The sequence below is a fragment of the uncultured Metabacillus sp. genome, assembly GCF_947503125.1.
GTDB lineage: Bacteria > Bacillota > Bacilli > Bacillales > Bacillaceae > Metabacillus.
Genome location: NZ_CANNCR010000002.1, coordinates 1 through 115,343, shown reverse-complemented (window position 1 = coordinate 115,343; position 115,343 = coordinate 1). Strand labels below are relative to the sequence as shown.

99 protein-coding genes, 4 pseudogenes and 1 other annotated feature (1 of these 104 running past the window's edge) are annotated in these 115,343 nt (G+C 34.2%); of the genes and pseudogenes, 53 read left to right on the top strand and 50 right to left on the bottom strand.

Annotated features, from left to right (window positions below):
- From Q1B07_RS02175 to Q1B07_RS02135, 9 genes are all read right to left on the bottom strand, one after another.
- On the bottom strand, nt 1-1,793 hold the 5' portion of the coding sequence (locus tag Q1B07_RS02175; protein ID WP_299831853.1) for an FtsK/SpoIIIE domain-containing protein. The gene continues 475 nt to the left of window position 1, outside the view; only the first 1,793 of its 2,268 coding nucleotides appear in the window; its start codon is at nt 1,791-1,793; the stop codon falls past the left edge of the window.
- Nucleotides 1,794-1,910: 117 nt separating this feature from the next.
- Nucleotides 1,911-2,096, bottom strand: a complete 186-nt coding sequence (locus Q1B07_RS02170) for a hypothetical protein (RefSeq protein ID WP_299831313.1) — start codon at nt 2,094-2,096, stop codon at nt 1,911-1,913.
- Between the two features lie 13 nt (nt 2,097-2,109).
- Nucleotides 2,110-3,384, bottom strand: coding sequence for a hypothetical protein (locus Q1B07_RS02165; protein ID WP_299831310.1), 1,275 nt, complete (start codon nt 3,382-3,384; stop codon nt 2,110-2,112).
- Between the two features lie 378 nt (nt 3,385-3,762).
- Nucleotides 3,763-3,960 (bottom strand): hypothetical protein, encoded by a 198-nt coding sequence (locus Q1B07_RS02160; protein WP_299831307.1) that lies wholly within the window; start codon nt 3,958-3,960, stop codon nt 3,763-3,765.
- Nucleotide 3,961: 1 nt separating this feature from the next.
- Complete coding sequence (locus Q1B07_RS02155) at nt 3,962-4,105, bottom strand: hypothetical protein (protein WP_299831304.1); 144 nt, start codon at nt 4,103-4,105, stop codon at nt 3,962-3,964.
- Between the two features lie 135 nt (nt 4,106-4,240).
- Nucleotides 4,241-4,669 (bottom strand): helix-turn-helix transcriptional regulator, encoded by a 429-nt coding sequence (locus tag Q1B07_RS02150; protein ID WP_299831297.1) that lies wholly within the window; start codon nt 4,667-4,669, stop codon nt 4,241-4,243.
- 278 nt (nt 4,670-4,947) lie between these two features.
- A complete protein-coding gene (locus Q1B07_RS02145; RefSeq protein WP_299831294.1) occupies nt 4,948-5,535 on the bottom strand; it encodes a M23 family metallopeptidase in 588 nt (195 codons plus the stop codon).
- A 208-nt stretch (nt 5,536-5,743) separates the two neighbouring features.
- Entirely contained in the window at nt 5,744-6,841 is a 1,098-nt protein-coding gene (locus Q1B07_RS02140) for a cell division protein FtsZ (RefSeq protein ID WP_299831291.1), read from the bottom strand.
- 1 nt (nt 6,842) lies between these two features.
- Nucleotides 6,843-7,124: a hypothetical protein gene (locus Q1B07_RS02135; protein ID WP_299831288.1), complete on the bottom strand. Its 282-nt coding sequence runs from the start codon at nt 7,122-7,124 to the stop codon at nt 6,843-6,845.
- 210 nt (nt 7,125-7,334) lie between these two features.
- Here Q1B07_RS02135 and Q1B07_RS02130 point away from each other — a divergent pair, with 210 nt between their 5' ends.
- From Q1B07_RS02130 to Q1B07_RS01985, 30 genes and pseudogenes are all read left to right on the top strand, one after another.
- On the top strand, nt 7,335-7,556 hold the full coding sequence (locus Q1B07_RS02130; protein ID WP_299831285.1) for a helix-turn-helix transcriptional regulator: 222 nt from the start codon (nt 7,335-7,337) through the stop codon (nt 7,554-7,556).
- A 53-nt stretch (nt 7,557-7,609) separates the two neighbouring features.
- Complete coding sequence (locus Q1B07_RS02125; RefSeq protein WP_299831282.1) at nt 7,610-8,650, top strand: zinc-ribbon domain-containing protein; 1,041 nt, start codon at nt 7,610-7,612, stop codon at nt 8,648-8,650.
- A gap of 186 nt (nt 8,651-8,836) precedes the next feature.
- Nucleotides 8,837-9,028 carry a hypothetical protein gene (locus Q1B07_RS02120; RefSeq protein ID WP_299831280.1) on the top strand — a complete coding sequence of 64 codons (192 nt, stop codon included), beginning with the start codon at nt 8,837-8,839 and terminating at the stop codon, nt 9,026-9,028.
- A gap of 80 nt (nt 9,029-9,108) precedes the next feature.
- The gene (locus tag Q1B07_RS02115) at nt 9,109-10,902 is read left to right on the top strand and encodes a zinc-ribbon domain containing protein (protein ID WP_299831277.1); all 1,794 of its coding nucleotides are present in this window, start codon (nt 9,109-9,111) and stop codon (nt 10,900-10,902) included.
- Between the two features lie 15 nt (nt 10,903-10,917).
- Nucleotides 10,918-13,698 (top strand): hypothetical protein, encoded by a 2,781-nt coding sequence (locus tag Q1B07_RS02110; protein ID WP_299831275.1) that lies wholly within the window; start codon nt 10,918-10,920, stop codon nt 13,696-13,698.
- Entirely contained in the window at nt 13,695-14,432 is a 738-nt protein-coding gene (locus Q1B07_RS02105) for a hypothetical protein (RefSeq protein WP_299831272.1), read from the top strand. Before Q1B07_RS02110 ends, Q1B07_RS02105 begins: the two co-directional genes overlap by 4 nt.
- 143 nt (nt 14,433-14,575) lie before the next feature.
- Nucleotides 14,576-14,884, top strand: a complete 309-nt coding sequence (locus tag Q1B07_RS02100) for an HU family DNA-binding protein (protein ID WP_299831269.1) — start codon at nt 14,576-14,578, stop codon at nt 14,882-14,884.
- Nucleotides 14,885-15,066: 182 nt separating this feature from the next.
- A complete protein-coding gene (locus Q1B07_RS02095; RefSeq protein ID WP_299831266.1) occupies nt 15,067-16,323 on the top strand; it encodes a PhoH family protein in 1,257 nt (418 codons plus the stop codon).
- 321 nt (nt 16,324-16,644) lie between these two features.
- Complete coding sequence (locus Q1B07_RS02090; RefSeq protein WP_299831265.1) at nt 16,645-16,836, top strand: YonK family protein; 192 nt, start codon at nt 16,645-16,647, stop codon at nt 16,834-16,836.
- Between the two features lie 11 nt (nt 16,837-16,847).
- Nucleotides 16,848-18,101 (top strand): hypothetical protein, encoded by a 1,254-nt coding sequence (locus Q1B07_RS02085; RefSeq protein ID WP_299831262.1) that lies wholly within the window; start codon nt 16,848-16,850, stop codon nt 18,099-18,101.
- A 16-nt stretch (nt 18,102-18,117) separates the two neighbouring features.
- Nucleotides 18,118-18,393, top strand: coding sequence for a hypothetical protein (locus Q1B07_RS02080; protein ID WP_299831259.1), 276 nt, complete (start codon nt 18,118-18,120; stop codon nt 18,391-18,393).
- Between the two features lie 80 nt (nt 18,394-18,473).
- On the top strand, nt 18,474-19,058 hold the full coding sequence (locus tag Q1B07_RS02075) for an ATP-dependent Clp protease proteolytic subunit (RefSeq protein ID WP_299831256.1): 585 nt from the start codon (nt 18,474-18,476) through the stop codon (nt 19,056-19,058).
- Nucleotides 19,059-19,071: 13 nt separating this feature from the next.
- Nucleotides 19,072-19,407: a hypothetical protein gene (locus Q1B07_RS02070; protein ID WP_299831253.1), complete on the top strand. Its 336-nt coding sequence runs from the start codon at nt 19,072-19,074 to the stop codon at nt 19,405-19,407.
- 255 nt (nt 19,408-19,662) lie between these two features.
- Nucleotides 19,663-20,718: a hypothetical protein gene (locus Q1B07_RS02065; protein ID WP_299831251.1), complete on the top strand. Its 1,056-nt coding sequence runs from the start codon at nt 19,663-19,665 to the stop codon at nt 20,716-20,718.
- Nucleotides 20,719-20,731: 13 nt separating this feature from the next.
- Nucleotides 20,732-22,630 carry a terminase gene (locus Q1B07_RS02060; protein ID WP_299831248.1) on the top strand — a complete coding sequence of 633 codons (1,899 nt, stop codon included), beginning with the start codon at nt 20,732-20,734 and terminating at the stop codon, nt 22,628-22,630.
- A 31-nt stretch (nt 22,631-22,661) separates the two neighbouring features.
- Nucleotides 22,662-24,251 (top strand): hypothetical protein, encoded by a 1,590-nt coding sequence (locus Q1B07_RS02055; RefSeq protein ID WP_299831245.1) that lies wholly within the window; start codon nt 22,662-22,664, stop codon nt 24,249-24,251.
- A gap of 5 nt (nt 24,252-24,256) precedes the next feature.
- On the top strand, nt 24,257-24,409 hold the full coding sequence (locus Q1B07_RS02050; RefSeq protein ID WP_299831242.1) for a hypothetical protein: 153 nt from the start codon (nt 24,257-24,259) through the stop codon (nt 24,407-24,409).
- A gap of 32 nt (nt 24,410-24,441) precedes the next feature.
- Nucleotides 24,442-25,932, top strand: a complete 1,491-nt coding sequence (locus Q1B07_RS02045; protein ID WP_299831240.1) for a hypothetical protein — start codon at nt 24,442-24,444, stop codon at nt 25,930-25,932.
- 250 nt (nt 25,933-26,182) lie between these two features.
- Nucleotides 26,183-26,644, top strand: a complete 462-nt coding sequence (locus Q1B07_RS02040) for a hypothetical protein (protein ID WP_299831237.1) — start codon at nt 26,183-26,185, stop codon at nt 26,642-26,644.
- 48 nt (nt 26,645-26,692) lie between these two features.
- Complete coding sequence (locus tag Q1B07_RS02035) at nt 26,693-27,700, top strand: hypothetical protein (protein ID WP_299831233.1); 1,008 nt, start codon at nt 26,693-26,695, stop codon at nt 27,698-27,700.
- Nucleotides 27,701-27,769: 69 nt separating this feature from the next.
- Nucleotides 27,770-28,519, top strand: a complete 750-nt coding sequence (locus tag Q1B07_RS02030) for a hypothetical protein (RefSeq protein ID WP_299831230.1) — start codon at nt 27,770-27,772, stop codon at nt 28,517-28,519.
- Nucleotides 28,520-28,537: 18 nt separating this feature from the next.
- Nucleotides 28,538-29,023: a hypothetical protein gene (locus Q1B07_RS02025; RefSeq protein WP_299831228.1), complete on the top strand. Its 486-nt coding sequence runs from the start codon at nt 28,538-28,540 to the stop codon at nt 29,021-29,023.
- A 2-nt stretch (nt 29,024-29,025) separates the two neighbouring features.
- Nucleotides 29,026-29,691, top strand: a complete 666-nt coding sequence (locus tag Q1B07_RS02020; protein WP_299831225.1) for a hypothetical protein — start codon at nt 29,026-29,028, stop codon at nt 29,689-29,691.
- Nucleotides 29,692-29,694: 3 nt separating this feature from the next.
- Complete coding sequence (locus tag Q1B07_RS02015) at nt 29,695-30,183, top strand: hypothetical protein (RefSeq protein WP_299831222.1); 489 nt, start codon at nt 29,695-29,697, stop codon at nt 30,181-30,183.
- Entirely contained in the window at nt 30,180-30,905 is a 726-nt protein-coding gene (locus Q1B07_RS02010; protein ID WP_299831219.1) for a hypothetical protein, read from the top strand. The genes Q1B07_RS02015 and Q1B07_RS02010 overlap by 4 nt, the downstream gene beginning before the upstream one ends.
- A 128-nt stretch (nt 30,906-31,033) precedes the next feature.
- On the top strand, nt 31,034-31,681 hold the full coding sequence (locus Q1B07_RS02005) for a hypothetical protein (protein ID WP_299831216.1): 648 nt from the start codon (nt 31,034-31,036) through the stop codon (nt 31,679-31,681).
- A gap of 159 nt (nt 31,682-31,840) precedes the next feature.
- Nucleotides 31,841-32,356: a hypothetical protein gene (locus Q1B07_RS02000; RefSeq protein ID WP_299831213.1), complete on the top strand. Its 516-nt coding sequence runs from the start codon at nt 31,841-31,843 to the stop codon at nt 32,354-32,356.
- Nucleotides 32,357-32,371: 15 nt separating this feature from the next.
- A complete protein-coding gene (locus Q1B07_RS01995; RefSeq protein WP_299831211.1) occupies nt 32,372-32,788 on the top strand; it encodes an HK97 gp10 family phage protein in 417 nt (138 codons plus the stop codon).
- A gap of 124 nt (nt 32,789-32,912) precedes the next feature.
- Nucleotides 32,913-34,019: an HNH endonuclease gene (locus tag Q1B07_RS01990; RefSeq protein ID WP_299831208.1), complete on the top strand. Its 1,107-nt coding sequence runs from the start codon at nt 32,913-32,915 to the stop codon at nt 34,017-34,019.
- Between the two features lie 50 nt (nt 34,020-34,069).
- Nucleotides 34,070-35,047 (top strand): annotated as a pseudogene (locus Q1B07_RS01985) (site-specific integrase).
- Nucleotides 35,048-35,142: 95 nt separating this feature from the next.
- Here the strand turns inward: Q1B07_RS01985 and Q1B07_RS01980 are convergent.
- The gene (locus Q1B07_RS01980) at nt 35,143-35,310 is read right to left on the bottom strand and encodes a ribbon-helix-helix domain-containing protein (protein ID WP_299831205.1); all 168 of its coding nucleotides are present in this window, start codon (nt 35,308-35,310) and stop codon (nt 35,143-35,145) included.
- 193 nt (nt 35,311-35,503) lie between these two features.
- Here Q1B07_RS01980 and Q1B07_RS01975 point away from each other — a divergent pair, with 193 nt between their 5' ends.
- The 18 genes from Q1B07_RS01975 to Q1B07_RS01890 all read left to right on the top strand — a co-directional run bounded on the left by Q1B07_RS01975 (nt 35,504) and on the right by Q1B07_RS01890 (nt 62,287).
- Nucleotides 35,504-35,713 (top strand): hypothetical protein, encoded by a 210-nt coding sequence (locus Q1B07_RS01975; protein ID WP_299831202.1) that lies wholly within the window; start codon nt 35,504-35,506, stop codon nt 35,711-35,713.
- A 55-nt stretch (nt 35,714-35,768) separates the two neighbouring features.
- Nucleotides 35,769-37,826 carry a hypothetical protein gene (locus tag Q1B07_RS01970; RefSeq protein ID WP_299831199.1) on the top strand — a complete coding sequence of 686 codons (2,058 nt, stop codon included), beginning with the start codon at nt 35,769-35,771 and terminating at the stop codon, nt 37,824-37,826.
- A 63-nt stretch (nt 37,827-37,889) separates the two neighbouring features.
- Nucleotides 37,890-38,258: a hypothetical protein gene (locus tag Q1B07_RS01965; protein ID WP_299831196.1), complete on the top strand. Its 369-nt coding sequence runs from the start codon at nt 37,890-37,892 to the stop codon at nt 38,256-38,258.
- A 70-nt stretch (nt 38,259-38,328) separates the two neighbouring features.
- The gene (locus tag Q1B07_RS01960) at nt 38,329-45,084 is read left to right on the top strand and encodes a phage tail tape measure protein (RefSeq protein WP_299831193.1); all 6,756 of its coding nucleotides are present in this window, start codon (nt 38,329-38,331) and stop codon (nt 45,082-45,084) included.
- Nucleotides 45,081-45,845, top strand: a complete 765-nt coding sequence (locus Q1B07_RS01955; RefSeq protein WP_299831190.1) for a phage tail domain-containing protein — start codon at nt 45,081-45,083, stop codon at nt 45,843-45,845. Before Q1B07_RS01960 ends, Q1B07_RS01955 begins: the two co-directional genes overlap by 4 nt.
- Before the next feature lie 16 nt (nt 45,846-45,861).
- The gene (locus tag Q1B07_RS01950; protein ID WP_299831187.1) at nt 45,862-46,713 is read left to right on the top strand and encodes a phage tail spike protein; all 852 of its coding nucleotides are present in this window, start codon (nt 45,862-45,864) and stop codon (nt 46,711-46,713) included.
- A gap of 2 nt (nt 46,714-46,715) precedes the next feature.
- On the top strand, nt 46,716-48,203 hold the full coding sequence (locus Q1B07_RS01945; RefSeq protein ID WP_299831184.1) for a right-handed parallel beta-helix repeat-containing protein: 1,488 nt from the start codon (nt 46,716-46,718) through the stop codon (nt 48,201-48,203).
- A 43-nt stretch (nt 48,204-48,246) separates the two neighbouring features.
- Nucleotides 48,247-50,049 (top strand): hypothetical protein, encoded by a 1,803-nt coding sequence (locus Q1B07_RS01940; RefSeq protein ID WP_299831181.1) that lies wholly within the window; start codon nt 48,247-48,249, stop codon nt 50,047-50,049.
- A gap of 2 nt (nt 50,050-50,051) precedes the next feature.
- A complete protein-coding gene (locus Q1B07_RS01935) occupies nt 50,052-50,291 on the top strand; it encodes a hypothetical protein (protein ID WP_299831178.1) in 240 nt (79 codons plus the stop codon).
- Between the two features lie 50 nt (nt 50,292-50,341).
- Nucleotides 50,342-50,536 carry a DUF5659 domain-containing protein gene (locus tag Q1B07_RS01930; protein ID WP_299831176.1) on the top strand — a complete coding sequence of 65 codons (195 nt, stop codon included), beginning with the start codon at nt 50,342-50,344 and terminating at the stop codon, nt 50,534-50,536.
- Nucleotides 50,537-50,725: 189 nt separating this feature from the next.
- Nucleotides 50,726-53,671, top strand: a complete 2,946-nt coding sequence (locus Q1B07_RS01925; RefSeq protein ID WP_299831173.1) for a hypothetical protein — start codon at nt 50,726-50,728, stop codon at nt 53,669-53,671.
- A 206-nt stretch (nt 53,672-53,877) separates the two neighbouring features.
- Nucleotides 53,878-56,508, top strand: coding sequence for a GDSL-type esterase/lipase family protein (locus Q1B07_RS01920; RefSeq protein ID WP_299831170.1), 2,631 nt, complete (start codon nt 53,878-53,880; stop codon nt 56,506-56,508).
- A gap of 123 nt (nt 56,509-56,631) precedes the next feature.
- Nucleotides 56,632-57,471, top strand: a complete 840-nt coding sequence (locus Q1B07_RS01915) for an N-acetylmuramoyl-L-alanine amidase (protein WP_299831168.1) — start codon at nt 56,632-56,634, stop codon at nt 57,469-57,471.
- Between the two features lie 178 nt (nt 57,472-57,649).
- Complete coding sequence (locus Q1B07_RS01910) at nt 57,650-58,036, top strand: hypothetical protein (RefSeq protein ID WP_299831165.1); 387 nt, start codon at nt 57,650-57,652, stop codon at nt 58,034-58,036.
- A 33-nt stretch (nt 58,037-58,069) separates the two neighbouring features.
- On the top strand, nt 58,070-58,396 hold the full coding sequence (locus Q1B07_RS01905; protein WP_299831162.1) for a phage holin, LLH family: 327 nt from the start codon (nt 58,070-58,072) through the stop codon (nt 58,394-58,396).
- A gap of 321 nt (nt 58,397-58,717) precedes the next feature.
- Nucleotides 58,718-60,913 carry a hypothetical protein gene (locus Q1B07_RS01900; protein ID WP_299831159.1) on the top strand — a complete coding sequence of 732 codons (2,196 nt, stop codon included), beginning with the start codon at nt 58,718-58,720 and terminating at the stop codon, nt 60,911-60,913.
- Between the two features lie 118 nt (nt 60,914-61,031).
- Nucleotides 61,032-61,211, top strand: coding sequence for a hypothetical protein (locus Q1B07_RS01895; RefSeq protein WP_299831156.1), 180 nt, complete (start codon nt 61,032-61,034; stop codon nt 61,209-61,211).
- Between the two features lie 23 nt (nt 61,212-61,234).
- Nucleotides 61,235-62,287, top strand: a complete 1,053-nt coding sequence (locus Q1B07_RS01890; protein ID WP_299831153.1) for a hypothetical protein — start codon at nt 61,235-61,237, stop codon at nt 62,285-62,287.
- Between the two features lie 445 nt (nt 62,288-62,732).
- On the opposite strand, the gene Q1B07_RS01885 is transcribed toward Q1B07_RS01890, so the two are convergent.
- Nucleotides 62,733-63,062 carry a peptidylprolyl isomerase gene (locus Q1B07_RS01885; protein ID WP_366945115.1) on the bottom strand — a complete coding sequence of 110 codons (330 nt, stop codon included), beginning with the start codon at nt 63,060-63,062 and terminating at the stop codon, nt 62,733-62,735.
- Between the two features lie 155 nt (nt 63,063-63,217).
- Here Q1B07_RS01885 and Q1B07_RS01880 point away from each other — a divergent pair, with 155 nt between their 5' ends.
- Entirely contained in the window at nt 63,218-63,346 is a 129-nt protein-coding gene (locus Q1B07_RS01880) for a hypothetical protein (protein WP_299088476.1), read from the top strand.
- A 32-nt stretch (nt 63,347-63,378) separates the two neighbouring features.
- Here the strand turns inward: Q1B07_RS01880 and Q1B07_RS01875 are convergent, their stop codons facing one another.
- Nucleotides 63,379-63,633, bottom strand: a complete 255-nt coding sequence (locus Q1B07_RS01875; RefSeq protein WP_299088477.1) for a hypothetical protein — start codon at nt 63,631-63,633, stop codon at nt 63,379-63,381.
- Nucleotides 63,634-63,880: 247 nt separating this feature from the next.
- On the opposite strand from Q1B07_RS01875, the gene Q1B07_RS01870 reads away from it, so the two are divergent.
- The gene (locus tag Q1B07_RS01870; RefSeq protein ID WP_299088478.1) at nt 63,881-64,906 is read left to right on the top strand and encodes a hypothetical protein; all 1,026 of its coding nucleotides are present in this window, start codon (nt 63,881-63,883) and stop codon (nt 64,904-64,906) included.
- A gap of 54 nt (nt 64,907-64,960) precedes the next feature.
- On the opposite strand, the gene Q1B07_RS01865 is transcribed toward Q1B07_RS01870, so the two are convergent.
- The 15 genes and pseudogenes from Q1B07_RS01865 to Q1B07_RS01795 form a co-directional block, all read right to left on the bottom strand.
- Nucleotides 64,961-66,664 (bottom strand): 2-isopropylmalate synthase, encoded by a 1,704-nt coding sequence (locus Q1B07_RS01865; protein WP_299088479.1) that lies wholly within the window; start codon nt 66,662-66,664, stop codon nt 64,961-64,963.
- 76 nt (nt 66,665-66,740) lie between these two features.
- Nucleotides 66,741-66,998 (bottom strand) — a binding site (T-box leader).
- Between the two features lie 99 nt (nt 66,999-67,097).
- Nucleotides 67,098-67,574, bottom strand: a complete 477-nt coding sequence (locus Q1B07_RS01860; protein WP_299088481.1) for a hypothetical protein — start codon at nt 67,572-67,574, stop codon at nt 67,098-67,100.
- A gap of 438 nt (nt 67,575-68,012) precedes the next feature.
- Nucleotides 68,013-68,333, bottom strand: a complete 321-nt coding sequence (locus Q1B07_RS01855) for a metalloregulator ArsR/SmtB family transcription factor (RefSeq protein WP_299088482.1) — start codon at nt 68,331-68,333, stop codon at nt 68,013-68,015.
- Nucleotides 68,334-68,430: 97 nt separating this feature from the next.
- Nucleotides 68,431-69,129: a hypothetical protein gene (locus Q1B07_RS01850; protein WP_299088483.1), complete on the bottom strand. Its 699-nt coding sequence runs from the start codon at nt 69,127-69,129 to the stop codon at nt 68,431-68,433.
- A 116-nt stretch (nt 69,130-69,245) separates the two neighbouring features.
- Nucleotides 69,246-71,477, bottom strand: coding sequence for an AAA domain-containing protein (locus tag Q1B07_RS01845; RefSeq protein WP_299088484.1), 2,232 nt, complete (start codon nt 71,475-71,477; stop codon nt 69,246-69,248).
- A gap of 188 nt (nt 71,478-71,665) precedes the next feature.
- Nucleotides 71,666-71,878 carry a spore germination protein gene (locus Q1B07_RS01840; RefSeq protein ID WP_299088485.1) on the bottom strand — a complete coding sequence of 71 codons (213 nt, stop codon included), beginning with the start codon at nt 71,876-71,878 and terminating at the stop codon, nt 71,666-71,668.
- A gap of 174 nt (nt 71,879-72,052) precedes the next feature.
- Nucleotides 72,053-72,340, bottom strand: a complete 288-nt coding sequence (locus tag Q1B07_RS01835) for a sulfurtransferase (RefSeq protein ID WP_299088488.1) — start codon at nt 72,338-72,340, stop codon at nt 72,053-72,055.
- A gap of 290 nt (nt 72,341-72,630) precedes the next feature.
- The gene (locus tag Q1B07_RS01830; RefSeq protein WP_299088489.1) at nt 72,631-73,431 is read right to left on the bottom strand and encodes an HAD family hydrolase; all 801 of its coding nucleotides are present in this window, start codon (nt 73,429-73,431) and stop codon (nt 72,631-72,633) included.
- Between the two features lie 130 nt (nt 73,432-73,561).
- Nucleotides 73,562-74,383, bottom strand: a complete 822-nt coding sequence (locus tag Q1B07_RS01825; protein ID WP_299088490.1) for a Cof-type HAD-IIB family hydrolase — start codon at nt 74,381-74,383, stop codon at nt 73,562-73,564.
- A gap of 221 nt (nt 74,384-74,604) precedes the next feature.
- Entirely contained in the window at nt 74,605-75,540 is a 936-nt protein-coding gene (locus Q1B07_RS01820; protein WP_299088491.1) for a VanW family protein, read from the bottom strand.
- 356 nt (nt 75,541-75,896) lie between these two features.
- Entirely contained in the window at nt 75,897-76,964 is a 1,068-nt protein-coding gene (locus Q1B07_RS01815; protein ID WP_299088492.1) for a branched-chain amino acid aminotransferase, read from the bottom strand.
- 348 nt (nt 76,965-77,312) lie between these two features.
- Nucleotides 77,313-78,482 carry an LL-diaminopimelate aminotransferase gene (locus Q1B07_RS01810; protein WP_299088493.1) on the bottom strand — a complete coding sequence of 390 codons (1,170 nt, stop codon included), beginning with the start codon at nt 78,480-78,482 and terminating at the stop codon, nt 77,313-77,315.
- Between the two features lie 349 nt (nt 78,483-78,831).
- A pseudogene (locus Q1B07_RS01805) lies at nt 78,832-79,155 on the bottom strand (cell wall hydrolase).
- Nucleotides 79,156-79,300: 145 nt separating this feature from the next.
- A complete protein-coding gene (locus tag Q1B07_RS01800) occupies nt 79,301-80,593 on the bottom strand; it encodes an O-antigen ligase (RefSeq protein WP_299088495.1) in 1,293 nt (430 codons plus the stop codon).
- A gap of 507 nt (nt 80,594-81,100) precedes the next feature.
- Nucleotides 81,101-81,820 carry a metallophosphoesterase family protein gene (locus tag Q1B07_RS01795; RefSeq protein WP_299088497.1) on the bottom strand — a complete coding sequence of 240 codons (720 nt, stop codon included), beginning with the start codon at nt 81,818-81,820 and terminating at the stop codon, nt 81,101-81,103.
- Between the two features lie 320 nt (nt 81,821-82,140).
- On the opposite strand from Q1B07_RS01795, the gene Q1B07_RS01790 reads away from it, so the two are divergent.
- Nucleotides 82,141-82,386 carry a DUF1256 domain-containing protein gene (locus Q1B07_RS01790; RefSeq protein WP_299088499.1) on the top strand — a complete coding sequence of 82 codons (246 nt, stop codon included), beginning with the start codon at nt 82,141-82,143 and terminating at the stop codon, nt 82,384-82,386.
- Between the two features lie 266 nt (nt 82,387-82,652).
- Here Q1B07_RS01790 and cysI read toward each other — a convergent pair whose 3' ends face one another.
- Both cysI and Q1B07_RS01780 read right to left on the bottom strand, forming a co-directional pair.
- Nucleotides 82,653-84,371, bottom strand: a complete 1,719-nt coding sequence (cysI, locus tag Q1B07_RS01785) for an assimilatory sulfite reductase (NADPH) hemoprotein subunit (protein ID WP_299088500.1) — start codon at nt 84,369-84,371, stop codon at nt 82,653-82,655.
- A 26-nt stretch (nt 84,372-84,397) separates the two neighbouring features.
- Entirely contained in the window at nt 84,398-86,218 is a 1,821-nt protein-coding gene (locus Q1B07_RS01780; protein ID WP_299088502.1) for an assimilatory sulfite reductase (NADPH) flavoprotein subunit, read from the bottom strand.
- Between the two features lie 223 nt (nt 86,219-86,441).
- Between Q1B07_RS01780 and Q1B07_RS01775 the strand changes: the two genes are divergently transcribed.
- Nucleotides 86,442-87,344: a LysR family transcriptional regulator gene (locus tag Q1B07_RS01775; protein WP_299088503.1), complete on the top strand. Its 903-nt coding sequence runs from the start codon at nt 86,442-86,444 to the stop codon at nt 87,342-87,344.
- A 95-nt stretch (nt 87,345-87,439) separates the two neighbouring features.
- On the opposite strand, the gene Q1B07_RS01770 is transcribed toward Q1B07_RS01775, so the two are convergent.
- The 3 genes from Q1B07_RS01770 to Q1B07_RS01760 all read right to left on the bottom strand — a co-directional run bounded on the left by Q1B07_RS01770 (nt 87,440) and on the right by Q1B07_RS01760 (nt 91,756).
- Nucleotides 87,440-87,889, bottom strand: a complete 450-nt coding sequence (locus Q1B07_RS01770) for an SRPBCC family protein (RefSeq protein WP_299088504.1) — start codon at nt 87,887-87,889, stop codon at nt 87,440-87,442.
- Nucleotides 87,890-88,136: 247 nt separating this feature from the next.
- Nucleotides 88,137-88,352, bottom strand: a complete 216-nt coding sequence (locus tag Q1B07_RS01765; RefSeq protein WP_299088506.1) for a hypothetical protein — start codon at nt 88,350-88,352, stop codon at nt 88,137-88,139.
- Nucleotides 88,353-88,585: 233 nt separating this feature from the next.
- Nucleotides 88,586-91,756 (bottom strand): discoidin domain-containing protein, encoded by a 3,171-nt coding sequence (locus Q1B07_RS01760; RefSeq protein WP_299088507.1) that lies wholly within the window; start codon nt 91,754-91,756, stop codon nt 88,586-88,588.
- Nucleotides 91,757-91,935: 179 nt separating this feature from the next.
- Here Q1B07_RS01760 and Q1B07_RS01755 point away from each other — a divergent pair, with 179 nt between their 5' ends.
- Nucleotides 91,936-92,097 (top strand): hypothetical protein, encoded by a 162-nt coding sequence (locus Q1B07_RS01755; RefSeq protein WP_299088509.1) that lies wholly within the window; start codon nt 91,936-91,938, stop codon nt 92,095-92,097.
- Between the two features lie 427 nt (nt 92,098-92,524).
- Here Q1B07_RS01755 and Q1B07_RS01750 read toward each other — a convergent pair whose 3' ends face one another.
- The 18 genes and pseudogenes from Q1B07_RS01750 to Q1B07_RS01665 form a co-directional block, all read right to left on the bottom strand.
- Nucleotides 92,525-93,898 (bottom strand): FAD-dependent oxidoreductase, encoded by a 1,374-nt coding sequence (locus tag Q1B07_RS01750; RefSeq protein WP_299088511.1) that lies wholly within the window; start codon nt 93,896-93,898, stop codon nt 92,525-92,527.
- 72 nt (nt 93,899-93,970) lie between these two features.
- Nucleotides 93,971-94,621 carry a DUF624 domain-containing protein gene (locus tag Q1B07_RS01745; protein WP_299088513.1) on the bottom strand — a complete coding sequence of 217 codons (651 nt, stop codon included), beginning with the start codon at nt 94,619-94,621 and terminating at the stop codon, nt 93,971-93,973.
- 168 nt (nt 94,622-94,789) lie between these two features.
- A complete protein-coding gene (locus Q1B07_RS01740; protein ID WP_299088514.1) occupies nt 94,790-95,986 on the bottom strand; it encodes a glycoside hydrolase family 88 protein in 1,197 nt (398 codons plus the stop codon).
- Nucleotides 95,987-96,013: 27 nt separating this feature from the next.
- Complete coding sequence (locus tag Q1B07_RS01735; protein WP_299088516.1) at nt 96,014-97,576, bottom strand: extracellular solute-binding protein; 1,563 nt, start codon at nt 97,574-97,576, stop codon at nt 96,014-96,016.
- Between the two features lie 84 nt (nt 97,577-97,660).
- On the bottom strand, nt 97,661-98,530 hold the full coding sequence (locus Q1B07_RS01730; RefSeq protein ID WP_299088518.1) for a carbohydrate ABC transporter permease: 870 nt from the start codon (nt 98,528-98,530) through the stop codon (nt 97,661-97,663).
- On the bottom strand, nt 98,531-99,511 hold the full coding sequence (locus tag Q1B07_RS01725; RefSeq protein WP_299088520.1) for a sugar ABC transporter permease: 981 nt from the start codon (nt 99,509-99,511) through the stop codon (nt 98,531-98,533). It abuts the gene before it with no gap.
- A 163-nt stretch (nt 99,512-99,674) separates the two neighbouring features.
- Nucleotides 99,675-101,948: a helix-turn-helix domain-containing protein gene (locus Q1B07_RS01720; protein ID WP_299088536.1), complete on the bottom strand. Its 2,274-nt coding sequence runs from the start codon at nt 101,946-101,948 to the stop codon at nt 99,675-99,677.
- 442 nt (nt 101,949-102,390) lie between these two features.
- Nucleotides 102,391-102,678 carry an ATP-binding protein gene (locus Q1B07_RS01715; RefSeq protein WP_299088577.1) on the bottom strand — a complete coding sequence of 96 codons (288 nt, stop codon included), beginning with the start codon at nt 102,676-102,678 and terminating at the stop codon, nt 102,391-102,393.
- Nucleotides 102,679-102,839: 161 nt separating this feature from the next.
- The gene (locus Q1B07_RS01710; RefSeq protein ID WP_299088537.1) at nt 102,840-103,250 is read right to left on the bottom strand and encodes a hypothetical protein; all 411 of its coding nucleotides are present in this window, start codon (nt 103,248-103,250) and stop codon (nt 102,840-102,842) included.
- A gap of 149 nt (nt 103,251-103,399) precedes the next feature.
- Complete coding sequence (locus tag Q1B07_RS01705) at nt 103,400-105,034, bottom strand: PAS domain-containing sensor histidine kinase (RefSeq protein ID WP_299088540.1); 1,635 nt, start codon at nt 105,032-105,034, stop codon at nt 103,400-103,402.
- 216 nt (nt 105,035-105,250) lie between these two features.
- Nucleotides 105,251-106,348: pseudogene (locus Q1B07_RS01700) on the bottom strand (GDSL-type esterase/lipase family protein); the annotation flags it as partial.
- A gap of 111 nt (nt 106,349-106,459) precedes the next feature.
- Nucleotides 106,460-107,206 (bottom strand): annotated as a pseudogene (locus Q1B07_RS01695) (hypothetical protein); the annotation flags it as partial.
- A 162-nt stretch (nt 107,207-107,368) separates the two neighbouring features.
- Nucleotides 107,369-108,004 (bottom strand): YesL family protein, encoded by a 636-nt coding sequence (locus Q1B07_RS01690; protein ID WP_299088541.1) that lies wholly within the window; start codon nt 108,002-108,004, stop codon nt 107,369-107,371.
- A gap of 33 nt (nt 108,005-108,037) precedes the next feature.
- Nucleotides 108,038-108,850: a polysaccharide deacetylase family protein gene (locus Q1B07_RS01685; protein ID WP_299088542.1), complete on the bottom strand. Its 813-nt coding sequence runs from the start codon at nt 108,848-108,850 to the stop codon at nt 108,038-108,040.
- A gap of 91 nt (nt 108,851-108,941) precedes the next feature.
- The gene (locus Q1B07_RS01680; protein WP_299088543.1) at nt 108,942-111,266 is read right to left on the bottom strand and encodes an AraC family transcriptional regulator; all 2,325 of its coding nucleotides are present in this window, start codon (nt 111,264-111,266) and stop codon (nt 108,942-108,944) included.
- A 187-nt stretch (nt 111,267-111,453) separates the two neighbouring features.
- The gene (locus tag Q1B07_RS01675; RefSeq protein WP_299088544.1) at nt 111,454-112,344 is read right to left on the bottom strand and encodes a carbohydrate ABC transporter permease; all 891 of its coding nucleotides are present in this window, start codon (nt 112,342-112,344) and stop codon (nt 111,454-111,456) included.
- A gap of 31 nt (nt 112,345-112,375) precedes the next feature.
- On the bottom strand, nt 112,376-113,305 hold the full coding sequence (locus tag Q1B07_RS01670; RefSeq protein ID WP_299088579.1) for a sugar ABC transporter permease: 930 nt from the start codon (nt 113,303-113,305) through the stop codon (nt 112,376-112,378).
- Nucleotides 113,306-113,432: 127 nt separating this feature from the next.
- Nucleotides 113,433-114,959, bottom strand: a complete 1,527-nt coding sequence (locus Q1B07_RS01665; protein ID WP_299088545.1) for an extracellular solute-binding protein — start codon at nt 114,957-114,959, stop codon at nt 113,433-113,435.
- Between the last annotated feature and the right edge of the window lie 384 nt (nt 114,960-115,343).

The following is a 115,343-nucleotide window of genomic DNA, read 5'->3' as shown; positions in this document are numbered from 1 at the left end:
GTTTTAAGTGTATTGCTCATGACATCTTTGTTTGGTGTCTGTGTTGCAATAATCAAATGAATACCTGAAGCTCTCGCCTTCTGTCCAAGTCGCTCTATCTTGCTTTCCACATCTGCATACTGCATACGCAAATCATTATATTCGTCTATCACACAGATAATATAAGGCATCTTTGATTTACTTTGTCTATTGTAGGCAGCAATATTCTTAACACCCTTTTTAGACATTTTATCATATCTGTTTTCCATTTCATTTATTAGACCGTCTAGTTTACCAATGGCTTCTTCCATATCCTTAATAACCTTTCCTTCTACATGAGGTAATCCTTCGTATAATGTTAATTCGACTTTCTTTGGATCAATTAAAAATAGCCTCAATTCATTCGGTGATTTTAGAAGCATCAATGTCATTAATACTGAGTTCATGAAGACCGATTTTCCACTGTTTGTTCCACCGACAATTAACAGGTGGGGGGCTTTTGTTAAACATTTAAATACCGGTTGATTATACATATCTAGACCACATACAAAAGGAAGTGGATTATCTTGTGTAAACTCCTGGAATTCTTTGCTCTCCAATAATTCTTTAAGGTAAATGATATCACGTTGCTGACATGGGATTAAAAATGTAACTGTGTTGGCTTCTTTGCCTTGAATAATATTAATATCAGATCCCAATGCTGAATTTATATCATTATGCCTATTCTTAATATCTGTATAAACATGGTCTTTCGGTATCTTAAATGTAATTCTTTGCACAGTAGCTCCTAATTCAACATCTAATATTTCAATCTTATCCGTCTTAGTTGCCCTTGCTTTCTTTAATGCTCCAGGTAATTGTGCAATTATTCCATGATCAACTTCTCTGTCTTTTTTAACTCCAATAGGCAACAAGTCAAAATTGTTGATTTTCGTTACAGTCTTCTTAGTATCCTCCATCCTTTCTATAATCGTTTCCTGCTTAATTACAACTTGCTCACTTGATAGGATACTCAATAACTCAGTTTCACTGATTAACTGATCTTTTGAGATAGGAGAGAACCTTCTATTCAAAAAGTTATCAATAAACTGCTTCTTATTTCTATCCTTGAAGAATCGCAAACAATTAAAAAAGTCATATTCTTTTAGCAAATCACTTAATTCATTTTCAAATCTGCCAAAGTCATCATCAGTGTTAATTATTCTAAGTTCAAATCGGTATCCATTATCAAGAATCTTATTGCTAATCTCTTTTACTTCTTTTCTATTAGTATTTGTACCACTAACTTTGTTTAAAACATTGAGAATGGAACGCTGCATTCTTCTCTGTACACGTTTTGCACTTGGGAAGTCATTTCCCCTAAGATATTCTTCATATTGGTCAATAAATATCTCTCTCCAATTGTCTTGACGTAATGTAATAAGCAACTGTATGAATAATTCGCTACTTTTCTGCTGTAAAAGTGATAAATCTTGCAGTAATGATGCTTCATTTTCAGTAAAAATGGGCAAAAATGAAGGACTTGTTAGCTCAATAGTGTAACAATGGAGGGTATTTAGGCTATTTTTTAGGTATTGGTAGTCTCTAAAACACTCTTCACCAAGAATATTACGGAAAAATGGAGGTGTAACAACATAGTTTTCAATAAATGTATCGTTAGCAACTACTTCAAAAGAGAAAATCCCCTCTCCTAACAAGTCAGATGTTAAGAGAGGAAGTGTTGCTTCTTCGTTAAATGATTCAACTAGTCGGACTATATTTGATGAATTGGTACGGTTAGTAGTATTTATTTTATTTTTGAATACCTTAAGCATGTTGATCAATGACTTTCCAAATTGTTTTTGAGTTAATGAACAGATAATATGTGTTAACTACAATAATACCTGTGTTTAATAAAATTATAGTTTCTAATACACCCATTTTTATACCTCCTATGCAGTTAGACTTAATATTTCGCAAGCTTCAGCGAATGAGATTCCATGGTTATATGTTCCAAAGTAGTATCTATCTTCAACTATATTGTAAATAACACAATCTCCTTCATGAGTAAATGTGAAATAAGTTACTTCATCGAAATCTTGTTCCCAAGTTAAAATAATCTTCTCTTTAGTTAGCATTTATTTTCTCTCCTTATGATAATCCTTTAACAAAACGTTGACCGTGTTTCTTACGCAGTTTTTTAATCTCGCTCATCTTGCTTTCTTCTTTCTTTTGTAAAAATAGTCGTCCTGGCTGCAAAGTCACAGTGTTCCATACATTTCTACCTGTCTTCCATAAGTTCTTACCTACATCAATAATATCGTCCCCATTATCAAACTTTGATTTAATAAACTGCGGTGGATTTGCCAATCTGTAAAGTCCACCAATTGCAATTCCAATTTTTAAGAACAACCCTCCTCCATCAACAATATTTCTAGTACCAAATATGAATATCCCTAGTAGACATATGAATAGCGAATATACAATTTGAATACTTCCTAAAGACTTAACTTGATTCCACCATTTATTAAAGTAATGTCTATAGTCATCAAACACCCAAGCTGTTAATGCAAGAGGAGTGATTGCACTAAGACACATGAGATCGAAGAACCTGCGAAAGTTTTGTAAGAATATTGGAATCATGATTGCTATAAGGATAATGTCAAACCCTACAAGTAGTACTGTGTTGAATCCACTCATCTTCATATAAGTCATCATTTCTTCTGCTTTAATTTCACTCGCTCCTATTTTGGTTATGGCTTTAGAAATTAAGTTTAGCAGGTTAAATGTTTGTTCGAATAAAAATGGTGCAAATCCTGAGCCGGTTACTGCCAATGCCCATCTACCCATAATATCTTTGAAGTCTGTATGACGTTTCTTAAACATTCTTTTCATTAATTCGATTAGCGTAAGAATTGTAACTATTAGAATAGAAGAACTTGTAAATACAAGTGTTGCATCTTTTATATAGGAATTATTGAAGATAAATAGTGGGGTTTGTAGGATATACATTAGTAATTCGTACAGTTTTGTGAGTAAATTGACTGAAAGTTGTGCGATATTTTCGGGTAAATGGACGAACCAGTTAATTCCTTTAATGATATATTCCCCAATGGTTTTCCAGGTTTGAAGTGCTCCTACATCTCCTCCACTAGATATCCCTGCTTTGTGTTCGGCTACTTTATATAATGCTCCTTTAGGCTGAAATAGCCAATTAGATTCGGCCTTCGCTACACTGATGTTAGTAAAAAGGAATGTTGGAGTTACTGCTGCATATGGAATTGTAAACTTTTTAATTACTCTTAGAAAGGTTTGATGAACCAGCTTGAACTGCCGAATAACAGATAAGCGACAAGTGCTATTGTGATTATTAAAGTTGGCGCTAACATCATCATTACGAAAGACTTTATTATTTCTTGAACCCATTTGAATGCATCGTTTGTTCTCCTGAAGTATCCCCAACTGCTTGCTATTACTGACATGATCATTGCTGTTGCGAAGCTTATTACTACACATATTCCTAGAAGATATTTGCACAGTTTGATTATATCTGGTGGAGTGATTAGATTCGGAGTTTGTGTAGCTACCGGAACTACTTGTGCTGCAAACGTTAATGTTGGGTCTACGAGGGCTAATATTGATAGTGACGTTACAATTGTTTTTACTGCTATATTTATAAACCTCTTCCCTTCTTTCTTTTTTGTCATCACCTCCTTTGAAAGGCTTTTTGCTAAAAAACTCATTTCTTCTATGGATGGAAGATTTGAATTATTAAGTATGTTATTTTGTTTTGGTTTTATATATTTAGTTTGATTGTCTAATTGCTTTGCGGAGATGTTCAAGGTTATTGTCACTGTCTCCACCTCCTAAACTGCTTTTCTTTTTAAATGTTGGATCAAATTTAGCAAACCATTTAACTCCTGTGATTATTCCGGCACCTAAACTACCAAAAGCACAAACTTTTATGATAACTACTCCAATACCGATCAGTTCAACTCCCATATTAAAAACCTCCTGCTTTGTAATACTTATAACCTTTATCATTAGATGTTAATTTTACTTTTGTGGATTTCTTCCTTGTCTTATATGTTAAGTATGCAGAAACTCCTATACAAACTGTTTGAATTCCAATTAAAGTTGTAATCATTTTAATTTCCTCCCGATTTGTTGTTATTTGTTAACTTAATATATCTATACTCAACTATACGAAAATGGTAAATTGTCCTATGCGTTATTTCTGAAAAAATTACTGAATAATTTTGGAAAAGAAAAATGACACTTTTCAATCAGTGTCACGGTAAAACAATTCTTCAATTGGAGGACATCCCAGAGCTACCCATATACGTAAAAAATAGTCCATTGAAGGTTGATTTCTATTTGATAAGATATTACTAAGAGCTCCTGGATCGATTTCAGTTAGCTCTGAAAGGTCTTTTTGTTTTAACCCTTCCTCAACCATAAATTGCTTAATTTTATTTTTCAATTTAGATGATGATTTCAATTTATAAGTGTCTTTACTTATAGTAAAGGAATGAAACCTTTTCAGCCTTTCTATATGAGCATATAAGCCTGACTTGATAAATTCTTCATGTGATTGGGAAAAGTCTTTGTTAGTAAGCAGCTTTCTGATTTTAAAATACTTGATTAGATCTTCAATCTCATGAACTGTCTCTTTTTCCAATTCAATTTCAAAAATGATTTTCTCGACCATGTATAAACGATCCTCCTTAGTCCCATAATATAAACAACAGTTGCAGAAAGGGATGAACTATATGCTTTATAAAAAATCTCCTAGTGATAAATTTGATGACTATAGCGAAAAAACAAACAAAGGCGGAAAAAAGTTGTAATTATAAAATAAATATGACTAATTAGATGGAGGTATGCTAAATGTCTAGTTTAATGTTAAATGGCTGGAAATATAAAAAGCCGACTTGGGAAACAAATTTAGAAGATGCTTCCGAGAGTGTAATTAGAGAAACTGGCTTATCAAGAGAAAAATTGAAACAAGTTCTGGAAACCTTGTATGATAATCGCATAATCAATTGACTTTAATAGGTAAATTAAATTTAATTTTAAATTTTGAAATATATCTCCGTAGGTACTGGCTGTTTCTTTGAGTACATCAAACATTGAATATGGCGGTTGAGTCAATGTGATTGTCTTATTTTTAACACTTGCTAAGAATTGTGGGTTGTTCATATTTTGAATGAATTCCACATGGGGAGATGGATCTAAAAATCGTCCAGTCTCCCCAGACTTAACGCCAAAATGAAGATGCGCTCCGGTTGAGTGTCCCGTATTTCCTGAGTAGCCGATTAGCTGCCCGATATCTACGTGTTGACCATTTTTTACTACGAATTCAGATAAATGCCCATAGATATACGTCTTGCCGTCCTCTGCTTCAATCAGAATAGTCTTTCCAGCATTCGTTGAACCGTAATCACGGATTAAAATTTTACCTTCCTTAATTGCTCGAAGTGGTTCACCTATTTCCATCTTCAGATCGATGCCCGTGTGTGGGTTCTTTCTGAATCCTTCTTTCTGCAAATATCGTGATGTTATTTTATAACTCATTACATAACTCTCCTTGATTATTATTTTTCTAGTAAATCAAATCTGTAGTCAAATTACCGAGATCGTTCTCACACTGAAAATATACTTACCCAATCAAACCCTTCTTACCCGAAGGGGTAATTACATGGGTAATTTGGTTTGGGTAATGAAAATTTACTCTTTGGGTAATAACAGGGGTATATAGGTTTTAATATCTTAAAATAATAAGCTATCTCTGATACTTCTTCAAAATATCTAGTGCAGAACCCCCTTTATTTTGCTTTTGGACAGAGGTTGATTTCAGATTACGATAGTTCGTCTTTGGGGTGAATGTATTGTTTGATATCTCCAGGTCTACTTTGCCTTTATTTATTATTTCCTCCACTTGTGCTAATCGCTCATTAATCCAAGGTAGCCCACTAAGGATAGATATGACTGTCCCATCAGATTCCATATATGTCCCTTCAAATAAATCTATAGGCATTCCATTGGCAAAGACATTGAATAATTCATCAAAATTAATGTTTTCTAACAGATGTTCAGTTCCGTCAAATATGATTCCAGCTTTAATAACTTGTTTATAATCAATAGGTGCAAAAACCGACTTCTTCCACGACCTTTGGATATACTCATTTAACTGTTTACTGTTTGGCATGTCAGATAAATTAATTCTAGACATAATACCAATGCCTTTTTGTAAGAATATTTGTAGCAAGTCTTTCTGGTCAAGTACTCCAAATTTAGAAAATTTATTTGTATAAGTAATTATCTGTGCCAAGACTTCAATAAACTCATGATTCGCATAATTATACAACTTGTTTTTTGAATACTGATTATGAATAGTTCTGACTTTTTCATTATCTATAGGAAACACTGAAATATTCTGAGTAGATAATTCATTCATTGTCTCTAGGCAGTTAATCTGATTTATTATAGCCTCATTATTAGCAGGAAGAATTGGAACGGCCACAAATGTCTTCTCTGGAAACTCACTTTGCAGAATCTCTAATAGGATTGGACTACTACCTCCTCCACTGCCTCCTGCTGTCGAAAAGCATACTAAAATTATTTCAAGGGATGGTGTAGACATTTTAGTTTTTATAAAGTTAACTGCAAGTTCCCAATTATTTTTCATTAGCATTATTGCATTGTCCCTTACCTTCCCTATTCCTTCCGATCCCACAAAATGCAACTTATCTTCCACATGTAGTAATGAATCAAGATCTTGTTTTGAAAAGTTAATTGCTAAACTAGGGATTCCTCTTAGAGCTGCTTCGTCTGCAATATTTCCACCTGCTGCGCCAATTCCAATGACTCCTAAATACATATTATACTTCCTCCTTTAATGACTGATTTAAAGCTATTTGACCATATTCAGTAATATAAATTTTGTGTTCCTTTTCATTAGTCACAATTTCAATAAATCTATTTGCTTCTAATCTATCCAACGATTTTCTAAATTTAGCAGTTGATAATTGTGATAAGTCCTGAATTGTCTTCTTCTTCATTGATTTAAATACCAAATTTGCTTGATTATCAGAAAGTATTCCTAAGACGCTAAGTTCATTTAGTGACAAATTAGAAAGAATATAAGAGAAATAGTCGTTCATTGCAACCTCCTTAATATTTGCAAATAGTTGTGAATTCACAAATATTTTTATGAATATTTGAATATCTTGGTAACAGTATATTATAACCTGGTAAAATGATGCAATAAAAAGTTAAAATAATTTTATAACTTTTTAAAGAAAAGTATTTACTTTTTTATATATACTTGCTATAATAAAATTAAGCCTATATATTGAAAGGAGGGATAAATTATGAAAAATGGAGTGTTTACAATGCTAAAATCAAAAATTAAAGTCAAACTTGCAGAATTGGAAATGAAACAACAAGACCTCGCAGAGAAATTAGGTGTAACAAAACAGACGCTAAGCTCATGGGTTAACGGTAGATCTGTTCCCACATTGGAAACAGCCTTCAAAATTGCGTCAATACTAGATTGTAAAGTTGATGATTTGTATACATATAAGGAAGATTGAAATCAGTCTTCTTAATCCAGAAAGATAAATTTAATATAACGGGGGTTATTATATTGTTAATAGAGCAGTTAATTAAAGTAAAATGGAGCAACCGTAATAAAAAGCATTTTATTGAAAAAGGTTACTCTTTTTCGAAAAATGGAGATGAATTTCTAGTTGATGTTAATGATTTGAAAAAAGGAAGTCATTATTTTGTTCGTTTTATTTGTGACTACTGTAATGGAGCAAATCAGATTGACGAAAAAAGTAAATGGAAAAAATTTAAAGACTATAATTACCAAAGAGAAATTGTATCTAAGGATTGTTGTATCTCACAAGAATGCATGAATAAGAAGAACAGAGGCTTAGTCACTAAAAGAGATAGATATGTAAAGCACCAATTAACCGATTTTCAAAATTTGATCAATGAATGGTCAGATAGAAATGATTCGCATCCTGAAGATTATACATTTTCATCACCTAAAATAGTATGGTGGAAATGTGAAAATAATCACGAATGGGAATCCTCTATCAGAAATAGAGCTGTAAACAATTCCAAATGCCCACACTGCAATGACATCCCTTTAGAAAAGTGCTTGCAAACCACACATCCAGAGTTAGCAAAACAGTGGAATCATAAGAAAAACGAAGGGCTAACCCCTTATCAAGTTACGAAGGGAAGTGATAAAAAAGTCTGGTGGCTAGGTAACTGTGGTCATGAATGGGCCGCATCTGTATCAAACAGAACAATTTTAGGAAGAGGATGTCCAGTCTGCAATGAAAGTAATGGAGAAAAGATTATTAGAAAGTGGTTATCTGAAAACATGATTGAAAATGAACCCCAGAAAAAATTTGATAATTTACTAGGAACTTCTGGTGGTTTATTGTCTTATGATTTCTATTTACCGAAATATAACATTTTAATTGAATATCAAGGTGAATTTCATGATGGTACTGCGAGAAAACAAAATGAAATTGAATTTAAAAAACAACAGGAACATGACAAACGAAAACGTGAATATGCCACTAAACATAACATTGAATTATTAGAAATCTGGTATTGGGATATAGATAACATTGAAGTGATTTTATCAGATAAATTAAACGACAGATAAAATCACTCCATTTCCTTTTTTAAATAATAAAGATAAATTAATCATGTTTTATCCTTGACATAAATAAAATAATCATATATTATTAGAGTAAGCCACACGAACAAGTGGTGCATACATAATAAAATGTTCGTTTTATTTTAATAAATAGAATTGTAGATTAGTTGAATTGGAGGTGAATTGGATAATATGAGTAAATTAACATGGAGAACATCTGAGATTATTGCGTTCCTAGAGGAAAGTATTATTGATGGGACTGCAACAGAATCAATGGAAATTATTTACCAAGATTATAAGTGGTTCAATAAGATTGATCGTAAATCTAATGAATGGAAGTCAGTAATTAGAAAAATTAAGAAATTACATAATGAAGAATTTTAATATAAGTAAATTATACATATATAGAATCGAATAAGAGGTTTTTCCCGAATTTGAGAAAAACCTAAAAAGGAGGTTAAACATTGAGTTATGAAAATGTAAAATTATGGTTTGCTAAGAGCAACAATAACGAAATCGTCACTATTGCTGATGTTGACGAAACTAATAAGAAAAACACATACTTCTGTCCTGTTTGCGGATCAGACTTAAAGCCAAAAGCTATCAAATCAAAACAAATTACTTCACATTTTGCACATGTTGATTCAAGTAAATGTAATAGTGAATCTCAAGTCCACTTTTGGTTCAAGCACAAGTTTATTGAAAAAGGTGACAATTTTACAGTTGTTTCAGATAAAGAGAGACAATATGTTTGTAAGGACATCCTAGTTGAAAAGGAATATGAAATTTCTAATGGAGTCTATAGACCAGATGTTACCGTATTAACTGAATGCGGCAGTACAATTTACTTTGAAATGGCTTTTAGTAATAAGAAGAAAGTTAGAGATTACTTAGATATTTGGTTAGAGTTGAGAAACATTGTTGTTGAAGTGGATATTAAACAGTTGATCAATAAGAATGAATTCCCTTCTTTCAAGGCTCTATTTTACGAAGGCAAATGTTTCAACACTAAGAGAAATGACACTTACTACAATACAATCGGTAAGTATAAGGAAGAAAAATTAAAAGGTGAAGTTGATGAAGAATTAAAAGAACGTATTCGTAAGTTAGATTGGTTCTGGGACGATGTTTTAAGGTACAAAAATGGTGAGGTTGACATCGATTATATGATTAAAATGATTAATGTTATTGACAACAAAGATTTTGAATTTATAAATATGTTTTTAAATAAAGTTAAGTGTTCTGATATTATGAGGGAATATGTCAGGATAAAAACCGAAACTATATTCAATATTTTAAGTTCTAATATTAAGGATAATTTCGGTGAAGAATATTTAAGATTTTTAAAATATGACATTCAATACTCAAGGGTTTTTAATAAATTTGAAGGAAGTATTAACTACTTCAATTCAAAAGAAAAATGTTGGTATATAAATAACATAGACAGATTTAATGAAAGTGAAATAATAAAAGCAACACTTAAACAAATGCACCTTAATAAAACTACAATTGAGCGAAAAAAGGAAATAGACAAAGGAAATAAATCTGCTGAAAAAATTCAAAAAGATTTAAATGGATGTAGTCTTTTAGTTGATATTTACGAGAAGGTAAAAAAGAGAAATAAAAATTACGACTTAAAGGTATGGGTGAAATCAGAGAAAAATTGCAGACTTATAGATGAGAACGACTTTTTAAATGGGATATTTGAAATTAATGTAACGCTTTCTTACGACTCAATAACTGCTGAGATATTCAAATTTAAGCACGATAAAAACAAAGGAATAGATAATTTAGCAAAAGAAATAGTTAAAGATATAAATTACTATTTTAATAAATTGGAACCATTAAACAATGAAACAAGGGAAAAAATAGAATCATTGATTGTTAATCTGAAAGAGAACTTTAATAATACAGGAACAGACATTACAATTAGGGATTGGCTAGAAGATACATGTGAAATTTCCATAACAACTAGCTATAGACTAAGTAGTTATTATTTTAATAACTATGGTTTAATAGAAGATTGCCGAAATGATTTAGTAAAACTACCGTTTTCTAGATTAAATGAAATTAAAAATCATTTATTATTAGATGCTAGTGAAAAGTTAATTAATTACTATACCAGGGAATGTTACGATTGCAACAATAATTTTGAGATAAGTATTGGAGAGTTAAAATTCTTTAATAAAAAAGGATTTGATCTTCCTAAAAGGTGCAAGAACTGTCGCAATAAAAGAAAGCAAAATAAACTAAATTGAAAGTGAGGAAGTTAATTGATTAAACTACAACAATATAGTGTGTTTAAATTAACCACATCAAGATTACTTGAATCAAAATTCAACATTTCTGATTTCACAGTTGCACAGGCTCGCCTAAATGGTGAACTTGTGCAAATCGGAGATAATCAAGTTTTCCGTATGATTAGGAAAATAAAAAATATAGACTTCTCCCCCACTATTCTAGAGCAACTCATAAAAGAAAGAGATGAATTAAAGCAACTGGAATCAAGTGAAGAAAATTCGTTAGCCATTAAAAACAAGCAAAAACAAATTGATGACATTATATTTGTTCCTGATATTGTTAATGTAAAAGTAGATGACAAGAAAGTTTACAAAGAAATTTGTAAAAATGGATTTATCATAAACGATATTAAGTTTTTAAGATTTTGTAGTGGGGCAGGTCAGTCACGAAGAAATACAGCATCTTTTGTAAACAGTGAGTTAAAAGAAGAATTAGACAGAAGACTCAATTGTGGATTAAAAGTTAAAAAGATTAACGTGGCTAAATATAATGCATATTTCGGTCTCTATATGTCTGCTACATATCCAGTTAGAACTCCAAGGGTTTGTTTAATTCCTGACTGTGAAGAATACAAGCTACCGAAAACAGTTGATTGGATAAGTGATGTTGAGGAAGTTGATGAAAATGGTAAAAAGAAAACCAAGCGAGTACTATCTGAAAAAGAATTTGACTTCATCCCTAATATGTGGGACGGTCAAGGTTTAATATCCCCTACAATGGCAGAACAATGGAAAGAAGATTTAGAGCTTAATTACCTCCCTTCTCAGTTTGGCATCAGAAGCAGCTTTATCAAAGGCATGTTGGCAGTTTTCGATTTTCATAAGTTCGCAGATAAGGTTGCAAAGAAAAATAAAATTACAGATTATTACGGTAAAGATTGGGATATTTCTGAAATCGATGTCCTGTTAAGCGTCAGTCAATTTAAAATGTATAAGCAATACTCTTCATGGGAACAGTTTACTCAGCTACAAGAGCATCATGGGCATTCTTGGGGAGTAACAAAAGTGAATCCTAAAGTTGATAAAGAAATGAGTTTGTTAAATTACCAATACATCCAAACTCTCGACTTAAACAGAGAAAAAATAACGGAGCTAATTAAGCCAACCGTAGATTGGATTGAAAAAATATGCAACGGAGATAAACTTTACACTTTGTTATTTTTATTAGGAACATCTGATGAGAATGACACTGTTTCAAAGATATTTGATAAAACAAACAGTAATTTTGCCAAAGCAATTCTATATAATGATAAGTTATTAAATGACCCTTACATAAAGAAAAAAATATATGACAGTATTTCAACTAAAATTAAAGATGCTAAAATTGGTCGATTGTGGGCTAGAGGAAACTATGAGGCAATGGTTAGTGATCCATATGGTCAAGCACAATGGGCATTCAAGCTACCAGTTACAGGCTTACTGAAGGAATTTGAACACTATTCACGCTTTTGGAATAATCGAAATGTAAAAAAAGTGGATGCATGTAGGAGTCCAATGGTTGACTTCCATGAACACAACATTCTAAACTTCATAAAAAATGATGAAACAGAAAATTGGTTTGAGTATCTTAATTCTGGAATTATTTATAATGTATGGGGTGTTGATACAATAAGACATTCAGATTCAGATTGGGACTATGATATAGTTTACACCACAGACAATGATGTTATTTTAAACAGTATCTTCCCTAATCAAAATGTAATTACATATGATAAAGAATCTGCACCGAGTCAAAGTTTAAATAATACAAACTTAATGAAAACTGACCTAAGAAGCTTTGACTCAAAAGTTGGTACGATAACTAACTATTCGACTACTTTTATCAGTATGCTTGCCAATTTCAAAAAAGGTTCCTCAGAGTATAATGAACTACTCTCAAGAATTAAACTACTTAGAAGATATATAGGAGATTCAATAGATCAAGCAAAGGGTATTAAAATGAAACCCTTCCCTTCCGAATGGAAAAAGCGTGAATACATATACGAAGATGATTTGCCAGAAATTAAGCAGCAAAAATATTACAGAAATAGTTTAATTGCAAACCGAAAACCATACTTCATGATTTATGTTTATGACCGTATTAAAAATGATTATCGAGAATATAAAAAGAAGTGTGAAAGAACTTGTAAGGAGAAGTTCGGCTGCACTTTAAATCAATTATTAAGCAAGAAAGACAAAACGAAACAAGAGTCTTATTATGTGTCAGAGTATTATCGTAGAATGCCGGTTATTAAAAATCAATCTGTGATGAATGTTTTATGCAACATGATTGAGAGTGTAGATTTCAAATACAAAAGACCTAAAAACAATGAAAATGTAGAAGAAATGTTTGAGCTTCTATTTGATTCAGAAATTGAAATCAATAAGGATAAACTTAATGATTTAAATGATTTGTATATTAAATTTTCTAAGAAAAGGAATTTTAAAGTTAAGAACAATACAATGAATTCTATTGACTTCTCAATGGATCAGGAAAATGAAAAAGATAGGATGATTGATGAGTTTTATGACGAAATACGCAATGAAGCGTATAGTATTTGTTCAAATGAAAAGGAATTAGCAAATCATCTTGTCTACCTTCTATATAAGTTGAAGCCTAATGAACCTAAAGATTTTGTTTGGAGTATTGGAACAGATGGTCTTTTGGAAATTCTTGAGTCTAAGAGTGATATGGTCATTGAAATGCCTTTCTATGATGAAACAGGTGAAGAATATTTAGGTAAAAAATATAAATTACAAGAGGTGGTTATTTGATTATATTCGATGAAAAGAAATACGCTGAAACAATGATAAAAAAAGGATTTCAGACTAAGAATAAGATTGTTTATGAACTTAATATATTAGCAAAATACTATTTTTATAAAGACTTGAACGATGATGAGGTTAAATCTAAGATAATAAAATTTTGTGAAAAATACATAGAACATTTTAACCTTGATGAATGGTTTCAAATTATCAATAGAACAGTGTTCGCTGCTAAACGTGGAAAGTTTATTACAGGAAAAGTTGTAAATATCACGCAAAAAGAATTAGATGTCATTGATACATTGGAAGATATAAGGGAGAAAAAAGTCGTTTTTGTTCTTTTGGTTTTATATAAGTTTTACGACTATAAGAAATTTGAAGTAGTCATTGAGGATTTATATAGATTAAGTAAATTAAATATAAACTCAAAAACTAAACTTAAAATACTTCAATCCCTCACCTCAAAAGAGTTGATTGATATTACAATGGGTGGAAAACGCTGGGTTAAATACTCCGACAAGAAAGGAAAACCTGTAATTACTATTAAGGATTTTGATGATTTTGTTTATGAATATGAATTATATGTAGGAACTGAAAATTTTAAGAAATGTGAAGTTTGTGAAAAAGCTATTAAAGGTAATAGCAAGAGTTCAACAAATGCAAAGAAATATTGTAGAAAATGTGCAGAAGAAAATACAAAAAAGAACAAAAGAATGTGGAAAAATCGGAGTAGAAAAAGCTAAAAAGGCTAGAACCCTTGACACTATTGACTTTGTAGCACATAGAGTCTAAAAATGTATATGGAAGAAAGAGAAACAAAGGATTCTCTACTATTCCTAATTTTAAAAATAAATTTATCAAATAGAATAAAAGGAGAGATTTACAAATGGCAAACAAAACAGATTTAGTAAAAGCAGTGCAAGGATTAGTAGAGGAAGCATTATCGGAAAAGGAAATTTCTGTTAATAAGAAAGAAGCTACTGCTATTGTAGATGCAGTTTTAGACAGCATCGTTGATTTAACTAATGAACAAGATAAATTACAAATTGTTGGTTTTGGAAACTTTGAAGCACGTACTCGCAAAGCACGTAAAGGTCATAACCCACAAGATCCAACAGTTGAAATTGAAATTCCTGAGAAACGTGTCCCTGCGTTTAAACCAGGCAAGACATTTAAAGAAACAGTTTCTTTATAATTTATAGATAAACTTAACCATTATAGATGTTGTAAGCAGGTGTTTCGCTACCATAAATGCGAGCTTTAAAAGTCATGAAGGGTTGAGTTTCCCCTCTTCCCTTCTATTCAAAGGTAGGTTATCTTCACCCCTCGTCACTTCCCTACCTGAAATATAAATCTTAAAACTAAGGGGTTACTATTATGACTAAACTATTTGTAGCAGATACCAATATTCTCTTAGACAATATTGAAAGTCTATCCGATTATAATATTGTACTACTAAGTCATACTTTGAGAGAATTAGATAAGCACAAGTCTTCGCATAATGATGAATTAGCATTTAGAGCAAGAAAAGCAACTAGATATATAAAGAACAATAAAGAAAAATTTACCTTTGACGCTAAAGATTATAATGGATTTGAATTAGGAAAAGATTATGACGATGCGTACCAAGACAACAACATCCTTGCTGCGTGTGTACAAAATCAATATTCCCTCATTTCAAATGATATTTTATTAACTTATAAGGCAGAAGGTTTTGGTCTTGAAGTCGTTAGTTTAGATAATGATAAAATTAACGATTATTCAACATATACAGGAATTAGGGATTTATACATAGGTGAAGATGTAGAAAGCCAAGCAATGCTTGCTAAAATATATCAAAACTCTGACGATAATTATCTTAATATGGTTGAAAATGAATATCTTGTTGTTTGGGATAAAACTAAACCTACATATCATCGTACTTCTGGTGAAGTTAATGGATATGAAGCAATTGATACTTTTCGATTTGATGGTGAAAAATTAGTCAAATTGAAGTATAAACCAACAGAAGATTTGTTTATGGGTAAGACAAAGCCGATTAACGTAAAACAACAACTTGCATTTGATATGCTTCAAAACAAGAATATAGGAGTCAATCTTGTTCTAGGAGGAGCCGGTAGTGGAAAGGATCATTTAATGGCTGCTCACATGATGCAAGCACTCCAAAGAGAAGAAATTGACAAGATTGTATTTGTTAGGAATATACAAAAACTAAAAGATTCAGGTGAAGTTGGATTCTTAAAGGGGGATCTTTTCTCTAAGATGCTCACATGGAGTCTTCCACTTGCTGATCAACTCGGTGGCATAGAGGCTTTAGAGATGTTGGTTGAAAAAGGTAAAATTGAAATTCAACATTTTGAATCAATACGTGGTAGAAGTTTCAATAGATGTGGAGTATATTGTACAGAAATACAGTCTATGTCTGATTATCATGCTAGAGTTTTACTTTCTCGAATAGGTGAGAAATCTTTTATTTATTTAAATGGTGATATAAAACAAAGTGACAGTGACTATAACAAACATAATTCTGCTATTAACACTCTTAAGAAGTTAAAAGGCAATCCACTATTTGGTGTTGTGACACTTGACAAAACTGAAAGATCGGATATAGCTTCACTTTCAGAGCTAATTTAATATAAGACAAGTATAGCAAAAACTATACTTACCTAAACAACGTCCTACTCTCACAAATAAATTTACACATTTGAATTAATAAAGAGTTTACCTCGACTTGAATTTAACATTATACATTTGCTAAAACAGAGGTAGAAATAGGTTCTCTACACGCTATTTGCTCGCACGTTGTGTACGACTAAATAGTTATCAGAGATGGAGGGTGTGCCGTCCTCCCTGTTTTAGTATTCATTACATTGTCTGTCTAGTTACAGACCAACTCCCCTCTTAGTTTTTCTAGGAGGGTTTATTTTACTTGGAATAAAAGGAGAGAAATAAACTATGGCTAAAATGGATAATTCTATTTCATTTAAAAACGCTACAATTTCTTTGAAGGATAATACAATTGTTGAACAACTTAAAGAAGATGAAATTGTACATACTTTATCGGATGTTTTGGCTTTATTCAAAGATAAGAATGTAAATATTTCATTTAAAGAAGCTAAAGACGTTGTATTCAACGATGAAGAGTAGGCGGTGGCTAGATGAGTTCTATTCTTAAAAGACAGGACAATGAGACTGAAGATGCATATTTAGTAAGACTTTACTCTAATATGAAAGTGTACGGATTAGATAAATATAAGATTGCAGACTTAATGAATAGTGCTACAGGTAAAAACTGTGATGAAAGTAAATGGAGAAAAGACTACGCACAATCGTTACGTTGGGGTTCATATTTCAATAGTCAAGAATTAGAGGACAATACTGTTGAAGAGGATTTACCTGTAAAGCATGAAGTAGAGATTCTTAAAGACGGTTCTCAAAAGTCAGATAAACTTATCAAAATGTCTATTGAGGATAGTAAGAATCCTGAATATTTATTGAATGCACACGGATATAATCCTTCTGAATGGAATATTGTAAGTGCTAAATCAAGTATATGGAATCAGCATAACAAGAATGACGGAACATTGACACTATTTTCAAGTAAAATTACTGTTAAACCTAAGAAAGATGGTTTTGATATTGATAGATTAGTTGAATTAGTGTGTTCAAAACGTAAGCCTATTGTAATCGAAAAAGAACAAGTAGAAAAACATTCAAAACTTTTAGAAATCCCTTTATACGATATGCATTTTGGAGTGTCTTCTCTTGAATATTACAGTGAGCATTTAAATGAAATCGTACAAAAAATACGTTCTCGTTCATGGGAAAAAGTATTATTTGTTATTGGCCAAGATCTACTTCATAACAATGACTTTAAAGGGAATACAGCAAATGGAACTCCTATTGAAAAAGTTGATATGGAGAGAGCATTTGATGAAGCTTTACAATTCTATGAGACTATTATTGGCGAAGCAATTGTGAAAGCAAAAGACGTAGAATGTATTTACGTAAAAGGGAATCATGATGAAACATCTGCTTATGGAGTATTCCGAGTATTAAAGGCTATCTTCCCTCAAGTAAAATTTGATAGCAGCTTAAAGCAACGTAAAGGATTTGTATGGGGAAAGATATTCTTAGGATTGACTCATGGTGACAAAGGTGCAAACAGACTAATGGAAAATTTCCTATCTGAATATGGCAAGTTGATCGCTAAAGCAGAAGTCAAAGAAATTCATTCAGGACATCTGCATGCTGAAAAGATGAGTGATAAATTTGGAATAGTTCAAAGAACACTTGCTACAGCTAATAAGACAGATTCTTGGCATGATGATAATGGTTTCATTGGCGCTAATAAGAGATTCCAGTTATTTGAGTACTCCCCTTCTACTCTTGATGCAATTTATTATATTTGATTAAAAGGAGAATTTAATGTCTATTCTAAAATTTCAACAAACCGAAGAACCTTGCGAATGCCCTACTTGTGATTTAACTGAAAAGTATATAGAACTTATTCTACAGTCAGACACAGTTGATGAATTAGAATTCTTTGTCCGTCAACTAATTGATGAAGCAACTGACTTGGGATTTAAAGAGGCTCTTGTTAATGATATTAATCGTAAGATTGAATTATTAGAAGTTCTTGATGGCGAATGTGATTGTTGCGAAGAATGTTGCGACTGTGAAGATGGAGAATGTAACTTATAATTTTTCAAAAATAAATTATACATATATTAGGTATCACAATTAAATTTGTGCGCTACCTCCTACTATAAGGAGGTTTACATATGTCAGAACTTAGTTACGTTTACCCTGATCGTTTTCTAGATGAAATGAAAATTAACTCTGCAATGAGAGACAGACGTATTTTTATTAGTGAAGAAGTGGACAGAGAATCAATGTTTAAAGCTTGTTATCTGTTAGATAGACTTTCTCACTTTGATAAACAAGAAGGTACTAAAAAAGATATAGAAATTATTCTAGATAGCTATGGTGGAGTTTGTTACCACGGTCTAGCACTCATCTCTAAAATCCTTTCTATGCGTGAAGACGGTTATAGAATTATCACTACTGTCAACTCTGTCGCAATGTCAATGGGATTTATGATACTACTTTGCGGTAGTTATCGTAGAGGTTTAAAGCATTCTCGTATTATGTGTCATCAGCCCTCTTCGGCTACTTGGGGAACTCTCCAAGATCAAATTGAATCTGTCGAAGAAACAATTGCTATTTGGAATAGATTGAAAGAGTTAATAACTAAATATACTAAAATTACTGATGAGCAATTAGAGGATATTAAACGCAGAAAATTCGACTGGTTTATGTGGAGCGAAGAAGCATTAGAACTAGGCGTAATAGACCATATCATTTAAGGAGGTAATTATCATGGAAGACCAAAATAACACAGAAGCATTAGAATTAACTGAAGAACAGTTACAAGAATTAATGGGTGGTTCGGTAGATGATAAATTACCTCCTATTGAAATTCCAATGGAATGGTATGACACAGAAAGTTTCCATAAAGGAATTGCTGATACTTCCCATTTAGCAGGTGTGATAACTGCGTTGTTAAACACAGGAGTAGATCAAGGGTTTGTATTGGATTATCTATTAAATAAGCAAACTATAGAACATAATCTTGAAACAGCTAAGATCAATAAAGAAATGAATGTTGAGATTGCTAAACATCAGAAATTAGCTGCTGAAAAGCAAGAGTTATAAAAGTAAATAAAACATGTTCGATGAATTGATTTAAAACATCAATTTTATCTATATCCCCTCAAGAATCTTTTTATAAGTATCAATAGTAGCTCTCCCCTCTCTGCTATTGATACTTAGGTAAAGGGTTTTTGATATTAATACATTTTAAGAGAATTGTTTAGTTGCTTTGTTTTCCCTCTCCTTTTTCAAAGTGATTGAGCAATTCTCTTAAAGTGTATTAAAGGATAATTCTTACTGAGAAATTAGGTGATAAAAATGTCAAAGGAATATATAGTTTGTACATGTTGCGGAAAGTCTAAAGCTCCTGAAAATTACTATGCTTCTCATTCTTATATCCACAGAAACAACAATAAACTATCCGTATGTAAGGATTGTATATGGAGCTATGTAGTAACTGATGAAAATGAATACGACAAAGAAAAAATGATAGACATATTACAAATGCTTGATAAGCCATTTATATCTGCTCTTTTAACTTCTTCTGAAAATGAAGCAAAAGAAGTAAATAAAAATGCCTTTAAATTATATATGAAAAATCTTGGGTTGCAACAAAACCGTAATAAAAGATGGCGTGATGGTGATATTAGTGTCAATGCCAATAAGAATGAGGTCGCTCCAAAAGAAGACGTTGATACTACACCGAAAGAAATAAAAACCTCTGAATCTGATGAAAAGAACAGAAATGACGTTATAAGAATGCTTGGATACGATCCATTTATGTTTGAAAATGAAAGCGACAAAGTTGGATTATACAATAGACTAGTAGATTTTCTGGATGAAAATACATTAGAAGATAATTTTAAGCTTCCGGCTGTAATTGAAATTGTTAAAACTTTTAATCAAATAGATAAAATTAATTATGCTATTTCAAAAATAACATCAGATGTTGATAATTTTGCTGAAAAAGTTGGTAGTGTAAATTCACTTATTACAGCGAAAGAGAAAATGTTAAAGTCTGTACTCGCTCTAGCTAAGGACAACGGAATATCTGTAAACCATAACAATAATAAGAGTAAAGGCGGCAATACACTAAATGGCATTGTACGTAAATTAAACGAAATAGGTCTATCTTCTGCCGAGCTAAATCTTTTCGACATTGAAACAAGTGAATCCATGAAACAAGTTGCTGATTTAAGCAATAGAAGTATTCTAGATCAATTAATGCTCGATGAAAATGATTATACAGATATGATTGCCCAACAAAAAGAAATGATTTCTCAACTTGATGAAAAGTTAATTAAAGAAGAAGAAGATAATCGTTTATTAAGGCTTGAAATTGCTAAATTAAAAGGAGATTTAAGAACTTTATGAGGAGGTTTATAATATGGACTTTTTCATAAGGAGTACAGACGCTCAAATTTCACAACGAAAATTAGAAGGTTATTTAAAGTTATCAGAAATTATTCAATGGGGTCGGAAAAATCCAATCAAATTCTGTGAGCAATTTTTAGGAATTCAGTTTCTTGACGCACAAAAATATGCATTTATGAATTCTTGGATTGCACCTTATAACCTTTGGTGTATTACACGTAACGGTGGGAAATCAACTTTGTCTGCTCCATTTATTATGGCAAAGGGAATATTAATTAACGGGCATAATAGTTACATTCTCAGTAACGTATCCGCACAGAGTCAGGATACCTTTTTAAAGATTGAAAAGATTGCTAAGAAGGAGATCGCTAGTTTTACAGGTCTTACAGATTTTTTTATGGGAGAATTAGTTAAGTCGGCAGCAAACACAGATGGATTCACCCACTCTCAATCTGGATTCAACTATAAACTTTACAATGGGAGTTCGGTGACAAGTTTAAGTGGAGATGTAAACAACAACCGTGGTAAACGTTCATCGTTAAATGTTTATGATGAAAGTGGTTGGACTAGCGAGGAATATGTTGTTGCTACTATCCCTTTCCTACTTCAAAACTCAACATTCCGTCTTGGTGGAAAAATGGATGTTGGAACATTCCCTAAGCAAATTCCTAACCAACGTTTATTTATATCCTCTGCTTCTTCAACAGATAGTTATTTTTATATGTTGTATAAAGATTATTCTAAACGAATGTTCTTAGGCGATAAAAATTACTTCGTTTGCGATTTAAACTGTGAAGTTATGATTAATGCGACATTTAACGGTAAAAAATACCCTGTGTCTCTTATTAACAAAGATGAGATAACTGCTGAGATGCGTAAAAACAAAGAAAAGGCTCTTAGAGAGTTTTACAATAAGTTCTCTGTTGATGGTGGGGACAAACAAGTCTTTAAAAGAGCAACTATTGTAAAAAATTCAAAAGTAAGATTACCAGTATTAAAAAATGACAGTAAAAAGAAGAGAATGTTTGTACTTGCCTATGACCCTGCACACGACTATGACAACTCAGTATGCATGGTCGGTGAAATTATTCAAGATGAACAAGTGGGATATAGATTAGAAGTTTGCGGTGGAGTAAGTTTTGTTGATATCGGTAAAAAGAAAAAGACACCTATGCGTACACCCGAACAAATTCAACAATTAAAGAAAATGATATTATCTTTAAATGGTGAGCAAATGGCTGATTACGAGAATATTGAATGCTTACTCATTGATAGTGGTGCTGGTGGACATGGTACAACAATTGCAGATTACCTTATGGAAGATTGGGAAGATGAAAATGGATTCAAGCATAAAGGTTTGATCGACTCTATTGAATGCAAGGATCATGTTCATAAATTCCCTAACGCTGTAGATAAAGTTAAACTTATGTCACCTCAAAAATATAAAAAAGAGATGTTCGATGCACTTGTTGAGATGATGAATCTTGACTTAGTTAGCTTCACTTCAGAGTATGATTCAAGTGGATATTTAATGATACCTATTGAGACAGGTAAAGAAGTTGAAGTTGAAACTACAGATCAAAATGGTCAAATTCAATTAGTTAAAGAAAAAGAAATTGAACACAAGAAATTTAAACTTGATTTTGAGGAAGAGTTGGCATTAAAAAATATTGATTTAGCCAAAGAAGAGTTAGTAAATATTTATCGTGAAACTGGTGCAAACAATAATTATCGTTACGATCTTTCTAAGGATAAAGAAGGAAAAATGAATGATGACCGTGCTTATTGTATGGCAATGCTTGGATGGTATTTACAACAATTAAGAAGAGACAATATTGTAAATAGAAAATTAGAAGAGATCGATTTATTCACTATTCCTACTCAAGTATCATCTTTAAATATTAAATTATAAGTAAATTTATTGTGAAGCGAGGTGATTTATATTGGCAGATAAGATTGTTTCTAATGTAGACGAAGATACATTTCTGATTACCTCTGAAAAGTTTGAAAGAGAATCTTTTGAAAAAGCTGTTTATGATTTTACAAATAAGTCTAATTTCAAATCTACATACTTTAATGAAAGTTCTGGATTGATTAATTTTAAAATTGAGGATATTGACAGTCTAGCCTATAATGCTCAAACAAACTTAATGAATATTACAAAGATAAATAGTATTGTTAGATACTTCGTAAATAAAGATAGTATTTTAGGAAAGTTGTTTGAAGCTATAGAAATTAACGTTAATTCAGATTGGGATTTATCCTATCCAAATTACGATGAAAAAGACAGTGATACTTTCAATCAAGTAGACACTATCATCAAAAGGTTTAATGAAAAAATTGGACTAGACGACTTAATAACAAAATCAATACCCATGACATACATGGATGGAAATTATTTTCTTTATTTAAGAAAAGACATTGAGAATGATAATTATCAAGTTGACTTCTACCCCATTGGAATATGTGAAATTGCTGACTATTCAGAAGGAAACGAACCTTATCTTTTAGTTAACATGAAAGAATTGGAATCAAGATTGAGGAAAGTTTATAAAAAAAACAAAAAGAATCAACCTCTTTTCTATAAAAGCATGGAAGATGAAATAAAAGATACTTATCCAAAAGAAGTTTACGATGCCTATATTAATAAGGAACAATATGCAATTTTAAATATTAAAAATTCAGGCGTAATGAGAATAAACAATCTTAATAGAAAATATGGACTATCCCCTATTTTTAAAGCATTGAAACCTGTAATTAGATTGGAAAATATAGAACTTTCCGATGATAAAAGTACATTAATTCGTGGTAAAAAAATCATATTTCAGAAGCTATCTAAAGAATTAATTACTAAATCTAAAGAAATTCCGAACATCACTTGGAGTAGCGCACAAGCAAAATCACATGTAGATCTGATGTCTGCTCTAAATCAAAATGGAGTAACAGTATTTACAGCTCCACCTTGGACTGAATCTATCGAATATGTTGAATCAAAATTAGAACCTACCAACGTTCAAGTTAAGAATGAATATAAAAATCAGATTATGACCTCTATTGGTATATCACACTTAAGTGCAGACAAAGGAAGCTACGGTGCTGCCCAGATAAGTATTACCGAACTATTAAAGACTATTAATCGTATTAGTGAGCAACTAGAAAAAGTCTTAGTCAAATGGTATAAAGGCATTTTGGTAGATTTAGGATTTGACCCATTAAAGTATTGTCCAAAAATTAAAATAATGGACTCAGAGAAACTAAACGCAGAACTCTCTATTCAATTAGCTAAACTTCTAAATACTGAATTAAATGCAAGTCTTGAAACTGTATATAATACACTCGGTCTTGACGTTGATACTGAAGCTAGAAGAAGACAGAGAGAAACAGAACTAGGATATGAAGAAATATTTAAACCTAGAATGACAGCTTATACAAACAATGGTGATAATTCTGATGATTCGGGTAGACCGTCAGATAGCGATGATCTTGAAAAACAGGATTATGACAAAGAATACAATGGGGACAACGGAAGGTGATTTATGTGTCAAACAAAATTGAATTAAATTGTCCATGTTGCAATGAAAAATTGCTTGTTGAAATAGTTAATGGAGAAATTGTATTGACGCCTCCCTCCCCTCCTAACAAAGAAGAAGTGGATAAGCTATTAAAAGAATCTAACATTGAATTTGGATAATGCAACTCCCTTTTAAGGAGGTGAAATAGATATTGGAAAAGGAAACTATTAAGTTAACAAGTAATTTTAATATTATTCTTAGTGAAGATGAAAATAGTGATACTGCTGATGTTAAATTTATCATATGTGACTTCAATCCTAATGCGAATGGAGTTTCACTTAATAGAGAAAAAATTGAGAACTGGTTATCAACTTTAAATATTAAACCTGTAGTTGGTAAAGTAGTAACTCGATTTGATGGTAAAAGAGATTTTTCAGGACACAACGCTAAAATAGTTGAAGAAACGGATGATCAAGGTAATAAAGTTAAATCTGTTGAATTTGATACTTCTGCTTTTGGGAGCTTTTACGAAACTTCAATTGAAACAATTGATGATGTTGAATATATAACTGCCAAAGCTAAAGTGTGGAAGAGATTTTCGGAGGCTTACAAAGTATTTAAAAAGAGATCGTCCAGTAAAAAAGGACTTAAAACAAGTTGGGAAATTAACGTCATTGAATCGCATGAAGAAACAATTGACGGAAAGACTGTAAAAGTTGTAGATGATGGAGTATTTATAGGCCACGCTTTATTGGGTGAATTTGTCCCCCCTGCTTATAAAGCTTCTGGTGTTTTAGAAGTTGCCTCCTCTATACCCGATGATGAATTTACAAGTGCTTTATCACAAGATATGATTTCACTTTCTGAAAATACAGAAGTAAATAATGCAACTATTTCGAATGAAGGAGGAAGAGAAATGGAAAAAGAAAATCAAAAAGAATTATCGGCTTTAACTGACAATGATCTATATAAAAAAGTCAGAAAAGCAATCAATTCTGCCAACGAAGATAAGTGGTACTATATTTCAATGTTACAACCTTATGAATACCGTGCAATTGCATATACATGGGATCGTGAATCTGAGGAAGATTATGTTGAATTTGTTTACACGGTAAACTCAGATGACACAATTAGCGTTACTTCTCAAAAAGATGTGAAAATGGTGTTCGTTCCAAAAGAACAAATTGAAACTCAAGTTTCTGAATTAGAAATAAAATTAACTGAAACTGAGAAAGAGATTGCGGATGCAGGTAAAGCTGTTTCAGAACTTACTAAAGAGAAAGAGGATCTTGAAACGCAAGTTGCAGAATTAACTCAATATAAGGAAAAAGTTGAGGAAATGGAACTTGCTGAAAAAGAACGTGAATTAGCTTCTAAGAAGGAAGAGTTAAAAACTTTTGCCTTAGAAGATGAATTAATTCAAGCTTCTGAATTAGAAGAAGATGAAACGCTATCTACTATTTTCTCTGAATTAACTTTAGAAAACTATGAGTCTAGCCAAGAAAAGATTGAAGTCATTAAAGGTCGCAAGGCTATTGCTAAATTCAAAGAAAATAAAACTTCTCAAAAAGAAGAAACTGATGTAGAAGTTAGTGAAGTAAAAGCTCAATCAAAAGCTAAAACAGATTTAAACAATGGAGATTCAGACGGTGTGTTAAGTGCTATGGATGTTATGAAGTCGTTTTTAGGAAAAGGTAAGTAAAAAATTATTCATATTTGGAGTTGATAAACTTATTCATTGAATATCAAGGCGAGTTTCATGATGTTTCCGGTGGAGACTATACTAGAAAGAATTTAAATAAGCAACAAGAGCACGATAGAAGAAAGCGTGAATATGCAAAATTAAACAATATCGATCTATTGGAAATTTGGTATTACGATTTTGATAGAATTGAAGAAATTTTATCAAATAAATTAAATATAAACATTCATACTCAAGGAGGAAATAAATTATGTTAAGAGAAGTCATTGGAACATCTAGCATTTCAGAAATCTACAAAATTGGAGTAGAAGCAAAACGAGGAATTCTTGTTGTTAAAAACGAAAGTACAAAAGTTGCCGCTAAAGCAGATGCGGAAGGTGTAGACGTTTGGTTTTTAGACGCTGACAATCAACCTACTGGTCATTTAGCAGACGTAGAAGTATCTCAATACGATCCTGAAATGGATACTGTAAAAGAAAACGAATATGCTTTACTAAAGAAATATCCTGTTGGAGCTAGTATCGCTACAGATCAAGTAAGTGGAACATTTACTGTAGGAGGATACGCTATTGCAGGAACTGGAGTAGACGCTGGATTATTAGTACCTGCTGTTGCTACTAATGTAAGCACGTTAAAATATGTTGGTGAATATCAGGATGGCGATAAAACACTACAACGTTTTGAATTTGTAAATCCACACACTGTTGCATAATAAAATTCATTAAAAGTAAATTAATTATATCTTAGGAGGATTTTTTAAATGACTAATAAACTATTCAGTGCTGAAGTTGCATCTGCATTTCAAGAAACTAATATTATTGAATTATCTCAGAAAGCTAAATTAAACACATTAGAAGCACAAGATCATGATGCTATCGAGGTTCTTGATAACTTCGCAAAGGAAATTGGTAAGTCAGGTAAAACTACTGAAAATACAACTCTTATTTCTGAATTAATTAAGAAAACTGTTGAGCCATTAGTATTCCAACCAGACTCTTCTGTTCTTTACAATATCTTTGATATGGGAACTGTCGGAGAATTTGATGAAAGCCGTTATACTGGATTACCTAAAAACACTATTAAAGCATACGATGCTGTTCGTGGCGGTAACGTTCCGAAAAGTTTTGTTGATCCTGGTTTATTCCAAACTAAGAAAATTGCATTACAAGCTGAAACAGAATTAAACTATTCTGACCTTCGTAGAAATGGATGGAAATCTATTGCTAAAATGACTGAGCTTGCTCGTGAATCATTTGAACAAGAAATGTTCCACCGTTTATTTGCAGGAATTGACGCTGCAATTGATCCATTAACTGGAGATCAGGATATTGCTACAGGTTCTAGTTTAACTGTTGCAAGTGCTGAGACTTTAGCTCGTTACCTACGTGACATGTCTGAAGGAAATCCATTCATGGTTGGTCTATCTAAATACATCGATCCAATGGCTCGTATGTCTGGATATGAAACTCATTTATCAGATGAGCTTAAAAATGAATTAAACCGTGTAGGTCGCTTAGCTATGTTTGATGGAGTTGCTTTATCTTCTATTCCAACTGCTAAGAAAACTGCTGCTGGTAATACTCTTGTTCCAGACAAACGTATCTTCGGTATTGCTGGTAAAATCGGTGAAGCTAACATGCGTGGAGAAATGAGACTTTATGAAACTTATGACAACAACGCTGAAAAAGTACACCTTAAATTTACTGGTTTCGATTTCGAATACACTATCTACTACTTAGATAAAATTGGTCGTATCACATTTGCATAATTAACAAAAATATCAAGAGTCGGCTCGCCATAGTCGGCTCTTTTGTTTTTAATAAAGGAGATGATTAATATGGCATTAGATTCATTGAATGGAAAAATTAAAGTTTATAACTATGAAATGTCCCCTGTTGGATTCCCTAGTCAACACAATATTCAAGGTGTGTTCATTCGAGGACGTGATGAAGAAGAATCTTTCGTTGTAGAACGTGTAGCGTTAGATGATATCGAATCAGAAAATACCAAGTCTGATTTATTTAGAGTTGGAAGATTACGTTTTGACCCTAAAGAAGAGGATGAAGTATATAAACTTTTAGGAATTGAAGATAAAAGTAACATTAAAACTGACAAAGAACTTTCAGCTATTCTACAAGATGATAGTATTGAAAATATTAAATGGATTAGCAGTTTGAAATCTTCTACGCTTCTATCTCGTATGAAGACTCTACTTTTCAACATGGAGAGAAATGGCCTCCACCTTCCTCAAACTATTGTTTCTGTCGTTACAGAAAGAAATAGTGAATTGAAAAACGGTGGAAAACGTCATGAGAATAGTGAAATTAATCGTATCCTAGAAGCAGAGAAGAAGAAAAATGAAGAAAATAAGCTTCATTCTATTGTAGAGCAATTATCTAAAGAAGTTGAATCTCTCAAAAAAGAGAAAGAAGAAAAAGATAAAACTTTACAAGATTCTCAAGTTGCTATACAAGATCTTCTTAAAATGGTTAACGATTTAAAAAATACAACACCTGCTCCAGCTGCTTCACCTAAGCGCTCTAATAGCACAGCAAAAAGAACTTCAGCAAATTCTAAAAAAGAATGAATAAAGGTGGTGTCTTAAATGGCCACTGATTATCAACTTGTATTCGACAGGTTTATAAGAAAATTAAAAGGTGATAAACAGTTCTTTAATTATGGAAGTGAATTGCTAGAAAGTGAAGTTGACGAAATAATCAACGATCATCTTAATTCACTATTAAATAGAGCTATAGATAAACTATATGAATATGGATTGCCTGATTTTGATTTCTATGATAAAGATGATACGCTGCAAATATTTAATGGTGACTTAGTTAAGCAAGAAATCAGTTTATTATCCGATTTAATGTATCTTTCCTATTTTGAAGAAGATATAAATAAATTAAAAGCTTTTGGATTAAGGCTTAGATCAAGTGAAATAAATGCTCTTTTTAGTCCGGCAAATGATAGAAAAACCTTTATGGAAATGGTTGAAAAAATAGAATTCAATGTCGTCAATTCAATCGCAAACTATCTTAGCAGAGACCGTATTTCGTGGGAGATAAAAAGTATCTATGACGGTGTTTAATTATGTTTAATGATTACTATGGAAAATATAAGAATCTATTGCGCTTGGATGAAAGAGAAAATGTTTCTACAAACTTAGTCATATCTGAAAATAAACAATTTTTTAATGATAGTTTTAACGATTCACTCTTTTATCAAATTGTTTTAATCAATGATGTTGAATTTGAAGCAATTGTTAAACAAGAAAAAAAGAGTGAAGATAAAAAATTAGTACTTCGCCCAGATACAGAAATTAGTGTTGGTTCAGTGGTCAGTGTTAATAATTCATCATACTTAGCTATTGATTTTCTTAATGAAGGAATCAATGAGATTTATCCAACTGCCACATTAAAGTTATGCAACTCAATCTTCCCTATACCAGGTGAAATAACAAAAGTCTTAATTGGCACTGATCCTAAAACCGGTAGGCCTATTTATGATGAACAAGTTACTTATACAAGTGAACCTTGCATTGTTGAATCTCAATATTCTAAATCAAGTGAAGTAAATCAATTCAAAGTTCCTGAAGGCACATTGGTTATTTCCATGAAGTATCAAACTTCTGAAAAACTTAAGATTGATTATGAGTTTGAAATGTATGGAAGTAAATACAAAGTTGCTAATTTTGATTATACAGGTGTTATAGGTGAAAAAGGGATTATGAAAATTATAGCTGAGAAGGTGGTGTGATAAATGGGAATGTATGAAAATGTAAATGATATAGTTAAAAAGTTTTATCATGATGATCATTTATTGCGACTCCTCTACTACCCTCCCACCAATTATTCAACAATTTTAGACCCTTTAGATCCTTCTCTTGAAAATGTCATTGATATTGATGAAGAATGGTCTATTAGAGATGAAAGAATTTTACTAGTTCCTAAGACTAATGATCTTGAAGACAATCCTTTATGTAGAGTTTACCTATATGCAGGAAGAAGAACACCTACTGGAAATTACCAGGTTGCCAAACAAGAAATTATAGTTGATATCGTTTGCCACAGTGATTTCGAAAAAGATTTAAGATCCATGAGAATCAGTGACAGAATCAATGAACTACTTTTCAATGAAAGAATAACAGGTGTAGGTAAAATCGATTACGTTGGCGGAGGTCAGATTTCCGTTCCTAGTAATTATGTAGGCTATTCACATAGGTATGTCTTTGGGAGTACCAAATCATGAAAAATAATCCTGAGTTCTATATCTTAGGTGAACCGATTGAAACTGAAATAGGTAAATGTGAGTTTATTAAAGTTAAAGACTTCCCTGATTATTTTCAAGAGCTACAATTTATGTCAATGAGTAAGGAAGAAATTGCTTATCAATATTCCAAGTTAAATAAAAAAGGTGAAATAGATGAACTTATTCAACGGATAAAAAGTTGTACGTCTATTTACGAAGTGGTAACAAATATTGATGAACTATTTGAGCTCTCACAGGCATATATGAAAGTGTTTTTAAGAGTATTTGAAGAGGAGTCAATTTCTAAAATTACAAAAGAAAACTTTGACGAACTTAGAAAACTTATCTTAACAATGAATTGTCAAAAAGAAGACAAAATAAATCCAAATCCTGAAATTCAACGTGCTCTGGAAAGAAGTCGTAGAGTTAAGCAACAAGAATCTGAGAATCTAACATTCTCTGATATTGTGACAAGCATTGTCGGATTCAATGGGTTAACCTATGAAAACATTAAAGAAATGACAGTGTATCAACTCTATATGACTTTTTATCGGATAGCTCAAATTAAAGGATATGACACTTCTACCCTTTTTGCAACTGTTGCAACTGAAAAGATAAATATTGAAAGTTGGAGCAAGCACATAGAGATGTTTGAAGAAGAAAAACATACCATTTCTCATGAGACGTTTAAGAGAACTACAGGAAAAGTTGTAAGCGAATAGGTATTCTATTCTTTATTTTATAATTATATAGGAGGAATTTTTTAATGAAACTTTTAGTTATTGATACTGCTGACGTAGTAATGAAAAGAAAAAGAGATGGTCATATTTTCATTACAGCCGAGGCGCAGTTGAGCTCAATTAGTGGCACACTCGGAATAAATGAAAAAATTTATGGCGGTCTAGGAAATAAACCCCTCGCAATTATGAAATCTCAAAAAGAGGTAACATCTACTCTTCGTAATGCATTCTACGATCAAGAATTCCTTGCTTTAACTCAAGGTGTTGCTATCGAAGAAGATGGTTCTGCTACAGTTTACAAAACTGAAAAAGGTTTAACTGTTGCTGACAATGCTGGTGTATTAGAAATTACAATTAGCGATACTTCTGTAACGACTGTTCATGTTCGTAATGCGAAGGGTGCAGTAGAATCTGCAACTGCTGCTTCAGGTAAAGTTACTGTTCCAACTGGTCATGCTGTTGCTGGAGAACTTGTTTCTGCAACTTACCAAAAGTCTGTAACTGGTGATATCGTTGAATTAGACTCAGAGAAATTTGCAGAAGCATTCACACTTGAGTACCACACCCTTGCCTACGATCCGGACACAAACGCTGTCATCAAAGACATTTACATTCAATTAGACCACGTTGTTCCAATGGATGAGTTTGAATTGTCATTAGAAAACGGTACAGCAGTAGCTCCTGAAGTAAACTTTGAGTGTCTTGCTGCACCAAACTCAACAAGTATTGGTCGTATCATCGAAGTAGACAGAGTGTAATAAAGATAAATTAATCATAAGAGTAGGGTTTATTCCCTGCTCTATTTTTTTAACTTAATAAAATTCTGATTTTAATCAAATATTTAATCAAGATATAGGTATATAAATAAATTATACATCTATATGTTGTGTTAAAAGGATACAAAAGGAGGAAATAAAATGACTAAAAAATTATCCATTTCAAAATTAAAAGATGAGGCAAAGGTATTCGATGAGTTCGTTGAAATTGATGTTGATGTAAATGGTGAAGAATACACTGTTAAAATGTATCCATATTTTAAGCCTGAAAAAATTCGTGATTTAGTTAATGAATTGACAGAGTTTTTCCAGAAAGCAAAAGAAGAAAAATTAGAGATTCCTAAAATTGAAGAAGACGATTTAATTGCGTTTTTTATTTGCAAGCATTTCACAGATATCAAATTTACAACAAGCAAAAAAGTGAAGAAAATCTATGAAGAATTTAAATTACTAATCAACTCTTCCCTATTTAAAGTTTTATCAAAATCATTTCCGCAAGAATCTGTAGCACAAGTATTTGATCGTATTTTTGAAATTATAGAGACAAATGCAGTTCTTGAAAATAAATTCAAACAAACTCAAGAGATAATCAAGAATCTTCCTCTTGAAAATAAAGATGTCTTATTCAAGCAAAATAAACAAATTCCAGAAGTGTAATGGAGTTGAATAAAGTTGGCTGCTAAAAATATAAAGGAATTAGCAAAAGAAATTGAAAAGTTGGCTGCTAAGGCTATGCAGAAACAGAATAGTAATGTTAAGCAAGTTTCAGTTAAATCAGCAAGAGATAAAACTGAGTCTGAAATCTATTCATACGAACCTAAACAATATGATCGTACTGGTAAATTAAGAGATTCATGGGTTGCTAATGATACTACAAATGGAATTGTTGTCGAAAATACTTACGAGGATAATAACAAAGATATTTTAGAAGTAGTTGAAACGGCAATTGGATACGATTATACAGGCTATGGATATGAATACGAAAAACCTAGACCTGTTGTAAAGCCTACTGTAGATGACTTAAAAGATGGTCGTTTATCAGATGCTTTAGAGAAAGACTTAAATTCAATAGGAATAAAGACAAAATAAATAAAATTAAATTTATGCATAGATTTAATAATCTATAAAAGCAGGAAGCATGACTGATCAGCATGTGACACTCCCTACCTTTCTGGAGTACCTGCTTTTTTATTTTTTTTAAAAGAAAGGATTAATGAAAGACGTGGTAATAGTGTGTGAATCATTTTATCATTGGGAAACTAACGAATCAACAGGATATAGAAAGTTAGTTTTACATATTGACAATAAAATAGAAAATGAGAAAGATAAATTTAATGATTGGAATGGAATTTATAAAACTTGTAGTAAATGTAAAGAAATCTTACCTGCATGTACCTATTTCTTCTGTTCAGGCAGTGGTAATAAAGATAATCTACATAGTTACTGTAAGATATGTGAAAATGCCAAAGCTTATGGATGGGGAAGAAATTATAATAATGAGTTGAACTTAGAAGGAAAACACTACTGTTCAAAGTGCGATAGAATCCTAGCATTAAACATATTGTACTTTTCTAAATCGAATGGAAAAAACAATAAGACTGGTTTTCTAAGTAATTGTAAAGAATGTAACGGTGGTAAATTCGGAATTTATAAAATAAACGGCAACACTAGTATATCAATAGAGAGTAATTATAAAGTTTGTACAAAATGTTTATACGAATTACCTAGTACAGATGAATACTTTTTTAAGAACACTAATAGGGAAAATGGAACTAGTATATGTAAAAAATGCAAGGGTTTTGATTATGGAATCCATAGAACAAATAGAGTGCTAAAAATTGATGGAGAAAAATATTGTCATCAGTGTGAAAATTATGTTGTTGAAAACGATTTTAACAATAGAACTTGTTGCTGTAAAAAATGTGCAAAAAAGAAAAGAAAATTATATCATAATCGACCAGAAATTAAAGAAAGCAAAAAGGTTTTTACACAAAAAAGACGAGCAAAGAAGAAAGAGTTGATAAATGATTTAACTGTTGAAGAATACAGAGACACTTTGATGTTTTTCGAGAACTCTTGTGCTTACTGTGGATTACCTGAGTCTGAAAGCTATGTTTTGTATGATTGTGAATTACATCAGGAACATATAATTCCTATGAGTAAAAATGGTGGATACACCAAAAATAATATAATTCCAGCTTGTATGCCATGTAATAAATCAAAGAATACAAAATCACTAGAAGAATTTTATGATTTTAAAGACTCTTTTACAGAAGAAAGATATAGGAAAATTGTAGAGTTTGTTGATAGTAACACTTAAAAACAAAATAAATATAAGGTGGTGACAAAGTGAGTAATATTGAAAAGAATATGTTGCGTGAACGTGCACTAAGACTTCCTGAAGTAACTGATGAAATGTGGAATAAAGTTGATGACGAACATCGTCAATTGGTTTCTGAATTTCTAGAAGTAAACTCCTTCAGAGAAAAATCAAGAAAACAGTATAACTCCTCCCTTCGACAATTCTTTTGGTGGGTTCAAACGAGTCTCAATGGAAAGAAATTATATAAAATTACTAAGCGTGATTTTCTTCGTTATATAAGTTTCTTAAAGAATCGCAATATGTCATCAAGTGGAATTGCTCTTAAGAAAGCAGCAGTTTCAAGTTTGAATAATTATATTGAAAATGTAGTAGCTGAAGACGATAAAAATTATGAAAAATTCAGAAACTTCACTCGTGGTCTCCCTGCTATTCCTAAAACGCAAACATATGAAAAAGTAAAAATAACATTTGAAGAATTCCAGGAAATGATGAAAGTTCTTGAATCAGATGAGAATTATCTTGGAATGGCTTGGTTGGCAACTGCTTTTTATGTAGGTGCTAGAAGAGCTGAAATAATTAAATTTAAATCTGAAATACTTAACTACGATGTTCCCGAAGGTCAAAACTATGTATTAAGTCATGTCATTATGGGAAAAGGTCGTGGAGAAGGTAAAAGCCTTCAGTATATGATCCCTCTTGAAGTATTGGACTATTGGAAACTTTAGATAGAAAAACGTGACTACGATCATGAATTCATATTCACATCCACATACGGTAAAGAACCTAAACAAATCAGTGAATCATGGGCTGATTATTTTTGTTCTGATGTGCTGTCAGATATTTTAGGAAGACGTATTAACCCTCATATTTTCAAAGCATCTGCAATTACATATTTACTTGAGGTTAAAAAGATCCCAATAGAATTAGTTTCTAAGTTTGTTGCCCAACACGAAGATGTATCAACTACTATGAAGCATTATGACCTTAGAACATTTGAAGAAGAAAAGAATACAATCTTTGGTTAAATTTAAGGGAGATATCCCCTTATCTCCCCTGCTCTCTTCATAAACAGAAAAAAGCCACTCATATTATGAATGACTTCTTTGTGTTTATGAATCGGTTACTCCCCTATTTTACGGTTAGCGCTTTTTTGCTCTAAAAGTAACTCTACTGCTTGATCTAAAAGTTTAGAAATTGGAACTTGTGTTTCATCTGATAATTTCTTTAATTTATCTTTAAGATTATTATCCAATGTGCTGCTAAATTGTGATCTATTTTTTAAACTCATTTAATCTCTCCTTGTACATTAATGAACGTTCAATAACTTTCTAAAATAAATTTACCATTATATTAAGTATTATTCAATAGTTGAGAAATAAAAAACCGAAAATTATTCATTAACCTTATTGACAGTTCATGAACCTTCATGTAGTATGTAATTAGAAACAAATTACAATTACATATTCGAGGAGATGGTTAATATGAGGAATGAAGTATACGGTGAGGCTAAACTTGACATCAGTGTTCCAGTAGAGAGTTATAACGACTTAGGAATATTGGAGGCTAATTACAAGTTAGATGTAGATCGGATAGTCTTTGCAGAACTACGTGTTACAGATATCAACGGTGCAATACATAACGTGCGAGTACATAACATTGAAACTGATTTACATAGATTTTTTGATGAATAGGATTATAGATTAAGTGTTCGGTAGACTGGCAGATGATGCAATGGATTAGCTACCCATGAAGAAAGTAGAAGTATTCACCTCCCTACTACTTCATCTGCCTTATAACAAATTAGGGAGAATTGGAGTAATAAAACAACGAGGTGATTTGAGAATGATCGTACCTAATCAGAAAGTTAAGGTTAAATGGGTTAAAAAGTCAAGAAATCATTATGAAAATAAAGGATACATATTTACAAAGTGGTATGAAGAATTTACAGTTCATGTTGATCATTTAAGTGAAGGAGCTAATTCTTTAGTAAAGTGTAACTGCGATAATATCGAATGTAGTGAAGTATTTTTTCGTAAATATTGTAATGTAATTAAAGCATATGGAAAAACTTTTTGCACAAAAAAATGTAAAGATTTAATTGCAAAAAGACAGATATATACAAATGAAGATTTAATTAATGAATTTTGGAGATTCTATTATGAAAATAAAAGATATCCGAATTCAACAGATTTTAGGAACGATCCCTCCTATCCAAATCCATCAACTATCAACAGAAGAATTGGTACTTGGGATGATTATCTAAAAGAAGTTGGAGTCGTAGATAAAAACACAACAGATGGATGGTATATACACGATGAAGCAATCATAAGGAAATATTATCCAGATGACAAAATTGATATTATAATGAATAAATTAATGGTAAAAAGAGAAAAAGATACGATACGTGCAAAAGCTAGTGACATGGGATTGAGAGTGAAACACGAAATACGATATAAGCCAAAATACAACAATGAAGAAACAAGGCTTTACTTAATATCTTTTGCAAAAGATTTTTACAATAAAAAAGGACGATCTCCTTATAGATTTGAGTTAGGACTTCCAAGAAATGCAATAGAGCAGAATTGGCTATCATATAATGATTTTTTAATAGAATGTGAACTTCCTATTTTCAGAAGAGAAGTTGAATTAAAAAATAAAGAGGACGGTATAATTTTTCTTCGAGAATTAAAAAAAGAATTAGGAAGAAACCCTTATATAAGTGATGTTGATAAACGTGGGGTTAATAAAAACTGGTTCAGAAAAATTTTTGGATCATACAGGCAAGCACTTTTTGATGCAGGTCTTATTGCTCTGGATGAACTTAATGAACAGTTAAAATTAGACAATAGTATTGAATACTTCAAAGAAATGTACTCCTCTACGGGCAAAGTTCCTAAATTTCATGAATATAAAATATACGCTGCTGAAAATAAACTATTTTCTCCAAGTACTTTTATAGAAAAATTAAATGTATCGTCATATACAGAGTTATGTAGGAAACTAATTGGTGAGTCAAATGTTCTTGAATACGATAAAAATGAAATGATTGAAGAATTAATCAGCTTAAAAGAAAAATTAGGAAGAGTACCAATGGGTAAAGAATTATCTGAAAATGGCTTACCTTCCTTCTACGTTTATAAATATGTGTTTAATAAAAGGTATTTTAATGATGTTATTCGTGATTTAGGATGGGAACCATCTGGTCAAGATTCACTGTATAAATCAGATGAAGAACTTCTTGAAGACTATCAAAATCTTTATGAAAAACTTGGAAGAATTCCTCTGAGAGATGATATAGATGAAGAAGATTCAATGTGCCATTCAGGTACATATATTTCTCGTTTTGAAAGTATATCCAATGTATGTGAAATTCTAGATTTGAATTATAATGAATTAATTGCAGAATCTTTTATGGGAAGTGGAACTTCTTGTTTTGACAAAAATGGTGATATTTGTAGATCAATCCCAGAAATGAAAATAACAAATTTACTAATTGAAAATTGCATAAAATATATTAAAGAATATCCATATGGAAATGTAACTAATAATTTAAATGACAAAAGAAGATTTGATTGGTATTTGCCAGAACTGAATATTTATATTGAGTATTTTGGACTTTTTGATAAAAATAGAATAGATAGTGAGTGTAGAAATGGAGTATATGCAAGAAAAGCATTTAAGAAAATAGATGATTGTAAAAACTTAGGGATTAAATTAATTGATTTATATCCGAAAGATAATAAATCTAATTTTAAAAACCTAATAAATAAAATAATCATAAATGATGAACAGTCAGTAATTTGAGCATATTCCCACCTCTTGGTAAATATGTTATAATATAACTAAAAATACCACGAGGTGTTTGTAATGATTAAAAAATTAATATCCCCCCTCCTCTTATTCTTATTATTTCTTATGGGTTGCCAGAGTCAATCAACAACTGAAAATAAAATAGTCAGTGAAGAACAATTATTAAACGAAGCTAAAGAAGTTTACGAGGCCATTAAGAATAATGATGAATCAGCTTTAGACATGGCTTCTGAGTTTTCTAATTCATACATTGAGACAGATGATTATGATGCATATGACCATTTGTTAGTTGACATGGATAAGTTAATAAATAGTTATAAATTTTATCATGTTGCACTAGGATTAGATGAAACCAAAGATGCCGAAGAATTAAAAGCAAGAATGAATACTGCCCTCTCTTCCCTTGAAGAAAAATTTAATAAATAAAATCAACCTTTAATGAGTGTCTTATTTAGACGCTCTTTTTTTATGCGAAATTATAGAAAGGAGTGTCTAAATGGCAGATAATAGTTTGAAGATCCTTATACAAGGACAATTGGATGAAAGAGAAACAATCAAATCAATTAATAAACAGTTGCAAGTAATAGGAAAAGATCTAAAAGTTAGTATTGGTGTAAATAATAATGAATTAGATACTCTTGCTAAAAAGGTTGGTAAATTACAGGAGCAAATTAACAAATCAAATGTCAGCATTTTTGGTGATAAAGATACAACAAAGATAAAGCAATTAGAAAAAGATTTCAATAAAATATTGAGCGACTCAAGAAAATTAGGGGAAGTTTCTTTTAATAAAACATTTGACCCTCTTACAGATCAACTCGCCAAGTTTAATTTGACTATTAAAAAGACAGATGGAACCATAGAGAGATTAAAGTATGAATTAGCTGAACTAGCAGGTATCAAAGGACTAGATAATTTATTCTATATGAAGGATAAAAGTCTAGTTGATAATTCTTCAACAGTAAATTCACTAAGAGAAAAACAACTTCAAAATGAGCAAAAAATCAATCAACAAATTGAAGACCGCAGGAAGAAACAAGCAAAAGAAATTTCTGATTTAGAACATACAATTAAACTTTATCAAGAAAGAGCAGAAATCCAAGCTCAAGGATTGGTAAGTCGATATAAAAATAATATTGATAATCCTTCTTTAGAACAGTATTTGAAAGATATTAAAGAAATATCATCTGAAACTCCTGATGCAAGAAAAAAGATGGAAGAATTATCTTTGGCATATAAGAAAATAGCTACAAACGCTAGAATTGCTTCAAAAGATTCAATCGATTTCGGTGACGCTTTGAACCAAGCATTTACAAAATTTCCTATTTGGATGATAGCTAGTACGGCCTTTTTTGCCCCATTACAAATGCTAAATTCTTTTGTAGATACATTGTACTTATTGGATGAAAGATTAACCTCAATTGCCAAAGTTTCGGATGAAGGTACAAATCTTAGCCAAATTTTTGACAATGCAAACGAAAGCGCAAATCGCTTTGGTCAAACTATCGAAAACAGTCTAAAAAGCCTTGAAGAAATTATCAAGCTCGGCCTACCTGCTGCTGATGCCGAGCAGATAAATCAAGATGCTATGTTGCTCGGTACTGTTGGGGAGTTCGAATCAAGCGCTGAAGCTGGACGTGCCTTGGTGGCTGTATACCGTCAGTATAAAATGGAAATAGAAGATGTGTCAAAAGTTGTCGATTCTTGGAACGAATTAAGTAATAAATCGGGGGTCGAAACTACAGATTTAGCTAATGCACTTTCTAAGTCCTCTTCTGCTGCTAATACTGCCGGAGTTTCCTTTGACCAATTGAACGCTTTAGCAGCGACAGTTGGAGAGACTATGCGTATCAGTGGTTCAGAAACTGGGAATTTCCTAAAAACTTTAAGTACGAGATATTTACGTAGCGATACACAAAGTATAATTGAATCACTAGGTGTTTCAACAAAAGATTCTGAAGGTGAACTTAGATCACTTTTTGACGTATTAACCGACTTAGGGAAAGTTTATAATAACTTCACTTCAGCACAGAAGAATCAAGTGAACGAAGCCCTCGGTGGAGTTTACCATATAAACAAAGTGGCAGTCGCCCTCGAACAGACTGATAGGATTTATCAGAATCTTGAGAGCAGTATCAATAGCTACGGCAGTGCCACAAAGGAATTAGAAACTTTCCAAGGAAGTCTTCGTTTTCAGACTAATCAGATGTTGAATAGTTTCAGCGAGTTAGTTCATGTTATAGGTGAAAGTGGTGCTCAAGATGCTTTATTAGCCCTTATCGAAGGCGTAACATTCATGACTAATGGGTTTACAGAACTAACAGATGCTACAGATGGATGGAATTTAAAACTTCCTATTCTAATTGGATTAGTTTGGGGCGGAGTTAAAGCATTTGGAGCTCTAAGAGTTGCAATCACAGGTGTGAAATCAGCATTTGGTATCTTTAGTATTGCACTTGTTGCCCTTGAAACTATCGGTTCACTCTTCATGTCTACCGCAAATGCTTCAGAAGTAAATACGCAAGCCCTTACTGAAACTGCACAAAAAACAAAGGATCAAACCACTGAGCTAGAAAGATTAATTGCCAAATATGAAGAATTGTCTCCACAGGCTCAAGCAAGCAAGGAAAAACAAGAAGAATTACATGGTGTTCTTGAGCAAATTCAAAGTCTCGCCCCTCACTTAATTGAATCTACAGGTAAATATGGAGACACTCTTGACTTAAACAAAGAAAAGGCTAGTCAATATATACAGTCACTTAAAGAAATGACTAAGGAGCAATTACTTCAAGCTCAAACGGCAAATTCAATAGAACTAAGCACCGTTAACGTTGATATTGATGAGCAACAAAAGAAATTGGATAATATGCAAGATGGCGTTAGAGAGACTTTCGATAAAATCCAATCATACTGGGATAAATATTCAGTTAAGGGGCTAAAAGATGCTGAAGATGAATACTTAAAACGTATCGAAGATATGCAAGATAAGGCATCGGAAGCAATGACTGATGGAGACATTGGATTAGCAAGTAGTCTTAATTTACAAGTTGAAGAGGCCGCGAAAGAATTTAGAGAATACGCAATGCTGATGAACGATAATAAAGGTGAGCTAGATGAATACTCAAAAGCTCACAACAAACTTCTTGAATTAGAAGGCAAAAAAGACGGTATTGAGCAACGTTCACAAGCATTGGAAGAAATGATAAATGGCACTAAAGAAAGCGCTCAAGCTAATAAAGAAAACGCAGATGCCACCCAACAAGTAGAATCGGCACTAGCAGGATATAATGACGAAGCATCGGCAGGTGAATCTGCTCAAGATGAATTAAATAAACGTATACAAGATGCTAAAGATAATTTCACTGAATTAGCATTAATTGTGGCTGAATTAACTAAAGCAAAACAGTACGATCAAGCAGTTTCACTCGCTACTAATGAAGCCTATTCTGCACTTGCCGATGAGTTAACTCCTATCAACGAGTTAATGGAAAAGATGGCTGAAGGTAAAGAAATCTCAGCAGCAGAAGCTATGGAGTTAATTCAATCCGAAGAAGAATTGGCAGATGCAATAAAGATAGAAAACGGTATGATTTCCATCAACGAAAAAGCTGTAATTGACCTACGTGACGCTAAAGTTAGATCATATGAAGATATGCAAAAGTCAGTTCAGCAAGAAGCTCTTAATACTGCTAATGCGACTATTGCTAAATTAAGAAACTATGGATTAGAGATTCAAGGTATACAAAGTTTACAAGATGCTAAAAAACGTTTAGCCGAAATTGATGAGCAAGCAGCTCTTGTTTCTGGAATGTGGCAAGCGCCTGAAATAGACCAGTCAAGACAACAAATTAGAGACGTAATTGATTTATATGAAAATATCGAAGCTTTATCTGGAATGGCTTCAACAGGTTTAACTCAAGTCGGCACATCTATGGAAAGTGCTTCAAAAGCAACAGACAAAAACGCATACGTTTCTGATAAATATAAACTTAGATTAGAACAAATCAATGTACAAATTGCTCAACTTAACTCAACTAAATCTAGATACGCACAACATTCTCGTCAATACCGTAATGCGTTAGAAAGAGAAATCAAGCTCCTTAAGGAGCAATCTAGTATTTACCAACAACAACAAAAAGATTTAAAGAGTCAGATTTCTTCAGGTAACTATACAACGTCCGGTAGCTCTGCTTCTTCCACTTCTTCATACACTTCTTCAAGTGGAAGTTATGGTGGTAAATATGCGTCTTACATTAATCAAGCTGCTCAGAAATATGGAGTAAATCCATTTTTAATCGCTGCTATTATCCAACAAGAGTCTAACTTTAACGCTAGTGCAGTATCTTCTGCCGGAGCACGTGGTTTAATGCAATTAATGCCTGGTACTGCAAGAGAATTAGGTGTAACTAATTCTTTCGACCCATATCAGAATATCATGGGTGGAACAAAATATATTGCTCAACAATTAAAAGCGTTCGGAAATGATATTCAAAAAGCGTTAGCTGCCTATAATGCCGGTGCCGGAAACGTTAGAAAATATGGTGGAATTCCTCCATTTAAAGAAACGCAAAACTATGTAAATAAAGTATTAGCGAACTTTAACAAATTATCTGGTTCTGCTACTAATATTGCAACAACTTTCTCCAATGCTTCCAAAAGTGTTGCTGACTATTATAAAAGTAATTTCCGTGTTACATCTAAATTTGGTCAGCAAGAAGGATTCCGTTCATCTCCACATAAAGGATTAGATTTAGCAAACGGTAAACAAGGAGATCCAGTTAAGTCTTTACGTAGTGGTAAGGTTATCACTGCTGCTTACAGTAAATCTGCCGGATATTGGGTAGTTGTTCAACAAGATGATGGTACTGTTGCTAAATATATGCATTTGCAAAAAGGCTTGGATGTTAAAGCAGGTCAAACTGTTTCTGCCGGTCAAAAATTAGGAGAAGTTGGGAATACAGGTCGTTCAACAGGCGCTCACCTTCATCTTCAAATTGAGCAAAATGGTAAAGCAATCGATCCACAGAAATATATGAATGGATTAAGTTCAACAACTTCTGGACTAGTTTCCAACTTAGAAGCTGCTGATAATGCTCAAATGGAGTTAATGCAAGGTCAACAAGCAATTGCACAAATTAACGATCAAATCCAACAATTGTACGGTGAAATTGTTAACTCTAGAATTGCTGAATACCAACGTGAACGTGACCTATTAAATGATAATATAGCTGTTTATGAACGTGGTATGTCTATATACATTCAAGGTTCAAAAGACTGGCAAACCATGCAGCAACAAAGAGAAAAAATGATGGGCAAACAAATGGTGCTTTATACTGAAGAAATTGGATATATCAAGCAACAAATGAAGTATAATAGCAACCTGTCTGCTGAACAAAAGGCAAACTTAGTCGACCAATTAACTGCTGCAAATGAAGCATATTACCGTATGCGTATTGAGTTCCAAGAGTTACAAATGGAAATCATTAATGGGACTGTAGCGTTGTATCAACGTGAACGTTCTTTACTTGAAGATAATATTTCCGCATATGAGCGTGGATTGTCTATCTATGCAGAAGGCTCCGCACAATGGTTAAAAATGAATGATGACCGACAAAAAGCAATGGGTAAACAGATGGTCTTCTATACAAAAGAAATTGCGTATATGAAGCAACAACTATCAATGAATAAAAGTTTATCCAAGCAACAACGTGCAGATTTAACCGATATGATAACTGAAGCTAATGAGGCCTACTACCAACTAAGAATGACATTCCAAAGTCAGCAAATGGATCATATTGATGCTGTAATTAATAGATATCAACGTGAACAAGATATGCTCAATGACAATCTTGCAATCTTAGAACATACTGCTTCTAGAGAAGAAGAGTTGTCTAAAGAGTGGATTGAAGACATGGATCAACGTCAAAAATTGTTGGAGCAGCAAAAGAATTCTCAGTGGATTCTTCTTCAATATTTAGAAAATCAACTGAAAACCAACAAATCATTGACTGCTGAACAACGTGAACAACTTCAACAAAAGATTACTGAAGCAGCAATTCAATACAATTCTTTACGTTCACAGTATGATAGCCTAAGTGATGAGTTTTTATCTGCTCAAGAGTCATTGGCTGACCAAGTTGTAGAACTTTATAAAGAAGCATATGAACAACAACGTGATTCTGCTCTAAAAGCTATTGACGATGAGCAGGAGGCATTCGAGAAAGCACATAATGAAAAGTTAAAAATGCTCAGAGAAGAACGTGAAGAGGATAACTATGAGAAGGATTTAGCAGATAGACAAGAAGAGATTACTAAATTACAAGAACAGCTAAACTCTTTCTCAATGGATGACTCTGTTTCAGGCCGAGCAAGAGCAGATGAAATTAGGAAAGAGTTAGAACAAGCACAAGAAGAACTTCAAGAATTCCTAACTGACCGTGAATATTCTGAACGTGAAAAAGCCTTAGAGGAACAAGCGCAGCAAAAACAAGAAGCATTTGATGATGAACGTGAACGCTTGAATAAACACTATGACAACTTACTGAATGATGAAGCAAGATTCCAAGAAATCAGACAACAAGTTATCATTGGTAACATTCAAGGCTTATCAAATGAATTAATGAATTTTGCTCACTTGGCTAGACAGAATATGGAACATATCGGTGAGTCAATTACTAATACCTTCATTGACAGTATTTCTGAAGTAAGAAATAAACTCAAAGAATTCTCAGGAGAATTTCAACAAAGAGCAATTATTAGAAATTCCACTTCCCTATTCAAAGGCACTAATGAAGGCAATCTTAAGTACGTTAGAAACATGAAAGAAGGAGAAAACTTTGAGATTACCGGCTATTCAGAAATGAATGGTGGTATGTATCGTCTAGGCCATGCTGAATCTAACTTGTGGGTAAGCGCCAGTGATGTTGATTTAAGGTTTCTAAAAAGATTCAACGTTGGTGGATACACTGGAAATAGCGAAGGTTTGGCATATCTTGATAAGCAGGAAATTGTACTTGATAAAGACGATACTAAGAATTTCTTATCTGCTATTAAGTTGCTCAAGCCTATGGTTAATTTCCTTAAAAACCCTGTTTTACCGAAATTTAATCCATCTACTACTACCTCTTCTACTCCAAGTGTTTCACTTAATTTCGGTGACATTATTGTTCAAGGTGGCAAAGCAGGTGCAAATGAATTCTTTAACGTAGTTAACAATAAATTATCTAAGAGTGGAGTGAACATTAAACTATGATAGAGTCGTTACATTTTACATATGACGGTATTAAAAGTACGGATATGGGGATTATTCAAATCAATGTTGACTCTGGATTGTTTGATGAGCACTTCCTTCCAGAATCTTCAATTGTTGAAGAAAAAGTTCCAGGTAGAGATAAACCATACTTTATACGAAAAGAACGGGAGCCTATAACGCTTCCGTTTTCTATTTTATTTGAAAATGAATTAACTGACGAAGAAGCAAGAAAGATTGGTCGATGGTTGAATCAAGATTATTACAAACCTTTAATTTTCAGCACTCATCCACATAAAATTTTCTACGCTCAATACGTTGGAAGTGCAAGATTGCTACATAACGGATGTAAACAAGGTTATGCAAAACTTGAAATGAGATGTGATACCTCTCACCCCTACTCCCCTGTTTACACTGATTCATTTGATTTATCTACAAATCCAACAACTGGAACAATGATTAAATTAACCAATAATGGAGACTACGACATGTTCCCTATTATCGAGATTGAAAAAGTTGAAGATGGAGATATATCAATTATTAACACAAGTGATGGCGGAGAAGAATTCGAGCTGATAGGTCTAACTAACGGTGAATTAATTACGGTTGACTGTGAATATGAAGAAATCGAAACAGACATACCTGGTGTATTACGTTATGAAAATCATAATGATGTATTTTTATCACTTCCGAGGGGAATAAACCACCTGAAGGTTTTTGGAAAATGCAAATTAACATTCAAATATGAATATAAATTGATATAAATTAGGAGGTGGTATTTTGTCAGGTTTAAGAAGTGTAGATCTGAACATAAAGCCATCTAAAATGAAAATCCAATTAGCAAAACCAAGTGGTACGCAGATTGGAATTAAGATTCGTAATATTGTAGACTTTAGCAATCCCTCCTTGACTTTATCATTGGGTAGATTAAATGAAATTTCATTTACTATCCCATATAAAGTTGAAAGAAGTCATGATTTAGTCGATAACGAGGTTGTTAGTCTAATAAGAAATAGATACTTACTCAAAGTACAATGGAACAATGTAATTGAATGGTTCATTATAAATGAATTAAGTGATAGCGTGGATGGAAGTTCTGAGGGGCTTGCCGTTCACGCTTTTTCTTTGGGTCATGAATTGGCCGATAAATTAATCAGTCAATTAAGTAATGAAGCACCTGTAACACCACAAACAATTTTAACTGATGCCCTCTCTCCTACTAATTGGAGCATCGGTACAATTGATGAACGCATTGTTGATAAATATCGTTCATTTGATGTTTCAGAAACTACAGTTTTAGATTTCCTCTCCACTATTGCTGATACATACGGTGCGATTCTTGTATTTGACAGTGAAAACAGAAAAATTAGCCTAGTCCACCCTGATAACTACAAGATTAATCGTGGATTTAGAATTGCATACGGTCAATATCTACAATCATTATCTAGGACATCGAACTCTGATGATATGACTACTCGATTGACTGTAACTGGCAAAGATGGATTGGGGATCAATTCTGTAAATCCAACAGGTGCAGGTTATATTGAATCATTTGCTTATTTTATGTATCCATTTGAAGCAAAAGTAGGTACGTGGAAAGACATAGAAACAAAGAAATGGAGTGAACTATAAAAATGGCTACAAATACGGAATTTGCAAATCTAAGCAAACCAAGTTTAGATGATACTCCACAGCTTACCATTCCATCTATAGCAAGCAATATGGATATTATAGATAATTATCTAGAAATTCATTCGAATGATATTGATGAATTAAACACCAAGGTTGACACCCTTTCAGACTCTAAGGTATCAGGAGCTAAAGGTGATGGAACGACAGATGATACGGTTGCACTTCAAGCTTGGCTAGATACTCCTGGTAAAAACAAGATATTGAAAAATGGTGTTTATAGAATCACTTCTGGTCTACTTTCAACTGAGGAAGGTCGAACAATTAGGACAGAAGGTGCAACTATTTTAGCTGACGGTGAGGAAATAGTTGCTCTTACTGTTACAGGAGACAATAATAAAGTTTCAGTTGAAATTGATGGAAACAATAAGGCTGCTGTAGGCGTATTAGTTTTAGATGCTTCTCTTTGTGAAGTTACGAATTGTCGTATTGAGAATCTATATCCTAAGACTCGTAGTGCTAGAGGAATTGATATCTATACATCTGGCGGTATATTTGTATCTAATAATATCGTAAGAAACGTTAACTCAATAACAAATACTACAATTGGCGATGATAAAGGTTCATCCAAAGGAATCGTTGTTCATGCTGAATCAAAAGCGACTCAACCTAATACTGTAATAGACAACTATATTGATACTATTATAGGCGAAGAAGGAGACGGAATACATTTCCTATTTTACAATAATGTGAGTTACCCATTCCTTGATTCTATGGGAACAATCAGAGGAAATACTATCAAGAATTGTAATAGAAGAGCCATTAAAGTTCAAGCAAACGATTGTGAAGTTTCCGAGAACAAACATATAAATACTCTACCACTTAGTGAATTACCTAATGCTACTGCATCAATTGGAGTTATTAATTCTAGTAATGTTGTTGTAAAAGATAATACTTTAGATGCTAAGTATTTCACTGGTATTAAAGTGGACGGATACGATGTTGAAAGATCTTCTGGTATTCGTGTTACAGGAAACACAATAAAAGGTGGACTTACTCCAGGAACTGAAACCAGAAATGAAACGGTAGGAATTTACTATAACTACATTGTTGATAGTGTTATAAGCAACAACACCATAACAGATGGAATTAAAGCTATTACAGGTGGTCGTGGAGAGAATAATGTTATTCAAGGTAATACAATTTATGGTGGAACAAGTAGCACAGGACATCTAGGTATCAATATTACAAGTACGAATACTTTGACTGTAATAAAAGACAATACTTTCCTATCAGGTACTCGTGAATTTATGATATCAAATTTAGCGCCTAAATGTATTATTGAAAATAACCATTGTCGTACTGGTAACGGTATTCAAACATCTGCTTCTTCAACAGGAAGTTATTATAAAAATAATACGTGTGCAACTGGGAAAACCATTATTTCAGGAACTACGACAGGTCAACATTTAGATGGAAATATGGCTGTGTAAATATGAATAAATTAATCATAATCACACGAGAGGAGGTAACGTTATGACAACTTGGAGAGAATTGACTTCAGAAACTATTAAATCAAGTGACTACATGTCGGATAGTTTGTGTCATGCGATTATTATTTATGAAGCATTAGTTAAATTAAATGCCGGCAGGTTCTCTTCCCTTCTCTCTAAACTTAAAAAAGAACTAGCAACTCTTACAACTAAAACAAATGAATTATTCAATTTAGATACTGAATTAAAGGCAACTCAAGATCAGATTGATGTATTAAAAGCTGCTGAAATGGATTACTCTGATTTATCGGTTAAATTAAATGTTAAACAAATTGAAGTCAACAAAAAGCAATCGGAAGTTGATAAAGTTCAGTCAGAAATTGATTTAATTAATGCAAACATCTCTGCATTGAAAAATTTATTATCCATTGAAAATAATTTCACTCCAGAACAAATACAAGAACGTAATAATTATATCATTGAGAAAACTTGGTCAGATGATAATTATTCAGAAGTACAAGAGTTATATGATGACGCAAAAGTTAAATTCGATGAGATTCGTAAACCTAAAATTAACATAGATGTTAGTTCGGTAAACTTCTTTAAAATGATTGAAGAACAAAGGAACTGGAATAGATTATATCTCGGTGATGTTGTAACAGTTAGACATCCAATGATTAACGTTAACTATGAAGTATTTGTTACTGATATGACAATTACAGATGACAGTTTAGAATTGACTATTGCTGATTTTGAAGAAGTTAGGAAAGATGAAAAACTCATTGAGATGCTTAAAGCCTCCTACTCCTCTTCTACTACAGTTGATATGAATAAATACAAGTGGAATCAGACTGTAACCGATTTAGGAGAAGTCAATGACATTATAAATAACACATGGGACGCTGCTAAAAGACGAATAACTGCTGGTGTAAATGAATCCGTAGAAATATCTAACCGTGGAATTATTATTAGAAATCCTAACTTTCCTAACGAAATTATAGTGATACAAAGTGGAGTAATTGCATTATCAGAAGATAACGGAACTACATGGAAAACGGCCATTACGCCAAAGGGTGTTTTTGCACAAAGATTAGTAGGTCAAATTATCGCAGGGGTAAATTTATCAATTATTAATGAATCTGGTAAATTTACATTCGACAAAGATGGAGCAGTTATAGAGGGGGCAAGTTTCTCAATAGTCGGTGGTCAAAATGGAATTGAGTTAGATCCTGAAACTGGACTAACAATCAATCGTTCGGATAATAAAACTAAAATTATCTTAAATGCAACGGATGGATTTAAGATTCAAAAGTATGATACTTCTACATCAACTTGGAAAGATACAGTATCTATTGATACAGACGGAAATCCATATTTTGCAGGCAAACTTAAATCCACAAATTCAGATTCATCAATTGTAATCGAAGACGATTCTTTGGTTGCTTATTACGGTGTTTATCAAACGAGTGGAAGACAATTGTTATCGATAAATGATACAGTTCCAACAATGTTTGATGGAAATCAAACTTCGCCCAGAGTTGAGGGATATGGAAAAATATATTCTCAAAGAATACAAGTTTATATTCCTGCTGCAACATATAGTACCGGAGATTATATTGAATCAACCGTCAATCTTAAAAATTTTGCAGATGTTGCTATCCAACAAGTATCAATTATCCAGTGTCAATCGATTGTAAAAGAATTTTATGCCTATGAACGAAAAGACAGTAGAGTTTTCACTGGTGGAGATTTAAAAAGTTTTGTATTACGTCTAAGTCCATATTATGGATATACCTCTCCTGGCTTTTATGCAGATGTAGATATTTTGATTGTTGGGTGGAGATAAAAATGAATTATAAAGTAGTAGAATCACAAACTATAACCATTGGAAATTCTGGTGGTGAAAGAACAGTAATTGTAATTAGAGTTAGATATTACACTGAAACTTTTGAACATATTAAGGTGTTTGAAGTTGATGTTAATTTAACCACTACGGAGATTCAAACTTTGATTGAGAATTACGGAAGAGAATTAACAAACAATGAAGAAAAAACAAGAGTAGTAGATTTAGAAGGAACGATTATTTAAGAGTAGTGGTATATCCCCTGCTCTCTTTTATTATGTAAAGGAGGTCATTAATGAAAAAAATAGTTATCTTTAACCAAAAGGTTGCCGGATACTTAACTTTACTTGGCTTTACATTGAAGAAAATTGAAAAATCTCATCACAATTCAAAAATGAATGTTTTCATATTTAATGATACTGAAGATTTAAGAAAAGCAATAAGTAATTATGACAGTTTTATAGATTTCCATAAAGGCTACATTCAGTAGTCTTTTTATCATTCATAAATAAATTATTCATACAGGAGATGTTTATAATGTTAATATTACCACAGAAAGTAAAAATTAAATGGCACGGAATGAATAAAGAGTGGTTTATAAGTAAAGGATATCCATTCACAAAGCCTATTGATAATTTTAATGGCTCTTTTTTAGTTTGAAATAAATAAGGAGGTAAACATGGGGATATTTGACTACAATAATAAAATCATAGTAAATCATCGTAAAGGAACAAGCGATGACCCTTTTGTTCAGATTAATGAATCTCACATTATTAATTCGGATGGAAAAGTTGTTTTAACTGAAATACCAGACGAATTTAATAAAGTAATTGTTACTTCCCCTGGTGTAAATTGGTATGAAATTCAAAGTGGAATACCTAAATCAAATGAATTTAAAGTTGATTATATAAATAAAATAATTACTTTTAATTCTATAAATATTGGTAAACAACTTGATTTCGAGTATTTTGGCGTTGGACTTCATTATTTGCCAACCGACATGATTTATACTGAAAGTGATAATGGAGTAGTAACCGAAACATTAAAACAATTAACAGATACTACTTCACAGGTGAAAGATGACGCTGAAGCCGCAGCTAAAAGCGCAACAAATGCAGCCAATTCAGCAAATACCGCAACTACAAATGCTCAAGCGATTGTCAATGATACGAAATTTGTTGAACCATATAATTCGACTACTACATATAAGAAAAATAATATTGTTAGTTTCAATGGAAATTCGTATATATGTAAACAAACAAGTACAAATAACGCACCTCCTGACCCTTTAGTTGCAAATGAAAATGAATTTTGGGGTTTAATCAGCAGACGGGGTACCGATGGAACAGGAACTGTCACAACCCACTCTGAAAGGTTCATTGCAACTGAGGGTCAGCGCATTTTTACTTTACAGTATACATATGACCAGTTTCAGAATCGAACAAAAGTTCGTGTTGGAGGAGTTCCGCAATCTTACCCTGAAAATTATGAAGAAACATCTTCTAAAAGTATAACTCTGTCAACAGGAGTTCCGGCAGGTACTGAAGTAGTTATTGATTACTTTTCAGAATCTATTCCCTTGCAATCTGATATTCAAACTACAGTTGATAATCACACACTTGAAATCACAAGATTATCAAGACACACTATTTTCACAGAGGAATTTACGGCAACTGCAAATCAGTCACTCTTTACACTTCAAAATACTTATGATCAATTTCAGAATAGAATTGAGGTTTCAATTGACGGTGTACTTCAAGATTCTGGCACAAATTATACTGAGAGTGCAAATAATGCTATTACTCTCTCAGAGGGTGTTCCGGCAGGAACTAAAGTAAAAGTGAAGTATTTCAGTTTGACCACTCCTGTTACAACTGATGTTGAAGCAACTTTAAGTACACACTCTTCACAATTATCGAAAAACACTAACAATGTTAACAGCCGGGAAATAAATGTAAAGTATCCCCCTTCCCCACTCTTAGGACTAATTGGAAATTATGATTCGGGAGATACTACAAAACTTCAAGCGATTGTAAATTACGCTAACAGTGGTGATACTTTACTCTTTCCAAGGGATAACTACTTATTGTCTAAAGTATCGTGGACTGATAAGACGTTATACATAAAAGGCGATGGAGTAAAATTTAAACAAAACGCTAACGATTACATCTTTAGTGCAAAAGGCGGATGGGATTTCATCCAAACAGTTACGTCCGTTTCTGGAAGTACAATTACATTATCTGCTGCACAAACATTAAAAGCCGGAGATATTGTAAAACTTGTATCAGATGACCAACTATATGGTTGTGATGTAGGTGAGAAACAAGGTGAATTTCTTACGGTTAAGTCACAAACAGGTTCTACGGTTGAAGTTACTGGAACTATTAGAAATACCTATGCCACCAATGTAAGACTCGCTAAGTTAAAAAATGTATCATTCGGTATTATGGGCGATATGGTCTTTACCTCTGATACAGTTAGAGCCGAAGCAGAAACTTGGAATGGAAGTTACTTAAATGTAAATTCATGTAGAGATGTAAAGATAAAAGGTATTTCGTGTGAACTTGGATACAGCTCATTCATTACTATAGAGTCCTGCTTCAACTACGATATATCTGGTATTATAGCGCAGAATTTAATAAATGACCCTACTAAACTAAGATGGGGTTATGGTATTAATGATAAAGCGTCTGATGGTGGTAAAGTACGTAATAGCACATTTATTAACTGTCGTCACGGATATACAACTAACGGAGATACAGTAGTAGCAAACAGTTCTTCAATTGAAAAGTATGGAGAACCTTCAAATATTGTTATTCAAAACTGTCGCTCTTATGGAAGTAGTAATGCAGGATTTGATACTCACCCTGAAGGATACAACATCATGTTTGTTGATTGTATTGGTGTGGGAGATTATCAAGGAGCCGATGCAGTAGGCGCTGGATTCCAGACACGTTGTAAAAAAGTAACCTATATTAATTGTACCGCAATACAAACGAAGGTTGGATTTAAAACAGGTGGAAACGTATCTTATGATGTCGACAATACGAAAATAATAAACTGTAATGTGATAGATCCAGGAGCAGTAGCACTAGATATTTACAGAGGTACAACTGTAGAAGGTGGAATTTTCGAATGTCTTGCCGGAAACTTAGCCAATCTTCAAGCCAACACTAGAATAAAAGGTGCTAAATTCAATTTTTCAACTTCTGGAAGTTATAGATATTTATTTGATGTGGCTAATAACGCTGAGTTGAATTTAAAAGATATAGAAGCAGACTTCACAGGTTCGACTGGTACACAAATAAGACTTCTTAGAGTTGGTTCAGCATCAACTGGATCAATAGTGAGAATGTCTGATATTAATGTGAAAGGTTTGACCTCTGGTGTAACTGATAAACTTACTGCAAATGATGCTAACATCACAGAAATCTATGTAGATAAAGTTAACGTAAATCTCGATTCGGTTACTAATGGTCACACATCTAAATATGCAGGTAGAACAAGTTCAGGAGCTCCTACCCTACTCCCTCGATTTATTGGCGAAGAAGTATTAGATACTACTAATAATAATTTCTATAAAGCTTATGGTACAACAACTACATCGTGGAAGTTAATATCGTAATTAAACACAAATAAATTATTCATTAAAATAATGGTTTTATTTAAATTTCATAGTTGAAAATTGAAGCATACGGAAGAATTAGTGAGAAAATAAAAGTTCTGACAATTTGATATTTTTAAAGATAAATATTAAAAATTTTGTTTTTCAGAGACTCCCCTTCTCTTTCGGAGTCTCTTTCTATTTTTCCACGTAAAGGAGGAAAAAATTTGAGTTTAAAGAGAATTTCTGAACATATGATTGATCAGGCATTCGTTCAGAAAGTAAATGATCATGGTCAAGAATTAATTACAGTTAATACGCAATTGGCTGAAAAAGCGTCAATGACATATGTGGATGATGAAATAGCAAAAAAAGCTAATGGTGCACCAAAAGGTGTATATACAACAGTGACAGCTCTACAAAACGCTTTCCCAACAGGAGATTTAAATAATTACTTGGTTACAGGTAATGTAAAAGAAGTAGCAAGTTTAACTATATCGGCTGCTCCTACTGCATCGGGAAATGTGACAGTCACGCTTGACGGATTGGATACAAATATTGCAGTTACTAAAGGCGTTGCGGAAGTTGTAAGTTTAACTATATCGGCTGTACCAACTACCGCAGGGAACGTAACTGTAACACTTAATGGAGTAGCTACAAATATTGCAGTTGATCCTGCTACGGATACGACAACGGATACAGTCGCTACTAAAATACGAAATACTGCTTTTTCAGAATGGACAACAGGTGGAACAGGTTCGACCATTACATTTACTGCTAATAGTGTTGGAGTTAAAACAGACTCTACCTACAGCGCAGGAACAACAGGCGCTTCTGGTACAATGTCAACAACTACTCAAGGTGTAGATGCTGATACTGCTACAACTGTTGCCACAAAAATTAGAGGTACTGCTTTTTCTGGATGGACTACTGGCGGAACCGGTACAAATGTAACCTTTACTGCAACAACAGCAGGTACAAAAACAGATTCTACCTATAGCGCAGGGAGTACTGGTGCTACTGGAACCATGAGCACTGCTACTCAAGGCGTTAACGCTGATGGACAATGGTATTACTGGAATGGTTCAGCATGGGCAGCAGGAGGATTGTATCAAGCAACAGGAATTGCTGATAATAGTGTTGATTCTGCGAAGGTAGTTAGAAAATCATTAGGGTTAGAAAAACTATCTGATTTAGTATTTGAATTTTTAGGAGATGAAGTCTATACAAACCAAACAGATTTAACAAGACCTCATTACTACGGTCTAAGTTTTGATACAGATGGGTTATCACTACCTGATAATGCTGATATAGAATTTGAATTAGACTTTATTACGGAAGATAATAATGTGTCTTTTATACATGCTAGATTATTTATGAATAATGATAGTAATGCCACAGCAACCACAGGAGGAATAATCAACACAGCTTCCAACGGTAGAACAAGCGTTTTAATAAATGAAGTAAATAAATTTAATGTAAAATATTCAACAAAATACTCGACAGCATATCGGTATGTGAAGCCATATCTTTGCTTAGAACTAATTGACAATACACAATTTACAACCTTCTACGTAACTAATATTAAGTGTAAGGTCAATGGTGTTGATTTAGTGTTAGTTGAAAAAAAATTACTTCAAGCATCTATTGAGGCTTATATTGTACAAAAAACAAAACAATTTGATTGGCAATTATCCCAAAAAAAGGATTTGAAAGATATAACTGCAGCAAAACTTGCTGATGGAGTGATAGAAAATCTATATAGTCCTCCTGGGGAAAATTTATTTAATCCTAATAATGCAACTAATGGTAAATATTTAGACAATTACGATGTAGAACAAACACTCTCCTCATATTCTTACTCGGATTATATACCTGTCACACCGGGAGAAACATATGAGCATTATGCGGTTAGTAATACAGGTGCAACAAAATTTCTTTACGAAGGATGTTATTACGATTCTAATAATGTTTTGGTTGGAGCGTTTCAAAATATTCAACTTCCCCAATTATGGACAGCTCCAGAAGGCGTATACAAGGTAAGAATAAACACCGCAGTTGATCAACAAGGAGTAACTTATTTTAAAAAGCACGGGGAAAGAAAGAATTTATCGTGGTTAACTGTTAATAATGATAACTATGAAGATAAAAGTATAACTAAAGAAAAACTTGCTGATGGAGTGATTCCTGTACTATTAAGTAGATGGAACGGCAAAAAAGCAAACTTTTTAGGGGATAGCATCACGGCAGGTCTTTATTATAATGGAAGTGGTTACAGCACAGCAAAACAGTATCATCAATGGTTAAAAGATTTATTAGGATTGTCGGTTGCAAGAAATTATGGGTCTAGTGGCACTCATATATCTGGAGCTTATACGTCAGATGGATCAAGTGACCCTACAAAAAGTTTTACAGCAAGATATACTTCAATGGACAATGATGCTGATTTAATTGTTGTGTTCGGAGGAACAAATGACTATGGTCATGCAACAACAGCACCGTTCGGCACAATGACTGACCGAACAGATATAAGTTTTTATGGTGCTTTGCATTACCTAATGGGTGAGCTAACAAAAAAATATTTAGGAAAAACAATTGTATTCATGACACCTCTCCACAGGGACAATGAAACAAATGCCAACACAACAACAGGTAAAACATTAAAAGACTATGTAAATGCAATAAAAGAAGTAGCGGAATACTATGGCATTCATGTTATTGACACATATAAAATTGGAGGTATGTCTACCGTTATTCCAGAAATAAAAACTACCTATATTAATGACGGGCTACATCCAAATGAAGCGGGTCATGAATTCTTAGGTAATAGACTAGCTCCTATTTTTAACGTACTTTGATGCACATCTGGATCAAATTCCGACATAAGCAAGTTAAGATAAAATTCAAATTTTCTAGAGAGATTGATATTCAGTCTCTCTTTTTTTAATGTAAAAATTTACAAAATCAAGGAGGAATTTGTAATGACATTTAAAGTTGCTGGTTGCGCAGGTCATGGTGGAAACAATTCAACTCCAGGTAAGAGAGATCCAGATGGAATTTATGAATGGAATTATAATAACAAAGTAATTCTTGCATTTGAAAATGAATTAAAAAAATACGAAGGTGTTGAATTCAAGCGTTTTGATGATCGTTCAGGAAAAACAGACGTGTCATTAAGTAAGCGTGTAAATGGTGCAAATGCTTGGGGCGCAGATGTTTATATATCATTCCATAAAAATGCTAACACAGGTAAATGGGGTTCTTGGGGTGGAACGGAAACTTTCCAATATTCAGGATCTAAAAACAGTGAAAGATTGGCAGCACTTGTTCACCCTGCTCAACTTGAAGCTTATGGATTAAGAAATCGTGGAATCAAAAGTGGAAATCATCTTTATATTCTTAAACATACAAACATGCCTTCTATTCTATTGGAAGGAGCATTTATGGATTCAACTACAGATATTAAGAAGCTTCGAGATGATCAAGTATTAGATAATGCAGGTAGATTAGTTGCTCAAGCAGTTGCAAAATATGCAGGATTAAAACTTAAAGAAACTGCTAAGCCAGTTGTGAAACCTGTCTCCCCTACCCCTTCTCCTAAGAAAGAAGAATCGGTTCAAATTTTAACAGGTGGATTGAGTCCAGAATCAGTTGAATTAGTAACCGAATATTTCATCGATAAGAATTGGTGGTTCGAAATTCAAGGTGCAAAAGATCAAAACCCTCGTGCCCTAAGTGGAGGACTACAAGGAAAAGCACTAGAAGAATACAAGGCTTGGTTGGATGCTAAAGGTTGGTATTACGAAATCATTAAAAAGTAAATTAATCGTATTCAAATAAAACTAATATTTCACTTGAATTAAAACAGCAAAAAAGACAATCTACAAGGTTCGAAAATTGATAGATTGTCTTTTTATGTATCATGATAGGATACATATTAATCCTATCACACTTTTTAGAACTTTACAACTAAATTATACAAGGTAGGGTTGAGTAAATATGGATAATTCTGAAGTGTTTAAAGTTGAAATTGAAAATCTCAAAGAGGACATCAAAGAAATGAAAGAAGACCGTAAAGTAATGATGGAAACTCAGCAGTCAATGAGCAATAGTTTGGTTAGACTCACAACTCTTATGGAAAAGAATGACGAAAGACTCGAGCAGCAAGATAAGAAAATCGATGAGCACCATGTTAGCATTAATGGACAAATTGAAGGTTTAAGATCTGATATGAGTAAGGAACGTGAAACAAATATAAAGTGGTATCAAACATTCATGGATAACAATTTCGGTAAAGTTGTTAAAGTTCTGATCATTGTTGTATTACTTATGACAGGTATGAAACTAGCTGGAGCAGATATATCTCATTTGATTAAAGGTTTATAAGAATAAATTTAATATAATTAGGAGGAATACATAGTGGAGATTATTTTTAATTCTGTAACAGAAGCCACTGTACAAATTTTAGTTGTTATTATCGGAGCATTGGCTTCACTTGCTCTAAATAAAGTTAAGAATTACTTTGAAACTTTGAAGAAGAAGGATGAAATGGGAATGATCAATCTCATTACTGACATTGCTGTTGAATATGCAGAAAAAGAATTGACTGGTGCAGCAGGAAAAGAAAAGCGTGACTTTGCTATAGATAAGGCTATTTCTATTTTAGCTGACAAAGGAATTAAAGTTTCTAGAGATGAAGTTATCGCTGGAATTGAAAATGGAGTTAACAAATTAAAGAATAAATAATTATCCAGGGAGAGAACTACCTCTCCCCTCCTCTACTTGATGCAAAACCAATGGTGTGGTGGAGGAATTTCGCGTTAAAATTAATATGAGTTAAGAAAAGATAATTTATACACTTAAAATAAAATGCAAGTTTTATTGAGATTTTTACAGTATACCCCTCTATCATTACTCAATAAACCATTGCTATTATTGAATTTCTAACACTGTAGTATAGGGGGTATATTTGAAAAGCTTCAAAAATTACATAAATAAATTTATTTTGAGACTCCTCTGCTCTTTTTGGAGTCTTTTTTTATTCCTGAATTAAGGAGGAAATTTAAATTGTCAATTAATAAAATAGATAGTCAGTTCGTTGAAAATAAATCAAATGGTAAGTCAGTACGTGATGAGATAAATGAAGTTAATGCGCAATTGGCACAAACTTCGAAGCGAATAACACAAGTAACATATACGATGTTCGGCGCTCCGTTGAACGGCATAGATGATGATACACCTTATGTAGTTGCATGTCATGAATATGCAAATGCTAACAATCTAAGTGTTAGGCAAAACACTGGTACACTTTATTTGAAAACAGCTAGTAATATTGTTGTTAAAACAAGTTTAGATTTAACAGGATGTACAATTAAGATTGACCAAAATCTAAGCAACAGAACGATCTATAAAGTAATGAGTGATTTTAACGAGGAAACAATCACTATAACATCTCAGTTAAAAAGCGAATTAATCGAGAATATTACAACTATTCCATCACTTTCTTCTAGGAAATTTTCTATTTTCAAAATTACATGTGATGATTTGTTTGCGAATAGAAGTGGAGAAGATGCTCCGTATACTAAAAGTGAATCATTTACTATTTTGACTAATGGTGTTTTAGTTGACGGTGGATTGATTTTTGGTTACACGACAGCAACTAATCCCATCCTTAAAGCAAGAAGCATACAAGACAAACCTATTCAAATAAAGGGCAGTAATATTACAATTAATACAACTGATAATACAAAAATCCCAAAATTGTTTTATGTTAGTCGTAGTAATGTGGAGATATCGGGCTTTAATATTTTTATAGAAAGCATGCCTATAAACACTGACACATCTGGAATTAGGATATTTAAAGATAATATATTCCACATTGATTTAAGTTACAACGTAACTATTAAAGATTTCGGTGGCGAAGGGATTACAGCACAAGAACAAAATTCATCTGTAACACCTCAAACTGGTGGAGTTATATCTGTGAACTATTCATCATACGTGAATATGTATCGCCTCAACATGTTGAGAGGACATGGTTGTATAGGTAGTGGATGGGTAAAGAAAATCACTGTATCTGATAGCTTATTGAACCGAATTGATTGTCACTATGTCCATAGGGGGTTCACTATTTCTAACGTTGAGATTATCGGTAACAATGGTGGATTGATGGTCGGTTGGGGCAAAGGTACTTGGAATGTCACTAACCTTAGAACACAACATGCAAATACTTCTAATATTGGTGGCGCTTCAGTCATGTCACTTAGAAATGATGTTGGCAATATATTTGAAGGAACTATTAACTTAGATGGTGCAGAAGTTACTGTGAGTGAAAATATAAGTTCTTTTAACTTATGTTCTGCTTATCTTGTTAGCGATTATGATTATGCGTGTCCATTACCGCATAATATGCCTAGAGTTATTATGAAAAACGTCAATGTTTACACAAAGCATAATACAACCGTTTATGGTTTATCTTTACAAATAGGCGGAACGTATTATGCAAGCCACAAAATAAAATTGAATGAAATTGAACTTTCTAATATCAGGCATTTTAAAGAAAATGTTTCTGCGACGTTGACTTCATTTTATGTTCGCGTTTTGAATGACAGTGTTTCTGGAAAAGCTACGTTGAAATTTAATAATTCGAGTGAAGGAATAACTTTAGAAAGTTTACGTTTAGGAAATTACACCTTGACTCTAATCGATGAGAGAACCACTAAAACAGAGCTTTTTGATGTGCAATTGAATAACGTTGAGCAAAAAATTAATCTAAGTGGTGGTTATGCTACTCTAAAAGGAGAACAAAGTAAAATTTATGCTACAGTTGCAAATAGTGGAACGTTTAATTCAGTTAATTTATCTAATTGTGAAGTGGAAGAAATTACTTCACTAAAAGACATTACAGCCGATGGATGCCTTTTTAATAAGTTAACTAACAGTATTATTACGGCAAAAGTTAAAAATTCCACTATTAACAGTAGTCATTTAACATCATCAGGAGTTACAACTTATGCAGAATTTGATAATTGCACTATTACTCCCGCAGTTCAAAGTTCTCAAAGTCAATTAAAGTTAACAAACGCTGTTTTAAGAAACAATATAATAAAATCAAATGGAGCAAACCCAGTGTATGCACCTACTAGCTGGTTCAATGCAAACTGTTTGTTTTTGAGTAACATTGTTCAGGGTGCGGTGGTGAGTGTTGCTGATACGAATAATCTATATAAATATATCGGAACGTCTTATCAAACACCTTCTTAATAGACAATCGGATAAAATTCCGCAATAAACAATATTAATTAAAACATGGTTTTTATTGAGATTTGAGAAGTCATTTATTGGCTTCTCTTTTTTATTTTAAACAAGGAGATGAAAATCAATGACAAAATCTAATTACTTCTTCTGTTACAACCAAAAAGTATCACAATTTCTAAAATCAAGAAACGTTTTCTTTATCACAGTGGCAAGAGACATGAACACTGGTAAAATATTTAGCCTTTATGAGGTCAATGAATCTTTGCAAAAAGCACTAGATGAATACAAACAAATTAATCGTTAATATTAAATTCGGAGGAATAAATTATGAAAATCGAAAAATTAAAATCAGGTCAAACATTTAAAAATTATAAAGAATTATGTGTTGAATTAGGAATGGAAATTAAAAAAAGTAAGAATTCAAGAGAGGCACAATTAAAGGAAATATCTAGATATTGTAAATATAGCAAGATGGGACATAAATTTTTTATAGAAGAAGTCTATAAAACTCCCCTTCCTAAAATTGAAAATCGTGGTAAGAACTCTATATACGGAAATCTCATACAGTTATTAATTACTGATTTACTTGCACAATGTAAAGGCCATATTTCAATTAGTAGAAGTAAATTAATGTTAACAATCGGAATGGTAAATTGTAATTATAGTGAATGTAGAGAACTTATTCAAAATTTATCAAAGTATACTGAAATTGAAGAAAAAGTCATTTATGACTTTTATAATACAAGTACGAGCAGCTTTAAAAGTATAATTGAAACTTCATTAAACTCCCTCATGGATAAACGTGTAATCATGTACAATAAAATCATCAAAGTCTCCGATAAAGATACTTATTCCACAAGAACCGCAAGTCCAGATGAACTAAAATTGATAATGGAAATTGAGAAAAGTGTACTTGAAGAATTGGGATATAAAACAATGTCCTCTGTCCGTGTTTCTAAGGATTGGAGAAAATTCAGAAATAAGACCAAGATCCATTTACAGGATAGTAGTGATATTGATTTTTACTTTACTGCATATGACATTACAATCAATGAGAAATACATAGTTGAAGAGCGAAATGAGTTAGTAAACTTACTTTTGGAACAGGTTAAACGTAAAGAATCTAAAGAAGAATTAAATCAATTAGTATATTCCAACCTATTGATCAATGCACAAAACAGGCATGAAAATGCATTTACATCTAGAAAAATGGGTAAGGTTAGGCTTTCAAGCTCATATGTAGAAAATTTTCAACAATTAGCAGATTTATTAATAGATATTAATACTCCAAATTTATTGTATCAGATTAGAAATGTGAAATTAGAAGAAGATATTTTTGCTCCTGAATTAATTGATGAATTAGATAAGTTATTTGCTTAATTAAAAAAGTACCATTTCTCTCTCCTAATATATAAACCTAATTATACTAGTAGATAAAAATGGTACTTTTTTTTGAAGTTATCTAAAAGTCTATGTGCAATGGGGTTTGGGGAAATGCAAGGTGAAGTTTACGTTCTTTGTAAACTGAGCTTTCCCCAAGGTTTTAAGTTATCAAGAGCCTACCGCACATTTAAGACTAAGAACAAGTGCGTCTTAAATGCTTGGTCAAGCGTCTAAACTACGTTTATCCACTTGGAATATAAATAATTAACCTCTCCCCTTCTCATTTCATTTGAATTTAAGTCCCCCATTCTCCCTCCCTGTACTTCGCTAAAGTGGGGAGGAAGTAGCTTGTCCAATTAAGCAACCTTAACAACCACTTTAAATTGTAAATGCTTAAGGTCACGTTTCTCCAGGTAGTCCTCTAGCAGTTTTGGTAGCGTATTTAACTCACTATACCGGTACCTTCCGGGTCACCGCCTTGAATCATAAAACCAGGAATCACTCGATGAAAAATCACCCCATCATAAAACCCTGATTGTGCCAGACTAATAAAATTATTAACTGTGTTTGGAGCAATATTCGGGTACAATTCAACCTTAATGATCTGATTGCTTTCCATTGTAATTGTGGCAACGGGGTTTTTCTCTATCTTTTGTTCAGACTTATTAGTTTCGGAATCACCTGTTTGCACGTCTCCCGATGCACCACAGCCTCCTGCTAGTAAGGTAAAAACGCAAATTAGTAAAATTCCGACAAGCTGAAAACGATTCATAATGACTTACTCCCTTTCTGTTGTAAACATCCATTCATTGTTTCGACAAGAATTGGTGAAATCCTTCATTTTTCACACACACTTCATTCCTTTATTATTATCCCTGTTCCTATGTTACCTAAAAGTACACGTGATGATAAAAGGTGGTGTCTAACATGTCTCGATTAGAATTAAAAGATCTTTTGAAGGATTATTATCCATTTACCCTATTAACCGACTATCAGCTTCAGGAAATGACTTATAAGGCAAAAGTTGACCAATTGATCAAAATGGAACAAATATAATGAAAGGGGCTGTTAAAAAACAGCCCCTTTCATTATATTTGTTTAAATACAGCAGCTTTTGTTTCAATCTCTCCAAGTTGAAGATTTGTAATATGTGAAAATGCATATACACATCCATAACCATCTATATCAAATAACGTCATTTCCATAAAGTCAACTGGAAGCTCGTGTAAATGCTTCAAAATGAGTTCATTTTCCGATCTGTGAAGAAGGTCTCCCTCCTGTAAATAATGTACAAAAGGATTGGTTTCAAGAAGATTTTCTGAAGGAATGTTTACAAATTTCATTTAAAAGCACCTCACATTTCTTTTTCTATCTTTTCTGTATTTTCTGATTATTTATATCATACACAATTACCTAATATTTGAAAACTATTTTTTAAAAATTTTATGCTGTAAATTTTTACATATTATCTTCCTCATTTCTTCTAGCTTCATATTCTAACAAACTGGTTGATTAACCTATTCGTATAAACAAATTTCCAATTACCTTTACAGGCATTCATGATAAAATAAATCCAAGGATGTGACATGGATGCTAAAATTACGACAGTTTTTTATTATATTAGTATTAACATTTCCCATTCTTATAAGCTTTGATTCTACCGGTATTAATAAGAAAGCAATTGCTTCTTATCAGTCACCTGAAGGTATTCAGTTTTTGAGCTATTCAGAAGAATGGGATCAAGCAAAACTCATTGATTTATATCAACAATTAGTAAAAAATAAACATGGGAAAGAAATTTACTCTTTACAAGAGGTTTCCATTATTGGGGGGACTCATTCATCCTCATTTACTAAAGGGAGCTATCATGCGTTAACTAGTTCAATTACATTGTATCAAGGTGATACGTACACCAACCCGACTGACTATGCTGAGACACTGTCACATGAATATGGCCATCATTTTGCCTATTTCTACTTTCCATCCCACCACCTCCCGTTTTCTAAATGGCTGACTGTAAGGGGCATCGAAGCACCTGAATTACAGTGGGATGCCTTTTGGAATTATAATGAAAAGTTTCATGCTTACTACCCGCAGGAGATTATTGCTGATGACTATGTCTTATTATATGGGGCGACACATAAGGTGGAGGTTGACGATGTATATAGTAACGAGGCCTTCTATTTACGAACAGAGCATGAAAACAGCCAACTTCCAAATGTGCTGGAAAATAGTAAACTGCATTCCTATCTTGAGGAGGAAAGCGGCATGAAAATTGATGAAAGCAGGCTGCTTCAACTGCCAAAACTAGCTGATTGGAATCACTCAACACTATCATTTCAAATTTCCGATAAACCAAATGTCGCCTATCGGTTAAATCTTGAGTTCCACCAATCAGGAGGCAAGGCAAGTGACGGGTGGGAGCTTTATGAGATTACTACTGATGAAACAAAAAATATTGTAAACTTTTCTTTAGATGGAATTGATCAAGAAGTATTATCCGCTTCTGATTACATGACGGCTTCTATTGATGTAGTAGATTTGTCAACTTCTATTGGGTTTGAAACAGAGGAGATCACACTAGATCTTTCAAAGATTAGCGATAAACACATGTAATGTTTTATAAAATGAGAGGCGTTGTCATCTGACAACGCCAATCTTATTTTATCCTTATTTAATTGTTACTGAATTGCCCTTTTCGATTTGAAGTTTTTTATTTTTCACCATGTTGTTAATCGCGCTAAATAATGCTTTTACAGAAGAAGTCATAATATCAACATCTATTCCGCATCCCCAATACACAGTTCCATCCTCAGCGGTAATTCCAACATATGAGACAGCATTTGATTTTGAACCGATTTCCAGAGCGTGTTCCTTATAAACCAAATCTGTGTAAACAATTCCTAAATTAGATTGCAAAGCATTACTGATTGCATCTAGTCTTCCGTTACCTTCACCTTCAATTTCATGTATCTCACCGTTTATGTTAATATTGATGATCGTTTGATAGTCATCATAATGGGTAAAACGATAATTTTTAAATTCAATAGGAGTCTGAATATTTACATATTGTTTTAAGAATATATCATAGATTTCTTCAGGCATAAGTTCTTTATTTTGACGATCGGAAACATCTTTCACACTGTAACCAAAACTTTCCCGCATTTTTTGCGGCAGGTCAAGGCCATATTGTTGTTCAAGCACATAGCCTATACCGCCTTTACCGGATTGGCTGTTAATCCGAATGACATCACCTTCATACTCTCTGCCAATATCTTTAGGATCAATTAACAAATAAGGAACCGTCCAATGCTCACATTCATTTTCCTCGCGCCATTTCATTCCCTTCGCAATCGCATCTTGATGGGAACCAGAAAATGCCGCGAATACAAGCTTGCCGCCATATGGCTGGCGATCATACACTTTCATTTTGGTCATACGTTCATATACCTCAATGATTTCTGGGATGTTTTCAAAATTAAGCTCTGGATCTACCCCATGTGAATACATATTTAATGCAAGTGTAACGATATCGACATTACCTGTTCTTTCGCCATTTCCAAACAACGTTCCTTCAACCCTCTGTCCTCCGGCAAGCATTCCAAGCTCCGCATCAGCTATTCCGCTACCTCTGTCATTATGTGGATGAAGTGACAGAATGACATTTTCTCGATAGTTTAAATGCTCACTCATGTATTCAATTTGACTTGCGTATACATGTGGCATTGACATAGAGACAGTTGCCGGCAAGTTAATAATTACTTTGTTTTCAGGAGTAGGCTGCCATACATCTAGCACGCGATTACAGATCTCAAGTGAAAATTCTACTTCTGTGCCAGTAAAACTTTCTGGTGAATATTGAAACTTGAAGCTCCCTTCCGTTTCCGCTGCATATTTCTGTAATAATTTTGCACCAGAAACAGCAATGTCAATAATTTCTTCTTTTGACTTTTTAAATACCTGTTCACGTTGAGCAACTGAGGTGGAATTGTAAAGATGAACGACTGCATTCTTTGCACCTTTAAGAGATTCAAATGTTTTTTTGATAATATGATCCCTGGACTGTGTTAATACTTGAATTGTCACATCATCAGGAATCAATTCTTGTTCAATTAACGTACGTAGAAACGTATATTCTGTTTCTGAAGCAGCAGGGAAGCCCACTTCGATCTCTTTAAAACCAATTTTTACAAGTAATTGAAAATATTCAAGTTTTTCTTCCAACGTCATTGGAACAACTAACGCCTGGTTTCCATCCCGAAGATCGACACTACACCAAGTTGGAGCTTCTGTTATATACTCCTTTTGCGCCCATTTCATACTCTCCACTGGAGGCATAAAATACCCTCTTGTATACTTGCTAATATTTTTCATCTTTTCCACCCTTTCATATATCATACTTATTATCAATAAGTGCTGTTAGAACACAAAAAAGCCTTTCATCTCTAATAATAGAGACGAAAGACTGTTAACATCTTACGCGGTACCACTCTAATTCATACCAAAACGATATGCACTTAAGCAGATACGGGTTTTATAAACCTTATATCCTCCTACTGTAACGGTTAGGCTCCGTCTCCACCTACTCTTGCTTCATTTCAGCGAGCTACTTCAAGGTGAGTTCGGATTTCATCCACGTCTGTTTCGCACCAACCAACAGCTCTCTGATCGCTTAAAAAATCCTACTAGTCCTCTTCAATGTATTTAAATATTTAGAATATTATACCAAAGAAATTTTTCATTATCAAGACATTTATTTCATTTTTTATTATAGCCATTTCCATTTATTATTAATGATTATTTCGATTCATGTCATTTTTTCATAGATGTATTCTTTAAATGAAAAACAAAAGAGCTTCCGTTTAACTCTTCCTTTATTCCCAATAAGCCGGAACCAGGAGTGGCGAACATAAAAAGGGTTTGAGATTATTTTTTCTATTATGTAGCTAATGCATGCTTCAGCTTCCTTCTCCTCTATTTTTTCTTTACATGATAACGATAAAACAAAATATGACTTATCAGTTTCAAACTCAAGCAATTGGAAATGATAAACCCCCTCATGTGATTGATTCATTTGCTTCAATACTTTTTCGATACTTTTGTTGACATCAACTTCATATTTCTCAGCTTCGTTCCAGCTTGATAAAAGTGAGTCATAAAGTGATAGAGTGAGGATAAAATGTGAGGCATAGTCTTCAGGATCAAATTTTTTTTGCTTTACAGTTTCTTCTTGTTTCGGAATCATAATATACTCTTTATAGTTAGCAAAAAAATCCTTGCTCATTTCCACTTACCTTCCTTCTTAAAAAAATATCATAATTTTACAATGTACGATAAAAAATAATCTTATATGTTACTTCTTTTTCATACACGCTAAACCCTTTTAAGAATGAAAAGTTATTTAAAAAAGATTGTCGAGGATATTTTTGTAAAACAAAAAAGGGGTACATTCCCCAAAAAATGGAGGAGTCAGACCCCTTTGCTTTCCTTCTTTTCGTCAAGTACCGACATGTTAATCCCTTTTCTTTAAAAGTTTAAGAAAGAAATTTTGTACTTAGTTTTAGTGTCTAGCTCCAGGCGCCACCGGCTCTAGGGTCTAGTCAAATAGGAATTGAAGGTAAAGAACACCTTCTATTCCTATTCGCCTTATGATTGTCGCCGAATGCTAAGCGCCTTGCGCTTTTCTTATACACATTCATTTTATTCCACAGAAAATGAAAGCTCAATGATGCTGAGCATGATGGATCGTTTGTTCTAGTACATTCATTACATGACTATCATCAGGAGAATAATATAATGTGGTCCCTTCTCTCCTATACTTTACCAAACGCAAGTTTTTCAAAAAACGAAGCTGATGTGAAACCGTTGATTGCAACAATGATAGCCTTTCTGCAATCTCATTCACGGAACACTCTTGATTTGATAGTAAATGAAGGATTCTAATTCTGGTTGGATCCCCTAATGCCTTAAAGGTTTGCGAGACGATAAACAGTGTTTCTTCATCTAGCTGTTCAGTTTGTCCTTTCTTGATTTGTTCATCCATCATAAAAACTCCTCTTAAAAATTATCTATTTCAAAATATGAGTATATGTACATGTTATGTAATTAAATATTAAAAAAAATTTTGGCTACTGTCAATCTTAGCCAAAAATAAAAATGAGTCCTGCTATAGCAATGCCAGTTAATAAGCAAAGAAAGTGATAAAAGCGATAACTTTTTCTTAGTGAAGGATAAAATAATTCAAAAATAGAGATAAACCAGATTGTACTTATTGCGATACCGAGAAACACTCCAAGTATGGGGTCAGTACTAACCAGGAGCATCTTGCCGATCACCGAAAACCCTTCCAAGCTTAAGGCTACAACAGCAAAGCAAGTAAGTAATTGATGAATTTTTATTGAAGAGGCAAAAAAGATCATCATTAATGTCATACCTTCTGGAATATGGTGATACACAACTAAATGGTATAGATGATTGGAATGATCAACATGATCCCCTAATGCAATTCCAGAAGGAAGATTATGTATGATTATCGCAATGATAAGATAATAAAATGAAGCTGTTTTATCGATTGGCCGAGTAAAGGAATGAGGATGAACCAGCTTATCGATGAAATACATAAGCGGCAAACCAATTGAAATTCCAAGGAATACAGGAATAACCCCAAAATCAGATAAACTATGTGGTAACAATTCTAAGAATAAGACACCACATAATACTCCCGCACAAATCGACAAAATATATTCAATTTTCACCTTAAACCATTTTGAAATAAAAATGGAGATGGCGGCCCCTGTTAACAGAGAGAAAAAAACATTTATACTTAACGAAAATATCACCCTTTTCCCCCTCCATCAGCTTGTGTAAACCCTTATCTATATTAGGTTTATGATATCGATCAATCTTTTAGTACAAGTTATGCAGGATAACAGGCAATTTACGTTAACATCTCTTTTTAGTTTAATTGTTTAAGAAAATAATCAATCACTGCTGTTGAACACAAACGGGCTGCTACAAATGGCGGTTTAACTCCTATTGCTGCTTCTATCGGAAGACCAAGCCATAAATATTGGTTATCAATAATGATAAATGGAAATGAGATTGAAAAATCATAAACTTGATCGGCAAATGAGTGTCTATTCTCTGCCTTTGTCATTAATATTAATTGGACCTGCCGATTTCTGTTTCTCATGATAGACAGCCATTCTTGGTTTAATTCTTTTCCTGAAGGCAATCCGATGTAAATTGAATTTTTTGCCGATTGAATATCCATTTTCAGTTGTTCAAGCTTTTTAGCATGCATCCACATTAAATTTGGATGTTGATGTTTAATCCATGTGCCTATTTGATGTGGATGCACTTCTTGATTCATTTGTATTTGATAATCTACTAGCTTGCGAATCATTTTATTCCGATAGATTTTGGATTTGATAAATTGCTGATTACCTATATGAATGAATTTTCCTTTTGTTCTTGTGATCGCAACATTTATTAGTCGATCGCTATCCTTGCCAACGATTAGCATTCCCGGTTGTTCTTGCGGGTAGCTATCGGTTGAATCAAATAGGATGACATCACGCTCACTTCCTTGAAGGCGATGAACTGTTGAAGCAATGATATCCGCTTCTTGACACTCTTTTGGATAAACATCTGTCAGCAGCATGTCCATTAATGCAGCCTGTGCTCGATATGGTGTCACATAACCTATCGATCTTGATCCCGCCAGGTAGGATTCATGAATAAGTTGAAAGGACAAGAGCAATTGCCACAAATTAAACCTTGAATATGATGATTTTTCATGAAAACAATGATGTCCAGTAAAACTAGAATCAACAAGAATAGAAGAACGGTTAGGAAACGGCATCCTTTCGACAATCGCATTTCTTGATGTTTTGACACTTGGATGATCTCCAACAAGTGATTCATACATATGTTTGTTTGTAAAAGAGGAAATATCCGGATGCATCCTTCTCTGTTTACTTAATAGGAATAAATTAGGATGAAGTGTTTTCCTTTCATTAAGAGAGTCCACTACTCCCGACTTATGAAAAATATCCTGTCTCAGCCACTCATCTACCAAAGTATGCCTTGAAGAGGCAATTGGCGGAAGCTGTTTAAAATCCCCACAGATAATGATTCTTTTTCCTAATGAAGCTGCAAAAGCAATCTGTGGAACATAGGCCATACTTGCCTCATCAATCATGACAATATCGTAGTCCTTTTCATATATTGCTGGATCAGTCGCTGCTTTTGATAATGTTGTCCCGATCATTACAGCATCTTTTACTAATTGTATTTCTTGTTTACGAAATTTATCTAGGACTTTCCCCAGTCTTGCCTCAATGTTTAATAAACGCTCTGAGTCTCTCTGACTAAAAGATCGTCCCAAGTCAAGCTTGATTAATCTTCGCTCTTCTTGCAAATTGACTCTTTTTTCAGCTATTTCGGGATTCCTTTTTTGAATTAGCTCATCTGTTGTTAAGTTCCAGCCTGACATGATCGTTGAATGTGTCCCATATCGCACAATCTCGCCCTCATTAAACCGCCCCTTTTTACCGACAAACCGAACGATTTCAGTCATTAACACATCGACTGCTTGATTGCTTTGGGCAAGAATCAGCACTTTTTGACCTTTAACATATTTATTTCCAGCTACCCTAGCAAGCGTATAGGTTTTCCCTGTGCCGGGCGGACCCCAGACAAAGGTCACCGGATTATATTTGCTTCTCAGTACCAGCTCATGTACATTTGACTTTATGTTATGAAGCGGATGCATTGCTTCGTTAGGAGGATTTATTAATCTTTTTATACGCCCCCGTTTTCGTTTGCTTAACCGTATTTCATCAAATCGATCATGAAGCTCATCCAATAGCTCCCAAGGATCATGAAGCAAGAAAAGTCCTGTTATAGTAGAAGCAAGCTTTTCATTTAGGGATATAATGACGCTTTTCCCTTCAGATGATAAAATAATACCAGTTACAGTAGCCGGCTCAATTCTTACCAGTGATCCTACAGGAATCCGCACATATTCTTCTGTTTCAAAATAATAGGTAAACGCTGATCCGTCATTTCCAATAAATTGACCATTTGTAAGAGAATATTTTGTACTTCCATATGTCTTTAAATGCATGATTTCAGATTTTAGCGCTTTTTGCCATAGTTTTATATAACGGTTTGTTGATTTCATGTTGTATTCTTCCTCTATCTATGCTTCTTTTTTACCGAAACATACTATACCATCTATAGGAGTGAAAATCTATTTTTTAATAAAGGTACTTACAACATGATAAGTTAAGAGAATGCTGCATCGGGGAGAAAAGCTTGGACCTGGCGCCTAATCGACGTGCCCTCACAAGAACAAGTGGTACCTCATTTTTATTGCGCAGAATTCCTCGTTTCTTGTGTTTCATTCCCTTCAATTCCACTTATTTCGTTCGATTCGCTTTGACTGCTGACTCCACCGTTTTCTCCGCTTCCAGAAATGGATTTACTTATATTTTTTAGTGAAATTGTATGAGTGTCACCAAAATTTATGACTCCTCCACTTATGGTTTCAATTTTTATTTGACCTATTATAATACATGGCATAAAGAACATTCCTTTTTATATGATTTAAAAACTATTATTTGATACTATATGAAAAGTATGAATAGCTTGTATAGTTGAAAAGTCTATAAATAGAATCAGGTAAGCCATATACAAAAAAAAAAGACATGTACATACTACATACACACGTCTTTTTCTTGTTTTATGTTTTCCCAATTACATGGTTATTTCTGTCGTTTTATTATGACATGAACATTCAGCTAAGCTATAACCTGTTACATGAAAGCCATGTTTTTGTAAAAATCGAATACCAATGTTAATTTCAAGTTTATTTGAGGCAATTACATGGACATATTTACTTGGTATTTCATGATAATATCTTTTTAAATAAGGGATAGGAATAAATATCGCATCCTGAAAAACGAAGCTATCTGATAAATTATTATAATCCCTAAAATCAACGATCACCTGTTTTTCATCCCATTGATCTTGCCTGACATCCACACAAGGGACTCTTTTAATGACACTATTCCGTTGATAAAAGAAATGGCTAATCAATAAAATAAAAATAAGTCCAATAATGAAATAGAAAATAATTATTCCCTCCTTTGAAAATTCCATAATGTTTTGTGAGGAGAAATATTCCATCTATACTATATAGTTGGAAAAGCCATTTATTCAAGTAATTAGACTTCATTTCAAATGGATTTTATAAAATATTCAGACTATTGTATGTTCGAAACAAGGCTGTCTTTTAAAGGTCTTACCTTAGTTTGTAGACAGCCTCATTTCATTCATATAATTTGCTTGTTGTTAAGTTTATCGATTATTGTATAAAGCTCTTCTAAGTGAGTAATTTCAAAATCAGGTATGACTTCATTTCTTTCTTTGTTATGACGGTTAATCCAAACAGATTTCATTCCGACTCTTGAAGCTCCAAGGATATCGGTCATTAAATTATCGCCTACCATGATCGCTTCATCTTTTGTTAAATTCATTTTTTCAAGAGCATGTTTAAAAATAGATGCATCTGGCTTCCCTCTACCAAAAGCCCCTGAAATAATAATTTGTTCAAAATATGGTACAAGCTCGGGAGTTATCTCTAATTTTGTATTTTGCAGGTCTGGTGAACCATTTGTAAGTAAAAGGAGACGGTATTTTCCCTTTAGTTCATCTAATACGTTAAATGTTTCTTCATAAACAAATGGATTTTTTCGTCTTTGTGCTGGAAATTCTTCAGCTAACAATGCTCCATACTCTGGATCATCAATTCCACAAGCTTGTAATCCTTTCGTCCATGCATCCTTACGATAACCGGGAACGATTTCAGCCATCTTTTTAAAATTCTCTTCTTCATCTAAAAAATTACCCCATAGACCTTCGAACGGATTGATCCCGATCATTTGAGTAAAATCATACGTTTCATATGAAGAATAGAGCTCTCTTGCAGCATCTCGTACTTCCTTTTCTAATTTTTCCGGATCGATTCCATATTTTTCGTGCGCGATCTTACAGGTCGCTACAAAAGCCTCTTTTACACTTTTTTGATCCCATAATAATGTATCATCTAAATCAAAGAAAATTGCTTTAATCAATTTTATTCCCCCAATTTCTCTAAACTGGCATTCAAATACTCACACTATTCAAACAATAGATTACATAGATTTGCTTAAGAAGTAAATAGAATTTCCGTAATCCATCATAAAGAAACGATTGGTAAAGTTATTACACTAACGCAGGTTTATTTAATACGAATTCATCAACTACTTTTGCCACACCATCATTCATATTCGTATCAGTTACAAAATTAGCAATCTCTTTAATTTCTTCTGGAGCATTTCCCATCGCAACCCCGAGACCAGCAAACTCAATCATTGCCAGATCATTGTAGCTATCGCCAATGGCAATCACTTCTTCGCGCTTGATGCCAAGGAGTTGAATTAATTGATTTAAGCTTGTCCCTTTTGTGACACCTTTTTCGGTAAATTCTAAAAAGTACGGCTTAGAACGCATCACACTAAATTCAGACTCTAGCTCTGCCTGAAGCTTTGATTCAAGGTCTTTTAATTTCTCAGGGGCTTCAACCATTAATACTTTAACAACCGGCTCTGTAACAGCTTTGGTAAAAGAATCTACAACTCGAATCGGCAAACCTGTTAGGTCTGACTCGATCGTTGTATATGGATTTTCGGTTTCCGTTACAATTTCATCTCCAACATAGGTATGAATAAAAACATCTTCACGGCGACTAATATGATAAAGATCACAAACAGCTTCGGGAGTTAACGTACTACTAAATACTTCTTCCAAAGTTCTACAGTTTATAATTTTTCCTCCATTGAAAGAAAGGATATAACTACCGTATTCCGCTAAAGATAGCTCCTCTGCAATATGTTTCATGCCAAATGTAGGTCTGCCTGATGCTAGAACAACCTTCACACCCATTTCTTGAGCTTCCATAAGGGATTGTTTTGTTCGAGCAGAGATTGAATGATCATCTCGTAGCAGTGTATCGTCTAAATCTAAAACAATCATTTTATAAGACATTTATCACATTTCCCTTCCTCTTTTTGCTTTATCTATTATCCTACTACAAATCGACAAAGAAGGGACAATTTTTTTAAAAAATTTTACTCTTTCACTATATTAAAAACTAGCATTATTTAAAGGTAGGTTCTATATTAACTTGCCTTGAGATTTCGCTCTTAGGAAAGAAGTCAGGGAGCCGCCTCAGCAACGACAAAAAAGGCAAAGGGCTGTGCCCTCGCCTATATTTTTGCTGCTTGTTTAGATGCTAAAACTTGAATTTCAAGTGACCCAGCGTTTTTATCTACAATCGTTTTAATCATGACTGGATAATCTTTATTATTCATAAATTTAAAATCAGGACCTCCCCAAGAAACCGTCGCATCCCTTCCGGCAGGAACATAACCAACTGATAATGAATGGGAATGCAATTCTAGAATCTCAAGTCCTGCTTCGTTTACAGCATTATATAATGTTGAGGATGTTTGACAAATTCCCCCGCCAATTCCTTCAACAAATTGTTTATTAACAATTTCTTTTGCTTTTTGATAGCCTCTTTCCGGAGTACGTTCTCCTACAACTAAATTAAAATAAAAACGATCTCCAGGGCCTAAGATAATTTGGTTAATCGTGTTTGCTGATAAAGCGATGTTCTCGCTTCTACCTTTAACACTTGGATCAAATGTTGTTTTATAGCTTCCAATGACAACCTCGTCAATTCCTTTTATTGTCTCTTTTGTTACATTTGGAGGATTTTCTTGAATTGGAAGTGCAATCGATTTATCCAATGCACGGATATTTTTTAACGAGTTTACTAGCTTTTCCTCGTCAAGAATAACACGGCTTTGCCCGTTAATAAGCTGCCCGTTGCTTAATTTTACAGGCACCATCGGTTGATCTAATTGATTTGCTAAATCATCTGCAAGGTCTTTTAGCACTTGTTCATATTTTTTAGGATCAGGATTTAATGTTGGTTTAAATGAATGAATAATTTTTTCAGTTGTCGGATGGATTAGATCAACTGATAAATCCACTGTTTTTTCCACTAATTGAGAAGAGTTTGATACCATAGTCCCCACTGGTAATGGTTCCTCTTTTTGACTGCCGTTTGCTAAGCTTGAACTGCAACCAGTAACCAACATCAATAATAAGATTGACGCAACATATTTTTTATACATTCTCTCTCCCACTTTTCCAACTAAAATAATCTCTTTTGTTAAAATAATGGATTCCCCATTTTGTCGTTCTTTAGTAAGCACCCCTTATATGCTATTTTCCAAACATTTCATATATATTCTTATTGTATCAAAAATATCCTATAAAATGTTAAAAATTACCTTAAATTAGATAAAAAATAACCTTTTTAATAAAAACTATTTTACTACAAATTTTAAATAAAAAAATTCCTCAATATTAAATTTTTCCTGTTTCTTTATCTATATGACGGTATTGGTTCGGTAAATGTTTCAAAAATACCTGTTTTTTTCAAAAAAAATAAAGACCACGAATTTGTGGTCTTCATTACACTTTACTATTATACTTCAACAACCCAGTTAAAAACGTCATCATGGGTTCCAGTTTGAATACCTGTTAATGTATCATACAATTTTTTTGATATTTCACCAGTTTCTCCGTTGTTAATCACTAATTTCTCATCGTTGTAGAAAAATTCTCCGATTGGTGAAATAACTGCAGCTGTACCTGTACCAAATGATTCTTCTAATAAACCTTCTTTATAAGCTTGATATACTTCTTCCATTGATAGTCTCCGTTCAGAAACCGGAACACCCCAATGCTTTAATAGTTGAATAATTGACTTTCTCGTCACACCTTCAAGAATACTTCCATTTAATGCTGGTGTGATAACTTCGCCATTAATCTTGAAGAAAATATTCATGCTTCCAACTTCTTCAATATACTTTTTCTCAACCCCATCTAACCAAAGGACTTGAGAATAACCTCTTTTTTCTGCTTCTTCTTGTGCTTTTAAGCTTGATGCATAGTTACCGCCAGTTTTTGCTTTACCTGTTCCGCCATCTACAGCACGTACATATTTATTTTCAACAAAAATCTTAACAGGATGGATACCTTCTTTGTAGTAAGAACCAACAGGTGAAAGAATAATCATAAAACGGTAATACTTAGAAGGTGCAACTCCCAGATAATATTCTGTTGGAATAATAAATGGACGAATATAAAGTGAAGTTCCTTCTGCAGTAGGAATCCACTCTTTATCAATGTCAACCAATTGTTTTAAAGCGTCAATCACAAATTCCTCATCAATTCGAGGGATACACAGCCTGTCATTTGATAAATTTAATCTTTGCATGTTTTGATCAGGTCTAAACAAAAGAACTTTGTTTTCTTTTGTACGATAAGCTTTTAAACCTTCAAAAACAGTTTGACCGTAGTGGAACACCATTGTAGAAGGACTTAGCGAAATTGGTTGATATGGAACAATCCGAGGATCGTGCCAGCCTTTCTCAACACTGTAATCCATTATAAACATATGATCTGTAAAGACTCTTCCGAATTCCAACTGATCAGATTGTGGTTTTTCTTTTCTTGTTGTACTAAGTGTAATGCTAATTTTATTTGTCATCCTAAACTCTCCCAGCTCAGATAAAATAATAAATGTAGTCGTAGCGAATAATAACTCTAAAGCTTATAAATTACGAAAAAATTCAATTAACTTTATTAACCTATTTTATAACTTTTATGAACAAATTAACAACTGTTTTTCGACAAAAGATTCAAAATAATCTATAAAAATATTATTCCAATTAAATTTTATTACTATATTTATATAAGTGTTAAACGAAAATGGATTTATTCTTGGAAAATTCTCTCTCATCAAGATAACTGATTAATACGAAGAGGCTATCTCCTTATTGAAATAGCCTCGATATGACATTATTCTTTTATTTTCTTTATTTGAGCACCTTTGCTTTCAAGATAAAATATTTGCCGCTTTAATAGAAGCAATTGCTTTTTTTAAAATTTCCACATCTTGAACTAAAGCAATACGGACATAACCCTCACCGTTTGGTCCAAATGCATGACCTGGTATTACGACAACATTGGCCTTGTCAATCAACACATATGTAAAGTTAAGGGATGTCCAGCCTTTAGGTATTTCCGCCCATAAAAACATCCCAGCATCTGGCTTTGTCACTTCCCAACCGATATCTTTCAAACCATTTACGAGAAGATCACGTCTTTCCTCATATACTTTTCGGTTGCTTTTACAAAATTCTTCTCCCTTTTCCAAGGCTTGAATGGCGGCCATTTGAATTGGTAAGAAGACCCCATAATCTAAATTACTCTTTAATTGATTAAAGGCATGAATAATCTTTTTATGTCCAGCAACATATCCAATTCGACTACCTGCCAGATTATAATTTTTTGAAAAGGAGGATATTTCCACACCAACATCTTTCGCACCAGCAACAGATAAGAAGCTGACTGGTTTATTCCCCTCAAAATAAAGCTCTGAATAAGCAAAGTCATGGAGTACAATAATATTGTACTTATTTGCAAATGCAACAACTTCTGCAAAATACTCTCTGCTTGCCAACGCAGGAACAGGGTTACCTGGAAAATTCAAGATCATCAGCTTTGCTTGCTTGGCGATTTGTTCAGGAATGGCTGAAAGATCTGGCAAAAAGCGATTTTCTTTTTTTAAGGGCATAAAATAAGCTTTCGCACCTGCCATCGCAATTCCCGCAGTGTAGGCGGTATATCCTGGATCTGGAACTAAAATGAGATCCCCTGGATTTGCAAACACCATAGGAAAGTGTACAAGCCCGTCCTGCGAACCCATAACGATTGTAACCTCTTGATCTGCATTTAATTCCACTTGGTGTTGCTTTTGATAAAAAGCAGATACTGCATCGTGAAATGATTTTGTCCCAGTCATTGTATATCCATATTGATCTTGTTTTAGCACTTCATGTGATAAAGTTTGGGTAATAAAAGAAGGCGGTGGTAAATCTGGACTCCCAATACTCAAATCTATGATTGGTACACCTTCAGCAAGCTTTTGTTTTTTATAAAGTGCCAACTCACTAAAGATAGATGGCTGAAATGAATTCATTCTGTTCGCTATTGTTATATTCATGCTGCCCTCCTGTCACAACGATTTGCGTGATAACATATTTCTATATTTATTATGAAAATAAGTGTATCATATTTAGACATTATCTAGATGATTTTAGTTAAACGATTTAATCAGTTTTCTTTACTTTATATTTTCCACTTACCTATTCTGGGAATTCGACAAAATAAGTTAATCAAATAATCAGCTTTTTTATTTCATAACTGAAAATAAAAAAGTCTGACCAATTTAGCTTAAAAGCGTTTTGGTCAGGCTTTGATTGGCTAGAGATAATTTTATTGTTTTAAATTTAACTTAACTTTAGTGTTTTAGAAGTATTATATACATTTTGACATTCTTCAGCAGTTGGCTCTTAAAAACAATGAAGTTTGTATCGGCCAACTTACGGCTGATTATACCATTGCGGCGGACAATCTCCTGGCGGTCTAAAATACCATAAGCTGTATTTTGCTGGCCAAAATCTTTCCCCATTCACTACACGGCGTGCTAACTGTTTTTCAATTTTCTCTAGCACGTTGATAAAAATAACCTTTAAAATCTTAGCAATTCGCTCTTATCCTGTTAATACCTACATTCCCAACAAGCAGCATTCCCAGTGTACCCTCACCTTCAGCTTCCGCTCTAGTAATCTTGCTAAGAGGTTTATATCTGATTGTGTAGCCTTTACAACTCCCATGACTTCACCTCCAAATCACGGTTACCTAATCATATTTAGCAAAGGCAAGGGCCATTACCATAATATTTTCATCCAACTTTTATTCCACAATGTCAAATTCTTGAATAGTTTTTAAGGTTATCTTTTCACAATAGGCAACTCTCTTTTAAACCGATTTATTTTTTTCCGTTTTCGTCATTTGCTGTGAGACTGGTTTTTGCTTCAAATAAACTCCTTTTGTATATAGCCTTTTCAATGAGAAAATCGATTTTCTCACAAATGGTAAACGCTCAGTGTAACGGTCCCAACAGGCAACCAAGATGACTATCAATATTGTTGTCTGCGGGGAAACAAGCGGATGATCAAAAATGCCTGTTAGTAGCAGAATTGGAAGTGATAAGAGAAAGAATTCCAATAATACTTTCTTTTTCTTCCACTTAATAAGAAAGAGATAACAGAATTTAAATGAAATTGCAGTAAATACTAATAAAAAACCAAGCCCTCCAACTGACCCATATTCAGAGAAAAACCCTAATAAAATATTATGTGCATGGGGAACAGGTTCACCAAAATGAGCATATGCATCATAAAAGCCTAGTGATGTCGTTCCAAAATAAGGATGTTCCTTCCATATTTTAAAACTATTTTCCCATATTTCTTTTCGCACAAAGCTAGAGCTTCGAATCTGTTCAGATCTCGGGATAAGTGCAAGAATATGAATATTAACCAAAACCATAAATGATAAACAGTATATTCCAATCTTAGGAGCAAGCCTTAGTAAAAATAGAATAAACATGATAAACATTGTGGCTACTCCAGTTCTTGACTCTGTTTGAAATATCCCTGCCCCGAAGAATAAGATAAGGCTGAGAGTTGGGATTAAGCTCCTTCTCTCCTGCAGTCGTTTTAAAAGATCAGCCAGAAGGAAGGATAATGAAATCAACAATAAAAAACTTGTAAAGTTAGGGTTATATGCACTCCCAAATAATCTCCCGCTTGCATCTTCAGAAGTACCAATAAATGTAGTACCTGTAAGCAGACCAAAGATATGTTCAGGGACATTCAGTTGATTGACGATATTTCCAATGATAATTAAATACACTCCGCCTATAATGATTAATTGTTTATAACGACTAAAAAGAGAAATCGTAACGCGATCTTTAATGAATGAATACAGCCCCAAATACCCTAAAATCATAGCGAATGCAAGCAGATAACTTCCATTGCCATTCCCAAGAGCAGCACCAGTAGTTGCCAGAGCCATACAGATAAAAAAGAAACTCGTCGTATTAATAGAAAAAGAGACTTTAAAATTAATAACCTCGTTCAAATGGTTCCAACCAATGACCATTAGCCACAAAATTCCTATTGGCGGAAGAATAAAACATAGCAGGATCCCTATTTCTACTGAATACTTTTTCAAATATTCCTTGATAAATGTTGTCTGTAAATTAATCATATATCTTCCTTTTCCTATCTGTCGTATTTACTTTAGAAAATAGCAAAGGTTTTTGCTGCTAATGCTAAATATATTTAATTTCGATTTAAAATTGTAAGATTTTCAAGAATCTTAACGGAAAAATTACATAATTAACCTGCAGTTAATATTTTTTTTACAAAAAACATTTAAATACTATGGTAAAATTAATCTATTTACTTAGTGGAATGAAAAAAAGATAGGAAAAAACAAAACGAAGGTAATCATATGAAATTTGACTGTCATATAAGTTTTAGAGAAGGATGTTTAGGAGCTGCCAAATAGGCATTCAATATCAGGAGTCTAGCATATTAACCGTTGATTTTGGAACTCCGGCTGTTACTGGTATTTTTAAGAAGAGGAGATTACTATGCTTAAGAAATTCACATAGAGGACCAATTGAATTCGAGCTTCTATTTCTCACTTTAAAGTAGCGCAGGTATTAACACCTGCGCTTTTCCATCTAATTTTTTATAAAGTGCACTCGATCTACAAACGAGCCTCTTTTACAACATTAATCATCATGTTTGCATTAGGATAATTTCCCTCCTGGTACTGATCAATGACTTTTTGAATAGTAAAATCGACCCGTTCAATCGAAACACTAAAACCGCCATTATTAATTTGAACAAGCCCATAAGATGACTTTGTCAGTCCGTCAAAAGGCAATCCGACACTGCCGATATTCATAACAACTTGACCATTTATAAAACGTATATAAGGCTTATGTATATGAGCATAAATATAAATTTGAGCATTTGCATTTGACATAAGCTTTTCCATAATTCCTGAATCATCTGTGTTTGGAAGCACAACATCAAATAAATTATTTGGTGTTGCATGAAAAGCATGTATCCCTACTCCATCTATCTCAAAATGAAGTTCCTTAGGCAATCCCTTTAAATAGTCAAGATCAGTTTTTTCAAGTTGAGAAACAGTCCAATCTCGTTCCTTATTCATCATGCTTAACACTTTGTCAGGAACTTCACCCTTCTGAACTCCTCTGACTACCCATTCGTCAGCATTCCCTTTTATGACGTCTGTCTGTAAAGAGCGAATTAAATCAAGAGATCGTTTTGGCTCCGGACCGCGAAAACAAATGTCACCGAGAACACAAACCTTATCAATGTTTTTCTGTTTTACATCTTCAATAACTGCCTCAAGTGCAACAGCATTCCCATGTATGTCAGAAATAAATGCAATCTTCATGATTGATCTGCCTCCTGCTTTTAAATATTGTTCAATTATACTATACCATTCCACTATGCAGAAGAAGTGCTATCATTCAATTAAAATAAGCGAAATGATTATAGCAAGAGAGTTTTCACCAATATTTTACTGTTAAAAAATTTAGAAGGATTTTATTGTCTAAACGAAGAATAGTGTAAGCAAATAGTTTTGTTGGAAGATGTTAAACATAGGTTTTCTACCCACCATTTTTCAAATTAAATAAACTAGTTTTATCTTACTATATTTTAAAAGCGCTGCAGTATTCTGATGATCAAATACCCAGTTTGAGGAGAATCAACATGTTAAACAATCATGAAATGAACAGGAAACGAGCGATGCTAGAAGGAATCATTCCTTATAATCATAAGCTGGCACCTCTATTTATAAGAAATACACTGTACTCACTTATTCCAGAAGGGACCGAACATATTTATGTTGTAGGAATTGGTTCAAATTTAATAAATGGCGATAGTCTTGGTCCATTTGTTGGAACGTTACTCCAAGATTTATATCCAGAACACTTATCAATAATTGGAAATCTCTAATCTCCTTTAGATGCAACAACCCTTGTCCCTCTAGAGGGCTAAGGCGCTGGCAGTCAAAAACGCGACGTCCTGTCCGACGTCCTGTCGCACTGACTGCACTTGCACATCCTATGCTTCGGGTCTAGACGTCAAAGCGCTATCCACAGTTCAAGAATTTTATAAATTACGCTCAGCAATAACAAAGCTCAAGCACTGCTTGCCAATACCAAGAATTCTTAAAATACGAAAAGACTGTCCCAATTGAGACAGTCCCATTTTATTCTTTATTACTCATGAAAATTCGTACCATCTGTCGTTGCTTTAATGATTCCGGCACGGATCACAAAGTCACCGAAGTGCTCGCCATCTTCACGTTCCTTTGCATAGCGAGGAAGAATAACACGCAATTCATTTAAGATTTCCTCTTCACCAATGTTTTCGCGGTACATTTTGCTTAGACGGCTGCCATCAAAAGCTGCACCAAGATACATATTATATTTGCCAGGCGCCTTGCCGATAAAGCCAATTTCACCAAGAGCATGGCGTGCACAACCGTTTGGACAGCCTGTCATACGGATGGTAATTTCTTCATCACGTAATCCATTTTCATTTAAAATTTCATCGATTTTATCAATTAAAGTAGGTAAATAACGCTCAGCTTCTGCCATCGCCAATCCACAAGTAGGAAGGGCAACACAAGCCATCGAACCGCGGCGGAGAGCTGTATATTGCTTGCCGTCGGTTAAGCCATATTGCTCAATTAGTTCAGTGATTTGTTTCTTTTTCTGACTTGATACATTAGCAATAATTAAGTTTTGATTAGCTGTCAATCGGAAATCACCAGTATGAATTTTCGCAATTTCGCGCAAGCCTGTCATCAATTTATAATCCTCAAAATCTGTTACACGTCCGCCTTCAACAAATAGTGTAAAATTCCATTTTCCTTTTACACCTTTTACCCAGCCATAACGATCACCGTTATGATCAAAGTGATAAGGCTTTGCTTCTTCAAGACTCCAGCCAAGACGATTTTCTAATTCTTCCTTAACTGTTTGAAGTCCGAGACGGTCAACTGTATACTTGAAGCGGGCATTTTTACGTGCTGAACGGTTTCCGTAATCGCGCTGAATAGTGATTACTTTTTCTGCCACATCATAAATTTGCTCAGGTTTACAGAAGCCGATCACTTTCGCAAGCTGTGGATACGTTTCCTTATCACCATGTGACATACCCATACCGCCGCCGATTGCCACATTAAACCCAATAAGCTTATCATCCTCAATAATAGCGATAAGACCAAGGTCCTGTGAATAGACATCAATATCATTTGATGGAGGCACAGCGATACCAATTTTAAACTTACGCGGCAAGTAAAGAGGACCGTACATTGGTTCAACTTCATCGATATCAGGTGTACTTGCAACCTTTTCTTCGTCCAACCAAATTTCATGATAGGCTCTAGTTCGCGGCAATAAGTCATTACTTAATTTTTTCGCCCACTCGTAGACTTCTAAATGAATATCAGATTGATATGGGTTCGGGTTGCACATTACGTTTCTATTTACATCCCCACATGCCGCAATTGTGTCCATAAGAGAAGCATGAATGCCCTGAATTGTTTTCTTCATATTCCACTTTAAGATACCATGCATTTGAAATGTCATACGTGTTGTAAGTTTTAATGTACCATTCCCATATTTATTTGCAAGGTCATCCATGACAAGCCATTGCTCAGGTGTTGCCACACCCCCAGGCAAGCGAACCCGCAGCATAAATTGATAAGCTGGCTCAAGCTTTTGCTTTTGGCGTTCATTCCGAAGATCTCTATCATCTTGCAAATAACTTCCGTGAAATTTCATTAATCGGTTGTCGTCATCGTTAATTCCGGCACTAATCTGATCAAGCATCGCTTCTTTCAGCGTGCCCCGCAAATAGTCACTTTCTCTTTTTATACGTTCAACATCACTTGGCGGGCCATCCGGTGCTTTTAACGTTTTATTCACCATGTTGATAAACTCCTTTCATGTAAAAATCAGTATACATCTCGTTGATAACGTTTTTGCTGCTGCATATCTGCAAGATACGCTTCTGCTTGTTCACGGCTCATGCCGCCTTCTTTTTCGATAATATCAATAAGCACGTTATGAACATCATGTGCCATATTTTTTTCATCTCCGCAAATATAAACAGCTGCTCCCTCTTGAAGCCACTCGAACAATTCTTTACTTTGCTCGAGCATACGGTGCTGTACATATACTTTTTCATCACTGTCACGTGAAAACGCGACATCCATTTTTGTTAATACTCCATCCTTAAGCCACTTTTGCCATTCTGTTTGATAAAGGAAATCTGTAACAAAGTGCTGGTCGCCAAAGAATAACCATGATTTTCCTTCTGCACCCATTTCCTCACGCTCTTGCATAAAGGCGCGGAATGGGGCAATCCCGGTACCTGGCCCTACCATTATGATTGGCGTATCAGGGTTTGCCGGCAGCTTGAAGTTTTGGTTATGCTGAACATAAACCGGAAGCGTGTCACCTGGTTGAAGGCGCTCAGCACATAAAATCGAGCAAACACCTTTTCGTTCACGGCCATGAGCTTCATAACGTACAGCGCCGATTGTTAAATGAACCTCATCTGGATTCGCTGCTAAGCTGCTTGAAATAGAATACAGTCGTGCAGGCATTTTTCGTAAAATTGAAATAAAATCCTGTGCTGTTCCTTTCCATGGAGCAAAATCACGTACCAAATCAAGGAGATCACGGCCATCAAGATAAGCTTTTAGTTTTTCCACATTATCAGGAGATACAAGTTCCTGTAGCTCTTGGTTTTCAGAAAGTTTCGCCGCCTGCTCAACGAGAGGTTTTGTTAATACAGTAATTTCAAAATGTGAAATAAGCGCTTCTCTAAGTGCTAGACTTTCACCTTGTTTATTAATCGTTACATTTTCTTCTGGATTCCATTTCATTTCTTCAAGAAGCAAATCAACAAGCTCTGGATCGTTTTGCGGGTAAACGCCAAGACTATCACCTGGTTCATAAGTTAAGCCTGATCCCTCAAGTGAAATTTCAAGATGACGTGTTTCTTTGTTAGAACCACGACCATTCAAGTTAATATTTTCGAGAACTTCAGCTTTAAATGGATTTGTTCGTGAATAAGCAGATTCACCTGCTTGAGGAGCAGCAGCAGATACAGATACAGCAGCTCCGCCTTGTGCTTCGCTTAATCCGCTAAGAACGCCTTGGATCCATTCAGCTGCCGGCTCATCATAGTCAAGATCACAATCTACACGATCATATAGTCTCTTACCGCCGAGCTCTTCCAATCGGTGATCAAAATCTTTTCCAGTTTTACAGAAAAATTCATATGAGCTGTCTCCAAGCGCTAATACAGAATACCTTAGGTTATCAAGCTTTGGCGCACGTCGTCCATGAAGAAACTCATGGAATGAAAGTGCATTATCCGGTGGATCGCCTTCACCATGTGTACTAGCAACGATTAGGAGATTTTCAACCTTCTTTAAGTTGTTTGGTTTAAAATCACTCATAGACGAAACGGTTACGTTAAAGCCATTCCCCTCAAGTGTCTTACCTGCTTTTTCTGCAAGCCCCTGTGCATTACCAGTCTGGGAGCCGTAAAGAATCGTTACGTCTTTTGAGATTGCCTGTGCAGTGATTCCGACCTGGGCTTCCTGTGTCGGTACACTTGGAGTGCCGGCTGCAGTTGCAGTTTGGGATGCTGCTAAATAACCGCTTAGCCAAACTTTTTGAGATTCTGTTAAGGTTGGCAGAAGACGGTTTAGGAGCTCTGCCTGCTCCTGGTTAAACGGACTGTTTATTACCTGAAGTTGCAACACTTTCCACCTCACAAAAGTTATAAGTATATCGTTAACGTCATTTGTGTACAATGACTGGTTTCAACAATTTTCGAGATCTTTCGATTGTTTTCTTACCTTTTCCAGCATTGAACGATATTAAAAATATTCTAATAAAACTTTACCAGAAGTTCATTCATTAGTAAAATACATATAAATTATCGTTGTTATTAACATTACTAATAGTAAGGTGGGGGTTTTTTTGTACTATGACGCCTTAAGAACATTTGTAACACTTGCAGAGGTCAAAAACTTTACGAAAACAGCCGAAATTCTTCGAATGTCACAACCTAGTGTTAGCTTGCATATTAAAAATTTGGAAAAGGAGTTGCAAACAAAGCTATTTATACGGTCTCCAAAATTTTTGAAAATCACTCCAACGGGTGAAATTTTATATGATCGTGCAAAGCAAATGATCACGATTTATGAACAAACCATTCAGGATATTTTAGAGCATCACAATTCAATAAAGGGAGAATTAAAAATAGGAGCAAGCTTTACAATCGGTGAATATATTTTGCCAACATTACTTCTCGATCTGCAAAAGGATTACCCTGAGCTAGAACTTCAAGTTATCATTGGAAATACCGAAGAAATTGTCCAATCTGTAAGGATGTATGAAGTTGATATCGGATTAATTGAGGGGCAGACAAATGAAAAGGAGCTTTCCGTTCACCCTTTTATGGAAGATGAATTATTTATAGTTTCTTCAACTAATCATGAGCTGGCTCAAAAAGCAGAGGTTACAATAGCTGATCTGCAAAATCAAGCTTGGGTTACTAGAGAAGTAGGGTCAGGAACAGGAGAATATCTTAACCATGTTTTTCGCACAAATGGCTTAAAGGTTCAATCACTTCTTACGATAAGCTCAAACCAAGGCATCAAAGAAACACTGATAAATGGTATGGGGCTGTCTCTCTTATCGAAAAGTGTAATTGAAAGGGATGTCCTGCATCAAAATCTGTCTATTTTAAAAATGAAAAATCATACCTTTAAACGAACGCTTTCCTATGTTTATTCACCCATAATGGCCGATAAAAAAAATGTAAAGACCTTTATCTCTTCTTTAAATAAAAAGTGGCCCAATCAAATCAAACCAACTTAACATTATTTTACAACATGAACAAAATGTCGAAAAAAGACTAAAATGCTGACTTAAAAATCACCTTTGCTTTAAGTCAGCATTTTTTTAAGTATAGACTAAGAAATGATCTTCTCTCCAATTTTTTCAATGATCGCTTCCGTTAATTCTTTCGTCATGTCTGAGAGGTTTTTCTTTAGTTTATTATTGATCATTTTCGCCATCTTGCCCTCTGGTATGATTTCAAGAAAACCAGTCATACATGTGCTGCTTTCAGTAATCTCATCTGCTTCAAAATAACCTTTTCCTGTCATTTTTTCATTTATACCTGTTAGATTAAAGGTCACTTTTGTTGGCTCAATCCAATTTGTAATCTCAACTTTCAGCTCAATTTTTTTCTTTATCATTCCGAGATCTGTTTTAAATTTCCAAATGGACTCCCTTTCATTCACTATTACATGTTCAATATAACCAGGAACAAGCGGTGCCCAATTATCCATGACACTTACGAATCTCCATATTGAATGAATGGGTAAGTTGGCCTTTACTTTATATAATTCACTTGGCATGTGTTATCCCTCACCTTCACTTTGCAAAAATGGATCTTTGCAGAAACTCTGCCTATTCGTCATTTAAGAACCTATTCATAAAATTCCTTCATTATGTCAATTAAATTTGCTGATTAAACGATTAAGTAAAAAACTGGTGCGTACAGATAGTCCAAAAAAAACGCGTGAAACGATTTAGTCTCTATCTAGGAGTCATGCAAATATCGTCCCACTGCGTTCATTGTAGCTTTTGTCATGTTGAATTTTTTTAATACCAATACCAATATGGATAATAAGGGTATGGATAGCCATAGAAAGGAGGATACAATAATGCGCTGCCTAATAATCCACCTAGGACTCCTCCAATAAATGGACCGCCAAAAAACGGTCTTCCAAAATATGGTCTCCAAAAGAACGGTCTTCCAAATGGTCTCCCAAAGAATCTTTCATTGTTTCCATTGTAAAGCTGAAAATCATGTTGCATAGGCATTTTACCTCCAATTAGGTTTTTTTACTACTTTATTTCCACATTATGAAGAGAACTTATTCGATTCCTTAGGTAAAACACCTATTTTTGAACAAATATCTAACTAATTTGAGCTATAGTCAAAGGTAATAAAAGCTCAAAACATGAAAAAAGCCTTCAAGAAATAAAAATCTCCTGAAAGCTAAAACATATTTATAAATAATTATCTGCTTAATTTTGCTTTATTACATTCACATCTGTACTTCAGAGGGAGCTGTTCGTTCGCTAAGACTGACGTCTAGTTCATTAATACGACTAATCGAGTCTTTCCATGAAGGACTGATAAAGATGAACCTTATGGAGGTTGTAATGATAGGATCAAAGTTCAGCAGTGTGAATTGATCCAAAAAGGCATCTTTGTCGTTATTTCTTACTTCCGCCAAGGTCTTCCATTCCGAACCATCTAAATATTCAAGATTAAAATCCTTGACCTGCCAGCCGGCCGAGCCGGTGACAGGTACATGCCCACTCCAAAGCTTCACTTGATTAATCGTTTGCGCGGATGTCCAATCCAGCTTTAGAAAAGAAGGAGTCTGTGTTCCTCCAGATAACCATCGTGTAGATAAGTTTCCATCTACTACTCCTTCCTTTGCGTTAGTGCCAAGCGTTGAATCAACAGACAAAGTAGCAATTACCGCCAGGTTATTTGTCACGCTTAAGGTGATTGAACTGCTCTTTGTTACACCGTCCAATGTGACTGTTACCTTAATTTCAGCCTTACCTTCCTTTAGCGCTGCGACCTTCCCGCTTGAGTCAACAGAAGCAAGCTCTGGTGTAAGACTTTCGTAGACAATTTTGGCATTCTCTAAAGAAGCATCAGCTCCGGTATTCATTTTACCTGTTACATGTAATAAAGTTGAAGTATTAGATATAAGCTGATTTTTATCAGCAGTAACTGTTACACTGGCCAATTCGACCGGGGGATAAGTTTCCACTCTTAGATAAGGACGCTTATCGCTTTCTGAGCCATTGTAAAGTTGAGTAAGATATCCGGTCTGCATAGGATCTTGGGTAATAGCAAGTGAAACTGTTTTATCGCCCTTCAATTGGTCCTTCACATACTTGGTAGCATCGAAGACATACCATGAATCAACACTGTCATTTCTAAAAGGAATGGTAGAGAGATGATCTCCAAGAACAGGCGGGGCACCACTAGAATTCCACATTAATTCGCTTACACTCCATGTATCATCCTCGACACCGTACAAGGAATTAACAACTGTTGATTCCGTACTTTTACTTTCCAAAGCTCTTCCATGCACATAAAGCCACGCTGTAGCAATCTCTCCGTTCAGTTGACTTAAATCATATTTTAAATACGTTCGAATCGTGTTGTCATCATCGCCGCCTTTAATAAACAATTTTGATGGATCGAGAAGTGATGATGCATTTTTTTGTACACTTGCGGCTTCACTAGAAGGCAGCTGTGCAGGGATCACAGCATTGTTGATATAATCAGTTTCCGTATTTCCGCTTATCACATTTCCTGTCAACAAAATATTGGTTCCATGCAAAATACCGATCCCATTTGTGTTATTCGTTACATGATTGTTTTGAATGACGATGTTCTTGGGAATGCCTTCCCCATTACCGTTCCTTGGATCACCATCATCTTTCATGGCAATGATACCCCAAAACTCATTGGCTTTATTGTCAAATATTTTGTTGTTTCTTACAATGGTTTCAGGCGCATTCTTTAATCGAATTCCCTGACTGCCGGCTTTAGTAAAACGAATAAGCACATTGTTTTCAATTATGGTTTTGGGAGAGCCAAGATATACTTGGATACCGTATTTATCCACATTCTCAATCATGTTATCATGAATATAGTTTCCCGGGCCTGATGCATCATGAGTTTCACCGGGATTTCCTACTCCAATGCCTGCTTCTCCACCGCCAACGATATGGTTGAAACGAACCTCGTTCATATATTCGTCTTCTCCGTGAAAGTCTATAGAATCTAATGAAATGTTTTCATATTTGTTGTTTTCAATAAGATTATTATGGGTGTAGAATTGCATTAATGTTCCATGACGCAAATAAGGACCGATAAAACGATTATTGCGAACAACATTGAAATAGGAATCGTCTTCTCTGCCCAGACGGCTTTCTTTTGGCTTTCCTTCAATGCTAACTCCATAACCGCTTCCTCCATCTGCAACATCCGTCGCGTTCCTGAATAAGGATTTTTCCACGATCACATCGTGACTATTTGAAATAATGATACCGGTACGCTGGAATTTTTCAATGGTTAGACCGCAAAGAGTAATATTAGAAGATGCTTTTCCGCGAAACGATGTAATGTATATGGCTTGTTTAGGTCCGCCTCTGTCAGGGTTGGCGGTGCGAGTGTTGGTGGAATAATTCAGATTCCAGCTTGAGGTAAGGGTCATATTACTTATTTTGATATTGTTCTTCCCTGCAATCCGGATAATAATCCCATAATTTGTTGCATGTTCTCCGAAATCATTCGCATGATCTGAAACAAGAAGAACTCCCTCCTGACTTTCTCCGCGTAGCTGGACGCCCGATTTTATCGTTAAATGTGAAACGCCATCGTAAGACGTACTAGATAATTGATAATGACCATCAGGAAGATAGACTTCATCACCTGGCTGTGCTTCTTCCAAAGCAGCGCGAATGGCTCGGGCATCATCTACACCGTTATCGGAAGGACTTGCTCCAAACACGACGACATTCAGTTTTCTTCCTGTTACCTTTTGGGGCTTATGCGGATTATGTGGCGTCCCATCTGCATAGTAGAGACCTGGCTTGGTTGGAGTCGGTGCTTCCGGGTCCGGTCCGGTCGGCGGTATTTCCAGATAGTTTAATATATACCCATCTGGATGTGGAGGATATACATGAATTTCGGTAATGCTGGTCCATTGGTTCTCACCCCGTCCTACTACACGAACATAACGGGCTGTTACTGGTTCGAAGCCGAATGCCTCTAATTGAATCGTCGTACCGCTGCTAGTACCGCTGTATACCTTGGACCAAGTCGTTTGATCGTTGGAAACCTCAATATCAATCGTTTTCGTGCGATTATCGCCCCTGTAAAAGGCAACACCTAGATAGGAGATCTCCTTCTGTGAACCTAAGTCCAATTCTATCCACTGTCCATCACCATAAGCTGACCAACGAGAGTTGATGTCGTCATCGATCGCATACCCTGGTATATTAGCATCACTGCCACTTGCACGGTATCCCACGATAGACAACGGAGTTGCTGAGTCGCCGCTTGAAGTAGAAGCCTTGCTTTCGGCAGCTTGAATCTGCCCTGTACTTAAACTAAAGAAACATGTGACTAGCATACATAGGATTAAGATAAAGGGTTTTGGTCTTTCAGCTCGGTTTCTCATTATCTGTAGTCACTCCCCCAATAATTAAAACTTAATTATTGTAGATTTTCCAATTATCTCCGAAAAGGACAAACGGGTAGTGCCAAGACAAATTAAGACTTTAGGCAACGAGCTTGAATGATTGTAAAATCTTGTTAGAAAATAATTGGACCGCTTTTTAAGGAGGTGTATGCAAACATTTGTCTAAACAACTATTTAGAGTGGAAAATACAACGTTTCCTCGTGTTTTAAGGATGCTTGCAGACAAACTCTTATCCGCTTTTGATGCTGCCAAATACTTATTGTCTTTAGCAAGTGTAAAAGAAAGGAAATTTCCTACCATTAACTTTATTACCTTATGAAATATAGCAAACACCAAAATCTATATAAGGTAAAATGAATTAGGCAGAATCCAGGCTTACTTTTTGTATTTTAAAAATAGTATTATTGGTTTAAATTAACATTGCTACATAAGTTTTTTTGTAAGCGCTTTAATAAATTTGATTACTGTTTTTCCTTTCGTAACAAGACATTTACTCAGTTTAGTTGATAATAAGCTTCTCACTATAAATTGTCCGTTAAATAGAGATTCCTACATTCAACTGTCTTGGAAGTAATTTGCTTTCTATGATCATTAAACTGAATTAATCACCCCCTTTTGATCGTAGAACGCTTTTTTGCCTAGATAGCGCTTTAATCACTCAACTTGATCTTCCCAGGCATATGTTTAAACATCAAATTTTGCTTTTCTCAATTCGCTTTCTTTCTCTCCTTTTTTACTATATAAAACTAATGAGTGATCTTTTCCGTTGGGGTTATCTCCAAATAAGCTCCCTGTTCTAGTAAGGTGGACTGTAATTTTCTAATGTTCATTTCTTGAACTCTGATGTTTTCTTTTGCTGCAATAGCAGCTGCAACTCCTCCAGCATGGCCAATTGCCCCGGCAGTTGGAGTTGTTCTTACGCCCGCCTGTGCTTCAAAAGTTGCAGAGAGACATCTTCCTACAACAATTAAATTATCGATCTCTTTGGTAACAAGACATCTAAATGGTATTCCGTAAATCCCGCCCCATTCTAGTTTCTTATGGGAGGTGCCTTCTCCGTCGGGACTATGAATATCGATTGGATAACCCGAGTGGGCAATGACATCATCAAATTTACGTTGTTCTAATAAATCTTCTGCTGTTAATGTATATAATCCCACAATTTGCCTCGAGCTCCGTACACCAATGGAAGGGCCTGTTGAGACAACAACAGCATTTTCAAAGCCAACCATATACTTTTTCATAAAATTCTCAAGTTCTCGACATTGTTTCCTGCCTTCAATTTCAGCTTTGCTTAAGCTCCAAGGGTCTGTACTGTCAAATCCTAATAATCTAGTCGTGTTAAAAATAACTTCTCCAGGGTTATTGGTTTCAAAAAACAAGACATCTTCTCTTTTTATCGTAATGTCTCCTTTTTCTTTAGCTTCTTTGAACTCTTTTAAATAACCAACAACTGATAATCGTTCAACATTATTAAAATCTTCAAGATTTTCTGGTACTCTAGTAAAATTATCCGGATTTTCTTTTATATATTGTTTAACCCGATTAATATCTACGTTTCTTACTTTCATTTTTAATGTCATAGGCTGGGCAGCACCATCTGATTCTCTTCCTTTCGTAAACTTGACGCCTGACCATGCTGCTAAATCTCCGTCACCCGAAGCATCTATAAAGATCTTTCCGCTAATTTCAGAAAGACCAGCTTTATTGCAGACTTTTATCTTTGTTATTTTATTTCCTTCTTTTATTACTTCAGCTAATACTGTGTGGTATAAAATCTCTGCACCACTTTCAACCAGCATCATTTCTATTTCATGTTTCATTGCTTCAGAATCAAATGGAGTAACTGAGTATGTGTAATTTGTTAAATCCTTTATATGGCCAACGGATTTGCCGATTTTTTTCAAGCGCTGAATAATTTCTTCTGTTATTCCTTGAATAGCTTGTTTTTTTCCAGCGTGAAAAGTCATCATAGGACCTACTCCTGCAGCTGTCAGCATTCCACCTAAAAATCCATAAGATTCAATAATTAATGTTTTGGCCCCTAACCTTGAAGAGGCTATTCCTGCAACTGCGCCGGAAATCCCCCCGCCTAAAATGATCACATCAAATTCCCTCATAAAAAACACTCCTCCAAAAAATATTAGCTACATGATACCAATACTAGAAACACCTTTAACATATCCTTTTATTTATATCTCTGTCTTATTGTTCCTTACTGTTATTGAAATGTGACCTTCCTTGTTTTCAATAGCTGAATTTGCAATCCACATAAGTGCAAAGGCAAGGTAACTGAAGCTGAAGAATGGGAGAAGACCCGGAATAGCCTGCATGAGTAAACCAAAACAAAATAAAATAAAGAACATGGCAATAACATGAAAGGGATATGAGATAGCCATCATAAACGAAATCTTAAATATTTCCATGACCTTTAGATGATAATGAACAAAAACTGGTGCAATAAAAAGCAAAGTCATCAAATAGAATAAGCAAACGGCAAACATGAGAAAAAAGAATACCACCGGAGCAGCCCCGCTCTGAATTTGAAAAAATCGCAAGTAAAAATAAGCAATAAACCCAAAAGCAATTGCAATCCCCCCAATAGCATTTGCTTTTAGAAAATCTTTTTTATAAAGCTGCTTAAAAGCAGGAAATAGGGAAATGTCAGTTTGTCCGTGAATCCACTTTCTTGTTATGGCAAACATCGTAAATGTCGCTGGAAAAAAACCAAAACCAATCAAGCCAAAGACAGTAAACATTGCCCATAAAAATTGCAAATACACAAAACGTGAGATCCACTCCATTACTGTGTAAATGCCTCCGATCATGCTTTTTTCTTGCATATTCGTCTCTCCTAAAATGATAAAATTGTCACTGACATTATTGGCTTTCATGTATTCAACCAACCTTTAGATAAAATTCCAATCTCAAACATGCTTAAACCTTTTATTCTCTTTAAAAATGGCTGTCTCAAATAGATTCAAAGTTTGTGTGAGACAGCCAATATGTTATTACCAGTACATTTTCCAATCCTTCAGTAATCGAACAAGTGCTTCCATGTAGTAGTAATCGCCCCAAATACAGCATTCATCAACACCTGTATTTCTAGGTTTATGGTAGACTGCGTGTTTTAAAACTCCATTTGCATGGGGCACATCTTTTGTCGTATAGTGTTCAGCCAGCGAGTAGACAATGTGGAGCGCACTATTTTCATAATACCCTTTCATGTCATCAGTAAGGGGCAATCTTTTACTCATTTCAAGCAGCCCGCAGGCAGCAATAGCAGCAGCAGAACTATCTCTTTCTTCTTCACCATGTGTAAAAATTAAATCCCAATAACAGACGTGATCGCTTGGGAGACGATTAAGAAAATAGTTTGCAAGTTTTTTACTTAGATTGATAAATTTTTCATCACCTGTATAGTGATAGCTTAAAGGAAAACCGTATATTCCCCACGCCTGACCTCTTGCCCAGCAGGAATCATCTGAAAATCCTTGATGAGTGTTGCCGTATAAAGGTTTTCCCGTCTCTGGATCCATATAAAATGTATGATATGTTGAAGAATCTGAACGAACAATATATTTAGCAGACTGTTTTGCATGCTTATAAGCTATTTGTTGATACGTTTGATCACCTGTTACTTCACTTGCCCAATAAAGTAGGGGTAGATTCATCAAACAATCAATAATCATCCTTCCTCTTTGTTCAGGATCTGCTAAATCCCCCCATGCTTGAATGATTTCTGCTTTTTCAAAGTAGCGGCTAAGAAGCAGTTCAGCAGCTTCAAGTGCTGCTTCCTTTCCTTGATTTTCTCCTGTTAATTTATATGCGCTAACAGATGAGAGGCTATACAAAAACCCCATGTCATGATGGTTGACTGCAATTTTGTTTTTGACTCTATCTTTAAAACTCTTGACATGCTTTTCAGCTACTTGCCTGTATTTTTCTTCTCCGGTATATTCGTAACCAAGCCAAAGCATCCCTGTCCAGAAACCTGTCGTCCATTCTACATTGTCTATCGCTCGATAAACGAAATTATGGCTGCTGGAACTAGGAAATTTTCCTGTAAAAATCTCTAGGTTCTGGTCGATTTTAACAAGCACATATTCAAGAGCCTTTTCAAAATAAGCACGGTTTACAGGCGGTCTAGTTGAAAATCTTTCTTTTTTTAAAAGGCGTTCTTCTACAACTTGATCGGTCCTCTGCATCGAATATTACCTCCTATATATTTCCCATCATTTCTTTATTGATCGATCATACGCTTTTTGATGGAGGTCAATATATTCCTCTACACCAAGGCTTTTAAGTTGATTCTTAAATTTCTCATAATCTATCTTTTCTGCACCTAAGACCCATTTTTGCATCATTTCATCCCGGTACGTTTTTAAATCGGCTGCAATTTCCGTAACCTTCTTCTCTTCTTCTTCAGTAAAAGAAAAAGGAGGCAGCGGTTCTGCAAAATAATTGTTGGCAGAGTATTCTTCTATCCCTTTTAAGGCAATTGGATTTAACCATTGTTTCTCATACTCAAAATCCTGATGATAAGAAAATAGTGTTTGGACTCCATACTCATGCAGTTTTGTCGGAACATCTGGCGAACTCAAAATCTCTTCCTTAAATACAGGTTTTCCATCAACTAAATCGTAAGTTTCTCCTTCTACTCCATAGTTCATCAATCGGCGTCCTTCTTCAGAATAAAAGAAATCGAGATATTTGATTGCTTTTACCGGATCCTTTGTTGAGTAGCCAATCGCTATTCCTGCTTTGTCTCCATATGGATCACGGACGGTAGGTTCGATTTTTTCCCCATCGGAATTTTCAGGAGGAGCAAATGTTTCAAACTTAAAACCAGCAACTTGATCTTTTAATAAATTATTGTATCCTGCTGTACTTCCAAACCAATCATGCGTTATTCCGCCTTGGTTGTTACCTAACAAAATATCTCTTGCTTTTGCACCTCTTGTAAAAATCTCTGGATCTATTAACTTTTCTTCATACCATTTAGCTAATTCTGAGAGAGCAGTGCCATATTTTTCTTCATATGGTCCGTATTTAATTTTATCTCCATCTAAATAGAGATCATTGCGAGCCCCCCATAATATTGTGAGTTCACCTAAACTTTCCGATATTCTTGAAAAATATGGAATTTCATCTTGTTTGCCGTTTCCATTTGGATCCTTTTCTTTAAACGCTTTTAACACTTCATATAGCTCTTCAGTTGTTTGCGGTGCTTTAAGCCCAAGCTTATCCAGCCAATCTTGTCTGACAAACCAGCCTTTTTGTGCCTCTCCATCTGCTATAAAGGGAACAAAATATAGTTTTCCATCTGAGGCTGTAGCAAATTCTTCTAAGCCTTCCATCTCATTAAGATATTTCTTAATGTTTGGAGCATGTTCTTCAATTAAGTCATTCAGCGGTAGGAACGCTCCTTCTTTCCCATACTTCATTAAATCAGCCTTTGTACCTTGGACAAGATCAGGTATTTCACCTGAAGCAATCATCAAATTAAAAGCTTCCTGACTGTCCGTTGATGTCTTTGGAGCCACCCCTTGCAAGCTGACATTTGTTAACTCAGCCGCCTTCTTAAACGTCGGCCAATCATCATTAAAAATGACTTGGCCATCAAAATGATGAAGGTGTATCTTCATATCAACGGGTTCCTTGGATACCTGAAATCCTGTAAGGCCCTTTTCACTTTCTGAGTTATTATTTGAATCAACTTCACTTGACGTATTATTGGAACACCCTCCAACAATTAGCAGAAAAACGGAAAATAGGATCAAAGCTGCTTTTTTCAAGAAAACTCCCCCTTAGACTTTCATTTCATTTTTATTTTTTTACATAACAACTAATACATAAGCGTCAAAACGTTGTTTAATAACTTACTCCTTAATCCCGCCGATCATCGTTCCTTTTACAAAATATTTTTGCAAATATGGATAGACCAAGACAATCGGAATGATTGACACAATGATCGTTGCATAAATAACGGTTTCTGCTGAGTATTGGGAGGTTGTATCAAGTGAATTGGCCATTTGTTCCTTTACACTCATATCTACAACCAATTTTTTCAATAGCACCTGAAGCGGAATTTTGCTTTCATCATTTAACACAATCATTGACCAAAAATAACTGTTCCACCTGCTAACCGCATAAAAGAGTCCGACTGTTATAAGCGCTGGTTTTGATAAAGGTAAAAAGATTTTCCATAATATTTGAAGATCGTTTGCTCCATCCACTTTTGCTGACTCTTCTAAAGAATCAGGAACAGATTGAAAAAAGCTTCTCATGATAAAGACCAAAAACGTGGAAATAGCAAAGCCTACAATGATTGCCGTTCGAGTATCAAGCAGTCCGAGTTCTTTTAAATTCAGGTAGGTCGGGATGATTCCTGCATTAAACCACATCGTGAACGCGATAAAAAAGGCGAAAAAGCTACGACCTTTTAACCGTTTTCTCGAAAGCGGATAGGCTCCGCAAATCGTAACAAACATGCTAAACAATGTTCCAACTACTGTGTAAAAGATTGTATTTCCGTATGCTACCCAAATCCCGGGTTCTTCTAGGACCCGCTTGTATGCTTCAAATGTAATATCTTTTGGAAATAAGAGAACATCTCCCCTAAGAACAGCATCAGATGAGCTGATTGAAGCTGAGAGCACATAAATGAATGGGTAAATGCAGATAATGGCAATCAATCCGACAACAGCATAGATCATGAAATCGGCTATTTTACTTCCATAACTCTTCATTTACCACAAACCTCCGCTCTCACTGAATTTTTTCGTAATTTTGTTCACTGTGACGACAAGCACTAATCCAACAATAGCGTTGAACAAGCCTGCTGCTGCTCCGAGCTCATAGTTTGCTCCTTGCAAGCCCGCCCGGTATACATAAGTATTTATAACATCCGCTGTCTCATATGTTGCCGGTTGATAGAGCAGAATAATGGCTTCGTACCCAACCTCCAGGAAGCTTCCGATGTTCAAGATGAATAAGATCAAAATCGTCGGGATAATTCCTGGCAAAGTGACATGCCACATTTGTTTCCAGCGATTTGCCCCATCCATTTTAGCTGCTTCATACAACTGAGGATTGATTCCGCTGATTGCCGCGATATAAATAATTGCATTGAACCCGACATCCTTCCAAATGTTCATCCCGATAAAGATCGATCGGAAATATTCTGGATTGGTTAAAAAATAAATCTTTTCTCCTCCTAATTTTTCAATGATGATATTAACAAGTCCGTTTGTTGGTGAGAGAAAATTGGTAACAATCCCTGCTACAACAACGATTGAAATGAAATAAGGAAGATATGTTGCTGTCTGAGTAAACTTTCTGTAGGTTGCCGACTTAATTTCATTAAACAGAAGCGCCAAAATAATCGGTGCCGGAAAGGCAAATACCAAGGTGTATAAACTAATGAGGACGGTGTTTTTTAACGTTCTAAAAAAGTAATCGCTTTCAAAGAATTGCACAAAATTTTGAAAGCCAACCCATGGACTAGCTTCAATTCCTTGAAAAATACTATAATCTTTAAACGCAATCTGAAGTCCATACATTGGACGGTATAAGAAAAGAATGTACCATGCAATAAACGGAATCAGCAGTAAGTACAAATATTTATCTCGGCTGATTGTTTTTTTAATTCTCTGCAGGTGTGAAACACCTATCTTTTGTGTAATTTGGGGGATTTGTTTTTTCTCTTCAGATTGAATTTGTCCATTCATGCCTTTCCTCCTTTTCTTTTTTATCATCATGCTGACTGATTCGTTCGGTTACCCCCACTTTACTCGCTCATAGCCCAGTTTACTATCACCAGTTTTTTGTATATATCTCCTTTTTTTACTCAATCATAAGAAATGTAGATGGATCACAAAAAGTATCGATCCATTAAGATGATTTCTCATATTGACCTGGAGAAAGTCCAACATATTTTTTAAAGGTTCGGATAAACGTATTGACATTGTTAAACCCGACCATGCTCGCCACTTGATTAATTTTCACATCTTGCGCTGACAAAATCTCTTTTGCTTTTTCCACTCTGTACATATTTAAATATTCTTTAAAATTTTCTCCGGTTTGCTCCTTAAAAACTCTGCTCACATAACTCGATGTTAAATTAAAATGCTCAGCTAAATCAGAAAGAGAAAGATCCCTTTGAAAATTTTCATGGATAAAGTTCATCAATTGATCAGCTACTGATAAATCTGTCTTATTTGTTTGTACTTGGATGTTTTCAAGTAGCTCATCGAATAAACTTGTGATCGTTTGCTCAACCTTTTCTTTACCACGAATATGTTGAAGTCTTTGATAAAAGGTTTCATCTTCGCCAAAGATTGTCTTTTCTGCCTGATTCGTCTGCGATAAAATTCGATGAAACGTGGCAAGCAATTCAAATACAAGGCTTCGGAGTGCATATTCATCAAGCTGTCTAACATATAGATTATCGTTTAAGACGGTTTTTAAAATGGACATGGCCTTCTCCTTCTGGCCTCTGCAACTAAAATTAATCAATTCTTTCTCCATCTCAAGGGGGTAATAGTAGCTCTTTTGCTCAAAACATTCGATATCTTCAGTTGTCACAATGTTTTTTCGTTCAATTGCATACCTGTATTCAAGCAAATTTCTTGCCTGCTTATATCCTTTTTCGAAATGATAAAGTGATGCTAATGGTTCGCTGATTGCAATAAACATTGTAGAGAGTAAGCGTTCATCTAATCCCTTATTAAATGAATTTATCCAATTCCGTATGTTCTGCAAATTTGTTTCACTTGTTAAGATTGCGAGTTTCTCGGCTTCCATTTCGATCATTTCATAAGAGATGTTCTTTTCGATATGTTCTTTTAAATAGGTTAGTAGCTGAAGCTTGATTGTGAGAATCCCTTCACGTGTAACCGATTCTTCCCAATCCTTATAGTGGGTGAATTCAAAAAGGATTACCCTTCCTTGTTTAAGCTTGGTAAGACCGAAAAATTCTAATTTTTCCTTCACTTCCTCTTTCTCGACTAATCCAAGAAGCAAGTCTTTCATAAATTTTTGTTTCAATGGCATCTGGTGCTGATCAATCGTTGAAAGCAGCCTTTCGTTCATTTTTTTCATATTCGTCGTTATTTTCTGAATAAAGGCAAACTCATCTCCTTCGATGCTATCTTCTTCATCTTTTAATACTTGAAGTACTTTTTTTACAGGCTGATACGTATAATTCACGAACACAACTTGAAGTACTAGCCCTGCTAATAAAAAAAGTAAATAAACAGGCAGAGAATCGATAAGATGGCCGGCAAAAGATGTTTCAGTCACATGTTTAGGGGTAATATAAAGATACTGCCAATCTTTTAACACTTCTGAGGTTAAGGATTTGATCTGATAATCCGAAGCTGTTATTTTTTGATATGTGACAAGCTTTTCCTGAGAAGATTCCAGCTGTTTTAATTTATCCTGATTCAAGACATCAGTAATCGAAAGATCATGAAAAGTAGTTCGATGACTTAAAATACGTTTCCCTTCTACTAGAGCAAATCCTCCTTGATCAACTGAATGTAAAGCAGGGTACAGGTTTTTCGTATAGAAAGAAAGAAAAAAGACTACATTTTTGCCTTCAGCGATCCACTCTTTTTTCAAAAGGGTAATATATAGATTATCTTTCTGTGGATTCATAAGTGAAAATAATTTATACTGTCCAAAGCTATTGTTTTTTCCCTTTAAGTAGCTAGCTACCTGTTCATTTTCTTCTTTATTAAGTCCGAGCTGTTGAAAGTATCGTTCTTGGTTAATTGTCATGTCAGGTGTCACAATCATATCTTTATCTGTTTTCATCACACCTAGCTTATACTCAAACTGACTAAAAGCATTTGAATTTTTCTGCAGTTCTTTATACAATTCAGTAACATAATAATGTTCCAGTTTTTCATTCGTGTTTTGACTGAAATTCTCAAACGCTTTTGAAGATTTTAGCTGGTTAATCCCACTCAATGCCACCATTAAACGATGATCGACTTTTTCCTTCACCTGTTTTAATAGCTCTTTCTGACTCTGCTCCAACTCATAATTCGTAAACTCCCGGTTTTTTATATAATAAACAAACGATAATGCAGCTGTATAAACAAAGATAACCGCCATCATACATACAAACAACTTCCAATAAAATTTTTTCCTTTTTATCACTTCTCCGCCCCCCGCTCGAATACAAATTTATAAACAAATTAGCTTACTTTTTATATAAATTTACTTTTTTTCAACTTACTTATGACAATAAAACGATTTACCCTTGAAGTGTGACGAAAGCATGTTCTGTTTTTTTAAAACTATTGCATAGAGTAAAGTTCTCTTCACAACTTCGCTTCGATTCCTTATTATTCCTTCTTAGATAAAGAACAAAACAAAATTGACGTCTTCTTATCAATGATGGCTATCAGTTTGTATTGTTGATGGGACTTCCTACTTGACTTTTTAAATTTGATAGCCGGAAACTGTAAAATCTTTTCATTAAAAAGCCTTCAAGGATCATTCTCCAAGAAGGCAACATCATGTTCTTACGGTTAATTAAGTAATAATTCTTCCTCTATCGGTACAATGGGAAGCTGAATAAAAATAATGGTCCCTTTTCCTACTTCATTTCTGCCCAGATTTCACCATTGTGCCTTTTAATAAATTCCCGGCATATTGATTGGCTTAATCCATGACCTCTTACGGAAGGATGATGGGATTTGGTAAAGTGTCGTTCAAAAATGAACGGAAGGTCTTCCTTTGCGATCCCACCTCCAGTATCCTTACAAGAAATTAGCACCGACTTTTTCTCTACTTCTAATTGCAATTTGATACCACCGGTGCTCGTATGCTTTATCGCATTTGATAGTAAATTTTGAAATACTTGTCCGAAATGATCTAAATCAATTTCAAGGATCGGAAATAGCTCTTGTGTGCCTTTCTTTAATTCAAGATCTAAGGAGCTATTTAGAGATTCCTGGTTGTAAAGAAGTTTACAAACATGGGCAAGGTACCATTAAAAAATATGAGATATTACTAGCTCAGTAATCAATTTAGTAGCGTTTTTTCTTACATCCATCTAAGAGCAATTGTTAGATGACAGCAATCTGCGCCCCCAACCTGTGAAGAAAGTTTAAGATTAATGCCATCTGGGTTAAATGAGGTCTCCACCTTGGATTTTATCCCTGTTGACTTAATCAATCGTTCAACTTCCTTTTTATTTGATTGCTGAGCTGCATACATAATCTTTTGAGCAAATGGCTTTGACTGGGCAAATTTATCTAAAACCAAACTTGCTTCTCTTATTAATTTTTGCATTGATTTCGCTGATTGCTCAAATAATGTAGGATCAACATCAGGATATTGTCTACTTACATATTGATAATTGGTAGTTAACGAAGACATATTGAATTGGCTAACAGGATAACCATATACATGATATACAGGGTGATACATAGGTTGACAATGATATGGATACACGTTTAAGCAGCTCCTTTACGTAAGTTACCACTTATATACTATACGACTGATGCGTCTAATGGTGTTTGTCTTTTTACCCCTAGGATTATCCTAAAAATAAAAACTGTCTCATAACAGGGAGTTGGAGCCCTTTATTTGAGACAGCTTTTTTATTTTTTTATAGGCAGGAAAAGACTAACGGTTGTTCCTTCATTCACTTTACTTTTAAAATCAATCTTTCCTTTATGAAATTCAACAATTCGATAACTAACCGTTAATCCTAAGCCTGTACCTTTTTCTTTCATCGAATAAAAAGGCTCACCAAGATGTTTTAATCTTTCTTGATCTATCCCACACCCATTATCTGTAAACCGAATGCAAATATGTTCTTTATCAAATCTTTCAACATTCACTATAATTTTATTTGAAGAGGCTTCAATTGAATTTTTAATAATATTGATAAATAGTTGTTTTAGTTGATTTGGTTCACAATCAATAAGCGGCAGCTGTTCGTTGGTTATGACTTCTAGCTCAGCACCGTATAAATTTGCCTCAGATTCTAATAATGATTTGACATTCGTTAATAGTTCATTAATATTACGCTTCTGAAATTGTATTTGTTGGGGCTTGGCTAAAACCAAGAGCTCACTTGCTATAATATTAATTCTCTCTAGTTCATCAAGCATAATGTTATAATACATCTGATTCTCTTTGCTGGATGTTTGCAGAATTTGTACAAATCCTTTTAATGATGTTAATGGATTTCTAATTTCATGGGCAACACTTGCAGCCAATTCACCTATTACTGATAGTTTTTCTGTTTTTAGAAGAAGCTCCTCTGTTTCTTTTTCTTTCGTAATATCGACCGCATAGCCAATTACTCCAACTGTCTCATCATTAATGATCATCGGAACAGCCGTACAACGCAACATTTTCTTTAATTTGTCTTTGGAGACCATTTCTATTTCTTCATTGATCCAAGGTTTATTTTCCCTTATCACATTTAGATAAGCTTCATGAACCCGTGAACGGTCATGATCAGCGATTAGGGATAGGATTGATTTTTGTAAATAAGCATCCTTTTCATATCCTGTGTATTTAAAAAAATGATCATTGACATTTGTTAGCCTACCTTTTAAGTCAATCATATACACTAATGCTGGGTTAAATTCAAATAATGACTTATATCTTTGTTCACTCTCAGCAAGTTTTCTTTCAGCCGCAATTCTATCTGTTACATCTCGTCCCATAACGACAAGCTCTTTTCTAGATCCGGTTTCATCATCAAATATTGGAATCTTGATTGTATCAAACGTTTTCATTGTTCCATCAGGCATCTTGATTTCTTCGATACAACGGCTAACCTCACCTTTTAACCAAGCTTCTTCATCAGATATTTCACAATATCTTAACGCATCACGAAAAAATTCGCTATATTTAGCTAGATCTGAATCTTTTTTTCCCTTATAATCAACATGTTCAATATTAAACAGCTTTAACGCAAACTCATTTGCCTTTGTCCATCTTCCTTCACCATCTTTAAAATTAACAAAATCAACCATGCAATTGATTAAGATGTGTAACTTATTCTTTTCTTCCTTTTCTTTTTCATAGGCCTCTTTTTTCAGGATTAAATAATAGAAAAAGATACTTGTAAAGATGACAAATAGGATCCCTTTCATATTTTGAAAAATTAAATGAATGTCAGTAGGAATATTAATAAAAACAATTAAATTATCCGTCACAATAATCCATATAAAGCTGAATACGATATATACCAATAGCCATTTTATTTTATTAGCCATAATACTCTCCTTGAATATTGACGATTAATGACTATTTTACTATAGTTATTCTCGGATTACATTACTATTTAAACAGAAATTTTTTCCGAAGAAATTACAAGAAAAAAGCGACTAACAATAAAAGGGTCAGTCCCCTCTAACAAATATTTAGATATATGTTGGAGGAAACGGACCCTTTAGAGAAAGCCTCTTCTTTTATTTATTTTCTAATTATCCTTAATCAACGATAAAAGCGTTATAACCTTGTCTTTTTAAATCTTCGGCGACAATTTGAGCAAGCTGTCTTGCTCCTTCACGGTTAGGGTGTAAGCTGTCACCCGTCATATAAAGACTTTTTGTCGCTTCAGGCCCAATTGATGTAAAGTATTGGGAACTTAGGACATTTAGATCGACCAATGGAACACCTTCCTCCTTAGCTAATGCAAGAATGGAATGTCTATACCATCTATTTTCTGAGTTGTGAATATTTTCCGCGTTAAAATCAGTCGCTCTTCCCTGTGGTGTTGATAAAACAACCGTTGCTCCTGTTTCCTTAACCTGTCTAACCATGTCCCGCATAATCTCTTTAAACTCTGCTTCGGTTGTATTGTTCTTTGGATTTGTGTCATTAATTCCTAATTGCAAAAGAAAATAATCACCTGGTTTAATATACTTCAAAATAGCTTCTAGTTGACCATCATCTCGAAAGCCTCTGGCAATTTGACCACCTGATGCCATATTCCTAACCTGGTAGTTTTGAGTATCAACAAATTCAGGCAATAGCTGACCCCATCCAGCTTGAACACTGTTTACTAAAGGGTAGTAGTTGCAAACAGTTGAATCTCCCCCTATATAAATAGTAGGATTGGGAATAGGATGTTTTGATAGTTTTTTGATTTTCAGGGCACTGAGAGTAAACTTTGTTCCAACTTTCCCTTCTGTCACAAGCAGGTTTAATTGATGATCGGTAATAGGAATTTGGAATGTATCTGTTGCCCCGTTTCCGGTCATATTGATAACTTGAAAGACACCTTCAGCCGCTACACTTGCTCTTGCAGTATTTCCAAGAGTTACAGTTACCTCGTAAAGCCCATTTGGCAGATCGACATTAAACGTGTTCGTACTTTTCGTGCCAAACGTTAAAAATTCAACTGCATCACTAGCTACTCCTATCCCACTCGCGTCAACATTTTGCATGTTTTTAGGTGTATTAAATCCATATCCCTGTTTCTCATTATAACGATCTGTTGCGCTAACTCCTGTATATCCCTTTTCAACAGGGCCATCACCAAAGTCAAATTGATATTTCTTTGGTTCAGCTTGTGATGCTTGTACTTGAGGAGGTGCCGAAATACTCAGTGCAAAGACAATCAACAAAAGAACTGAACAAAATAGTTTCCAACCTCGTCCCTTTTTCACCGCTTGTTCCTCCCTCACAAAAGTCTCCTATTTTATGAATGTCATTGTATCTTGACCTGAGAAGCAATACCCATTTTCTAATGTACCTGAGACAGTTACTTCAATTTCGCCCAACTCGCCATCAAGTATGTTTAAAATATCTTGTTGTTCAAACTTAACAATGTTTCCTTGAACCTCTCCCGCTATCTGCTTTCCATTAACCTTCATTTGTACTCCTGAAAGTCTTTGTTTAAAAGGTAGTGTCACTTTCCCTGTTACACGGTATTCACCGCCATTATTTTTTACATGAATAACATGTGGTGACATCTTAATACTTGCGTTTGCAACGACATACATATCTGGAAAGACTGGTTTAGCCATGTTATTACCGAGATAGAAGCTTGTATGTGGCGGTTGATTATAAGCGACATTTTGCCAAGCAACACCTAATCGATACACCCGGTCATGCATTAGTGTATAGATGCGTTTATCCGTTACATCTGTTGTCGTAAAAATACGAAGCTCACTGCTATCTGCTGATCTCCAGATTGCTTCTTCACGCCAGTCGCCAACTAGATCTGCCTGCAAGCTTGGATTTCCTTTCGTCGAGTTATTAGAGGCTGTGTCTTCTGCTGTTAATAGATTAATAGTCGTGTTCGTTTCATAATCCCATTTATCAATTTTTCCTGTTCCATAGCCTTTCGTTGCATCCCAATGATGGTCTAGGAGCTCTCTTGATAAGTCGCCATCCCACCAAATTGCAAAGTTCGTTGATGACGGCATCGATTCAGTTATTAAATGAAAGATTCCTTTTTAACTTAACTGAATGCTGTCTTACAAACAAGCTCACTTTTTTGCATAACCGTTTTCTTATCAATTTGCACTTTTTTGTAAACCGAGAATCTTTTGTTGAGGGGAAAAAAGGCTGTCTCTTTAGATTTGAGACAGCCTTTATGACTACTTTTGGAGAGCGATCGCTTCTTGCTTTTTTTCAATTTTTGAAAAAGCAAGAAGTGAAGACCACATGATTACAAATGCGAAGAGGCTTCCGCAAAAGATTGGAATTAATCCTGGTATAGTGATCATTAAAAAATAAATGGCAATCGCTCCTACCACCATCATGATCGTTGATAAGGGGTGTAAAATCATAATTAGAAACGAATTTTTGAGTACATGAAATATCTTCGTTTCATAATGAACAAAAACTGGAAAAACATAAAAAGAGGTTAACACATACCCTAAAAAGATCATTAATAATGGAAAGTACAGCAGCCTAATCACTCCTGATGCTTCCCTCACAATCGTAAGGTCAAAATATAAAATATATCCAACAACAAACATCAAGATCCCGATCATATTACTTTTTACAAATTCTTTCTTATATGTGGTAAAAAATGTTTTAAACACAGGAATATCCGTATCTCCTATAATCAGCTTTCGAATAACTGCAAGCATTGCCGCGGATGCAGGGAAAAATCCAAATACGATTAACCCAACAAGTGAAAATAACAGCCATAATAAATTTACATATGCAAGTTTCATAATCCATTCGGATATTTTATAAAAGCCTCCTGCTAGCCCATTCATTTGCATTCCTATCTCCTCCTTAACCTTTTATCGTTCCAATTACTTCTTATCAATCACTAATGACACTTGACACCCGCCAGGCACCATAATAATGTTATCATCAACATTTAGCCAGACAGGTAATGCATGAGGATTATAAACAAAGTGGCTGTCTGCAGAAAATTTCAGGTTTTGAAATGCCTTCAGATAATCCACAATTTCAATATTTGTTGCATACCATATATCCTCTCTATTACCAACCACTTGGCAAAAACGTTCGATAAGCTCCCAATTTTGGTCAAGATCAAACTCATAACTATGTCCCCATACATACAACATATATAGATATTGCTGTTTATGAAGGTTGATAAAGGTTTCAGTAAGCTTCATTAAATCTTTATTATGATGGCATGTTGGCTTCCATTCATAAAAATCATGAGGGATTGAAAAATCGCCAGTGGAATGAACCGTTCTTCCATACTCTATTCCTAGAAATGGAAGTATCTCTTTAATTTGACGATTATATGAACCATTTGGGTAGGACATTCCTCTAACGGGATATCCTACTATTCTTTCTAACCCTTTACGATCTTCGATTATTTCTTCAACCAGCTGTTCTTTTGGCGACCTCGCAATGGTTGGATGTGTGACTGTGTGGGCAGAGACTTCATGTCCGTCATACAGCTCTTTTATTTCCTCGAGTGAGATGCGATCTCCAACACCTAATAGCCCGGAATTAATATGGAATGTTCCTTTTATTCCATACTGATTGAAGATGTCTACTAATCTCCTATCAGCTGCTTTTCCATCATCATAGCTTAATGTTACAACTTTATGTTTACCTTCAGGAAACGCTAACATTACTTTTGGCATTCTATCAATCTCTCCTTTTTTATCGCCTCATGTACGTGAAATTTATGATAAGCTGCCTTCATCAGAACCATTAGCTCGATGGCAATTAAAATTATCCATCCTTTTCAATATCCACTAAATCACGATCTTGATGCAATTTCCGATATTGGCTTGGCGGTATGCCCATTTGTTTCTTAAAGATTCGATTAAAATAGCTGTGGCGATATCCTACGCTTTCAGCAATATCATTTATCTTCATCGTTGAATGCAAAAGAAGTTCCTTCGCTTTTTGGATTCGTAATTCTGTTAAATAATCAATGAAATTTATTCCTACAATTTGTTTAAATGCTTTGCTGAGCGAGTAAGGGTTCGTTCCTGCTTCTTCTGCACAGCTATCTAACGAAATATCGTTCATATAATTTTCCTGAATCATACAAACCACTTTTTCAACGATTCGCTTTAATTCCATATTCATCCTGCCTTCAAGTCTTTGGTTAAATGGCAGAATAATCGAGTTAATAAACCATTTTGTAAACCTTTCGATTGTGTGGATCTGGGAAAGCTCTTCAAACATATCTTTGCCGTTAAACAAATCATGCGGATGGATACCTGCATGCAAAATTTCATGCTGGATACTGCTGTACAATTGCCTTACACCCTGTTGAATATTCACCTCATTCATCCCATTTTTTTCTGCTATTTCCTCTAAAAACTGATGAACTAACATCTCAATTCCATCTATTTGCCCCATTCTGATTGCTTGAATAATTTCCTTTTCAACCGTAAAAGGATAACGGAAACTATTGATATCATTCAATGATCCAATCTCCTGGATATCAATGATTTGATTTTTATTTTCAAAGATTCGAAGACGTTTCCACTTATCCATTTCTTCAAAAATATGATGGATTTCCTTGATTTTATTTGTCGGTTCGCTAATGGTGACAAGAACCTGCAGGTTGATAATGTCATTAACAGCATCCGTTACTTTACTCGCAAATTGAAGAATATCCTCCCTTATTGAAGAGCCTGATGGATACAGAATTAAAACACCAACAGATAAATCTGAGAATTTCATCACATTGTATTGTGTAAACATCTCATTGGCGATTTCCTCCATTATATTTGCGGTTAAGAAGGTTACAAGACTTTCATCATTATTTGAAAAACGGTCTTTTGAATCTAATAGACCTGTCAGATTCACATCAATTGCAATATAATGATGGTTTTCAATGATCCAACCATATCCTTTCATCCTTTTTGCTAAATCTTCTTCTTTATAATGAAAAAAATACCCTTGTACAAGCTGAAGCACGAAACTATTCTTAATTTCTGTTACCTGTTCGGAAAGACGGTGTTGTAATAAATTGCTTTTTTGTGATAATTCTTCCCATTGTTGCTCAATCAGCAAGAATTCATCTGTACCAGTCGGCTTCCATTTTTCAGTAGATTCGTTCATCAATTTACCCATTAACTTTCTAATAGGTGAATAAATCCGATAGGATGCAAACAATGACATAATAATAGCTAAAATAAGAGCGGATGCGCTAATCACTAATATGATTCTTGAAACAATAACAAGAGGTGCTGTAATGGACGACATTGGTGCGGCTGATACATATGTCCAATTAGAATCAACTCTTGATAATTGACCGACAGAAACAGAATAGATTTGATGATCAAAGGTAAATTGAAATGATTCCTTACCCACATCCAGTTTAGCAACCTTATTTTTTAAAGCGTTTACAAAAGATTCATCATTTGTATTGTTTGCCGACAATATCAACTGATTATCCTGATTCAAAATGAATGTTGCGCCTTTCCCGTATGGTGTCAGCGTTTTCAAAATTTCAAGTGCATGATTTTGATTAAGAGAGATAATAATAGAGCCAAATGGATGTTTACTACCTGCAGGTATGGTATGAATAAGAGCTAGACTTGATCCATTTCGGCTTTTTCCAGGATAAGGCCCCCAGTAAAGACTTTTCCCCTCTAATGTTTTGTGAAAAAGACTGACTTCCTGTTTGTTTAAAGAATGATACTCCGTATTAAACAAGACATTCTTATCTCCCTCTATATAAAGGGCAACATTTTTAATAAGAGGATGTGTTTCTTGTAAACGCACAAGTGTTTTTGAAAGATCATATGACTCTGTAAAGTGTTTAACAAAATCCATACTTCTTAATGATTCACCAAAGCGAGGTTCAATCGCCCATCGTGATGCGGAATATTCCAAATTCCTGAATTGTTCATCAATATTTTTTGCCCTTTGCTCAATTTGCTCCTCATGAAGTTTACGTAGTTCGTCCTCAACAGCGCCAACAGCAAGCCAGTAAATAAGAATTCCCGTAATTAACCCTGGAATACTGGCTATAAGCAAAATGAGAATAAAATTTTTCCGAAAATGATTTCCGTTCCAATTCACTTTTTTTAACATAATGCCTTTATTCTTTATCCCAATAAAATCCCCCCTATTCAAACATAAAACAAAAATTATCACTTCTATTATTGCATAATTCAAACAATAAAAGAAAGCGGTTTATGAAAATCGGCAAAAACTAATTTCTTTTTCATGTAAAAAGGACAATTTACTGTTTTATTCAATAAATTGCCCTTCTATAAAACTAACCTTTTACTGAACCTAATAACATGCCTTTGGCAAAATGCTTTTGGAGGAAAGGATAGACGATTAAAATCGGTAATGTTGCTACGACAACGACGGCAAGTTTCAATGATTGCTCTGGTGGTTCAACATATTCTGCACCCATTGAGGCTGGATCGCTCAACATCGATTGGGAAAGGAGAATGATTTGCTGAAGCAATACTTGAACTGGCCATTTCGTATTGTCATTGATGTATAATAATGCACTAAAGAAATCATTCCAAATCGCGACCGCATAAAAGAGTGTAAAGGTTGCAAGCACAGGTTTTGACAGCGGGAGCATAATTCTCCAGAAGATCCCAAACTCCGTACAGCCATCAATTTTAGCTGACTCCTCTAATTCTGCAGGGATATTTTGAAAGAACGTTTTTACAATAATTAAATTAAATGGATTAATCGCTGCAGGCAAAATCAAAGCCCAATAAGAATCCAATAATCCTAATGATTTCACAACTAGATAAGTAGGAATCATTCCTCCGCTAAATAACATTGAAAATACAATGAGATTCATTATGGTACTGCGTCCCATTAAATGTTTTCTAGATAGCGGATAAGCCATCGTAAAGGTAAAAAAGAGACATACAAGTGTTCCGACAACTGTTACACCAATGGATACTAATATGCTTCGGGTAAATGTAGCTGTTGAAAAAATATATTTATAGGATTCCAGTGAAAATGTTTCTGGAATGATAAAAAAGCTTCTTCTCGTTAACTCTGCTTCTGTAGCAAATGATCCAGCAATCACATATAGGAATGGACAAACCATCAGCAATCCGATGATTCCTAAAAAAATAAAGTTGAATACATCAAATACTCGACCTGCTGGAGTATTGTGCATTTTTGGCATTGCCATTTGCAAACACCTCCTCTAAAATTAAAACCAATTAAAAGATCCCGTCTTGTCCCATTTTCTTCGCCAGCTTGTTCGCACCTAAAACAAGAATGATGCCGACGACTGATTTAAACAAGCCCACTGCTGTACTATAACTATATGCACCTTGTGTAATCCCTACAAAGTAGACATAGGTATCAAATACATCTGCCACACTGCGGTTTAATGAATTCGACATTAAGAAAATTTGTTGAAAGCCTGTATCCAGGAAGTTTCCAAGCCGCAAAATGAGTAAAACGATAATTGTACTTCTTACAGCTGGCAGCGTAACATGCCACAATCTTCGGAAACGACCTGCTCCGTCTACGATTGCTGCTTCATACTGTTCTTGATCAACAGTTGCTAGAGCGGCTAAGAAAATAACCGTGCCCCAGCCTGTTTCTTTCCAAATAATTTGTCCCATTATGAGCGGGCGAAACCACTCAGGTGATGATAAAAAGTTGATTTCCTTTCCATAAAAATAAGAAACAATTTCATTCATCACCCCACCGCTTGTTGTAAAGAAAATATACGTGATACTTGCAACGATTACCCATGACATGAAATGGGGCACGTATATAAAGGTTTGAATCGTTCTTTTATAAGAATTAATCCGTAATTCGTTTAAAAGAAGTGAAAGGATGATTGGTGCGGGAAAAAAGAAGACCAGGTCTAATGCCGCTAAAATGAATGTATTTCGTAATAATCTAAAAAAATCGGGGTTTTGGAAAAAGTCTTTAAAATTTTCAAAACCTACCCATTCACTGCCAACCACACCTTTGAATGGCGAATAATCTTGGAAAGCAATGACAACTCCCCACATTGGCACATATTTAAAGATCAAAAAATAGAGAATTCCTGGAATTAATAAGAGATATAACCATCGATCTCTCTTTAATCTCTGCAGCTTTGTAATCGTTGTCGTTTGTTTCTCACTGACTATATTTGCTGAGTGATTGTACTCTTGGTTGACATTTTGTGTTTTAAGAAATGCCACTGTCTCTCCCTTCCTTCCTATGATGTACGATTAAAAGTTAGGAGGTGAGCTATGCACCTCCTGACTTTTCGAATTATTTGTTTGCCTCTTTGTATAATTTATTGATTTCTTCAATATAATCTTCTCCACCAGTACTGCGCCATAATTTGATAGCATCCTTAAAGCCTGTTTCATCAATCTGACCGACGATAAATTTAATTCGTGCATCATTAATAATATTGTCTAATTGCTGACCTTTTTGAGCATAAACCTCAGAAACTAGGGCTTCAGCAGGGTTTGGAACAACGATTTCTTCATTTTCTTTTTTAACTTGTTCTTCCTTTAATAATAACGGTGTTTGTTCTTCTTGAATAAACCGGTTCTCTGGTATTCCAGTCTGGAATTGGTTAAGGTCTGTGAACTCATTAATAAGAGCTTCATTATTTTTCGTAAGGTTGACTAAATTGCCATCTTTCATTTCATAATGACGTCCTTCTAAGCCATTGTAGGCTAAAGTTTGAGCCTCCTCTTCACTTAACTTATCAATAAACGCTAAAACTTTTTTCAGCTCTTCTTCTGTTTTTACGCTGGATTTAGGAATGGCAAGCATACCAGAATATCCAGAGGTAGGCAGGTTATGCAGACCAGTCGGCCCTTCCACTGCACCTATTACATCGATTGGCTCTTTTAAATTAGGGTTTGCAGCCAGCATGTCTTCTTCAGCACGATGAGCACGGTCGACTACATCGACAATAACACCTGCTTGTCCATTCAGTAGCGGGTCACCCCATTTTTGCGGATCCATGACCGCAAAATCTTCATTAATTAATCCCTCATCATAAAGTTTTTTAAAGAATTTTAGTGCATTAAAATATTCTTCTGTCATAAAATCAGGCTGCAAGTTTCCTTCTTCATCCTCGCCCCACTTATTTGGAGCTCCAAACCATGTTTGCATAATATCCCACGGACCTGTGTATTTTGAAACAACCATTCCATAGGTATCATCTTTTCCATTTCCATCTGGGTCTTTTTCTGTGAACGCTTTCAAAACGTTGTAAAAATCATCAATTGTTTTCGGTGTTTGCAACCCGACATTTTCTAACCAATCTTTTCTAAATGTTATCCCGTTTCTTCCCAAAGGACGACTGCGATAGATTCCATAAATCTTACCGCCTATGGAGCTATTATTTAACGTAATTTCATTTGCTTGACTTAGATTAGGATAATCCTTTAGGTAAGGTCCAAGCTCCCAAAAAGCACCGTCTTTAACCGCACTTATGAAACTAGGTAATTTTGAAGGAATCATCATAATATCCGGTAGATCACCAGATGCTAGTGTAATATTTAATTTGTCTGAATACGAGCTATTAAGAACCCAATTCACTTTAATATCCGTTTCCATAAATTTTTCAAGCTCTTTAAATACTGGACTATCTTCACTAGGAGGTTCTGGCGTATAAGCCGTCGTCATAATTGATATCGTATTATCTGATTCGCTTTTTCCGGATTCTTTACTAGATGTTTCTGCATCGCTGCATGCAACTAATGATGATGAAATCAACATTGTTGAAAGTAATGGAAGGACAATTCTCTTTCTTATTTCTTTTTTACTTTTTCCCATTTAAAATTCAGCCCCCTGTATTAAAATTTTTATTGGGAATCAAACGTCACTGCTGTGAGCGGGATGATCTCTGTCTTTACCATAATTCAAATCGATTTTTCTAACAATTATCATTTTTTGCCTTCTAAAAAACCATTGGTAATACTGAATTTGCAGTGTGAATTTCAACTTTTTTGACTAGATAACACTTTTTTGTAAACGCTTTTATGGTAAATGAATAGTATATATAACCACTGTTCTTCTTGTGAAATTGGACATACCATACTTAATTATTGGATCTTTAATAGATATACCCCGCTATTTATCATCGTATTGTAAAAACTTTTATATTAAAAAAGTTAATAATCTTTGAATTTAAGGGCTTTAAATGCAAAAAACTTGCCA

Coding starts and splice junctions, on each gene's coding strand:
- Q1B07_RS02170 (WP_299831313.1), bottom strand. CDS start 2,096: ATGCTAACTAAAGAGAAGATTATTTTAACTTGGGAACAAGATTTCGAT.
- Q1B07_RS02165 (WP_299831310.1), bottom strand. CDS start 3,384: ATGGGTTCAAGAAATAATAAAGTCTTTCGTAATGATGATGTTAGCGCC.
- Q1B07_RS02160 (WP_299831307.1), bottom strand. CDS start 3,960: ATGGGAGTTGAACTGATCGGTATTGGAGTAGTTATCATAAAAGTTTGT.
- Q1B07_RS02155 (WP_299831304.1), bottom strand. CDS start 4,105: ATGATTACAACTTTAATTGGAATTCAAACAGTTTGTATAGGAGTTTCT.
- Q1B07_RS02150 (WP_299831297.1), bottom strand. CDS start 4,669: ATGGTCGAGAAAATCATTTTTGAAATTGAATTGGAAAAAGAGACAGTT.
- Q1B07_RS02145 (WP_299831294.1), bottom strand. CDS start 5,535: ATGAGTTATAAAATAACATCACGATATTTGCAGAAAGAAGGATTCAGA.
- Q1B07_RS02140 (WP_299831291.1), bottom strand. CDS start 6,841: ATGTATTTAGGAGTCATTGGAATTGGCGCAGCAGGTGGAAATATTGCA.
- Q1B07_RS02135 (WP_299831288.1), bottom strand. CDS start 7,124: ATGAACGACTATTTCTCTTATATTCTTTCTAATTTGTCACTAAATGAA.
- Q1B07_RS02130 (WP_299831285.1), top strand. CDS start 7,335: ATGAAAAATGGAGTGTTTACAATGCTAAAATCAAAAATTAAAGTCAAA.
- Q1B07_RS02120 (WP_299831280.1), top strand. CDS start 8,837: ATGAGTAAATTAACATGGAGAACATCTGAGATTATTGCGTTCCTAGAG.
- Q1B07_RS02100 (WP_299831269.1), top strand. CDS start 14,576: ATGGCAAACAAAACAGATTTAGTAAAAGCAGTGCAAGGATTAGTAGAG.
- Q1B07_RS02095 (WP_299831266.1), top strand. CDS start 15,067: ATGACTAAACTATTTGTAGCAGATACCAATATTCTCTTAGACAATATT.
- Q1B07_RS02090 (WP_299831265.1), top strand. CDS start 16,645: ATGGCTAAAATGGATAATTCTATTTCATTTAAAAACGCTACAATTTCT.
- Q1B07_RS02085 (WP_299831262.1), top strand. CDS start 16,848: ATGAGTTCTATTCTTAAAAGACAGGACAATGAGACTGAAGATGCATAT.
- Q1B07_RS02080 (WP_299831259.1), top strand. CDS start 18,118: ATGTCTATTCTAAAATTTCAACAAACCGAAGAACCTTGCGAATGCCCT.
- Q1B07_RS02075 (WP_299831256.1), top strand. CDS start 18,474: ATGTCAGAACTTAGTTACGTTTACCCTGATCGTTTTCTAGATGAAATG.
- Q1B07_RS02070 (WP_299831253.1), top strand. CDS start 19,072: ATGGAAGACCAAAATAACACAGAAGCATTAGAATTAACTGAAGAACAG.
- Q1B07_RS02065 (WP_299831251.1), top strand. CDS start 19,663: ATGTCAAAGGAATATATAGTTTGTACATGTTGCGGAAAGTCTAAAGCT.
- Q1B07_RS02060 (WP_299831248.1), top strand. CDS start 20,732: ATGGACTTTTTCATAAGGAGTACAGACGCTCAAATTTCACAACGAAAA.
- Q1B07_RS02040 (WP_299831237.1), top strand. CDS start 26,183: ATGTTAAGAGAAGTCATTGGAACATCTAGCATTTCAGAAATCTACAAA.
- Q1B07_RS02035 (WP_299831233.1), top strand. CDS start 26,693: ATGACTAATAAACTATTCAGTGCTGAAGTTGCATCTGCATTTCAAGAA.
- Q1B07_RS02030 (WP_299831230.1), top strand. CDS start 27,770: ATGGCATTAGATTCATTGAATGGAAAAATTAAAGTTTATAACTATGAA.
- Q1B07_RS02025 (WP_299831228.1), top strand. CDS start 28,538: ATGGCCACTGATTATCAACTTGTATTCGACAGGTTTATAAGAAAATTA.
- Q1B07_RS02020 (WP_299831225.1), top strand. CDS start 29,026: ATGTTTAATGATTACTATGGAAAATATAAGAATCTATTGCGCTTGGAT.
- Q1B07_RS02015 (WP_299831222.1), top strand. CDS start 29,695: ATGGGAATGTATGAAAATGTAAATGATATAGTTAAAAAGTTTTATCAT.
- Q1B07_RS02010 (WP_299831219.1), top strand. CDS start 30,180: ATGAAAAATAATCCTGAGTTCTATATCTTAGGTGAACCGATTGAAACT.
- Q1B07_RS02000 (WP_299831213.1), top strand. CDS start 31,841: ATGACTAAAAAATTATCCATTTCAAAATTAAAAGATGAGGCAAAGGTA.
- Q1B07_RS01990 (WP_299831208.1), top strand. CDS start 32,913: ATGAAAGACGTGGTAATAGTGTGTGAATCATTTTATCATTGGGAAACT.
- Q1B07_RS01980 (WP_299831205.1), bottom strand. CDS start 35,310: ATGAGTTTAAAAAATAGATCACAATTTAGCAGCACATTGGATAATAAT.
- Q1B07_RS01975 (WP_299831202.1), top strand. CDS start 35,504: ATGAGGAATGAAGTATACGGTGAGGCTAAACTTGACATCAGTGTTCCA.
- Q1B07_RS01970 (WP_299831199.1), top strand. CDS start 35,769: ATGAAGAAAGTAGAAGTATTCACCTCCCTACTACTTCATCTGCCTTAT.
- Q1B07_RS01965 (WP_299831196.1), top strand. CDS start 37,890: ATGATTAAAAAATTAATATCCCCCCTCCTCTTATTCTTATTATTTCTT.
- Q1B07_RS01960 (WP_299831193.1), top strand. CDS start 38,329: ATGGCAGATAATAGTTTGAAGATCCTTATACAAGGACAATTGGATGAA.
- Q1B07_RS01955 (WP_299831190.1), top strand. CDS start 45,081: ATGATAGAGTCGTTACATTTTACATATGACGGTATTAAAAGTACGGAT.
- Q1B07_RS01945 (WP_299831184.1), top strand. CDS start 46,716: ATGGCTACAAATACGGAATTTGCAAATCTAAGCAAACCAAGTTTAGAT.
- Q1B07_RS01940 (WP_299831181.1), top strand. CDS start 48,247: ATGACAACTTGGAGAGAATTGACTTCAGAAACTATTAAATCAAGTGAC.
- Q1B07_RS01935 (WP_299831178.1), top strand. CDS start 50,052: ATGAATTATAAAGTAGTAGAATCACAAACTATAACCATTGGAAATTCT.
- Q1B07_RS01930 (WP_299831176.1), top strand. CDS start 50,342: ATGAAAAAAATAGTTATCTTTAACCAAAAGGTTGCCGGATACTTAACT.
- Q1B07_RS01925 (WP_299831173.1), top strand. CDS start 50,726: ATGGGGATATTTGACTACAATAATAAAATCATAGTAAATCATCGTAAA.
- Q1B07_RS01915 (WP_299831168.1), top strand. CDS start 56,632: ATGACATTTAAAGTTGCTGGTTGCGCAGGTCATGGTGGAAACAATTCA.
- Q1B07_RS01910 (WP_299831165.1), top strand. CDS start 57,650: ATGGATAATTCTGAAGTGTTTAAAGTTGAAATTGAAAATCTCAAAGAG.
- Q1B07_RS01895 (WP_299831156.1), top strand. CDS start 61,032: ATGACAAAATCTAATTACTTCTTCTGTTACAACCAAAAAGTATCACAA.
- Q1B07_RS01890 (WP_299831153.1), top strand. CDS start 61,235: ATGAAAATCGAAAAATTAAAATCAGGTCAAACATTTAAAAATTATAAA.
- Q1B07_RS01885 (WP_366945115.1), bottom strand. CDS start 63,062: ATGAATCGTTTTCAGCTTGTCGGAATTTTACTAATTTGCGTTTTTACC.
- Q1B07_RS01880 (WP_299088476.1), top strand. CDS start 63,218: ATGTCTCGATTAGAATTAAAAGATCTTTTGAAGGATTATTATCCATTT.
- Q1B07_RS01875 (WP_299088477.1), bottom strand. CDS start 63,633: ATGAAATTTGTAAACATTCCTTCAGAAAATCTTCTTGAAACCAATCCT.
- Q1B07_RS01870 (WP_299088478.1), top strand. CDS start 63,881: ATGCTAAAATTACGACAGTTTTTTATTATATTAGTATTAACATTTCCC.
- Q1B07_RS01865 (WP_299088479.1), bottom strand. CDS start 66,664: ATGAAAAATATTAGCAAGTATACAAGAGGGTATTTTATGCCTCCAGTG.
- Q1B07_RS01860 (WP_299088481.1), bottom strand. CDS start 67,574: ATGAGCAAGGATTTTTTTGCTAACTATAAAGAGTATATTATGATTCCG.
- Q1B07_RS01855 (WP_299088482.1), bottom strand. CDS start 68,333: ATGGATGAACAAATCAAGAAAGGACAAACTGAACAGCTAGATGAAGAA.
- Q1B07_RS01845 (WP_299088484.1), bottom strand. CDS start 71,477: ATGAAATCAACAAACCGTTATATAAAACTATGGCAAAAAGCGCTAAAA.
- Q1B07_RS01840 (WP_299088485.1), bottom strand. CDS start 71,878: ATGCCATGTATTATAATAGGTCAAATAAAAATTGAAACCATAAGTGGA.
- Q1B07_RS01825 (WP_299088490.1), bottom strand. CDS start 74,383: ATGTCTTATAAAATGATTGTTTTAGATTTAGACGATACACTGCTACGA.
- Q1B07_RS01820 (WP_299088491.1), bottom strand. CDS start 75,540: ATGTATAAAAAATATGTTGCGTCAATCTTATTATTGATGTTGGTTACT.
- Q1B07_RS01815 (WP_299088492.1), bottom strand. CDS start 76,964: ATGACAAATAAAATTAGCATTACACTTAGTACAACAAGAAAAGAAAAA.
- Q1B07_RS01810 (WP_299088493.1), bottom strand. CDS start 78,482: ATGAATATAACAATAGCGAACAGAATGAATTCATTTCAGCCATCTATC.
- Q1B07_RS01800 (WP_299088495.1), bottom strand. CDS start 80,593: ATGATTAATTTACAGACAACATTTATCAAGGAATATTTGAAAAAGTAT.
- Q1B07_RS01795 (WP_299088497.1), bottom strand. CDS start 81,820: ATGAAGATTGCATTTATTTCTGACATACATGGGAATGCTGTTGCACTT.
- Q1B07_RS01790 (WP_299088499.1), top strand. CDS start 82,141: ATGTTAAACAATCATGAAATGAACAGGAAACGAGCGATGCTAGAAGGA.
- cysI (WP_299088500.1), bottom strand. CDS start 84,371: ATGGTGAATAAAACGTTAAAAGCACCGGATGGCCCGCCAAGTGATGTT.
- Q1B07_RS01770 (WP_299088504.1), bottom strand. CDS start 87,889: ATGCCAAGTGAATTATATAAAGTAAAGGCCAACTTACCCATTCATTCA.
- Q1B07_RS01765 (WP_299088506.1), bottom strand. CDS start 88,352: ATGCAACATGATTTTCAGCTTTACAATGGAAACAATGAAAGATTCTTT.
- Q1B07_RS01760 (WP_299088507.1), bottom strand. CDS start 91,756: ATGAGAAACCGAGCTGAAAGACCAAAACCCTTTATCTTAATCCTATGT.
- Q1B07_RS01750 (WP_299088511.1), bottom strand. CDS start 93,898: ATGAGGGAATTTGATGTGATCATTTTAGGCGGGGGGATTTCCGGCGCA.
- Q1B07_RS01745 (WP_299088513.1), bottom strand. CDS start 94,621: ATGCAAGAAAAAAGCATGATCGGAGGCATTTACACAGTAATGGAGTGG.
- Q1B07_RS01740 (WP_299088514.1), bottom strand. CDS start 95,986: ATGCAGAGGACCGATCAAGTTGTAGAAGAACGCCTTTTAAAAAAAGAA.
- Q1B07_RS01730 (WP_299088518.1), bottom strand. CDS start 98,530: ATGAAGAGTTATGGAAGTAAAATAGCCGATTTCATGATCTATGCTGTT.
- Q1B07_RS01725 (WP_299088520.1), bottom strand. CDS start 99,511: ATGAATGGACAAATTCAATCTGAAGAGAAAAAACAAATCCCCCAAATT.
- Q1B07_RS01705 (WP_299088540.1), bottom strand. CDS start 105,034: ATGGCTAATAAAATAAAATGGCTATTGGTATATATCGTATTCAGCTTT.
- Q1B07_RS01690 (WP_299088541.1), bottom strand. CDS start 108,004: ATGCAAATGAATGGGCTAGCAGGAGGCTTTTATAAAATATCCGAATGG.
- Q1B07_RS01685 (WP_299088542.1), bottom strand. CDS start 108,850: ATGCCAAAAGTAATGTTAGCGTTTCCTGAAGGTAAACATAAAGTTGTA.
- Q1B07_RS01680 (WP_299088543.1), bottom strand. CDS start 111,266: ATGTTAAAAAAAGTGAATTGGAACGGAAATCATTTTCGGAAAAATTTT.
- Q1B07_RS01675 (WP_299088544.1), bottom strand. CDS start 112,344: ATGGCAATGCCAAAAATGCACAATACTCCAGCAGGTCGAGTATTTGAT.
- Q1B07_RS01665 (WP_299088545.1), bottom strand. CDS start 114,959: ATGGGAAAAAGTAAAAAAGAAATAAGAAAGAGAATTGTCCTTCCATTA.